This is a genomic window from Mesorhizobium sp. M1328, assembly GCF_040318075.1.
Lineage (GTDB): Bacteria > Pseudomonadota > Alphaproteobacteria > Rhizobiales > Rhizobiaceae > Mesorhizobium.
Genome location: NZ_JAMYLO010000012.1, coordinates 1 through 114,260, shown reverse-complemented (window position 1 = coordinate 114,260; position 114,260 = coordinate 1). Strand labels below are relative to the sequence as shown.

Below are 114,260 nucleotides of genomic sequence, written 5' to 3'. Positions count from 1 at the left end.
TTCTGGAATTTACGGCCGATGCCCATCATGGCGATTTCGGCCTCGTCGTGTTTGGTCAGGTCGACCTCGCCGTCAAAGAAGACCTCGCCCGCGTCGGGCCGCGTCTTGCCGGTGACGATGTCCATCATCGTCGTCTTGCCGGCGCCGTTGGGGCCGATGATCGCCCGCATCTCACCCTTATCGAGCACCAGCGACAGGTTGTTGATGGCGCGAAAACCATCGAAGGAAACCGACACGCCGTCGAGATAGAGGATGGTGTTGCTCTTCGACATCAGGCCATCACTCCGCTGGCTGCGGTTCGGCGCCGGAGGCCGACCAGTCGCCCGGCCTTCTCGCCGCCGAGCGATCGATTTTCGGCGGCACCGGCGCGTCGGGATCGATGCCGGCTTCCTCGGCGGCCGAGGCTGCCCGCATCGCCTTTGCGTTGCCGCGCCAGGAATCCCACATGCCGATGATGCCCTTGGGCAGGAACAGCGTGACGGCGACAAACAGTCCGCCCAGCGCAAACAGCCAGAATTCCGGCAGCACGCCGGTGAACCAAGATTTACCGGCATTGACCAGAAGCGCGCCGATGATCGGCCCGACGATGGTGCCGCGCCCGCCGACGGCCGCCCACACCACCACCTCGATCGAATTGGACGGCTCGAATTCGCCGGGGTTGATGATACCGACCTGCGGCACGTAAAGCGCACCGGCGATGCCGGCCATCACCGCCGACACGGTGAAGGCGAACAGTTTGACGTTCTCCGCCCGCCAGCCGAGGAAGCGTGTGCGGCTCTCGGCATCGCGCACTGCCATCAAAAGCTTGCCGTATTTGGAACCGACGATTGCCCAGGTGACGAAGACGGCAAACGCCAGCATGACGGCGCTGGCCGCGAACAGCGCCGAGCGTGTCATGTCGGCCTGCACGTTGAAGCCTAAAATGTCCTTGAAATCAGTCAGGCCGTTATTGCCGCCGAAACCCATGTCGTTGCGGAAAAACGCAAGCAGCAGCGCATAGGTCATCGCCTGGGTGATGATCGACAGATAGACACCGGTGACGCGGCTGCGGAAGGCGAACCAGCCGAAGACGAAGGCGAGCAGGCCGGGTACCGCAAGCACCATGACCGCCGCGAACCAGAAATGGTCGAAACCATACCAGAACCACGGCAATGCCTTGTAGTTAAGGAATACCATGAAATCCGGCAGCAGCGGATTGCCGTAGACGCCGCGCGAGCCGATCTGGCGCATCAGATACATGCCCATCGCATAGCCGCCGAGCGCGAAGAAAGCGCCATGGCCGAGCGAGAGGATGCCGCAATAGCCCCAGACGAGATCGAGCGCCAAGGCGAGCAGTGCGTAGCACAGGTATTTGCCGGTGAGCGCGACGATATAGGACGGCACGTAAAACGCACTTGTCGGCGAGACCGCAAGATTGAGCAGCGGCACGACGATGGCAACCGCCAGCAGGATGAAGATGGTGATGGCGACGCGGCGGTCGGCGCCGGCAGCAAAGAAGCGTCCCGTGATCATGCTTCCACCGACCTGCCCTTGAGCGCGAACAGCCCGCGCGGGCGTTTCTGGATGAACAGGATGATCAGCACCAGGACGACGATCTTGCCGAGCACCGCTCCAGCGTAAGGTTCGAGGAACTTGTTGACTATGCCGAGCGAGAAAGCGCCGACCAGCGTGCCCCAGAGATTGCCGACACCGCCGAAGACGACGACCATGAAGCTGTCGATGATGTAGCCACGACCGAGATTGGGCGAGACGTTGTCGATCTGGCTGAGCGCGACACCGGCTATGCCGGCAATGCCGGAGCCGAGTGCAAACGTCAGGGCGTCGACCCATGGCGTCCTGATGCCCATCGAGGCGGCCATGCGGCGATTGGCGGTGACGGCACGCATCTGCAGCCCCCAAGGCGTACGTTTCATCACGTAGAGCAGCACCGCGAACACCCCGAGCGCGAATACCAGGATCCAGAGCCGGTTCCAGGTCACGGCAAGCTGGCCGATATTGAACGAGCCGGACATCCATGACGGGTTGCCGACCTCCTGGTTGGTCGGCCCGAAGATGGTGCGTACGGCCTGCTGCAGGATCAGCGAGACCCCCCATGTCGCCAGCAGCGTCTCCAGCGGCCGGCCGTAAAGGAAGCGGATCAGCCCGCGCTCGATGACAAGGCCGACGAGCGCCGCCACCAGGAAGGCCAGCGGCAAGGCGATAACCAGCGACCAATCGAACAGGCCGGGAAAGGAATTGCGGATCACCTCCTGCACGACGAAGGTCGTGTAGGCGCCGAGCATGACCATCTCGCCATGCGCCATGTTGATGACGCCCATGACGCCGAAGGTGATGGCCAGGCCAATCGCCGCCAGCAGCAGCACCGATCCGAGCGATATGCCGTACCAGATATTCTGGCCGGCATCCCAAAGCGCCAGCGTCGAATTGATGTTGGATATCGCCGCCGTCGCCGCGTCCTTCACCGCACCTTCGGAATTGGCCTCCACCGACGTGAGCAGCGACACCGCATCGCGGTCGCCGCGCGCACCGATCAGCGCGATCGCCGCCAATTTGTCGGCCTCCGGCCTGTCTGAAACGAGAACCGACGCGGCGCGTGCCTGTTCGAGCAGCGCCTTGACGCTTGCCACGCCCTCATTGGCGATCGCAGTGTCGAGCGGCTCGATGTTCGCCGCGTCCGGCGTCTTGAACATGGTGTCGGCGGCGGCAATGCGCACGGCCGGGTCCTTGGAGCCAAGTGTCAGCGTGCCCAATGCATCGCGAATGACGCGGCGCAGCGTATTGTTGACCTTGATCTTGGTGATGTCGGCCTTGGCAACTTCGCCCGATCTTTCGCCGGTGAGCGCATCGAGCAGCTCGATGCCGCCGCCGCTCTCCTTGCCGACAAAGACCAATGAATCGGCCTTGCGGACGTAAAGGCTGCCCTCCGCAAGCGCGGCAAGCGGCCGTTCGACGGCTGGATCGCCGGATGCCGCAAGCTCGCGCACGACGGCTTCTATCGCCGGAAAATTGGCGGCGGTGGCGAATTTGGCGATGACGGCGCGCAGATCTGCTTCGCTGGCGTTCGACGGCAGCAGCGTCCCCAGGAGGAGCAGCAGCATCAGGCCAATCGCGCGGATCAGGATCATTGGTTTCTGGTGGCTGTTGAAGGTTGAATGTCGCCTCCGGGCAGGCTGGAGGAGGAGCCTGCCCGGAGGGCTTGCGGGTCTGGGAGGACAGACCGGGAGGATCAGTTGGTTCCCTTGCCGCCGCATTTGCCGGTGGCAACGTTGAAGTTGCCGCAGGACAGAGGCGCGCGCCAATCGGAGATCAGGTCCTTGGAGTCAGGCAGGTAGTCGGACCACTCGTCGCCCATCACCAGGCCCGGCGTCTGCGACACGGTCTCGAACTGGCCGTCGGCCTGGATCTCGCCGATCAGCACCGGCTTGGTGATATGATGGTTCGGCATCATGGTCGAATAACCGCCGGTCAGGTTCGGCACCGAGACGCCAACCATGGCGTCGATGACCTTGTCCGGATCGGTGGTGCCGGCCTTCTCGACCGCCTTCACCCACATGTTGAAGCCGATATAGTGGGCTTCCATCGGATCGTTGGTGGTGCGCTTGTCGTTCTTGATGAACTTGTGCCAGTCGGCGATGAACTTCTCGTTCTCGGGCGTATCGACGCTTTCGAAATAGTTCCAGGCGGCGAGATGGCCGACCAGCGGCGCGGTGTCGAGACCGGCAAGCTCTTCCTCACCGACAGAGAAGGCCATGACCGGGATGTCCTCGGCCTTGATGCCCTGGTTACCGAGCTCCTTGTAGAACGGCACGTTGGCGTCGCCGTTGACGGTCGAGACGACGGCGGTCTTCTTGCCGGCCGAGCCGAACTTCTTGATCGCCGAGACTTCGGTCTGCCAGTCGGAGAAACCGAACGGCGTGTAGTTGACCATGATGTCTTCGGCAGCAACGCCCTTCGCCTTCAGATAGGCCTCGAGGATCTTGTTGGTGGTGCGCGGGTAGACGTAGTCGGTGCCTTCAAGCACCCAGCGCTTCACCGAACCGCCGTCCTCGCTCATCAGATAATCGACTGCCGGAATGGCCTGCTGGTTCGGCGCCGCGCCGGTGTAGAACACGTTGCGCTCGCTTTCCTCGCCCTCATACTGGACCGGGTAGAACAGGATGTTGTCGAGTTCGCTGAACACCGGCAGTACCGACTTGCGCGACACCGAGGTCCAGCAGCCGAACACCGCCGCGACCTTGTCCTTCGAGATCAGCTCGCGCGCCTTTTCGGCGAACAGCGGCCAGTTCGAAGCCGGATCGACGACCACCGCCTCGAGCTTCTTGCCGAGCAGGCCACCCTTGGCATTCTGCTCTTCGATGAGCATCAGCATGGCGTCCTTCAACGTCGTCTCAGAGATCGCCATGGTTCCCGACAGCGAATGGAGGATGCCGACCTTGATGGTGTCGTCGGCCGCCTTGGCGGGAACGCTCGTCAGCAGGCCGGCGGTGACCACGCCGGCCGAAAACATTTTTGCTAATGTCGAGAAACTACCCCTCATACTTTTTAACTCCCAAGCTGGTTAACTGCATCGGAACAGACCATGCAACGGCTGTGCCAATCACGGGAGCAAGGTCGGAGGATTTGAGATTTCCCAGCTCTGTCAGTCGGTTAATGTATTAGCCGCAGGAGATGAACCTCGCCTGCCATGTTCGAAACGAGAAAGGATCACCCATATCAGCCTAAGTTTTACTCACATATAGGCCAATGCCCTAATTTTGAGCAGCATCATATGAGCGCTGGCGAGGATTGCAGCGCCGGAGCGAAATGAGGCAAGTTCGAACCCTTAACGGGGGACTCTATGGCCTTCAGAGCTTCTTGCATTTTCACCGCCATGCTTCTGCTGGCGACGACGACCGTAGCGCGCGCCGGCTTCAGCGACGGCAAGCTGCCGGACGGCTCCTATCATTGCGAAGTCTACCTGCTCGGCATGTTCCTCAGCCTCGGCGACATCACCATCAAGGGAAACGTCTATAGCGGTCCGGTGAGCTTCGGCATCGCGCCGCAGAGCTACAATTACCAGATGGATGCAGACGGCGTGATCACCTGGCTGGGTCCGCTGGGCGGCTACACCAGTGGCGGCAACTCGATCTCGCTTACGCAGGCGACGCTGGAAAGCGGAACCACCCCGTCCTTCGACATCATCATGAAGCAGCCAGACGGCGCCTTTACCGCCTCGACCTGCACAAAGCGTTGAAAAAAGCGCGGAACCTGGCGAGGTTCCGTACTCCGAAGTAGAAAGCCGCCTAGCTCTCCGCCGCCAGGTCGAGCGCCAGCCGGGTCATATCGGTGAAAAGGCCCTGGCGTTCGGAATAGTCGGTCTGCTCGCCGGTTACCACATTGTCGACGACGGTCAGGATCGACAGCGACCGGGCGCCGAAATCGGCCGCAATGCGGTAAAGTGCGCTGGTTTCCATATCCACGGCGAGCGCGCCCTGTGCCTGTGCTTCGGCAAAGCGTTCGCGCCCCAGCGGATGATAGAAAATATCGCTGCAGATGGTCAGCCCGGCCCGATGGTCGATGCCGAGTTCCGCAGCCCGGGCCAACGCCTGGGCCAACAATGCCGGATCGGGGCCGGCATCGGCACGATAGAGCCCAAAAACCTGGCCGCTCTCCGCATTTTCGCCGCGCACCGATTGCGCGATCACCAGGCCGCGCAGCGCGATCTCGGTGGTCAGGCCACCGCAGGTACCAGTGCGGATCAACGTTTTCGCACCATAGAAGTCCAGCAGCTCATGCACATAGACCAGGAACGAAGCGACGCCGATGCCGGTGGATTGGATGCTGACAGGCTTGCCGCGAAACAACCCGGTAAAGCCGAGCGCGCCGCGGCGGCGGTTGACGCAGCGCGGCGCTTCCAGAAAAGTCTGCGCCATCCATTCAGCGCGCTGCGGATCGCCCGGCAGCAGCACCGCGCTTGCGTAGTCGCCCTTGCTTGCCTCGTTGTGCGGCGTCACGGCATGCTTTCCAAAACCCGTCGCCCGTTTCGCCTGCAATCATGGCAGTCTCACGACATTGCGCAAGCGGAGCATTGGAAGGGTCAGGATTCCAGCATGTCCTTTACGATCGTGGCCAATTGCTTGAGCGAAAACGGCTTCGGCAGGAAGCCGAAATGCGCGTCGGCCGGCAAGTTCTTGGCGAACGCGTCTTCGGCATAGCCGGACACGAAGATGAACTTGATGTCGGGCTGCCGTTTGCGCAATTCGCCAAGCAGCGTCGGACCGTCCATTTCCGGCATCACCACGTCCGACACCACGATGTCGACCTTGCCGCCGAGCGCTTCGTAGACTTCAAGCGCCTCGACGCCCGAGGACGCCTCGTGGACGGTGTAGCCGCGCGACTTCAGCGCCCGCATGCCGCCCATGCGCACGGCGTCCTCGTCCTCGACCAGCAGCACCGTGGCCGAGCCCGACAGATCCTTGGCTGAGTCGGCGATCTTGGCAGGGGCGGCCGGCACTTCTCCAGCCTCGCCCGCCTTCCTTGCCTCCGCAATGTGCCGCGGCAGGAAGATGCGGAACACGGATCCCTTGCCGACTTCGGAATCGCAGAAGATGAAGCCGCCTGTCTGCTTGATGATGCCATAGACCATGGACAGGCCGAGGCCAGTTCCCTTGCCAACCTCCTTTGTCGTGAAGAAGGGCTCGAAGATCTTTTTCAGCACATCAGGCGCGATGCCGCTGCCGCTGTCCTCGACCTCGACCAGCACATAGTCGGCCGGAGTAAGTTCGCGGTAGGAAAAGGTCTTGCACTCTCCGGCGCTGACGTTGCGGGTGCGTACGGTGAGGTCGCCGCCGGCCGGCATCGCATCGCGCGCATTGACCGCCAGATTGACCACCACTTGCTCGAACTGCCCGATATCGACCCTGACCGGCCACAGGTCGCGGCCATGGTCGATCTTGAGCTTGATGTCGTTGCCGACCAGCCGGGCAAGCAGCATCCTGAGATCGGCGAGCACGTCGGTCAGGTTGAGCACCTCCGGCCGCAGGGTCTGCTTGCGCGAGAAGGCCAGCAACTGCCGCACCAACGAGGCCGCCCGGTTGGCATTCTGCTTGATGTTCATGATGTCCGGGAACGACGGATCGGACGGCCGGTGGTTGGTCAACAGCAGGTCCGAGGCCATGATGATGGCGGTCAGCACATTGTTGAAATCATGCGCGATGCCGCCGGCGAGCTGGCCGACCGCCTGCATCTTCTGGCTCTGCGCCATCTGGCCCTCGAGGGCTTTTTGCTCGGTGGTCTCGACGGCATAGACGATGGCCGATTCCTCGGCGCCTTCGCCGCCGGTACCGTCTGCGACCGCGTTGACGTAGAAGCGTATGTGGCGCTCCTCATTGCCGGGCAGCACCGTATCGATCGGCTCGATGTCAGCCTGTTGCTGGCGTGCCTTTTCGAACGCCGCGGCGAAAGCCGGCCGGTCGCGCTCGTGGATCACCGTATCCAGCCGCACACGCCGATCGACCGCGTCGCGGTCGACGACCGAGGAAAACAGCGACAGAAACGGCGCATTGGTGCGCAGGATGCGGCCGGCGTGGTCGACGCCGGCTATCGCCATCGGCGTCGAGTTGAAGAACCGCGTGAAGCGTATTTCCGAGGCGCGGAGGTCAGCCGAAGCGTCCTCGCCTTGCGTCCGGTTGAGCACGATGGTGCGAGTCGGGCCGTTGAGGCCCTCTCGACTGGCCGAGACACGATGCATGAAGCGCACCGGCAGCGCCTCGCCGGTCATCGTCGTCAGATCGAGATCGATAACAGCATTGCGCGTGGTACCCGCATCGGCCTTGACCGAACGGACCAGCGCCATGCCGTCGCCGGCGACGATCTCCGGCAGCGTGATGGCGCCGGGGGTGAAGCTGGCCAGGTCGATGCCCAGCCACTCCGCGAGGGTCGCGTTGATATAGGTGACGCGGCCTTCCTGGTCGGCGGAAAAGAAACCGGCCGGCGCATGGTCGAGGTGATCGATGGCCTTTTGCAGGTCGAGAAAGAACCGCTCCTGCTCGGCCCGTTCCCGCGAGATATCGGCAAGCTGCCAGGCAAGCATCGGCAGCCGCTGGCCGGGAACGCTGAAGGCGCGGGCCCGGACGCGGTACCAGCGCGCGCCCGGTTCGGCGCCTAGCCGAATGGACTGCGCGAGCCGAAACTCGCCGTCGCCGGGCTGGCCGTCGCGCAGGCCTGACGCCAGCCGGTATATGGTCACCGAGGCCTCGGGAACGTCTGAAAGCAAACCTTCGACCGTCTTGAGGTCGGCGGCCGACTCGGCACCCGTCATATCAGCATAAGTCCGGTTGGCGTAGATGATACGGCCTTTGGTGTCGGTGACCAGGAGACCTTGCGACATCGAATCGACGAAAGCTTTCGACAGTTCGTCGCTTGTCGAGCGCGGCGTGATATGCACGAAGCCGATCGCAGTGGCGAATAGAAAGCCGACACCGATCATCGCCAGCACGCCAAGCATGCCGAGCAGGAATGGATCGCCAAGTCGCTCACGGAAAAGGCCGAAGACGATCGCTGCCCCAGTCAGGACGACGATGAAGACGATCAGCCGGGTGACCGCACCCGGTCGCGTGTTCTGGTCGACGATAGGTACCGGATAGAAATCGCCGCGCGCTTCCTTGGCCATGTGCCCCCTGCTCGTGAATTCCGGTGTCGGTTGAATCATATTCTCAGGGTCGGGAAAAGGCCCGGCTGCAGATGTCCGCTAAAAATGACGCCGTTCGGCTCCCGGCGTTTCAAGCTGTTCACGAAGCGTGAAAGGCAACTTGCGGTGGCCTGCCGCAACAGTCTAGTGTCGCCACTCTTCGAAAGCTGATTTTGGGGGAACCAATGCTGCAATGGCTGGATGGCGTGGCGGGTCCTGGTTATGCCGCAGCAATCCTATGGACGTTTGCAGTACTTGTCCTTCTGCTCATCATTCTTCTTATCATCAGGCTTGTCCGCAGCCTGACATTCGGAACATTCGTCGCCGGCGGCAGGAACCGCAAGACGCGGCTGGCTGTCATGGATGCCACAGCGGTCGACAGTCACCGGCGGCTAGTGCTGGTGCGTCGCGACGACATCGAGCACCTGCTCTTGATCGGTGGTCCGACCGATGTCGTCGTCGAGCGCGACATCAGGCTCTCGGCGCTGCGGCGCCCGGCATTGACCGGAGACAACAGCCACCAGCCGGCAGCAAGGTCGGCTTCGACCACAGCCGCGCCGGCGAGGCAAGCGCCGCCGCAGCCGGCAAGCGTGGCCGCAACCCCTGTCCTAGCCCGCCAGACAGCGACAATGCCAGCAACAATGCCGGCACCGGCGCCGAAACCGGCATCGAACGTCACACCGTTGCCAAGTTATGGATCCGTCAACGCCAATGCCTCGCGACATGCGCCGCCGCCGGCAAAACAGGACTCCCCGGCAAGATACGAGCCGCCGGCACAGCATGAGTCGATCGACGATGCGCTGATGAAGGAGCTGGAGGTTTCCCTCGACGAGCCACGCTTCAGCCAAACGCCGAGCAAGCCGGTGGCGAAGGCATCGCCCTCTCTCGACGACGAGATGACGAAGCTCCTCGGCGAGTTGTCCAATCAGAAAAGATAGGCCGATAGCGAACGGCCAATGAAAATGGCCGGAAAACCGGCCATTTTGAACGCTTTACCGATGCCGCTGCTTTTCCCGCCGACTCAGTCGTCGCGGTAGACCTTCTCGCGCCGCTCATGGCGCTCCTGCGCCTCGATCGACAACGTGGCGATCGGGCGCGCGTCGAGCCGCTTCAGCGCGATCGGCTCGCCCGTCTCCTCGCAATAACCGTAAGTGCCTTCGTCAAGGCGCTGGAGGGCGGAATCGATCTTCGAGATGAGTTTTCGCTGGCGATCGCGGGCGCGAAGTTCGATGGCGCGGTCGGTTTCCGAGGAGGCGCGATCGGCGAGGTCGGGGTGGTTAGCGTTTTCCTGCTGCAGGATTTCGAGAGTTTCGCGCGCTTCGCGCAAGATGTCGTTCTTCCAGGTGACGAGCTTCATGCGAAAGTAGGATTTCTGCCGCTCGTTCATGAACGGCTCGTCTTCGGAGGGTACGTAATCGGCGGTAACGATGTCGTTCATTCGACTCACCCAACAAGCCCCAAATTTGGCGCCTATATATTCGCGGACCGAAAACTGCACAAGATCAATCGACGACAGTTTCACGCAATTGTTAGTCCCGGACAAACCAGCATCTGCGATGCCCTTTTGCGAAGAATACGACCGAATCCGTACATGATTCGCTATGCTTGAGGGGCGCTTGCCATTGCGCACGGAGCTCTTCTGATGGCAAATCCTGCGGCGTGTTGACGGGTTCGGTGCCCGGCACAACGGGGATCCGGTGACCAGACTTTACCTGCTGAGGCATGCGAAGGCCGGCTGGGCGCTGCCTGGCGTGGCTGACTTCGACCGCCCGCTCGACGCATCCGGCTTCGCCGACGCCGAAGCGATGGGCGTGCTGATGCGTTCCCGCAAATACGTACCGGGCCTCACCCTTTGCTCAAGCGCCAGGCGCGCCCGCCAGACGCTGGAAAGCTTGGCTGGCCACACCGACACGGGCCGGGTGCTGTTCCTTGACACGCTCTACAGCGACGATGCCGCCGCGTACCTCGCCGCCATCCGGCAGAATGGCGGGCTGGATGCCCTGCTCGTCATCGGCCACAATCCGATGATTGAGGATCTCGCCATGGCGCTCTCAGGCGACGGCGAGGAGACCGCGCGGGCCATGCTGAACCACGGCTTCCCGGCCTCCGCACTTGCGGTGGTCCGGTTCAACGGCAGTCTTGCCGAGTCTGCGCCGGGCGCCGGCTATCTCGAAGCCTTCCTGACGCCTGCCGATATCTGAGGCCATTTCAAAGCCGCGCATCAAAGCCTATATCGGTTCCTGAGCGGCCCGCGAGAACAGATTTTGGCATCATCGCTGACGACTTTCACCGACGAGGCGAAGATTGCCTTGGACACGTTGTCAGGCCGCGCTGCCGGGCTTTTCGCTCCGTCGCTGCGTCTTGGCGTGACTGGGCTGTCCCGCGCCGGCAAGACGGTGTTCATCTCGGCCCTTGTGCACAATCTGGTCCATGGCGGGCGCTTGCCGCTGTTTGAGGCACAAAAATCGGGGCGCGTCGCCCGGGCCTTTCTCGAAGAGCAGCCGGACGACGCCGTACCACGCTTCCAGTACGAGGATCACATTGCGGCTCTTGTCGACGACCGCGTCTGGCCGGATTCGACGCGTGCGATTTCCGAACTGAGGCTCACCATCGAATACGAATCGGCCTCTGGCTGGACCCGCATGTTTTCCGCCGGCAAATTGTCGGTCGACATCGTCGACTATCCCGGCGAATGGCTGCTCGACCTGCCGCTGCTCGGCAAGTCCTACGCCGATTTTTCGCGTGAGGCCTTCGAGATGGCCGTGTTGCCGGTGCGTGTCGATCTTTCGCGGGAATGGCGGGCGCTCTCCAATCCGGTCGACCCGAACGCCGAGGCCGACGAGATGACGGCGCGCCGTCTCGCCGAGAGCTTCGCCGCCTATCTCAAGGCCTGCAAGCTCGACGAGCGGGCGCTTTCGACCTTGCCGCCCGGCCGCTTCCTGATGCCCGGCGATCTTGAAGGCTCGCCCGCTCTCACCTTCGCGCCGCTGCCGAATCTGGACGGCCGGCGCGCCCGCTCGGGATCGCTGCAGGCGATGATGGAGCGGCGCTACGAGGCTTACAAGACGCATGTCGTCAAACCGTTCTTTCGCGAACACATCACGCGTCTCGACCGCCAGATCGTGCTCATCGACGCATTGCAGGCATTGAATGCCGGCCCCGGCGCGATGGCCGATCTGGAACGTGCGGTCACCGAAATCCTGTCCTGTTTCCGCCCCGGCCGGGGCAACTTCCTGACCGACCTGTTTTCAAGACGCATCGACCGCATATTGGTGGCCGCGACCAAGGCCGACCATCTGCACCACGAAAGCCACGACCGGCTGCAGGCGATCGTGCGGCGGCTAGCCGACCGCGCCGTGGCGCGAGCGAATTTCACCGGCGCCGACGTCGACGTCGTGGCCTTGGCGGCCATGCGCGCGACCCGTGAAGGCACGGTCAAGCAGGGCCGCGAGACTTTGCCGGTCATTATCGGCACGCCATTGCGTGGCGAAAAAATCAATGGCGAAACCTTTGACGGAAAGACCGAAACAGCCATATTTCCCGGAGATTTGCCGGAGAAAGTTGATGCGGTGTTCGACGTTTCCGAATCGGCCCGCCGGCAGAAAAATGACGACCCCGCGATCCGCTTCGTGCGCTTTCGCCCGCCGAAACTCGAGCGCACGGCCGAGGGCGTGACACTGTCGCTGCCGCATATCAGGCTCGACCGCGCGCTGCAGTTCCTGATCGGAGATCATCTCGCATGAGTGTGCCCCGCAGACCGGCGGCCTTTCGCATCGAGCCGGAGCCCCAGCAAAAGGAAGATTCGACGGCTCGCCATGCTGCGTCCGAGGCCGCGCCGGCGCGAAAGCCGCGTACTCTGAAGGCGGATCTAGCCGTGGTCACACCGGCGGAGATCGACGTCTTCGACGAGCCTGACATCGTCGCTGCCGAACCGCCGCCGGCGATTGCGCCGCGAAAACGTTCGCTGCTTGGCAGCCTGTTCTTTGGCGCGCTGGGCGTTCTGGTTTCGCTCGCCGTCGGCCTCTGGACCGACCAGCTGATTCGCGACCTGTTCGAGCGCGCCGAGTGGCTGGGCTGGCTGGCTGCCGGTATGGCCGCGATCGCCATCCTGGCGCTTCTGATCATCCTCGTGCGCGAGTTCATGGCGATTGCCCGCCTTGCCGAGGTCGAAAAGTTGCAAAAGCGGGCGCTCGATGCGATTGCCCGTGACGATCCGAAGGCCGCCCGCGCCGTGGTCGACGAGTTGTCGGCATTTGTCGCGGCCAAGCCCGAAACCGCGGCCGGCAGGCGCTCGCTGGCCGAATTGCGCGGCGAGATCATTGACGGCGGCAATCTGGTGCGGCTGGCCGAGAGCGAGATCCTCGGCCCGCTCGATGCCCGCGCCAGGGTGATGATTCTCGAAGCGGCGAAGCGCGTCTCCCTGGTGACCGCGGTCAGCCCCCGCGCGCTGGTCGACGTCGCTTACGTCGTGTTCGAAGCCGGCCGGCTGATTCGCCGCCTGTCGGAGCTCTATGGCGGTCGCCCCGGCACGCTTGGCTTTTTTCGCCTGGCGCGCAGCGTTCTCGCCCATCTCGCGGTCACCGGGTCGATCGCCGTCGGCGACAGTTTCGTCCAGCAGATTGTTGGCCACGGCCTTGCCGCCAGGCTCTCGGCCAAGCTCGGCGAAGGCGTCGTCAACGGCATGATGACTGCGCGCATCGGCATTGCAGCGATGGAAACCGCAAGGCCCCTGCCCTTTTACGCTGTCAGGCGGCCCGGATTGGGCGATTTCCTCTCCGCGCTGACCTCCTTTGCAGCAAAGAAAGAAAAAGAAACATCCGCTTCCGGAACGTGACTATCGCCTTGGGGTGACAAAGCATTAACCAATCTTGTCCATGGTCGGAAGCGTCCAAACCAGTCTCTTTGTTGCCGGGTGTCGTCGATGAAAAGCGTTATTCTGTCCAGCGGGCTGCCCGTGGCGCTCGCGCTTGTCGCAACCGTCGGCATTGCCGGAAAGACCTCGGCGGCGGAACCGGACAAGCAGTTCTTTCGATCGGTCGAAGGCAAATGGGTCGGCCCAGGGGAAATCGTTGCCGGCAAATACAAGGGCACGAAATTCACCTGCAGCTTCATCGGCTCGACGCCTGACGGCAAGGTTGGCATGTCGCTCGACGGCGGCTGCCGGGTAGGCATGTTCACCCAGCAGATGTCGGCAACGATCGAACACAAGGGCCGGCAGGGCTACAAGGGCAGCTTTATGGGCGGGGCCGCCGGGTCCGGCCTCGACATTATCGGTGGCAATGTCGTCGATGCGCACAAGGTGGTTTTCACCATAAATCGCAATCAGTTGCGCGGCGTTATGCAGGCGCTTGTCCCCGACGACAATTCGATGACGGTGACCGTTGCCGTGCGCGTCGACCAGCAGCTGGTACCGGTCATCGGCATGAAGTTGAAGCGGATCGATGCAGTCGAGGTCGGCTCCGTAACTCCGAACTGACTTTTAGCGTGAGAAAGGCGGCGGCCAGACGGCGCCGCCCTCTTTTGATTTGCAATTAAGTGCTCAGCCCTTGATCGCGGCAATCACCTCGTCATAGGCCTTGCAGGCCTCGGCCGCTGTCGTACCGCCCTGATATTTGGTTGTGACCGCCTGGACCTTGGCCCCGAGGTCGGCTGCCTTGGCTGGATCCTTGGTAATCGCAGCCTGAAGTGCCGCAGTCATGTCCTGAGCCTTCTTGGTCAGTATCTCGGTCGTGCACTCGGGTGCCTTCGAACAGGCCGAGCCGGCAAGCGCCGCGATGCCAACGGCAACCAGCAAAAACGTCTTCATGTCAGTCATCTCCTCAAAAAGGGCTGCGACTTGATCGTCGCTCACCCTCCACTGGCCGAAGCCGGGCGTCCTTAGCGCCGGATCGCTGGAACAAGCAACGCCAGGCACCCCATTATCCTGTGCAGTGCGCCTGCAATATCGCCTTCACAATGCGCCGCATTCGCACTGTTCGATCCGCCCCGAAGCCCCTATCTTGGCCGCTTGACTCCCAAGAGAGCGGAACGGCAGGCATGGCGGCAGAGGCATCCAACGGCGATCTGATTCAGGTGGTGGCGCTGCTTGCCGCCGGCGTCGTTGCGGTACCGATCTTCAGGCGCATGGGACTCGGCTCCATCCTCGGCTATTTGGCGGCCGGTGTCGTGATCGGCCCGTTCGGACTGCGCATTTTTTCCGAATCGGAAGCCATTCTTCATGTCGCCGAACTCGGCGTCGTCATGTTCCTGTTCATCATCGGGCTGGAAATGCAGCCGTCACGGCTATGGGGCCTGCGCCGCGAGATTTTCGGGCTTGGCGCGCTGCAGGTCGGCGTCTGCGCGGTCCTACTGACCGGCGTCGGGCTGGCGGGAGGTTTTCCGATCGCGCAATCCTTCGTCGCCGGCGCCGGTTTCGTGCTCACCTCGACGGCCATCGTCATCCAATTGCTGGAAGAACGCGGCGAACTGGCCACGCCCAAGGGCCAGCGCATCGTTTCGGTCCTGCTTTTGGAAGACCTGGCCATCGTGCCGCTGCTGGCGCTGATCGCCTTCCTCGCGCCGGGCGGCGCCGATATGAGCCTGTCGGATCGGTTGACGGAGGTCGGCATCGGCCTTGCCGCGATCGTCGGGCTGGTGCTTGCCGGGCGCTATCTGCTCAATCCGTTCTTTCGTATCCTGGCGGATGCGCGCGCCCGTGAGGTGATGACCGCTGCCGCCCTCCTGGTCGTTCTCGGGTCAGCGCTTGCCATGCAGCTTTCCGGCCTGTCGATGGCAATGGGCGCCTTCCTGGCCGGCGTGCTTTTGTCGGAATCGACCTTCCGCCACCAGCTGGAGGCCGACATCGAACCGTTCCGCGGCATTTTGCTCGGGCTGTTCTTCCTCGCCGTCGGCATGTCGCTCGACCTGCATGTGGTCGTCGTCAACTGGCAGCTCATTGCCATTTATGTCGTCGCCTACATGCTGATGAAGGCGATCGGCATCTATATCGTTGCCCGCGTCCTCAAAACCGGCCACCGGGAAGCGCTCGAACGCGCGGTCTTCATGGCGCAAGGCGGCGAATTCGCCTTCGTCCTCTATTCCGCAGCGGCGGCGGTGGGCATCATCGATAGCCAGGCCAATGCGATGCTGACCGCCATCGTCATCATTTCCATGGTGCTGACGCCGTTGGCAATCATAGCCCTGCGGTATCTGACGCCGCGCGACGAGCAGTCGCTCGAGGGCGTCGATGTCGCCAACGGCCTGACCGGCAGCGTGCTGATCATCGGCTTTGGCCGGTTCGGCCAGATCGCCAGCCAGCCGCTTTTGTTGCGCGGGATCGACGTATCGATCATCGACAATGAGGTCGAAATGATCCAGGCGGCAGCCGATTTCGGCTTCAAGGTCTATTATGGCGATGGCACGCGGCTGGACATCCTGCGGGCCGCGGGAGCCGGGCGGGCACGCGCCGTGTTGATCTGTGTCGACAAGCCCGATGCCGCCGTGCGCATCGCGGAACTGATCAAGGCGGAGTTTCCCTTGCTGACAGTGCTGGCACGGGCCTTCGACCGCGGCACGGCGTTGCAGCTCATTCGTGCCGGCGTCGACTATCAGCTCCGCGAGACGTTCGAATCGGCGCTTGTCTTCGGCGGCTCGACCCTGGAAGCCCTCGGCGTCGACCCGGAAGAGGTCGCCGAGGTAGTCGAGGACGTCCGCCGCCGCGATGCTGCCCGTTTCGAACTTCAACAGGCCGAAGGCATTCGCGCCGGGCGGCGTTTCCTCAAAGGCAATATCGGCACGCCCATCCCGACGCCGCTCAGCACGCCACGGCGCGCGGGCCAGGCGCTCAACGAAGAGACCGCCGGCGTGCTGCAGAAATCCGAACCGGCCGATTAAACCTTGGAACGACGCGAATGATGAACGAACTGGACGAGCGCGCTCTCTCCGTCGCCGGATTCTGGCGCGACGCGGGGGAGGACGCGTGGTTCGAGAAGAACGACGCCTTTGATACCGACTTCCGCACCCGGTTTTTCGATCTGCACTTCGCCGCCGCGCGCTGCGAATGCGACGGCTGGTCTGAACACGCCGAAGGGTCGCTGGCACTGATGATCCTGCTCGACCAGTTTCCGCGAAACTGCTTTCGCGGCACCGGCCACATGTACGCCACGGACCCGCTGGCGCGGCATTTCGCCCGGAAAGCGATCGCCGCCGGCCATGACCTGGCGCTCGACGAAAACCTCCGCGTCTTTCTTTATTTGCCCTATGAGCATTCGGAGGACCTCGCCGATCAGCTCAGATCGATGGAGCTTACCGCCGCCAAAGCCCCCTCCTACCTGAAATATGCGATCGAGCATCGCGACATCATCCAGCGCTTCGGCCGCTTTCCGCATCGAAACAGGATGCTTGGCCGCGAGACGACACCAGACGAACAAATGTTCCTCGACGGAGGTGGGTTTTCCGGCTGATTCAGGCACCGATGGCGGCAGCGTCAGGTCTTCCACCAATCCTGGCCCGACGGTAGCCGTTCAATGCCCGACGTGTCGACGGCGGCCAGCCGCTCCGACACGCTCTTGCCGTCGACCACAAGCTCTGGCGCAATTTCTGCCAGCGGCGCCAGCACGAAGGCGCGCTCCAGCATGCGCGGATGCGGCACCTCCAGTCCGGTCTCGTGGATGATGCGGTCGCCGAACACCAGAATGTCGATATCGATCAGGCGTGGACCCCAGCGCTCCTCGCGCACCCGCTTCAGTTTTCGCTCGGCGTCGAGGCAAAGGTCGAGCAAAGCCCGCGGCGCGAGCGCGGTCGAGATTTCGGCCGCCGCGTTGAGGAAATCCGGCTGATCGAGCTTGCCCCAGGGCGGCGTGCGGTAGAGCGACGAAACGGCAATGACGCGCGTGCTCTCGTCGGCATCCAGAATGCCCAGTGCCGCAGCCATCGACTTTGCCGGATCACCGAGATTGCCGCCAAGGCTGAGATAGACGGTATTATTCTGGCCAGACAACGGTCACCTCGACATGATCGAGCACACCCGGCACCGGGGCGTTCGGCTTGCGCACCGTGATCTCGGCCTTTTTGATCTGCGGGAACCGCGCCGTCAGCGCCCTCGCCACTTCGAGCGCCAGCGCTTCGATCAGAAAGCGCCGCTCGCCGGTAATGATCTTTTCGATGACTGCAAAGGCGATGCCGTAATTGACGGTGTCCTCGATGGAATCCTCGACCAGTGCCCGCCCGGGATCCACCGTGAGTGCCGCATCGACATAAAAGCGCTGGCCGAGCGTCTCTTCTTCGTCCAGCACACCATGCCGGGCAAAGAAGGCGCAGTTCTTCATGCGGATGACATACATGGCTCAGCTTTCCCCGATCTCACGTGCCAGCATAGCATCGGCGATGGCCAACGCGTCCACGTTGATTGCGACATCGTGTACGCGAAAAAGATGCGCGCCTTTGAGCCTCAGGATTACGCTGGTGGCCGCGGTTCCGGCGGCCCTTGCGGCCGCGTCGCGGCCGGTGACGGTGCCGATAAAGCGCTTTCGCGATGTGCCGGCCATCAGTGGAAAACCCAGCGCACGAAGCTCGGAAAACCGTGCCATCAGGTCAAGATTTTCCGCGGCCGTCTCCTTGGCGAAGCCGAAGCCCGGATCGAGCACGATATGATCGTCGGCAACACCGCTCCTCCGCGCGATTTCCAGCGACTTTCTGAGGAAGAAGAGCTGATCGGCAATCACGTCGGGCAGTTTCTGCCGGTCCCGTCCCGTGTGCATGACGACAAGCCCAGCGCCTGTTTCGGCCGCGACGCGGGCAATGCCCGGTTCGCGCTGCAGGCCCCAGACGTCATTGACGATATGTGCGCCGGCTTGGACGGCAAGCCGGGCCGTATCCTCGCGATAGGTATCGACCGAGATCAGCATTCCGCCAGACGTCGCGAGCGCCTCGATGACCGGCAATATGCGGGCCTGCTCTTCCTTTGCGGAGACCCCAGACGCCCCGGGACGTGTCGATTCTCCGCCGATGTCGATGACGGAGGCCCCCTCCTCCACCATGCGGCGCGCCTGGGCCGCCGCTTTTTCCGGCACATCGAACAGGCCGCCGTCGGAAAAACTGTCCGGCGTGACGTTGAGGATGCCGACGACCACGGCCTTACTGCCAAGGTCGAGATGGCGCCCATGCGCCAGCTGCCATCGCCCTGTCATCATTGCCCATCAACCATGTTCGATCCCGCGGCGTGGCCGGGGATCAATTCCGTTGCGCCGAGGACGGCGGTAAAGCAAGGTGGGGAAAGAGGCAACACGATGAAACGATCCCTCCTCTGCGCGCTGATGTTCGCGCTGACCGCATTCCCGGCCGGCGCTGCAACTCTCGTCAAGACATATAGTTATTTCCCGATCGGCGGCAGGACGCTCGACGACATCGAGAGCCAGCTGTCGAGACTCGGGCCTCAGGTGAAAAGCACCGGGTCGCGGCATCCAGGCGCTACCCAGATGGCGTTCACCACCCGCGTCAGCTATGCGCAAAACCCGGGCTCGTGCTGGATTGCCGACGCTGTCGTCACCGTCAAGGTCAAGGTGATCCTTCCGCAGTGGCGCCGTCCGCGCAAAGCCGATGCCGGCGTCAGGCTGTTCTGGGATACGTTATCCGCCGACATCAAGCGCCATGAGGAGCGCCACGTCGAGATTGCCAAGAACCATGGCCGCGAACTCGAAGACGCCCTGAAGGCAAGCTACCCGGAAAAGACCTGCGAACTGGCCAAGGCCAAGGCCGCGAAAATTACAGCGGTCATGCTTGCCAAGCACGACCAGGAGCAGATGCGCTTCGATCGTGTCGAAAGCGTCAATTTCCAAAGCCGTATCCTGCGGCTCTTGCACTATCGCATCGAGCGCATTGAGAACGGCCGGCTCGCTCCCGGCTGAACTCCGCGTCGTTGGACAAAGCCAATTTGGAACAAAGCCAATTTTGCCGAAGCATGGTGCCAGCTTCGAAAAACTTTCGAGCCGCTGTCGAAATCGGCCTATAGCGAACGACATATGTCAAGTTCGCAAGGCTCAGTCCCAAAGGCACGAGTACACGGGCCAATCTGCACACTCGACGCACTCCAGCCGTCCCGGACGTGCATGCAAGTGTAATGGATGAATGGATATGGACCAGGCTATTGACAAGCAAGCGATGGTGGAAACCAGCACGCCGCTGACCGAAACCGAGAAAAACGCCATTATCGGCGGCGTGCTTTTGTCGATGCTGCTGGCGGCGCTCGACCAGACCATCGTTGCGCCGGCGATGCCGACGATGGCACGTCTGCTCGGGCATGCCGAATATCTGCCGTGGATCGTGACCGGCTATCTGCTGACCGCGACCGCCGTGGCGCCGCTCTACGGCAAGATCTCCGACATCTATGGCCGCCGGCCGACCGTCTATGCGGCAATCCTGATCTTTCTCGCCGGGTCGCTGGTTAGCGCCACGGCGCCCAACATGCTGGTCCTGGTTGTCGGCCGGGCGATCCAGGGCGCCGGTGGCGGCGGTCTTTTCGCCCTGACGCAGACCGTGATCGGCGACCTCGTGCCGCCGCGCGAGCGGGCTCGCTACGCCGCCTGGATCTCGGGCACCTGGGCTGTCGCCAGCATCGCCGGGCCGCTGCTCGGCGGCACCTTCGCCGAACATCTGCATTGGTCGCTGATCTTCTGGATCAACATTCCGCTCGGGCTGCTGGCGATGGCGATCATCAACAACCCGCTCAAGAAGCTGCCGATCGCCGCAAAGCATCACCGCATCGACGGCCTCGGCGCGCTGCTTCTGGTCGCGGCCACCTCGCTGCTGCTGCTTGCCTTGAACTGGGGCGGCAGCGAGTATCCGTGGCTGTCACCTGAAATCCTTGGGCTGCTCGCCTGCTCGGCGGTGTTCTGGAGCGCGTTCGCGCTGCGGCTGATGCGCGCGGCCGAACCGCTGATCTCGCTCGAAGTGCTCGGCAATCCGATCGTTCTCGCCGGCACGTTGTCGATGTTCCTGCTGCAGGCCGCCAATGTCGGCTTGTCGGTCTATCTGCCGGTCTACCTGCAATCGGTCGTCGGCCTGTCAGTCAGCGAATCGGGCACCGCGTTGCTTGGGCTGATGCTCGGCACGGTGGCCGGTGCGACGTTCAGCGCGCGAATGATCCCGCGCTTTTTCCACTATAAGCGCATTGCCATGATCGGCACCGTTTTCTCGATCCTGTGCCTCGGCGTGCTCAGCCTGATCGCCGGGAATGCCTCGCTATTGCTTGTCGAGGTGTTGACGACCTGCATAGGGCTGGGCACAGGCACGACCTTTCCCGTTGCCACCGTCTCGGTCCAGAACGCCGTCGATCGCATGCACCTTGGCGTAGCGACCGGCGTGCTCACCTTCCTGCGCTCGCTGGGCAGCGCGCTTGGCGTCGCCATGCTTGGTGCCGTCGCCCTTGGTTACGGGCTGCCGCTGGCCAGCGAAGGCACGCAGCCGGCCGGCCATATCGCCTCCGCCATACCGTTCGTGATGATCTTTCTTGCCGCGGCCGCGACCTTGCTGCTGTCGTTCATCACGCTCTGGCTGATGCCGGAAAAAACGCTTCGCGGCCATGCCGAGGCTGTGGCCCCAGCCTTGGCGGAGTAGACCGGCCCGACGAGCGTATAGTGAGGTTCAGTCGACCACGCCGAGCTTCTTGTGCAGACTGGTCGACGAGGTCGTATACTGGAATACAATGCGCTCGCCGGGGCTGACGATGCGCTTGGCTGCTTGCGCCATTAGAGCGACCTCATGGAAGCCCGACAGGATCAGCTTCAACTTGCCGGGATACCAGTTGATGTCGCCGACGGCGAAGATGCCGGGCACCGACGTCTGGAATTTTTCGGTGTCGACCGGGATCAGGTTCTCGTGGAGATTGAGGCCCCATTCGGCGATTGGGCCGAGCTTCATCGTCAGGCCGAAGAACGGCAGCATCCGCGTACACGGCACTTCGATATCGCCCTCCGGCCCCTTGATGATGGCGGAGGCGAGTTGGCCGTCGTTGCCGGTCAGGCCAGTCACCTGTCCAACCTGGAATTCCAGCTCCTTCATCTCCTGCATGGCATACATCTTGTTGACGCTGTCGGGCGCTGCCCGGAATTCGGGCCGCCGGTGCACCAGCGTCACGCTCTTGGCCACCGGCTGCAGATTCAGCGTCCAGTCGACCGCCGAATCGCCGCCGCCGACGATGACGAGGTCATGACCGCGAAAGTCCTCCATCCGGCGCACCGAGTAGAACACGCTCTTGCCTTCATAGGGTTCGATGCCCGGAATCGGCGGCCGCTTCGGCTGGAAAGAGCCGCCGCCGGCGGCGATCACTACTATTTTGGCTTCGAACACCTCGTTTTCGTCGGAAGTGACGCGGAAACTGCCGTCCTCCAGTCTTTCCAGGCTCGAAACCATGCGGCTATAGGTGAATTCGGGCTTGAACGGCGCGATCTGCTCAAGCAGCTTGTCGACCAGACCTTGCGCCGAGATCGAGGGCCAACCCGGAATGTCGTAGATCGGCTTTTCCGGATAGAGTTCGGCGCACTGCCCGCCGGGCCGGTCGAGTATGTCGATCAGATGGCACTTCATGTCGAAGAGGCCGAGCTCGAATACGGCAAACAGGCCGACAGGCCCTGCCCCGACAATGAGTACGTCCGTCTTGGTGAGAGCTGTCATGAAGCATGCGCCTTTATGGGAAAACGGCGCGACACTGCATGACCATTGGCCCGCTGCCAAGCGGCAGCGGCAAAAATCGGCGTCAGCCCTGGCGAGCCGGCACGCGCACGACCAGCCCGTCGAGGGCGTCGCGCACCTTGATCTGACATGACAGCCGTGAGTTCGGCTGGACCTCGTAGGCGAAATCCAGCATGTCCTCTTCCATGGCTTCCGGCTCGCCGACCTCCGCCGTCCAGGCTTCGTCGACATAAACATGGCAGGTCGCGCAGGCGCAGGCGCCGCCGCATTCCGCTTCTATTCCCGGCACCGCATTGCGGATCGCATTTTCCATGACGGTCGAGCCGTTTTCGGCATCCACGTCAAAATGCGTGCCGTCATGGGCGATGAAGGTCAGCTTGGTCATTTGTCACCTGAAGGGAGTCTGAGCCGACATAATCACTCTGCCGGACAAGTCAACTGCGGCGCGAAAGCGCCGCTGCGTGGCGTTTTGGGAATAAGTTCTATCGGCTGATGGCGGCGACGAAGTCGCGTACTTCTTCGATCAGCGAGCCAAGCCGCTTCAGCGTGCTGGCGTCTTCGGGCCGGCATTCGATCGCACTGGCGCAATCGGCAATGGCGAAGGCGCCGACCCCGCGCGCCGAGCCTTTGAGCCCGTGTGCCAATAGCAGCCGCTGCCTGACATCCGCATCGACGATCTTGTCGCGCACCGACAGCGCCTGCTGCACGAACAGAGCCAACACCTCCTGCTCGAGGCTCCGATCGCCCATCGTCTGGCGCGCAAGATGCGCCAGGTCGATCGGCCGCGCCCCGGCTGTCCCCGACACGTCGCCGCCGGGCATCGAGAAGGCAATGCCGTTTTCGCCACGTATCACTTTGAGACTCCGTTCTTCGACCGCCGCAAAAACTAGGCGTATCCGGTGGACAACGGGTTAATGATTGGCCCGGAAAAATGTCGCGATAACGGCGCCGGAATCACGGCTGTGTTAACCTTATATTTAAAGTTTTACGTATCGGGCGGAATGCATGTTTTCTTTACCCGGCTGTGTCATTACGATACGACAGGTCCATTTTCAGCCTCCTGCGCGGGACACGCTAGGCAGAATCAATAAGCAGAACCATAAGTCCCGCGGCAGCTTGTACAGGGTAGCGAAGGCATGGCGAAGAAACCAACGACGACAAGAACGCTCGACAGCGACGTAGCCAGGGAACTCGAAAAGGCACTTGATATCGATCTGAGCGGCGATGCCGGCGGCGACTTCGACATCGCGGCATCCATGGAAGATCTGGAAGCGCAAATATCGCAAGCCGCCGACGAACTGGCGCGCGAAGGTCGCAGCCAGAACGAAGCACCTGCCCCCGACCAAGCCCAGAACGCGGCACCTGCCGCCAATCAAAGCCAGAACGCAAATCCCGCGCCAAAAGCCAAGCCGGCCGAGTTGCGTCCTGTCGCAACGCGCAATGGCTCGCAGCCGGCCGCTTTCTCGCCGGCCAACGACGATCGTCAAAAAGACTATAAGACGCTCCTGCACACCCTCAATCGGCGCGCCTCGAACACGATCTATTGGGTCGTGGCTTTCGTTTCGCTGGCCTGGATCGCCGGCGCTGGTGGCCTTGCGAACCTGTTGTTCGGACCTGGCATCTGGAACATCCGCACCTTCGATCAGTTTTTCGCCCGTCCCGAGCTGATCGGCCTGGCGGTCGCGGCAATCGTGCCCGTCATCCTGTTCTGGGCATTCGCCGTGATGATTCGCCGCGCTCAGGAGATGCGCCTTGCCGCGCAGTCGATGACCGAGGTGGCCTTCCGTCTGGCCGAGCCGGAAAATCTTGCCCAGGATCGCGTCATGATGATCGGCCAAGCGGTTCGCCGCGAGGTGGCGGCCATGGGCGAAGGCATCGAACGCACGCTTGCGCGTGCCGTCGAGCTCGAAACGCTGGTTCACGGCGAGGTGAACCAGATCGAGCGCTCCTACTCCGAGAACGAGTCCCGCATCCGCTCGCTGGTCGACGGGCTGGGCAGCGAGCGCGAAGCGGTCGTCACCCATGCCGAGCGCGTGCGCGCCTCGATCACCGGCGCCCACGAGACGCTGAAGGACGAGATCAACGCCGCCAGCGATATCATTCGCGACAGCATTCTCAACGCCTCGACCAAGCTGTCGATGACGATCAACGAATCCGGCGACACGCTGATCGACAGGATCAACGGGAGCTCGATGTCGATCTTCGATTCGGTGGAAGGCCGGCTCGAATCGATCACCGACCGGCTGTCGACGTCGGGCGAGGCCTTCGCCAGCCTGCTCGACACCCGCATCGCCAAACTGACGGACACCACCGATGGCCTGACGCGGTCGCTGACCGACCTGCTCGACGACCGCACGACCGGCATGGTGTCGCTGCTCGGCGGTGCCGCGCGTACGCTCAATTCCGAATTCGAAGCCAGCCTTAACGGCATCGAGCGGACGCTTGCTGAACGTGGCCAGGCGCTTATCAGCGAGTTCCAGACCCGCGCCGAGGCGCTCGACACCGGTACGCAGAAGCTCAACGCCGCGCTGGAGGCTCGCGCACGCCAGATCAACGAGACGCTGGTCGAGCGCGCGCGCGAAATCGCCCACACCTTCCAGGATAGCAAGGAGACGCTGTCGGCGATGATCGATCAGGGCAAGACCCAGATCGGCGCCGACATGGCCGACATCATTTCGTCGACCTCGACCATGCTTGAAGCCCGCGCCGGCGATTTCGCCGGGCGCATGGAGGCGGCGCGCCATGTCGTATCGCGTTCCTTCGATACAGACATCCAGCGGCTTGCCGAGGCTCGCGCCGGCATCGAGGAAGCCGTCGAAAACCACAGCCACAAGCTTTCCGAAAGCCGCGACCGGATGGCGGCGGCAATGCAGGCCGATCTGGCGAAGTTCGCCGAGGGTCGCGCCGAAATCGACGCAGCGGTGGCCAACCAGGTGCAGAAGCTTGCCGAAGGCCGCAGCCTGATCTCGCGCGCCCTTGAGGAGGATCTGCGCAAGGTAAACGAATCACGCGCAGCGATCGACGCTTCGCTGGGCAGCCATCTCGAAAGCCTTGAAGAGGGTCGCAACAGGCTTGCCCAGGCCTTGAACGAAGACTCTGGAAAACTCGTGCAAGCTCGTACGATAATTGATGAAATGGTTGCCGGGCACGTCGGCAAGCTCGCCGAAGGCCGCAGCATCCTTTCGCGCGCGCTGGAGGCCGACCTCGGCAAGCTGGCAGAGAGTCGCGCCAGCATCGACGGCCTCGTCGCCGGTCAAGTCGAAAAGATCGCCGAGGGCCGCGCCATACTCGCCAGTGCGCTGGAAGCCGATATCGCCGGCATCAATGGCCTCATCGAGGCGCATTCGGCCAAATTGGCGCAAGACCGCAGCGGCCTTTCCCAGTCGCTCGATAACGACCTGTCCGACATCAGGAGCCTGATCGCCGATCATTCTGGCAGGCTCGCCGATGACCGCAGCCTGCTCTCGAAGACGCTTGAAGACGATCTTGCCAAGTTGGCGGAAAGCCGGTCGAGCATCGATGGGCTGGTTGCCGGCCAGGTCGAGAAGCTGGCCGAAGGCCGCGACATCCTCAAGCGCGCGCTTGAATCGGACCTTAACGCGATCAAGGGCGTCATCGCCAGCCAGTCCGAAAAGCTGGCGGAAGACCGTGGCCAGCTGTCACGGGCACTGGAGAGCGACCTGGAGACTGTGCGGGGCGTTGTCTCCGATCACATGAACAAGCTCACAGAGGACCGTTCGACCCTTTCGAAGGCGCTCGAAGACGATCTCGCCAAGTTGGCCGAAAGCCGCTCGAGCATCGATGTGATGGTTGCCGGACAGGTCGAAAAGCTGGCCGAGGGCCGCGACATCCTCAAGCGCGCGCTCGAAGCCGATCTGAGCACCGTCAAGGGCGTCATCGCCAGTCAATCCGAGAAGCTGGCGGAGGATCGCGGTCAGCTGTCGCGGGCACTGGAGACCGATCTCGAGGCCGTGCGGGGCGTCGTCTCCGATCATATGAACAAGCTCGCCGAGGACCGTTCGGCCCTTTCGAAGGCGCTCGAGGACGATCTCGCCAGGCTGGCAGAGAGCCGGTCGAGCATCGACGGGCTGGTCTCCGGCCAGGTCGAGAAGCTGGCCGAGGGTCGCGACATCCTCAAGCGCGCGCTGGAAGACGATCTTGCCAAGCTGGCCGAAAGCCGCTCGAGCATCGACGGGCTGGTTTCCGGCCAGGTCGAGAAACTGGCCGAAGGCCGCGATATCCTCAAGCGCGCCTTGGAGGCCGATCTCAACACCATCAAGGATGTTATTGCGGGCCAGTCCGAGAAACTGGCGGAAGATCGCTCAACCTTGACCAAGGCGCTCGAAGACGACCTTGCCAAGCTGGCCGAAAGCCGCTCGAGCATCGACGGACTGGTTTCCGGCCAGGTCGAGAAACTGGCCGAAGGCCGCGATATCCTCAAGCGCGCCTTGGAGGCCGATCTCAACACGATCAGGGGCGCCATCGCCGACCAGTCGCAACTATTGACCGATAATCGCGCCCAGTTTTCGCGTGCGTTGGAAGCCGATCTCGGCAACGTCAACAGCCTGGTCGCAACCCACGCGGAGAAGCTCGTCCAGGACCGCTCGACCCTGTCCAAGGCGCTCGAGGACGATCTCGCCAAGCTGGCCGAAAGCCGCTCGAGCATCGATGGGCTGGTTGCCGGCCAGGTCGAGAAGCTGGCGGAAGGCCGCGACATCCTCAGGCGCGCGCTGGAAGCCGACCTGGAGAGGCTTGCAATGAGCCGCAGCGAGGTCGACGAGATCGTCGCCGGTCATGTCGGCAAGCTGAGCGAGGGCCGCGACATGCTGACCCGCGCATTGCAGGACGATCTCTCCAGGCTCGCCGAAACGCGCAAGGATGTCGACCGTTCGCTGTCCGGCCATATCGACCAGATCGCCGCCAGGAGCACCGACATCTCCGATGCAATCGCTGCCGACGTAGAAAAGATCGAGCAGGTGTTCAGCCGGCAGACAGGCGTCATCGAGGAGCGCGCCAGCACCATGGAGCGGGCGCTGTCGACGGGTGTCGACAACGTTCGCAGTGTGCTCGAAAGAAGCGCGGTCTTCGTCGCCGGGGCGCTGCGCGAGAAGGTCATGGAAGTCACCAGTGCGCTGCATGAGCAGGCGGGCGCGGCATTCAGCGATGCCGACCGCAAGATCGCCGAGCGCGCCGAGCAGACCTCGGCGGCCCTGCTCGCCAGGGCGGAGGACATCGCCCGCACCTTTGAAGAGGCGGATCGTCGCCTTGCCGCGCGCGCCGAGGATACGTCGAGCGCACTGATTGCCCGCGTCGACAACACGTCGAACACCTTGCTTGCGCGTGCCCAGGAGACGGCCGATCAGCTGGCAGCCAGAGCAAGTGAGATTGCCGGCACCTTCGACGCGGCGGACCACAGGCTGGTCTCTCGCGCCATCGAAACGGCCCAGTCGCTGGCTGCACGTGCCGGCGACATCCTGCGCAATTTCGAAACAGCCGACGAGCGGCTGGGCGTGCGCATCGGCGAATCCGCCGAAGCTCTCGCGGCACGCGCGTCGGACCTCGGTCGCATTTTCGATGCCGCCGACCAGCAACTTATCTCGCGTATTGCCGAAGGGTCCGAAGCACTTTCGGCCCGCGCGTCCGAGATCGGCCGCATCTTCGAGGAGGCGGATCATCGCCTGGTGTCCCGTATCGCCGACAGCAGCACCGCCATCGGCGAACATGCCGACACCATTGTCGGCGCCTTCACCAGCACCGAGCAGCGGGTTGCCGAACGCGCCAGGCAGACTGGCCAGGAACTCGCCGTCCATGCCCGTGAAATCGAGCAGGTGCTTGCCGGTGCCGACGAACGCCTGGCATCGAGTGCTGCTGTTACAGCCGCCCGCGTCGAGGAGCAGGTCGCCAGCGTCGAGAACCGCCTCGCCTACTCCGCCGAGACAATGGGCCAAAGGCTCAACGAACAGGTTTCGAATGCCGAGGCGCAGCTGGTCTCGCGTGCCAACACGATCGCCGAAACCTTCACCGCGGTCGGCCAGCATATCGGCCAGAGCACCAACGACGCTGCAAAGACCATCGGTGCCAATACTCGCGAGCTCAGTACGATGCTTGCGGCACGTTCGGCCGAAATATCGAAAATCCTGGACGAGACGGCACGGCCTCTGGTCGAGCGCTTCGCCCAGGGCGGCTCCGAGCTGCAAAAGAGCATGGAAGAGGTCACCGAACGTGCGACCGAGAAGCTGCGCACTCAAAACGCTGCCCTCGTTGACGCCCTCGCCAGCCGTACGGCCGAAACCCTGTCGGCCGTCGAAGGTGCGCGCTCGACGCTTGCCGACAGCGTTGCCGACCTCATCGGCCGCATGACCACCTCCAGCTCGCAGCTCGGTCAGTTGATCGAGCAGGCGGCGACCAATCTCGGCCAGGTCGACGAACGCCTGACCGGCAGCACGCAAAGCTTCGCCGCGACCACGGAAAAGACCGCGCAGACCTTCGCCAGTTCGGCGCGCCTGGTCGATTCGAACACGACGCGGCTCACCGAGCTGTCGTCGTCGACCTTGCGCGAGGTTGCTTCAATCGCCACCAAGTTCGACGAGCACAGCCGGTTGCTTTCCAGTGCCTCGGACCTGTTGAGCTCGGCCCAGAGCAATCTAGAGCACACGCTCGAAAGGCAATCGTCGCTGGAGGACCTCGCCGTCGGCCTTGTCAAGAAGTCGGAAGATCTCGAAAGGGTCATGCGCTCGTTCGAGAATCTGGTCGGCCAGACACTGCAGAACGCCGAAGGCAAGACGCTGGAATCCGCCGACAAGATCCGTACCGCGATTTCCGAAGTGGTCGATTCGGCCACCAAGCGCTTTGCCGATGCGACCGAGGAGATGCGGCGTACCGCTGGCTCGATCAAGAGCGAGCTCGACCTCACCCGGGCTGAGCTCAAGAAAGGCGTCATCGAGATGCCGGAAGAGGCAAAGGAATCAACCACGGCTATCCGCCGTGCCGTTTCCGAGCAGATCAACGCGCTGAAGGAACTTTCTGAAATCGTTGCCAAATCTGGGCGCGGCACCGACAGTTCGGAACAGCGCAACCTGCGTCCGGCGCCGCAAGCGCCTGCCGCACGCGCCGCCGAACCGCCACGTCGTCCGGCTCCGGCTCTCGAACAGCGCCGTGCACCGCAGGCGCCTTCGGGCGAGACGGCGCTGCGCGGCACGCTCGACCTCGAACGTCCCGCAGACCAAGCGCCGCGCCAGCGCGATCCCAACGGCCGCACGCCGCAGGGCGGTTGGGTGCGTGACCTCCTGACCGGTGCATCGCGCGAAGACGACGCCAAGCCGGCAGCGCCTGCCGAAGCGCCGCGCCCGGCTCCCGCTGCGCGTTCGCCCCTTCATGTGGTGGAATCGCTGAACTCGCTCTCCGTCGATATCGCACGCGCCATCGATCACGATGCTTCGATCGAACTGTGGAACCGCTACCGGCGCGGCGAGCGCGACGTCTTCACGCGCCGTCTTTACACGCTGAAGGGCCAGCAGACGTTCGATGAGATCCGTCGCAAATATCAGTCGGAGGCGGAGTTCCGCGCCGCCGTCGATCGTTACTGCGACGATTTCGAAAAGCTGCTCAAGGACGTGTCGCGCAACGACCGCGACAACATCATGGCACAGACCTACCTGACCTCGGATACCGGCAAGGTCTACACCATGCTGGCCCACGCCAGCGGCCGCCTGCACTAAGCGGGCGACAGGAAAACTGAAAGGGCGTTCTGCCCTTTCAGTTTAGACCCGATACTGAAAAGATAGTTCCACTGCGCAAATCTCTTGATTTGGCCGGATGTTTGCGCCTAGGAGCAGAGGCTGGGATCTCGTGGCAATGCAGACAATTCGCGGTGATCTGCTTCAGCTTGCGCTCGACGGAACGTTCGATGTCATTGTGCATGGATGCAACTGCCAGTGCCAAATGGGCAAAGGAATTGCTCTTTCCATAAAGCAGCGTTTTCCCGAAGCATATGCTGCGGATTGCGCGACATTGAAGGGCGACCCAGCCAAGCTGGGAAGCATATCCGTTGCCGAAATCAAGCGAGGCAGCCGCATTTTCCACGTCGTCAACGGCTACACTCAGTTCCATTGGCAGGGCAAAGGCGTGAAGGCTGACTACCAGGCAATCCGAAAAGTCATGCAGGCAGTCAAAGGCAGATTCGCGGGCAAAAGAATCGGCTACCCGAAAATTGGTGCGGGGCTGGCTGGAGGTGATTGGGAAATCATAGGCTTAATCATCGATGACGAGCTTGCGGGCGAAGATCACACGCTCGTCGAATATGCTCCGTGAGTTGCTTCGGTCTTTGGCCGCTTCATAGCAGCTAGCCCGGTTTAGATCACAGTGTCGGTCCAGCGCACGATTTGCCCGGCCGCATCGCCGAACGCGGCATCGAGCGCGCCAACATAGGCCTGGTTGCCATTGCCCGAAACGGGCGCGATGGCGCTAAACGTCTTCGAAGCGCGCACTTCACCGTTGCGGTCGTTCAACAGGCGCACGAACAGCTCGACCTCGGCATGTTGGCCGCCATCGACACGCACCTCGAACGAGCGGATCTCGACGATCACCTGATAGTCGATCGCCAGCCCCTCGCCTGGCTTGCCGACACCGGTGAAGCTTCCCGAGCGCTGGAACGTCTCTGCCAGCCGCGCCTGTACAATCATCGGCAGCCGGTCGGCCCATTGCGCGCCCTTGAGATACTGGATCGATCGCGGCGATGGCTTGATGACGATGTTCTGGCTATCCAGCGCCTTGAGGGCCGATGGCTGGGCGATGAGTATCTGGCGACGGCTGTGGGCACGCGCTTCCAGCGACGGCGCCGAAAGCTCGAACGTATCCAGCGGCGCCGGTCCGCCGCCAGGCAAGGCCGCGCAGCTTGCTAGCGAAAGCGCCAGCAACACCGCCCCAACCTTAGACCCACCCGATGTGATGCTGCCTGAACTGATCGACTTCAAACGCGATCCCCCCCGGATCGTGGAAACAACGCGCATCTGCAAGCTATGTTCTTGCGGTGGTCGGGGATCGAAGTCAACGGCGCACCCTGCCGTCGAACTGCCGAACCTCGCCCTCGCCGCCGGACAAGATCCGTTGTGGGTTGCGGCTCAGATCGGTTACCGCCTCTTCGATGCGGGTGATCGAACGACGGCTGTCCTGGACCAGCGCTTCGACGTTTTGCAGCCCCTGTCCCGAGAATCGCGCCAGATTGTCGGTGATGGTACCGAGGCGGGCGTTCAGCGTGTCGGCGACCTGCTTGAATGATCTCAGCGTCGCTCTCGCGTCGGCCATGACGCCGTCGGCCTGGCCGGAGCCGAGCAGTTTGTCGACCTTGGCAAGGATACCGTCGACTCGCACCGAGGCATCGTTGAGGCGTCCTGCGAGCTGGTGCGCGTCTTTGATGGTTTCGTCGATGTCGTCGGCTCGGTTGGCGAACTTGTTGGTCACCTTGGCGATATCGGCGGCAGCCTCGTTGGCGTTTTCGCTGGCCTTCTGGATATTGGCCAGCGCGGTGCGAACCTCGGCCGGATCGATGCCGTCGAGCACGCCGTCGACCTTGGCCAGCGTGCCTTGCGTCTTCTGGGCGAAGTCGTTGATCGAGCCGACCGCCGTGTCGACGTTCTTGATGACCGTGTCGAACTGCTTGCTGGTTTCCTTGAGATTGGCGGTGACCGTGTCGACGTTGGCGACGATGCTCTTGATCTGGTCCTTGTCGACGGCGTTGAGTAGCCCTTCCGCCGCCTTCAGGGTGCCGTCGAGCTTGCCCGAAACACCCTTCAATTCGTCGGCCAGCGAGCTGACGCTGGCCAGGAACTTGTCGACGCCGTCCGAATTCCTGGCCAGTGCATCGGAGAAGGTCTGGACATTGGCGACGGTCTGCGTCAGCGGCCCGCGAACATCCTTGGTGAAGCCTTCGAGCTCCGAAAGGACCTTGTCGGCGCGGGTGAAGATGTTCTGCGCCGTCTGCAGCAGGTTGGTGACCGCCGACGGGTTGGCAACGATCTCGGCGACACGGCCTTGCTTTTCCGCCTCGTCGAGGAGCTTGGGCTCCTTGGGGTCGGCGCCCTTGAGTTCGATACTGGCCTGGCCGGCGAGGCTGACGATCCCGATATCGGCCTGCGTCGACTTGGTGATCGGCGTATTCCTGCCGATTTCAGCGTCGGCGATGGCCGCGGTCGGATTGTCAAGGTCGATATAGACACGCTTGACCTCACCAACCCTGACGCCGTTGAACAGCACGAAGCTGCCGCGGCCAAGACCGGAAGCCGAGCCTGGAATGCGCACACGCAGCATCGCCGTCTCACCCCTGTCACCGATCGCGGCCGTCCAATAGACGAACGCGAAGGCCGCCAGGATCGCGGCCAGCGTGAAAATGCCGACAATGACGTAGTTGGCCCTGGTTTCCATTGCTCACTTATGGCTATGCGCGCGTCGCAAGATCAAGTTGCCGGGCGCGTTTTCCGCGGAAATAGGATTTTACCCAGGGTTCCTCGCTCCTGAGCATGTCGTCAATCGTGCCCTCGACCAGCACTTTCTTGTTGCCAAGCACCGCCACGCGGTCGCACGCCGTAAACAGCGTGTCGAGATCGTGCGTGACCATATACACGGTCAAATCCATCGTATCGCGCAGCTTGACGACCAATTCGTCGAACTCAGCCGCGCTGATCGGATCTAGCCCGGACGTCGGCTCGTCGAGGAAAACGATATCCGGGTCGAGTGCCAGGGCGCGCGCCAGCGCAGCACGCTTGATCATCCCGCCGGAGAGCTCGGAGGGGAATTTCTGCGCCGCATCCGGCGGCAGTCCGACCAGCTCGACCTTGAGCATGGCAAGTTCGTCCATCAGCTTCTTCGGCAAATCGAGATATTCGCGCATCGGCACCTGGACGTTTTCGAGGACCGTCAGCGCCGAGAAAAGGGCGCCATGCTGGAACAGCACGCCAAGCCGCATGTCGATGCGAAGGCGCTCCCTTTCGGTTGCCTTCTCGACGTCGACGCCGAACAGTTTGATTGTTCCCGATTGCTTGCGCGTCAAGCCAAGAATGGTGCGCAAGAGAACAGATTTGCCCGCACCCGAGGCACCGACGAAGCCGAGAATCTCCCCGCGCCAGATATCGAGCGACAATTTGTCGAGAACGACTTGGTCGGCGAACGATACCGTGATGTCGTGCGCCGACAGCACGATCTCGTCTTCTTTGGCCTTCGCCGCCACCTTGGTCGTGTTTGTGCCCGGCAGCGCCATGTCAGAACTCGATCGCTGCATAGAACATGGCGAAAAGCCCGTCGAGGATAATGACCACGAAGATCGACTTCACCACTGAGGCGGTCACATGCTGGCCAAGTGATTCGGCGCTGCCGCCAACCTTCATGCCCTCGACCGAGGCAATTATGCCGATGATCATGGCCATGAACGGCGCCTTGATCAGGCCGGCAAAGATGGTGCTGAGGTCGATTGCGACACGTAGCCGGTCGATGAACGCTGCCGGTGCAATATCGGAGTAGAGCCATGCAGCCAGAATGCCGCCGCCGAGCGCGGCAAAGTTGGCGATGATCGTCAGGCAAGGCAGTGCGATCACCAGCGCGACCAACCGCGGAAACACCAGCACGCCGATGGGATTGAGGCCAATGACCTTCAGCGCATCGACCTCCTCGCGCATTTTCATCGAGCCGATCTCGGCGGTGATCGCGCTACCGGAGCGGCCGGCGATCATGATCGCCGTCATCAGCACGCCGAGCTCGCGCAGGATCAGCACGCCGACCAGGTCGACGACGAAGATGTCGGCGCCGAAATAGCTGAGCTGATAGGCGCCTTGCTGGGCAACGATTGCGCCAACGATAGCCGACATCAGCACCACCACTGGTATGGCGCCGACGCCCATGCGATCGATCTGGTTGAAGATCGCCGCCATATTGACGCCATGGCCGCGGCCAAGCTTCATCTGCGAGCCGCGTATCGTGGCGCCGAGGATGTTCATTGCGGCCAGGAAATCGTCGCGCATCTCATAAACACGCCGGCCAACCGCCTCGAGCCCACGAATGATGAAGTTGGGCGGCTTTGCCGGACCTGATTCGGGCTCGCGTCGAACCGCATCACCGACGGCGCCAAGCAGGATCGAGGCAATCTCGCTTTGCCCCTGCGTCGTGATCTCGACGCCCTTCTTTTCGAAGCTGCTGACCAGGCGGTCGATCAGCCAGGCCCCGGCAGTGTCCATCTTCTCGATTTGTGAAAGGTCTAGCGCCAGCGTCTTGAAGCCGCCGCGCTTCTCGATCTTGCGCATCTCGGCATCGACCAGCGCCACGGTACGTGTCGTCCAGGTTCCCGAGAAAGCGCAGCCGAGAACGTCGCCCTCCTCGCCGATCGCGATGCGCGGCTGGTGGTCGGGCTCCTTGGCAGGGCCGCTTGCGTCGCGTTTGCGGATGGTCAACATGGCGTCCTGTTTAGCCTGACGGGGCCGACCTGTCGATTTGCCAACATCCTCCTTGTTGCACAGCCGGAGCAGAAAAATATGGCGCGTGTCATTTCGGTCGAGGCCGAGCGCTTTCCCATCGCCGGGACATTCACCATTTCGCGCGGCTCGAAGACCGAAGCTGAGGTGATTTCCTGCGCCATTGCCGAAAACGGCCGTACAGGGCGCGGCGAATGCGTCCCTTACAAGCGCTATGGCGAGACCATGGAGGGTGTGCGCGGCGCGATCGAGGCGATGCGCAGTGAGATCGCGCACGGCATCAGCCGCATCGCCCTGCTCGGTGCCATGCCTGCCGGCGCGGCACGCAACGCCATCGACTGCGCGCTCTGGGACCTGGAAGCGAAGATCAGCGGAACACCGGTGGCGCATACGATACGAACCGTTCCGTTACGACCGCTTGAGACGGCGTACACATTGTCGCTCGCCGAGCCGGAGGCGATGGCGATGGCGGCGCAAGCCCGCGCCAACGCCCAGCGCCCGCTACTCAAGGTCAAGATCGGCGGCGACAACGACATCGCACGCATCCGTGCAGTGACGGCGGCGGCACCTGACAGCCGAATCATTCTCGACGCCAATGAGGGCTGGAATGACGACAATATCGTCGCAAACCTCGCCTTTGCCGCCGAGCATGGGATCGCCTTGATCGAACAGCCGCTGCGGGCGGGACATGACGGTATTCTTCGCCACATCGCGCATCCGGTGCCGATCTGCGCCGACGAAAGCGTGCACGAGGCGAAGGATCTTGAAGCGCTTGTCGGCCTCTACGACACCATCAACATCAAGCTCGACAAATCGGGTGGCCTGACCGCGGCACTCGTGCTTCGCGACCGCGCCCGCGAACTGGGTCTTGGCGTCATGGTCGGCTGCATGGTCGGCACATCGCTTGCGATGGCGCCGGCCGTGCTGTTGGCGCAGGATGCCGATTTCGTCGATCTCGACGGTCCGTTGCTGCTGGCCCGCGACCGCGTTCCCGGTCTCGTCTACCAAGGTTCGCTGGTGTCACCGCCCGAGCCGGCGCTGTGGGGCTGAACGCGCCGCAAGCCCGATCAGCGCTAGGCCCGTCAGGGCGATGGGGATCATCGCAAAGAAGCCATTCGCGCCGAACCGGTCGTAAAGAGGACCTGAAATCAGCGTCGCCACCGCCATGAAGAAGCCGTTGGAAAAATAGGCGATGCCTTGCGCCGCCCCGGTGCGTTCTTCCGCAACCGTCTCACCGATCATCTTTTGTAGGCCGATCAGCACCAGCGCCACCGAAACCGCGTGCAGCGTCTGGATCGCGAAAAACCCGCCAACGCCAAGCCCAAGCGGCCAGATCAAGGGGAAGGCGATCCAGCGCACGATCGCGCCTATCCCGGCAATCAGCATGATCGAGACGACCGAGAAAGAGGCAAAAGCCCGGGTGAAGACGACGAACATGCATATCTCGGCGACAACGCCCCATCCCCACAGAAGCCCGACAACCGAATCGCTGATGCCGATCGACTTCCAGTAGATCGACACGAAGCCGTAGAGAAATGCGTGGCTGGCGGTGATGACGCCGACGCCCGTCGAAAAAAAGAGGAAATGAGGGTTCAGGAGTTTCGGTGCCGATTGCTGGATATCGGCGGCCGAAAGCGGCGAGGCGCGGCGCGGACGGCCGAGGCGCGGCGCAATCAGTCCGGCGACTAGCGCGGCACACAGCGCCGCGAAGATGATCACCGGAACAGCCTCGGCACCGCTTGCCGAGAGGATGAAACCGCCGGCGAGATTGGCGCAGAGATAAGAGATCGAGCCCCATTTGCGCATGCCGGCGTAGTTCGAGCCGAAGCGGCGAACACCTGAAAGGGCGAGCGAATCGGCAATCGGCGAATGCGGCGTCCAGACGACCGTCAGCGTCAACGATACGGCAAGTACCATTGCGTAGGTCGGCTGCAGGAAGTAACCGGCGGACAGGATCAGCGATGCGGCGACCAGCGCGACATAGACATTGGCGCGGTCGCTCGCTTTGTCTGCCAGCGCGGTAAGAAAAGGCGTCGTCGCCACGCGCAGGAACATCGGCGCGGCGAGGATCACGGCTATCTGCTCGGCGTGGAACCCCTTCGCCTGCAGCCACAGCGGAAAATACGGCACATGCGTTCCGAGCGGAACGAAGAGCGTGAAGAAGATCAAGCTCATGCGCAGTTCGAAATGGCGTGGCTTGACGAGCTGTTCGGGCGAGAGCGGCGGCAGGGAGGACATTAACAGGCGATCCGTCGGCACGGCATTCAGCCGGGTCGGCCCGCCACACCTGCCGCTGCTTAACACGGCGAAAAAGTCGATGAAACCGCTGGACTAACCGATTAAAGCGAGATGAGGCCGGATTTGGTCAAGCCGCCTGGACTGCCCTGCCCTTGATGTCGATCGGCACGAGCACCTCGCTGCCGACCGGAGTCTCCGGCAGGACATGCGCCCAGTGCAGGATCTCCATCCGGCCGTCAAAATGCTCGACCACCGCCGTGCAGCTCTCTACCCAATCGCCGGTGTTGATGTATTGCACGTCCTCATAGCTTTCGATCGCGGCATGGTGGATGTGCCCGCAGATCACGCCGTCGACATGCGAGCGGCGCGCCTCCTCGGTCAGCACGGTCTGGAACGAGCCGATGAAGTTCACCGCCTTCTTGACCTTGACCTTGGCCCAGGACGAGAACGACCAGTAAGGCAGGCCAAGCACTTGGCGCAGGCGCGTGATGACGCGGTTGAGCAGCATGGCCGCGTCATAGGCGTAGTCGCCGAGATAGGCCAGCCAGCGCGCATTATGGACGACGGTGTCGAACTGGTCGCCATGGATGACAAGAAGGCGTTTGCCGTCGGCGGTCTCGTGGATGGCGCGATCGGCAACGACAATGCCGCCGAAATGCACGCCCTGGAACTGGCGCGCGAACTCGTCATGGTTGCCGGCGATGTAGGTGATGCTGGCGCCCTTGCGCGCCTTGCGCAGCAATTTCTGGACCACGTCGTTGTGGCTCTGCGGCCAATGCCAGCTCCGTCTCAAGCGCCAGCCGTCGACGATGTCGCCGACGAGATAGATGATATCGGCATCGTGATGGCGCAGAAAATCGATCAGGAACTCGGCCTTCGCCGCCTTCGATCCGAGATGGACGTCGGAGATGAACATGCTGCGGAAAGTGCGAGGCTCTGCGCCGGACATCATTTGTCACCGTTGCTTTCGCCTGAGGCTATGCCCCGATTCATGCAACAACCGTATGACGGTTGCGATTGGTCCAGCCATACGGGTAGGTTGCCGCGGCAATCAGAGGAGAAAATCACCATGGACCTCGGCATTCGCGGCAAGACGGCCATAGTCTGCGCCTCGAGCAAGGGGCTGGGACGCGGCTGCGCCATGGCACTGGCGGAGGCAGGCTGCGATCTGGTCGTCAACGGCCGCAACGCCGACGTGCTGGCCAAAACCGCCGCTGAACTGCGCGAGAAATTCGGCGTCAAGGTGACCGAGATCGTCGGCGACATATCCAAGCCCGATGTCCAGAAGGCGCTGCTTGCCGCCTGCCCCGATCCCGACATCCTCGTCAACAACAATGGCGGTCCGCCGTTTCGCGATTTCCGTGCGCTCGATCGGGCAAAGATCCTCGAAGGCGTCACCCAGAACATGGTGACCCCTGTCGAGCTGGTTCAGGCCGTGATCGACGGCATGGCGGCGCGCGGCTTCGGCCGCATCGTCAACATCACCTCGCTGTCGGTCTACGTGCCGATCCCCGGCCTCGACCTGTCGTCCGGCGCCCGCGCCGGCCTCACTTCGTTCCTCGCCGGCGTCGCGCGCACGGTGATCGACCGCAATGTGACGATCAACAACATGCTGCCGGGCAAGCTCGACACCGACCGGCTGCGCGGCCCGCACGAGGCCGGCACGCCCGAAGATCCGGCCGCCGCTGCCGCACGCAAGGCGCAAGCAGCAGCCAATGTTCCGGCCAAGCGGCTCGGCACGCCGGAGGAATTCGGCCAGATCTGCGCCTTCCTGTGCTCGGTTCACGCCGGCTACCTGACCGGACAGAACATACCGGTCGACGGCGGCCTCTACGTCAGCGCGTTCTAGCGGCAAAATCTACCGCTTAGTATCCGCTGGGAATGGCGGAAAACGGGCGCCCTCAGGCCAGCCGAGGTAAGGCAACATTATGCTCAAAACGCCAGTTCACAAGGACTAGGGTTAGTCCGCATGTTATGTCCTGCCTCGCACATGGAAATGAGACCGGCGAATGGCGTCTATTTATCGCTTTGTTACGCAAAAACTGCTGTCGCACAGGGTTCGAGACACGGCCGACGGCAACCTTGCAATTACCGACAGGAGATTGTTCCTTGACTTCGTTCGTCTAGAACGAGCGGTTAGGCTAGAGGATTTCGCCACAGTCCAGTCTGCGGTGGTGGCGATTGAAAATCGTTGCTTATCAATGGGTAAACGCCATATCGCGGTGTTTGCGTACATGTATCTCAGGTTTTCGGATGCGGCCCCAAAGTTTACGCACCTGGACATCGAGCTTGAGGAAGAAGGAGGCATCCGCCGAACAGTCGACTACCGGCGTAGGGTGTCGTCGACAGAGCGACTTGTCGGCGAGTGGGCTGCCGCTTGGTACGACCGCTATTCCAAGAGTTTCTTTCGTGCACTTTATAGGAGCAACAGCCCCACAGCGAACTACCGAAAGAATACCTAATCGTCCGCAAACCACCTGAAGCAGACATTCGGCTCGCAGCTCGCTCCAGCAACGCGCCTATCGTCCCAACATTTCAATGGCAGACCGTACAGGCCGGCGGGTGGTGCAAGCCGTAAGCTCGCGCTTGCGACATATCACCTCTCGAAAAGCCTCGGCTGCATGCTAAGAGACTCAAAACACCAAACGGACTGAACTGAGGAGGCGGCCGTCATGACAGGCGAAAGCAAGAAGGCGGCCCGATCCGACCTCGACGAAGCAGCGCTCTATTTCCATAAGCACCCCCGTCCCGGAAAGCTTGAAATCCAGGCGACGAAGCCGCTCGGCAATCAGCGCGACCTGGCGCTTGCCTATTCGCCGGGGGTCGCCGCCCCCTGCCTTGAAATCCGCGACGACCCGGCAACCGCCGCCGATTATACAGCCCGCGCCAATCTTGTCGGCGTCGTCACCAACGGTTCGGCGGTGCTGGGCCTCGGCAATATCGGTCCGCTCGCCTCCAAGCCGGTGATGGAAGGCAAGGCGGTGCTGTTCAAGAAGTTCGCCGGCATCGATGTCTTCGACATCGAGATCGATGCACCCGGCATCGAGCGCATGGTCGAGACGATCTCGGCGCTGGAACCGACCTTCGGCGGCATCAACCTGGAAGACATCAAGGCGCCCGAATGCTTCGAAGTCGAGGAGCAGTTGAAAGCCCGCATGGGCATACCGGTCTTCCATGACGACCAGCACGGCACCGCCATCATCGTCGCCGCCGCTGTGCTCAATGGGCTGGAATTCGCCGGCAAGTCCATCTCCGACATCAAGATCGTCACGTCAGGCGCCGGCGCTGCGGCGCTTGCTTGCCTCAACCTTCTGGTCTCGCTCGGCGCGCGGGTCGAAAACATCTGGGTCACCGACCGGTTCGGGGTCGCCCATAAGGGCCGCGTCGAGGAGATGGACCGCTGGAAAGACCCCTATGTGAAGGACACGGAAGCGCGTACGCTGGCCGACGTTCTGCCCAGCGCCGACGTGTTTCTCGGCCTGTCTGCCGCCGGCGTACTGAAACCGGAACTGCTCCACCACATGGCGCCCAAGCCACTGATCCTGGCGCTGGCCAACCCCAATCCCGAGATCATGCCGGAAGCGGCACGGGCAGCACGGCCCGACGCGATGATCTGCACGGGCCGCTCCGATTTCCCCAATCAAGTCAATAACGTACTCTGTTTTCCTTACATCTTCCGTGGCGCGCTGGATTGCGGCGCAAGCGCCATCAACGAAGAGATGAAAATGGCCGCCGTGCGAGCGATTGCAGCGCTTGCCCGCGAAGAGCCATCCGACGTCGCCGCCCGTGCCTATTCCGGCGAGACGCCGATCTTCGGTCCGGAGTTCCTGATCCCCTCGCCTTTCGATCCGCGGCTGATCCTGCGCATTGCCCCTGCCGTCGCCAAGGCAGCCTGTGAGAGCGGCGTCGCGACCCGGCCGATCACCGATTTCGCCGCCTATATCGACAAGCTGAACCGCTTCGTCTTCCGCTCCGGCCTGGTCATGAAGCCGGTGTTTTCGATGGCCAAGACGTCGAGCGCCAAGCGCGTCATCTACGCCGACGGCGAGGACGAGCGCGTGCTTCGCGCCGCGCAAGTCGTGCTCGAGGAAGGCATTGCCGAACCGATCCTGATCGGCCGCCCGCATGTCATCGAGGTGCGGCTGAAGCGCTACGGGCTGCGCATCAAGCCGGGCGTCGATTTCGGCTTGATCAACCCGGAAGACGATCCGCGTTACCGCCACTATGTCGACCTTTTGATCGAGCTTGCCGGCCGGCGTGGGGTGACGACGGAAGCGGCGCGCACCATGGTGCGCACCGACAATACGGTGATCGCCGCCCTTGCCCTGAAGCGCGGCGACGCCGACGCCATGGTCTGCGGCCTCGAAGGCCGTTTCGAGCGCCATTTGCGCAACGTGACGCTGATCATCGGGCCGCGCGCCGGCATTAGGGATCGCGACCTGTCGACACTTTCCATGCTGATTTCGCAGCGCGGCATCATTTTCCTCACCGACACCCATGTCTCCGTCGATCCGACCGCCGAGGAGATTGCTGAGATGACCGTTTTGGCGGCCGAGGAAATTCAGCGTTTCGGCATCGAGCCCAAGGCAGCGCTGCTGTCGCATTCGGATTTCGGCTCCCGCGATTCGCCAAGCGCCATGAAGATGCGGCAGGCGGCGGCGATCTTGGCGCGGATCGCGCCCGACCTGCAATGCGACGGCGAGATGCATGCCGACTCGGCGCTATCGGAGCAGCTGCGCCAGCGCGTCTATCCGCATTCTCGGCTGAAGGGCGAAGCCAATCTGCTGGTGTTCCCCAATCTCGATTCGGCGAACATCACGCTGACCGCGCTGCGCACGATGATGGACGCGCTGCATGTCGGCCCGATCCTGCTCGGCACCGACAGCCCGGCGCACATATTGACGCCGTCGGTCACCTCGCGCGGCGTCGTCAATATGACGGCACTGGCCGTGGTCGAAGCCGCGCACAAGGCGCAAGCCATTGTCGATCTGGGGTAGCCGCTGGCTTTCTCAGATTGGCCTGAACCGGAAATGCCCTGTCTGCCTGAAGGCAAACAAAGTGTCCTCTTCCCTGGCGCCGCCGCCGATATTGTGAATGACCAGCCTTCTTGTCGGCACCAAACTGGAGCGATTGGACGACACGATGGCAATATGCGACAGATTGCCGGGCAGCATCTGGGCGACGAGATCCCCAGGCCGATAGTCGGCGGGGTCTTGGCTGACGGGCACGGCGGCACCTCGCCGCTCGAAATAGACCGCAAGATTGGGCACACGGCGGTGGTCGATGTTGCGGTCCGGCGCATTCAGGCCCCAAGCCTTCGGATAGGCGGCAAAATTGGCCTGCATATCCTCATGCACCAATTCTTGCAGATCGAGATCGAAGGCGCGGCGATAGGCGCGGATCACGACATCAGTGCACACACCTCGCTCGGGCTCAACGTCCCCGCCCGGATAGGCCAGCCGTGTATAGGTCGGATCGTAGAGCGTGGTGACGCCGATCTGCTCACGGGCGGCTTCGACCAATTTGGTGCCCCAATCCGGCGTGATGGGCTTTTCCTGCGCCATGGCAACCGGCATCGCCAGGCACAAAAGACCAAATTGCAGTGCGGCTCGACGGGTAATCGCGGTCATGCCAAGCCTCCGGGCATTGCTGGATCCAGGCATTCTTCTGGGCGAATACGCCTTTTTCGTGCAACGCCAGGATGTCGCGGTCCTGACAATGTCCGAGTATGCCGTGCGGCGTGGTCGACATGACGCGCTGGTCGTGGTCGAAGCCGCGCACAAGGCGCAAGCCATCGCCGATTTGGGCTGAAGCCGGAATCAGCGGTATGCTAAACAAACGCTTAACCGCAAGCGCGGTAGCTTTCAGAACGGCAGACAGGCGGAGTTCCGGAGGGATGACGGGCGCACGTTGGAAGCTGACGCGGGCCGCCGCGCTGCTCGGTGCCCTGCTACTGTGCGACATTGCCGTCACTCAGGCGCAGGCCGCTTCCCGCCTCTGCCGCCAGCTTGAAGCCGATCTTGCCGCCGCTGCTCGCGGTGGCGGCGGCAAGCCGGCCTTGCTCAGGAAATATGACGACGCGATCGCCCGGCAGCGCCAGCAGATTTCAAAGGCCGTCAGCCAATCCAGCAGCGCCGGCTGCGGCTTTTCGCTATCTCGCCGCAACGCCAACGTATGCGCAGCACTCGACGCCACCATCGATCGCATGGCTGCCAATCTCGACGCCTTGCAGGCCAAGCGCGCTGAGCTTGACAGCGGTGGTTCGCGACGCGATCGCGCGCGCATATTGGCCTCGCTCGACGCCAATGGCTGCCGCGATGATGCGGCGCCGCCGACGCTCGCACCGGTTCGCGAAGCCAGCGGTGAAAACGGCAACGGAAACCTGCTCGACCAGCTTTTGGGCAGTGAACCCGGTGCGCCCGACCAGCCTGACGAGCCCGACCAGGCTGAAGAACTAAGTCAGCCGCGCAACATCCGCAGCATGCTCAACAACGCCGACGAGTTGGGCCAGCCCCGAGGCGAATTCCGCACTATGTGTGTGCGGACCTGCGACGGCTATTTCTTCCCGATGTCGAATGCTGCCTCGCTGGGCGATTTCGAGCGCGACCAGAAGAATTGTGAATCGAGCTGCCCCGGCACCGAGATGCAGGTTTTCTACACGCGCAGCATGAACGGCGATTCGGCGTCCATGACGTCTTCGATGACCGGCAGGCCTTATATCGAACTGCCGACGGCCTACCTCTACAAGCAGTCCGATATACCGCTGCCGCCGACCTGCGGCTGCAATGCCGGGCAGAATTTCGAGATCATCGCCGGCAACCCGCCAACCCCGGAACAATCTGAGGCGAACGTGGCAACCACCCCGTTCATTCCGCTACCGGTTGCCAGGCCTGATCCCGGTGCCGACCCGGAGACCTTGGCCAATGCGCAAGGCGGCCTCGACCGTGAGGCGATCAAACGGCTTGCTGTCAAACCTGTGCCCTCGCCGACATCGCTGCCGCCGCCTGAGCAGCGCAAGGTCAGGGTCGTCGGGCCAACGTTCCTTCCCGACCCAGCAGCGGCAACAGATCTGCAAGCTCCGGACCCGAAGGCTGTCCCGTAAGCGCCAGCCTGAGCGGCATGAATAGCGCCTTGCCCTTGCGGCCGCTCGCCGCTCGGATCTTGCCGGTCCAGTCCTTCCAGACCGTGCCGTTCCAAGGCTCCTCCGGCAGCAGTTCGAACGCCTGGCGAAGAAAGTCGCGGTCATCGTCGGAAAACTCCGCCGGCTCCTCGGGACCGTCTCGAAGCGTACGCCACCAGATCGCCGCATCGGCCAGCCTGTCGAGATTGCCGCGCACCGCCACCCAGAAAGGCTCGGCCTGTTCGCCAGAGATGCCGAGCACGATCAGCCGGTCGCGCGCCTCGGAAAACGGCATGTGGTGCAGCAGCGTGCGGTTGAGCACGAAGAGCTCGTCCGGATCGAATTTGGCGGCGGATTTCGATGTTGCCGCCGGATCGAAGCGCTCGGCAAGTTCAGCCATCGTCGGCACCGCCACGACGTTTTCCGAGGTACCGACGAGCACCGCCAGCGAAGCGACCGCCATTGGCTCTATGCCGCTCTCACGCAGGCTCTGTATGGACAGCGCGCCGGTGCGCTTGGAGAGCCCCTCGCCTGATGCCGTTGTCAGAAGATTGTGGTGGCCGAACACCGGCGGCTCGGCGCTGAGCGCCCGGAACAGGGCTATCTGGACGCCGGTATTGGTGACGTGGTCGTCGCCACGAATGACATGGCTGACGCCCATGTCGATGTCGTCGACAACCGAAGGCAATGTATAGAGGTAGGTGCCGTCCTCGCGCCGCAGAACCGGGTCTGAAAGCGAGGCGAGGTCGACGGTCTCCTCGCCGCGCACCAGGTCGTTCCAGTGGATTTCGGTGCGCTCCGGCTGCAGCGGATCGCTGCTGAAGTTGGGTAGCAGAAAGCGCCAGTGCGGCCGCCGGCCATCGGCCTCATATTCCGCGACCTGCCCAGGCGTCAGCGTCAGCGCCTCGCGGCCATAGACTGGCGGCAGGCCACGCGTGCGGCGCACCTTGCGCCTCAGGTCGAGCTCTTCAGGCGTCTCATAGCACGCATAGACGAGGCGGGCCCCCTTCAGCCTTTCCAGTGCGGCATCATAGATTTCGACCCGCCGCGACTGATACTCCGTGGCATCGGGGAAGATGCCCAGCCAATGCAGGTCGTAAAGGATGGCGTCGGAAAATTCCTGCGTCGAACGGGTAACGTCGGTGTCGTCGAAGCGCTGGATGAAGCGACCCTTGTTCTTGATGGCGAACAGCCAGTTGAACAAAGCGGTGCGCGCATTGCCGATGTGAATGCGGCCGGTCGGTGACGGGGCGAAACGGACGGTAACTGTCATGAGCGGGGCGTACCGGATGGTTTTGCTGTTGACAAGACGCGCCCCCGCGCTCTGCGGCAGACATAGAACATGACGAAGACGAAGAAAAGACGGCAGCGCCGCGCGTCTATTAAGGCGCGCGGCGCCGTAACCGTCAGATCACCAGGCCTTTGGTCAGCTCAAGCGCCTGGCGTTCGAACAGCCGGCGGTAGATGCCGCCTTGCAGCCGGATCAGCTGGTCATGCGAGCCCTCCTCGACTATGCGGCCGCGATCGAACACCAAAAGCCTGTCCAGCGCCCGCACCGTTGACAGCCGGTGGGCAATGACCAGCGTCGTGCGGCCGACCATCAAGCGCTCCATCGCCTGCTGGATCAGCACCTCCGATTCCGAATCGAGGCTCGACGTTGCCTCGTCCAGGATGAGGATGCGCGCATCGGCGAGGAAGGCGCGTGCGATTGCAACACGCTGACGCTCGCCGCCCGACAGCTTTACGCCACGCTCGCCGACCAGCGTGCCATAGCCCTTCGGCAAATTGGCGATGAAGTCATGCGCGCTGGCCAACCGCGCCGCGTGTTCGATCTCGGCCTGCGTGGCGCTCGGCCGGGCATAGGCGATGTTTTCGGCCAGCGACCGGTGGAACAGGATCGGCTCTTGCTGGACGATCGCGATCTGTGCGCGCAGCGACGCCTGCGCCACATCTGCAATATCCTGGCCGTCGATCAGGATATTTCCCGCAGTCACGTCGTAGAGGCGCTGGATCAGCTTGACGAACGTCGTCTTTCCGGAGCCTGAATGGCCAACCAGCCCGACCCGCTCGCCCGGCGCGATATCCACCGAAAAGTCACGATACAGCGGCAAGCGGTGGCTACCGTAGTGGAACGTGACGTTGTCGAAGGTGATGCGGCCATCGGTGATCCGGATCGGTTTGGCGCCGAGCCGATCCTCGATGCCGAGTGGTTCGGACTGGAAGTCGACCAGTTCCTCCATGTCGTTGATCGAGCGCTGCAGATTGCGGATATGCGTGCCGATGTCGCGCAGATAGCCTTGCAGCACGAAGAATGAGGTCAGCACGAAGGCGACGTCGCCGGCACTTGCCTGCCCCCACGACCACAAAAGCAGGGAGAATCCGATGACCGCTGCCCGCAAAAGCAGCAGCATCGTGCCTTGCGTGGTGCCGTTGACGGTGCCGCGCACCCAGGTGCGCCGCGTGCGGCCGCGCCATTTGGCAACGACCTCGGCAAGCCGTGTCTCCTCGCGTTCCTCGGCGCCAAAACCCTTGACCACCGCGTTGCAGCTCACCGCATCGGCCAGCGAGCCGCCAAGCCGTGTATCCCACGCGTTGGCAAGCCTTGCCGCAGGCGCGACATAGCCAAGCGACAGCATCGTCGTCACCGCGATGAACAGAACCGAACCGGTGGCGACGATCGCGCCCATCAGCGGCCAGAACAAGCCAAGCAGCAGCGTCGAGCCGACGAGCATGACGACCGACGGCAGCAGCGCGATCAGGATCGTGTCGTTGAGCAGGTCGAGCGCCCACATGCCGCGCGTTATCTTGCGCACCGTCGATCCGGCGAAGCTGTTGGCGTGCCAATCGGTGGAGAAGCGCTGGACGCGGTGGAAGGCGTCGGCGGCGATATCCGCCATCATCTTCAACGTCAGCTCGACAATGGCCATGAAGGCGAGATTGCGCAGCACGACACCGGTGAGCGCCAGGGCAACCAGCATCGAAAAGGCAGCCATCGCCGCATTCCATGCGACATCGTCGGCCGCAGCACTGCTGGCAACGGCGTCGACCAGCCGGCCGGAATAGAGCGGCGTCAGCACGTCGGCCAAGGTCGACAGCAGGAACGTGCCCATAATGCCGGCAAGCCGCCACGGCTGACGCCGCCAATGGCTGAGCGTGAAGCCAAGAACGCTGCGAAATGCGCCCGCGCGCAAATCTATTCGAAAACGAGCCATGATGTCATTCGGGCGCAAACGAGCCCGATCCCGGAAAAGGTCGAAAATTGAAAAAACCGCGTCGGGCGAATTAACACCCAAGGAATGCGGAGGTTCGGCACATTTGGCGGCTCGCCCGAATACGGGCGGCGACCGGCATCGACGAACGCCTGTTCTCAGCTCGGCTTTGCCGCAAAGGTAAGAACCTTCTGGCTTGCCGATTGAGACCTAGGCTTCGCGGCCTCGCATAACGATGTCAAATCCTGGCATTTCGGTCCTCCCCAAGGGGATCGCGGAAAGGCGTTTATAGAGACGCCTCAACGCCGCGCCAAGTCAGTAGATAGCCCAAAGCGCATCTGGTCCAAGCAGTGAGACGATTTTGCAACAATCGCGGGTTGTGCGCTGCCTCTGTTCAGGTTGCCGGGATACGGTCGAAGCGCATATAGCGGCCGTCGGTGGAAGGCCTGAAGCCGAGCTTCTCGTAAACCGCGTGGGCGTCGTTGGTCGACAGGCTCCAATGCGTGACAGTCTTGCAATCCGGATGACCGATAAGCGCCTGGACAAGCCGGGTTCCGATGCCTTGCCCGCGATACCCAGGCCAGACAATGATGTCGGCGAGATAGGCAAATACCGTACGGTCGGTGATCGCCCGGCCGAAGCCGACCTGATTGCCGCCGACATAGGCGCCGACGCACAGTGAGTTGGCAAAGGCGCGGCGGTGCAGTTCATCGCTGCGGCCGCTGCCCCAATAGCTCTCCTTCAAAATGTCGGACGTCGCCCGGAAGTCGATCTGCGACAGGTCGAAGCTGATCTCAAAGTTGGCCATGGCTAAACCGTTATGCAGCCAATCGCCTACCCGCCATCCCTGAACCGGTTGGTAACGGGATAGCGGCGGTCGCGGCCAAAATTCTTCCTGGTGATCTTCACGCCGGGCGCCGCCTGCCGGCGCTTGTATTCGGCGACGTAAAGCAGGTGCTCGACGCGCGTCACCGTCGCCCGGTCATGGCCGCGCGCAACGATCTCGTCGACGCCCATCTCGTTTTCGACCAGACACTCCAATATGTCGTCGAGCACTGGATAGGGCGGCAGCGAATCCTGGTCGGTCTGGTTCTCACGGAGCTCCGCCGAGGGCGCCTTGTCGATGATGTTGTTCGGGATCACCTCGCCGGACGGGCCGAGCGCGCCCGGCGGCACATGCGCGTTGCGCCAGCGCGACAACGCATAGACCTGCATCTTGTAGAGGTCCTTTATCGGGTTGAAGCCGCCATTCATGTCGCCATAGAGCGTGGCGTAGCCTACCGACATCTCGCTCTTATTGCCGGTAGTGACCACCATCGAGCCGAACTTGTTGGAAATCGCCATCAGGATGGTGCCACGGGCCCGGCTCTGCAGGTTTTCCTCGGTGATGCCTTCCTTGGTGCCCTCGAAAAGCTGCGTCAGTGTGTGCAGGAAGCCCTCGACCGGCTCGAAGATCGGCACGATATCGTAGCGGCAGCCGAGCGCGCGGGCGCAGTCCTCGGCGTCCTTGAGCGAGTCCTTCGAAGTGTAGCGGTAAGGCATCATCACGGCGCGCAGCCGTTCCTCGCCGAGCGCATCGACGGCAAGTGCCGCGCAGATCGCCGAATCGATGCCGCCGGAAAGGCCGAGCACGACATTCTTGAAGCCGTTCTTGTTGACGTAGTCGCGCAGGCCCAACATGCAGGCGCGATAGTCGGCCTCCTCCTTCTCCGGGATTTTCGACATCGGTCCGTCAGCGCAGACCCAACCATCGGAATTATTTCCATTTTGCGCCCCTGCGGCGGCGCGGCTTCTCTTCCAGGTGGTGACGTTGACCGCCTCCTCGAACTGGCTCATCTGGAAGGCCAGCGTCTTGTCAGAACCAATTGCAAACGACGCGCCGTCGAAGACCAGCTCGTCCTGGCCGCCGAGCTGGTTGGCATAGATGATCGGCAGGTGGCATTCGATGACCTGGCGGATGACGATCTGGTGGCGGACATCGACCTTGCCGCGATAATAGGGCGAGCCGTTCGGCACCAGCAGGATTTCCGCGCCGCTTTCGGCCAGCGTCTCGCAGACGGCAACCTCGCCCCAGATGTCTTCGCAGATCGGCACTCCCACGCGCACGCCGCGGAAATTGACCGGCCCCTGGATCTCGGGGCCGGCCTGGAAGACGCGCTTCTCGTCGAACTCACCGTAATTCGGCAGATCGAGCTTGTAGCGTTCGGCAAGGATTTTGCCGCCATCGGCAAAGATGATCGAATTGTGCGTGCCGGTCTTGCGCTTCAGCGGCGTGCCGATGATGAAACCCGGGCCGCCGTCGGCCGTATCGCCGGCGAAATCCTCCGCCGCCCGTTCGCAGGCTTTCAGGAAGGCGGGCTTCAGCACCAGATCCTCGGGCGGATAGCCGGCAAGGAAAAGCTCGGTGAACAGCACGAGGTCGGCGCCCTGGCGGGCGGCATCCGCCCTCGCCTCGCGTGCCTTGGCAAGATTGCCGGCGACGTCGCCGACCGTCGGGTTGAGCTGGGCAACGGCGATGCGCAATATGTCTGGAGCGGTCTTGTCTGTCATGCCCGTGGGTTTAGCGCGGCAAAATTCGTCGGGCAATGGCGTTCGTTTGGACCAACCAATAGGTCCTATTCGCCCATATATTCGCGCAAGGCTTCCGGTGGATGGTTCTCGCCGATCGACATTGCCAGAATGCGCGAAATGTGTCGGCGCGGCAGCCCGGTTTCCGCCGCCCAGGCGTTGATCTGCACCTGGATCCTGCCCAGGTCCTTCTTCGATGTCGGGCTCTCCGCAATGTCGAGCCCAGCGTCGCGCAGCGCTGCCGCCATGTCGGCCGCGACGATGAAGGCGTCCCACTCCAGCCAGCGCAGAAAATACTGGCCGGTATTGCCGCCGAGCCGGCTGCCGTGCTTGCCGAGATAGGCCATCAACCCGACCTGGTCATCCGCCGGCCAATTGGCCAGGAACTTGCCGAAGCTGCCATGCTCCTTCGACACGCGCTCGACGAAGGCCGCGTTGTCGCGTACGGACTTGATCTTCTGCGGATTGCGGACGATGCGCTTGTCAGCGGTGAGATCGTGCCAGAAATCGTCAGGCTGGAACAGCAGCCGCTTCGGCTCGAAGCCAAGAAACGCTTCCTCGAAAGCCGGCCATTTCTGCTCGATAACACGCCAGACGAAGCCGGCGGCAAAGACCCGCTCGGCCATGGTCGACAGGATCCGGTCGTCCGCAATCTTTGCCACCGCGGCATTGTCGGGCATAGGGCCCAGCAGCGACGTAAGCGCTGCCTCACCGCCTTTGCGTTTCGCTGCACGGGCGCGAATTTTCCGAAAATCCACCATTGTTTCCTGACCCATCGCGTCAATCTACCACTTCCCGTTTGAACCGGCAGCTTCTACCTCTATCGCTGACGACGGAGGCGACGATGAATAAAACGATCGAGGACATGGCAAACCGCTGGCTGAAGCGAAAGCCGGACGGCCTCAGCGCGCTCGAAAGCCGGGTGCTGCAATCAACGCTCGAGCGCACCACGATCTCCAAGGACACCAACAAGGCCGTCGCCTTTCACCAGACGTTTGGCGATCGCCTGGCCGATACCATCGCCCGGATCGGCGGCTCGTGGTCCTTCATCCTGACATTCATTGGCTTCCTGATCCTGTGGACGGCAGGCAATGTCTGGCTCTTGTCGCGCGCCGCCTTCGATCCCTATCCCTTCATCTTCCTCAATCTCGTGCTTTCCATGGTTGCTGCCCTGCAGGCGCCAGTGATCATGATGGCGCAGAACCGCCAGACCGAGCGCGATCGTATCGACGCCGCCCACGACTATGAGGTTAATCTCAAGGCCGAGATCGAGATCATGGCATTGCACGAAAAACTCGACGAACTGCGCCACAGCCAAATCATCGGCATGCGCGACGAGATCGCTCGGCTGGCCGAGCAGGTGAAGCGCATCGACGACATTCTGTCGAAGCAGCGGACGTCTTCATGACGGAAGCCATCCATCGCCTCATTGAGCAATATGGGTTGATCGCGGTTTTTCTGGGCTGCGTGGCCGAGGGCGAAAGCGCCGCCATCCTTGGCGGTTTTTTCGCGCATCAGCATGTCTTCGTCCCGTGGCAGGCATTTCTGGCAGCCGCGCTCGGCGCCTTCGGTGGCGACACGTTCTTCTTCATCCTGGGACGAAGCTTCGCCGACCGTAAATTCGTAATCAGGCTCCGAGCCCGGCCGGGCTTCAGTCACGCCTATCGCCTCGTCACCTCTCATCCCAACATTTTCGTGCTGTCGAACCGCTACATCTATGGCCTGCGCCTGGTCGGTGGTATCGCGGCCGGGCTGTCGGGCATCGCCGCGGCGCGTTTCGTCATCCTCAACGCCATCTCATCGGTGGTCTGGGCGGCGCTGTTCTGCACTGTCGGCTATGTGTTCGGGCTGGGCGCGGAGCGCATCGTTGGCCAGGCGCTGGCCCGCCACGAGCGGTTGCTGATCGCTCTGGCAATCGGCCTCGTCGTGGCCATCCTCGGCTGGCTCGCGGCCCATATCGTCGCCAAGAAGGAGCTTCGCAAGGGAAGCTGATCGTCAATCAATGCCGAGCGCGGCGTCGCCCTTCTCGAGGATCAGCGGAATGATCAGGTCTTCCTCGTCGGCAAGATGCCGGGTCAACATGGCGATCAGCCGGCTGTTCTCGTCGGCATAGGCATCGGCGGCGAAACGCTGTTTGTCTTCGCTCTCTTGAAGCGTGCGGATGAAGTCATTTGCCGCCTCGGCATTGCGCTCCAGTCCCTCCTGGATTGTGTGGTGGTCGGCATCGAGAATCTCGAAGCCGCGCTTCAGACGGGTCTCGGCCCTTGCGAAGACCGGGAAATAATGATGGTCCTCGACATTGTGGTGGCCGTCGAGATTGCCGAGGAAATGGTTGAGGCGCGGCGCGAACCAGCGCGCGAATTCCGGCGCCTCCAGCCTACCTTCCCGATAATCGCCAATACCATTGGTGAGCATGCCGCCAAGCTCGCGGAACATGTCGTGCCGCCGCAGCCACATATTGGCCATGCCGTGGATGTTGGCATGCGCCTGCCAATCCTCGCGCGGATATTTCTCGATCAGCCAGCGCAGATCGTCCGGCAGGCCCTCACGTTCAAGCAGCAGAAATCCGGCGGCATCGGCCATGTCGGTTTCCTCAGACCATGATCCCGAAAAGTGGTACCGGTTTTCGGAAAAGATCATGGTCAAAACGAGAAATGCAGTGACGGCATGTAGTGTCTGAAACCTCAGATCGGTACCCCGAGGATCCGCTCGATGACGGCGACGCCCCAGACGCCGGCAGCGATCACCACCGAAATCAGCACCGCCAGCGAACCGCAATCCTTGGCCAGTTGGATATCGATGTTGAATTCGCGGCTGAACGCGTCGCATGCCGCCTCGATGCCGGTGTTCAACACCTCGATCATGATCATGAGCAGCACCGCGCCGATCAGCAACACATAGCCGCGCCACGATTCCGAAAGGAACCAGCCGAGCGGCAAGGCAAGCACGAGCAGAACCAGCTCCAGCTGGAAGGCCTCCTCGCTGGCGGCCAGTTTGCGAAACGCCCGCACCGAATTGTAAAAAGCGTCGATCAGCCGCTGCATGCCAAAACCCTTCGGAATCACCGGCAGGGGATTAGCGCAATGGCTGGACCAAGGGAATAAGGCGACCTCTTCAAAAATTAGTCGCCTGCCACCTTGATCGACGGCGTCGACTTCTCGAACTGCGGCAGCGCGTCGTCGATGGCGTAATAGTCGCCCTTGTCGCCGACGAAGATATGGCATTCTCCCTGAAGCCCGGTTGGCGCGTCGAACAGGCCTGCCATGACCGAAACATAGCCATCGTCGCTCGGCTTCCAGAACAGCAGAGAGCCGCATGTCTTGCAGAAGCCGCGCCTGGCGAACGAAGAAGCCTCGTACCAGGTGATGCTCTCCGTGCCGGTGATTGTGATGTCTCGGTCGGCAACGTTGGTCGCCGCATAAAAATGCCCGCTCTGCTTCCGGCACTGCGAGCAATGACAGTAGATGACACCGCGTAGCGGTCCTCGTGTCTGGAACCGCACTGCCCCGCACAAGCATGATCCGGTGTGAGTGTCAGCCATGTCGGCTCTCCCGATGCAATTGCCATCGCTTGGCAGGATTCCAGTTTTGCGCGCATTAGGCACGAGCAAATGCGACACCGGCCGGACGCGTTTCGCTGACCAGTTCGATGATCGAATACGTTCTAATCAGCCGTTGACGGCCTGCTTGTGCTGGACCGGATGGCTCTTCTTGAGCAGATCGGACACCAGGAACGCCAACTCGATCGCCTGGTCGGCGTTGAGACGCGGATCGCAATGGGTGTGGTAGCGATCCTGCAGTTCTTCGGCGGTGATGGCGCGAGCGCCACCTGTGCATTCGGTGACGTTCTTGCCTGTCATCTCGATGTGGATGCCGCCGGGATGCGTGCCTTCGGCGCGATGCACCTCGAAGAAGGTCTGCACCTCCTTCAGGATGCGATCGAACGGCCGTGTCTTGTATCCAGCGGCTTCGATGGTGTTGCCATGCATAGGGTCCGACGACCACACAACGCTGCGGCCTTCCTTCTGCACCGCGCGCACCAGCTTCGGCAGGTGGTCAGCAACCTTGTCGGAGCCGAAACGCGCGATCAGCGTCAGCCGGCCGGGCTCGTTCTCCGGATTGAGCAGGTCGATGAGTTGCAACAGGCCGTCCGGCGTCAGCGACGGCCCGCATTTGAGACCGAGCGGGTTCTTGATGCCGCGGCAATATTCGACATGCGCATGGTCGGGTTGGCGCGTGCGATCACCGATCCAGATCATGTGGCCGGAGGTGGCGTACCAGTCGCCCGAAGTCGAATCGACGCGGGTCAGCGCCTCTTCATAACCGAGCAGCAGCGCCTCATGGCTGGTGTAGAAATCGGTCTCGCGCAGCGCGTAATTGGTCTCCGAGGTGATGCCGACGGCCTTCATGAAGTCCATCGTCTCGGTAATGCGGTTGGCGAGCGATTCGTATTTCTCCCCCTGCGGGCTGTCGGAGACGAAGCCGAGCATCCATTGATGCACGTTCTCCAGGCTGGCGTAGCCACCTTGGGCGAAGGCACGCAAAAGATTGAGCGTCGCCGCCGACTGGCGGTACGCCATCTCCTGCCTTGCAGGATCGGGAATGCGCGACTTGGCATCGAATTCGATGCCGTTGATGATGTCGCCGCGGTAGCTGGGCAGCGTCACTCCGCCCTTGGTCTCATTGTCGGACGAGCGCGGCTTGGCAAACTGGCCGGCGACACGGCCGACCTTCACCACCGGTTGCGCGCCGGCAAAGGTCAGTACCACCGACATCTGCAAGAAGACGCGGAAGAAGTCGCGGATATTGTCCGCGCCATGCTCGGCGAAGCTCTCGGCGCAATCGCCGCCCTGCAGAAGAAATGCGTCACCGGCAGCGACGGCTGCAAGCTGCTTCTTCAGCTTGCGTGCCTCACCTGCAAAAACCAACGGCGGAAAGGTAGCGAGCTGGGTTTCCGTGTTCCTCAGCGCGACAAGGTCCGGATAGGCAGGAACCTGCTGGATCGGCTTAGCTCTCCACGAATTCGGCGACCATTTCGTCATCGAAGCACCCAACGCTCTTTCAGGCGGACGCCATCGCCCGCCAATCCGCCCCATATGGGGTCGCGGCTCCATACACGAAGCCGATTTCCTATTCTAGACCGGAATCTCAGCGCTGGCGAATGACGGCCGGCGGCGAAAGTGCCGGCGCGGTTGTTGTTCAGAGCACCAGCGACACCCGGCTACGCCGCCGCCTTCTCCACCAGCCGCGCCAGCTGCGTCATGACAACCGCTGAGCCCGCCAGCCGCTTTTCGGGCGTCGCCCAGTCACGGCTGAAGACGACGCTCTGGTCGGGCCGGATCTTGGCCAGCGAGCCCTGTTCGCCGATGAGCTTGACCAGCCCGACCGGATTGGGGAATTCCCGCTTGCGGAAATGGATGACGACGCCTTTCGGCCCGGCGTCGAGCTTCTCGACGTTGGCCTTGCGGCAAAGCGCCTTGATGAAGACGATCTTCAACAGATGCTTTACCTCTTCCGGCAGCGGCCCGAACCGGTCGATCAGCTCGGCGCCGAAAGCATCGATCTCTTCCGTATTTTCGAGATCGCCAAGACGGCGATAGAGTGCCAGCCTGAGCTGCAGATCCGGGACATAGCTTTCCGGGATCATCACCGCCGTGCCGACGGCGATCTGCGGCGACCAGCCGCCGTCCTGCACCTCGCCGGAATCCTTCACTTCGGCCACGGCCTCCTCCAGCATCTGCTGGTAGAGCTCGAAGCCGACCTCCTTGATGTGGCCCGACTGCTCTTCGCCAAGCAGATTGCCGGCGCCGCGGATATCGAGGTCGTGGCTGGCCAGTTGGAAACCTGCACCGAGCGTATCGAGCGACTGCAGCACTTTCAGTCGACGCTCGGCTGTATCGGTGAGCTTGCGGTTGGCCGGCAGCGTGAACAGAGCATAGGCGCGCACCTTCGAACGGCCGACGCGGCCGCGCAGCTGATAGAGCTGCGACAGTCCGAACATATCGGCGCGGTGCACGATCAGCGTATTGGCGGTCGGTATATCGAGGCCGGATTCGACGATTGTGGTCGACAAAAGCACATCGTACTGGCCGTCATAGAAGGCGTTCATGATGTCGTCGAGTTCGCCGGGCGGCATCTGGCCGTGGGCCACGGCCACTTTCAGCTCAGGCACGGATTCGCGCAGGAAATCATGGATTTCCGCGAGATCGCTGATGCGCGGTACGACATAGAAGGAATGGCCGCCACGGTAGCGCTCGCGCAGCAGCGTCTCGCGGATGACCAGCGGATCGAAGGGGGAGATGAAGGTACGCACGGCCATGCGATCGACCGGCGGCGTGGCGATCAGCGACAGCTCACGCACACCGGTCAAGGCAAGCTGCAGCGTTCGCGGGATCGGCGTCGCCGACAGCGTCAGAACGTGGACGTCGGTCTTGAGATCCTTCAGCCGCTCCTTGTGCTTGACGCCGAAATGCTGCTCCTCGTCGATGATCAGCAGGCCGAGATTCTTGAACGAGATCGAGGAGCCGAGCAGTGCGTGCGTGCCGATGACGATGTCGACTTGGCCTTCGGCGACGCCCTTCTTGGTCTCGGCCAGTTCCTTGGCGCCGACCAGCCGCGAGGCCTGGGCGACGCGGATCGGCAGGCCGGAGAAGCGCAGCGAGAAGGTCTTGAAATGCTGGCGCGACAACAATGTCGTCGGCACCACCACCGCGACCTGAAAGCCTTCCATCGCCGCGACGAAGGCGGCACGAAGCGCGACTTCGGTCTTGCCGAAGCCGACATCGCCGCAGATCAGCCGGTCCATCGGCTTTCCAGCGCCCAGATCATCCATGACCGAATCGATCGCCGTTTGCTGGTCGTCGGTTTCCTCATAGGGGAAACGCGCTGCAAACTCGCCATAGACGCCTTCCGCCGGCATCAGCGCCGGTGCGGCCCGCATCTGCCGCTCGGCGGCGATGCGGATCAGCTGCCCGGCCATGTCGAGCAGGCGTTTCTTCAGCCGTGCCTTGCGCGATTGCCAGGCACCGCCGCCAAGCTTGTCGAGCGTCGCCTCGGCCGAATCCGAGCCGTAGCGCGACAGCAGCTCGATGTTTTCCACCGGCAAGAACAGCCGATCGTCGCCGGCATAGTGGATTTCGAGGCAATCGTGCGGCGCACCGACCGCCTCGATGGTGCGCAGCCCGATGAAGCGGCCAATGCCATGGTCGGCATGGACGATAATGTCGCCTGAGGACAATGCCGAAGCCTCGGCGATGAAGTCAGACGCGCGCTTCTTGCGCTTCGAGCGCCGGATCAGCCGGTCGCCGAGAATGTCCTGCTCGGCGACGACGACCAGTTTCTCCATCTCGAAGCCGGATTCGAGCGGCAGCACGGCCAGTCCCGCCTGCCCTGGCTCAAGCTTTTCGGCTTCGGCAAGCGTCGCCACCGGCTTCAGGTTGCCAAGGTGATGCTCGGCCAGGATCTGGCCGAGCCGGTCGAGCGAACCTTCAGTCCAGCCGGCGACGATGACACGGCGGCCTGCAGCGCGCTCGTCGGAAATGTGTTTTACGACGACGTCGAAGACGTTGGCGTTAGGGTCGGCGCGCTCCTCGACGAAGCTGCGACCATGGCGCGAGCCGGCATGGAACACCTTTTTCGCGCCGGCATCGGGCGCGTCGAAGGAGGTGAAGTCGATCGCTTCCCGCGGGCCAAGGGAGGCAATCAGGTTCTCGGGCGACAGATAAAGCAAATCCGGCGGCACCGGCTTGTAGGGCACGGCATCCTTCAAGGCGCCGTCGGCCTGCTTTTTGCGCGCCTCGTAATGATCGAGGATCAGCGCATGGCGCTCGGCCAGTGCCTCATGCGCCAGATGGTCGAAAACCACGGGCGCATCAGGCAGGTAATCGAACACGGTTTCCAGCCGCTCATAGAAGAACGGCAGCCAGTGCTCCATGCCGGCAAACCGCCTGCCCTCGCTGACCGCCGCATAGAGCCCATCGTCGCGCGAGGGCGCGCCAAAGGCGTCGATGTAGGCGCGACGGAAGCGGCTGATTGTCTCTGGCGTCAGCGCCACCTCGCTCATCGCCTGTAGCGCCATCGACTTGCGCTGGCCGGTGGTGCGCTGTGTTGCCGTATCGAAGACACGGATCGATTCCAGCGTATCGCCGAAGAAATCGAGGCGCAGCGCCTCCGCCCATCCCGGCGCGAAGAGATCGAGAATGCCGCCGCGCACCGCAAATTCGCCGATGCCGCGCACCGTCGGCACCCGCTCGAAGCCAGAAGTCTCCAGCCGCGACACCAGTATGTTCATGTCGATCTGGTTACCGGGCTTGGCGTGAAAGGTCTGCGCCTCGACGAGTTCCGCCGGCGGAATGCGCTGAAGCAAGGCATTCGCGGTGGTGAGAATGACGGCGCGGTGCGGCTTCTTCGCCAGCGCGATCATCGCTGCCAGCGCATCGAGCCGCCTTGCGGCGGCGTCAGCGCCGGGCGAGACGCGGTCGTAAGGCAGGCAATCCCAGGCCGGCAGTTCCAGCACCGGCAGGCCCGGCGCGGCAAAGGCAAGCGCCTCGACGATCGCCGGCAGACGCTGGCCGTCGCGTGCCACGAACAGCACCGACTTGTCCGGTGCGATTTCGTGGGCAGCCTGCACCAGCGCAAAGGCTTCGTAGCCGTCGGCGACGCCATCGACGATGAACTGGCCGGCGCGGCCTTTCGGCAGACCGATCGTAGGAATAAGGCTCATGGCTACACGTTGTTCAGAAGGTCATCGCCCGGCGCGAAGCCAGGATTTTTTGCAGGACGGCACAGGCGATATCCGCCGGAACCGGGCACTCGCCGGTGACGATGGGCAGGAATTCAGTGTCGGGAATGTCGAGAAGCCTCTCATATTGGTCGATTTCGTCGCCGGTCAAGGCGCCGATCTCGGCATCGGCGAAGCTGCCGAGGATAAGGTCCATCTCGCGCATGCCGCGGTGCCACGAACGAAACAGAAGCTTGCGGCGGCGGGCATCGAGGCCCTCGCTTGATCGTTTCGTTCCCGTCATCTTGCAACATCCTTGCCCAGGCGGCGCATATAGCGTGGATAGAAGGCGGTGTCAGCCTTGCGCTACAGTCGCCGCAACATAAGCTGACATCATGCGTCCCTCCCTCCTCGATCCGCTGTTTGTCCCGATCACCTCGCTTGCCGGGGTCGGGCCAAAAGTTGGCGCCCTGATCGAAAAAGTCGTGGCGGCGGATCTCGGCGACCGGGCAGCGCGCGCCGGGGACCTCTTGTTCGTGCTGCCGCATACTGTCATCGATCGCCGCAACCGGCCTGGCATCGCCGGCTCGGCGGAAGGCGCCATCGTTACGCTCGACGTCCGCATCGACCGCCACCAGCCGCCGCCACGCGGCAACAGGTCGGTCCCGTACCGGGTCTACGCCCATGACGACACCGGCGAGATCGCGCTGACCTTCTTCCATGCCCATGCCGCCTATCTCGAAAAAGGAATGCCCGTAGGCGAGCATGTCGTCGTCTCAGGCCGCATGGAATGGTTCAACGGCCGCCCGACCATGGTTCACCCCGACCATATCGCACTTGCCGGCGACGCGGAAAACCTGCCGCTGGTCGAGCCGGTCTATCCGCTGACCGCCGGGCTCTCGGGCAAGGTGCTGCGCCGGGCCATCGGCCAGGCGCTGGCCCGCCTGCCGGTGCTGCCCGAATGGCAGGACGGTGAGTTCCGGCGCCGCCATGCCTTTCCTGCTTTCAGCGATGCGCTCAACCGCATCCACAATCCTGCCGACCCGATCGACGTCTCTGTCGACGGCGCAGCGTGGCGGCGCCTTGCCTATGACGAGTTCTTGGCCGGCCAGGTATCGCTGGCGCTGGTGCGGGCCAAGGTCCGCCGATTATCGGGCCGGCCACTCGTCGGCGACGGCCGCATAGTCGAACAACTGCGCGCGGTACTCCCCTATTCGCTGACCATGTCGCAGGAAATGGCGCTTGCCGAAATCAACGCCGATCTCAGCGACCCCGAACGCATGCTGCGCCTTTTGCAGGGCGATGTCGGCTCCGGCAAGACGGTAGTCGCGCTGCTTGCCATGGCGCGTGCCGTCGAGGCCCGCGGCCAGGCGGCATTGATGGCGCCGACCGAAATCCTGGCGCGCCAGCATCTCGCAACGATTGCGCCGTTGGCGGAACGGTCCGGCTTGCGCGTCGCCATCCTCACCGGCCGCGAAAAGGGCCGCGAGCGCGCCGACACGCTGACCGGGCTGGCCAATGGCGACATCGACATCGTCGTCGGCACCCATGCGCTGTTCCAGGAAACGGTGACGTTCCATGACCTCGTGCTCGCCGTCGTCGACGAGCAACACCGATTCGGCGTCCACCAGCGCCTTGCGATCACCGCCAAGGGCGATGCGCCCGACATGCTGGTGATGACGGCAACGCCGATACCCCGGACGCTAGTGCTGACTGCATTTGGCGACATGGACGTGTCGAAGCTGACGGAAAAGCCGGCGGGCCGCCAGCCGATCCGCACCGTCACCTTGCCGCTTGAACGGCTCGACGAACTGATCGGACGCATGCTCGACGCCGTCGCCGATGGCCAGAAAATCTACTGGATCTGTCCGCTGGTCGAAGAATCCGAGGAGATCAAGCTGATGTCGGCCGAGGACCGTTTTGCCTCGCTGAAGCCGCTGTTCGGTGATCGGATCGGCCTGGTGCATGGCCGCATGAAGGGCATCGATAAGGACGAGGCGATGCGCGCCTTCAAGCAGGGTGAGACGCGCATCCTGATCGCCACCACAGTGATCGAGGTCGGCGTCGATGTGCCGGACGCGACAATCATGGTCATCGAGCATGCCGAGCGTTTTGGCCTTGCCCAGTTGCACCAATTGCGCGGCCGGGTCGGGCGCGGCGACAAGCCATCGTCCTGCGTGCTGCTCTACAAGGACCCGCTTGGCGAGACGGCAAAACGCCGTTTGTCGGTGATGCGCGAGACCGAGGACGGCTTTCGCATCGCCGAAGAGGATCTGAAGCTGCGCGGCGAAGGCGAGTTGCTCGGCACCCGCCAGTCCGGCACGCCGGGCTTCCAGGTGGCGCGCATCGAGGCGCATGCCGACCTGCTCGAGGCCGCTCGCGACGATGCGCGGCTGATCCTGTCGCGCGATCCCGAACTGCAGTCCGAACGCGGCGCGGCGCTGCGCCTGCTGCTCTATCTGTTCGGCCGCGATGAGGCCGTGCGGCTCCTGCGTGCCGGCTGAGGCATCGCGTCGAGCGGAGGATTGGCAAGCGCGCCGTGGATCTGCTCGCCGTTCACGGTCACCATTTTGACCGCCGGCGCCACCAGGCCGGCCGACACGATCAGCTTGGCTCCGTCCTCGATTGTCATGTCGAGCAGCACAATGTCGGATTTCGGCACATACATCAGAAAGCCCGTCGTCGGGTTGGGCGTACATGGCATGAATACGGCAATCAGCGGATCGCCTTCCCGGTCGAGCTTCTGGTTGATCTCGGTTTCCTTCTCGCTGGCGACGAAAACCAGCGACCAGACCCCCTTGCGCGGATATTCGACCAACCCGACCTGGCGGAACATGTCGCCCTTGTTCGACAGCACGGTCTCGAAAATCTGCTTCAGCGAACGGTAGATGCCGCGCACCAGCGGCATGCGGCCAAGCAGGCGCTCGCCGAAATTGACGATGGCGCGGCCAACGATATTGGCGGTCATAAACCCGATGAAGGTGATGAGGATCAGGGCAACGATCAGCCCAAAACCCGGCACTGGAAACGGCAGGTAAGTGTCCGGATTGTAGCGTACCGGAATGTAGGGTTTCACCCAGGAATCGACCCAGCCGATCAGCGACCAGGCAATGTAGGCGGTAATCGCGAGCGGCGCGCAAACGACGAAGCCGGTCAGGAAATAGTTTCTCAGCCGGGTCATGCCTGAGGTCTTGAGAGCATCCGACATGGTTCACCGCAGCGTGTGTTTGCAGCGCGACACTACTGAACCCGAAGGCGCTTTGGAATGGCGAAGTTTTTAAACGAGACCTATTCCACCGTTACCGATTTCGCCAGGTTGCGAGGCTGGTCGACGTCCGTGCCCATGAACACGGCGGTGAAGTAGGCGAGCATCTGGATCGGCAGCGCGTAGATGATCGGCGAGATGATTTCCGGCACGTCCGGCAAAACGATCGTCTCCATCGTCTTCACCGTAGCGTGTGCCGCGCCCTTGCCGTCGGTGATCAGGATGATCTTGCCGCCGCGCGCCGCCACCTCCTGCATGTTCGACACCGTTTTTTCGAAGATGCGGTCATGAGGGGCGATGACGATTACGGGCATGTTCTCGTCGATCAGAGCGATCGGCCCGTGCTTCAGCTCGCCGGCGGCATAGCCCTCGGCATGGATATAGGAAATCTCCTTGAGCTTCAGCGCGCCTTCCATGGCCAGCGGAAAATTGGTGTCACGACCGAGATAGAGCACGTTTTTGTAGTGCGAGAGGTCGCGCGCGATCTTTTCGATCTGTCCGTCGAGCTTCAGCACCTGGTTGGCATAACGCGGCGCTTCCGACAGCTCGCGTATCAACGTTTTCTCCTGCTCATGCGAAATCGTTCCGCGCGCCACGCCCGCCCGCACCGCCAGCGAGGCCAGCACGGAAAGCTGGCAGGTGAACGCCTTGGTCGAAGCGACACCGATCTCCGGGCCGGCCAACGTCGGCAGGATGACGTCGGATTCGCGCGCCATGGTCGATTCGCGCACATTGACGACCGCCCCGATCTTCATGCCGGCCTTGCGGCAGTAGCGTAGCGACGCCAGCGTGTCGGCGGTCTCGCCCGATTGTGAGATGAAGAAAGCGGCATCAGTCTTCGACAGCGGCATCTCGCGGTAACGGAACTCCGAGGCGACATCGATGTCGACCGGCAGCCGCGCATAGCGCTCGAACCAGTATTTGCTGATCAGCCCGGCGAGATAGGCGGTGCCGCAGGCCGAGATCGCCAGCCGGTCGATCTTGGCGAAATCGAACGGCAGGTCGAGCGGCTTCGAGACGCCGCCCACGAAATCAACATAATGCGCCAGCGTGTGCGAGATCACTTCCGGCTGTTCATGGATCTCCTTTTCCATGAAATGGCGGCGGTTGCCTTTGTCGACCATGAAGCTCGTGCTGAGCGACTGTTGGCGTTTGCGGTCGACCTTGTTGCCGCCCATATCGAAGATATCGACCTCGTTGCGGCGCACCACCGCCCAGTCGCCGTCTTCCAGATAGGTGATCGAATTGGTGAAAGGGGCAAGCGCAATGGCGTCGGAGCCAAGGAACATCTGGCCGTCGCCATGACCGACGGCGAGCGGCGGGCCGTTGCGGGCTCCGACGATCAGATCCTCGTCGCCCTTGAACATGATGGCGAGCGCAAAGGCGCCTTCCAGCCGCTTCAGCGCCTGGTGCGCCGCCTCAACCGGCTTCAGCCCCTTGGCCAGTTCGCGCGCCACCAGATGCGCGACGACTTCGGTATCGGTCTGCGAGGCGAAGCTGTAGCCGTCGCGCATCAGCTCGTCGCGCAATTCGGCGAAATTCTCGATGATGCCGTTATGGACGATGGCGACGCCGTCGGAAAAATGCGGATGCGCATTGCTCTCGTTCGGAACGCCATGCGTGGCCCAGCGCGTGTGGCCGATGCCGATCATGCCGTCGAGCGGTTCGTCCTTCAGCCGGCGCTCGAGATTGACCAGCTTGCCCTCGGCGCGGCGGCGGTCAAGCCTGCCGTGCTCGATCGTGGCGACGCCGGCCGAGTCATAGCCGCGATATTCGAGCCTTTTCAACGCATCGACGATAAGCGGCGCGACCGGCGAGTTACCGACAATTCCAACGATACCGCACATGGCGCTTGCCCCCGATTCCGACCTCAAACCCGGCGCTATTTAGAGACTGCCGGGCTGCCGCGAAAAATCACATTCCATTTCGTCCGGTATCAGCCGGACTATCCTGCACAGATGCACCATGACAGGGCCCACTTGCAATCAGGTTACTGCAATTGCTCAGTTTCTCCGCTTATGTATCCTATCTCGGCTCAACGGCTCCTGAAATCAGTCAAAGACACGATGCGGCTATGAACGAACGAATTGAGACGGTGACGCTTTGGCGTCCGGTTGGGCCACGCGAACTGGAGTTGATCCAGAAGTCAGGGATGCGCGCCTTTCCGCCTCGACTCGCCGATCAGCCGATCTTCTATCCGGTTACAAGGGAGGCCTATGCCACCCAGATCGCCCGGGACTGGAACGTGCCCGCGAGCGGATCAGGTTTCGTGACGCGTTTCGAGGTGCGTCGCAGCTTTCTGAACCGCTACAGCGTCCAGCATGCCGGCAGCCGGGCGCATCTGGAATACTGGATCCCGGCCGAAGACCTGTCCGCCTTCAACGATGCAATCGTCGGCCAAATTGAGCTTGTCGCCGAGTTCCGTTAGGCTAGCCTTTTTTGCGGGCCGCCGCGGCCGAAGCAAAACGCTCGCGCAACTCCTTGCCTTTGCCGGGCAGCGTCCGCTGGCGGGAGCGGCCGAAAGCCAGCGCATCGTCGGGCACGCTTTCGGTGATGACGCTGCCCGAAGCGATGTAGCCGCCCTTGCCGATCGACACCGGCGCCACCAGCGAGGAGTTCGAGCCGATGAAGGCGCCCTCGCCGATATCGGTGAAGAATTTCGAATAGCCGTCATAATTGCACGTGATGGTGCCGGCGCCGATATTGGCGCCCGCGCCGATGCGGGCATCGCCGATATAGGTCAGGTGATTGACCTTGGCGCCCTCCTCGACGATCGCCTGCTTTACCTCGCAGAAATTGCCGACCTTGGCTTTGTTTCTCAGATCGGCCCCGGGCCGCAGCCGCGCGAACGGCCCGACATCGCAATTCGACGCGATGGTGGCGCCTTCGATATGGCTGAAGGCATGGATCTTGGCGCCCGTGGCGATTTTCACGCCCGGCCCGAACCAGACATTGGATTCGACGATCGTATCGGCACCGATCTCGGTATCGTGCGAGAAGAACACGGTTTCAGGCGCAATCAGCGTCACCCCGGAAAGCATCGCTTCATGGCGTCGACGCGTCTGCCAGATACCTTCCGCCTGAGCAAGCTCGGCACGGTTGTTGATGCCGAGCGCGTTCTCGAAACTGGCTTCGGTGGCGACCACATCAAGTCCCTGCGCAGCCGCGATCTCGACGATATCGGTGAGATAATACTCGCCCTTGGCGTTCTTGCTGCCGACTTGATCGAGCAGCATCAGCGCATGCCTGCCAGCGACCGCCATCAGCCCGCCATTGCAGAAGGTGACTTTCTTCTCCTCGTCCGAGCAGTCCTTCTCCTCGCGTATGGCGACGAGCTTGCCGGCCTTTTCGATAAGCCGGCCGTAGCCCGAAGGATTTTCCGTACGGAAGCCGACCACGACGACGGCCGCACCTTCCGCCAGCTTCAGCCGCGCCGCCGCGAGCGCTTCCGGATCGATCAACGGCGTGTCGCCAAACATCACTAAGATGTCGTCATAACCCTTTGATATTGCTGCGCGTGCGGCAAGCACGGCGTGCGCGGTGCCGAGACGTTTTTCCTGAACGAAAGCCTCGGCCTTCGGCGCAAACTTGAGTGCGGCCTTGCGCATCTCATCGGCGCCATGGCCGATCACCAGCGCCAGATCGCCGCTGCCGGCGGCTTCGGCCGCCTTGACGACATGGGCAACCATCGGCAGGCCGGCGATTGTGTGCAGCACTTTCGGCACTACACTCTTCATGCGCGTGCCTTCGCCAGCGGCGAGGATGATGGACAGGCAGGATCTCTGGCTCATGGGGACAGCAACCGTTGAAAGGGGTCTGGAATCGAAGCGTTAGTAGCACCGGCGCCATGCTGCACCAATGCGGTTAAATTCCGGTGAGGCGTGGAACCTCCTACCCGCGACACGCCCAAGCCCGATCGGCTCAAGCGGCTTCCGGCTCGTTACGCGATGCGAAGACGGGAGTTCGGCCACGGCTATATTGCCGCGGCGAACAGTTCATGACCCGCTTGAAGGCTGTGCTGAACGCGCTTTCGGATTCGTAGCCGAGCGACAGCGCGATGACGGCGACGGGATCGCTGGAATTCGTCAGCCGGTCGCCGGCCAGCAGCATTCGCCAGCGCGTCAAATAGTCCATCGGCGACGCGCCGACCGTCTCCTTGAATCTGAGCGCAAAGGTCGATCGCGACATGCCGGCCCGTTCCGCCAGCTCCTGTAACGTCCAGCCATGTGCCGGATCGTCATGCATGGCGCTGATCGCCGCGCCGATCTGTTTGTCCGCCAGGGCAAAGAGCCAGCCGATGCCACCTTTCAATCCTTCTGAAAGATGCAGCCGCAACGCCTGAACCAGCATCATGTGGGCGAGGTGCTGGATCACCAGAAAGCCGCCCGGCTGCGGCTCGCGCAGCTCTTGCATCATCCGCTCCACCGACCAGCGCAGCGCCGACTGGTCCGACTCTTTGCGGATATGCACAATGGCTGGCAGCATCCGCAACAGGATGCCGGCATGATTGCCGCCAAGCGCGAAGCGGCTGCTGACCAGAAAGAAATCACCACCGCCATTGTGGGTCACGACACCGCCGGCTCGCGCAGGCGGAAAAATCTTGACGGCTTCAACAGGCGTCAAGCTCATGTCGCTTGCAAGGCGGAAAGGCCATCCACTCGGCAGCAGGAAGCAGTCTCCCGTCTCAAGGCGCACTGCGTCAGCAACGCCCTCCACAGATAGCCAGCAACGGCCGGAGACCACCGCTCCGGTCTTGATGCTTTGCTGCTGGTCGGGGAACTGGATCGACCATTCACCACCAGCATCGAAACCGGCCGACATATAGTTTCGCGGCTTCAGCAGCGAGAGCACATCTGAAAGGGGATCCACAGGTCATTCCGGACGATTGCGAAGACAATACGGACTTTACCGCATAGATCGTATTTTCTCAAGCGCCTATCACGACACAACTGGGCCGCGAGCATGGTCGTGGTCAGAAATGAACAAGGAGAAGTCGTGATGCGTGTTTTCGTTACCGGAGCGACCGGATTCGTCGGTTCTGCCGTCGTTCAAGAACTCATCGGCGCCGGCCATCAGGTGCTCGGCCTCGCCCGCTCGGAGGCGTCGGCCAAGTCGCTTGCCGCCGCCGGAGCCGAGGTGCATCGAGGTGACCTCGAAGACCTCGAAAGCCTCAGCAGCGGCGCAGCAGCAGCCGACGGCGTGATCCATACCGGCTTCAACCACGACTTCTCGAAATTCGCGCAAAACTGCGAGATGGACCGGCGCGCCATCGAGGCCTTGGGCGGTGCACTCGAAGGCTCCGAGCGGCCCCTGCTCGTCACCTCCGGAACCGCGCTCCAGGCGCGCGGCCGTACAGCGACCGAGGAAGATGCGCCTGTTCCCGCTTCCGCCTCATATCCCCGCGCCTCCGAAGCGACAGCCGCCGCGCTGCCGGCACGCGGGGTGCGCGCGTCGGTTGTCCGCCTTCCGCCGTCGGTCCATGGCCAGGGCGACCACGCCTTTGTTCCTATTCTCATCGACCTTGCTCGCAGGAAGGGCGTGTCGGCTTATGCCGGCGAAGGGCTCAATCGCTGGCCCGCCGTGCATCGGTTCGATGCCGCTCGCGTTTACCGGCTTGCGCTCGAGCATGGAGCCGGTGGCGGGCGATATCACGCGATCGCCGAACAAGGCGTGCCGTTCAAGGACATCGCCGGCGTGATCGGCAGGCGCCTGAACGTGCCGGTCGTCGCCAAGTCCGGGGAAAAAGCCGCCGATCATTTTGGCTGGTTCGCGATGTTCGCGGCGATGGATGTCCCGACCTCGAGCGAACGGACTCGCGCGCTGCTGGGGTGGGCGCCGAGCGGACCCGGGCTCATCGCCGATATCGACCAGCCGGGCTATTTCGAAGGTTGAACGGACCACGTAGCTGCGGTGCCTTGCGCCGCAGCTACGGCCTCGCGCTTCGGCCGGGCGGCGAACCTAGCCCAATTGCCCCAGCACCGGAAAATTCTCGAGCAGCCAGTATGACACCGTCTGCACGCCGCCGGTCAGGAAAAACACGCCGGCGACCACCAACAGCGCGCCGATGGCTTTTTCGACGCGGCCGAGATGGACGCGGAATTTTCCGAGAAAGCGCATGAAGGCGCCGGAAAACAGCGCAGCGATCAGGAACGGTATGCCGAGGCCGAGCGAATAGGCGGCAAGCAGCAGCGCGCCCTCGCCCACCGTCTCGCGGCCGCCGGCAAGCGTCAGGATTGGCCCCAGCACCGGGCCGATACAGGGCGTCCAGCCAAAGGCGAAGGCCAAGCCCATGACGTAAGCGGCGATCAGGCTGGCCGGCTTGCCTTGTGACTGGAAGCGCGCCTCGCGTGAAAGCAAAGGGATGCGCAGCACGCCGAGGAAATTCAGCCCCATCAGGATGATCAGCACGCCGGCCGCCATTGCCAGCGGCTCCTGCCAGACCCGCAGCAGATGGCCGATGGTCGAGGCGCCGGCGCCGAGCGCGACGAAGACGGTCGAGAAGCCGAGCACGAAGGCGATGGAGGAATTAACCAGCGCGCCTCGCGCACCGGCCTTTGCCGCAATGCCGGCCTCGCCGCGGAAATCGTCGACCGACACGCCGGCCATATAGCACAGGTAAGGCGGCACCAGCGGCAGCACGCAGGGTGACAGGAACGAAATTGCTCCCGCCCCGATCGCACTGACATAGCCGACGTCCAATGCCATTTCCGTCTCCAGATGACTGCGCAGCCATATAGCCGCGACAACGGCCGTCCGCCAATCACCATCGCGTGGCCCATCACGTGGTCCCCGTTACTATCGCGTGGCAAGTCGTCGCCCTCGCCTGATCGACGGGAAAGCAGCCCGGGAAGAAAGGGCCGCCAGGCAGCGTTGATCACAACGAAGCCGCGGTTCCGCGCGCTTTTCGAACGATCCAGGGAGAAGTCCATGAAAACGATCGCAATTGGCATGGCCGCGCTTTTGCTCGGCACTGCCGCATCCTTCGCCGCCGAGGCGTGGAAGGAAGCGGAGGTCGGCGGCACCAAGATCTACACCGATGCCAGCGGCATGACGCTCTACACCTACGACAAGGACGAGGCCGGCAAGTCGAACTGCTACGACAAATGCGCCGCCAATTGGCCGCCGCTGAAGGCTGACGCCAACGCCAAGGCCGAGGGCGAATGGACGATCGTCGACCGCACCGACGGCACCAGGATGTGGGCCTACGAAGGCAAGCCGCTCTACACGTTCAGCAAGGACAAGAAGGCCGGCGACGTCGCCGGCGAGGGTGTCGGCGGCGTCTGGCATATCGCCAAGGCCGACTAAGCCTTGAGCTTCTGATCCGCTGTAACAGGCGGTAACACGGCTGGTCGCCGGGAACTTGACCCAACCGCCCCGGCGGCCAGCTTTTCAGCACGCCAGTTCCTTGCGACTGTCCGAGCAAAATGCCGGGCTACCGATTGCGCGCTTCACAGCATCTGTTCAAGCAGGGCTGGCGCGTGCTCGATGTTTCTCTTATATCCGCGGGAGAGTTTGTCCCGTTCTCCAGGATCAATTGCCGGGTTTGTTCAGCGATAGGCTGGCCATTTCCCTTGTCCAGGATTGCGGAAAATCGCATGGCGCGCCGTTGGGTTGCGCATTCGGTACAGGGCCGCATTTTGACTGCTTGGCCTTGACCGGATGCAAAAGCGCGGCCATGTGAGCGACACATTGAACGAGATTTCGTCGCGCGCAGCGGAATTCTTCTGCCGCATCACAACTGATATGAGACCGTATGGACGTCGTCGTCGTCGAATCGCCGGCCAAGGCGAAGACAATCAACAAGTACCTCGGCAAGAACTACAAGGTTCTGGCCTCGTTTGGCCATGTCCGCGATCTGCCGGCCAAGGATGGCTCGGTGCGTCCGGACGAGGACTTTGCCATGTCCTGGGCCGTCGACACCGCGTCTGGAAAGCGTCTCGCCGATATCGCCAAGGCGGTCAAGGACGCCGACGGGCTGATCCTCGCCACCGATCCGGACCGCGAGGGCGAAGCGATCTCCTGGCATGTCTTGGAAGTGCTGAAGCAAAAGCGCGCGCTGAAGGACAAGCCGGTCAGCCGCGTCGTCTTCAACGCCATCACCAAGGCGTCGGTGCTGGAGGCGATGGCCAATCCGCGCCAGATCGATGCGCCGCTGGTCGATGCCTATCTCGCCCGCCGCGCGCTCGACTATCTGGTCGGCTTCACGCTGTCGCCCGTGCTGTGGCGCAAGCTGCCCGGCGCCCGCTCCGCCGGCCGCGTCCAGTCGGTGGCGCTACGTCTGGTCTGCGACCGCGAATCCGAGATCGAGCGCTTCATCCGCGAGGAATACTGGCAGGTCGCCGCCATTCTCGGTACGCCGCGCAAGGAAAATTTCGAGGCGCGGCTGACCGCCTTCGAGCGCAAGAAGCTGCAAAAGCTCGACATTTCCAACAAGGCGCAGGCCGACGACATCAAGGCGATGCTCGAAGGCGCCAGCTTCAAGGCAGTGTCGGTCGAAGCCAAGCCGACCAGGCGCAATCCCGGCCCGCCCTTCACCACCTCGACGCTGCAGCAGGCAGCCTCATCGGGTCTCGGCTTTTCGGCCAACCGCACCATGCAGGTGGCGCAGCGGCTCTATGAGGGCATGGAGATCGGCGGCGAGACCACCGGCCTGATCACCTATATGCGAACCGATGGCGTGCAGATGGCACCGGAGGCGATCTCTGCCGCACGCGATGCGATTGCCAAGGAATTCGGTGCCAAATACCTGCCTGAAAAGCCGCGCGTCTATTCCGCCAAGGCCAAGAATGCCCAGGAAGCGCACGAAGCGATCCGTCCGACTGATTTCATGCGCACGCCGGCTTCCGTCAGGCAGTATCTCGACGCCGACCAGGCGCGGCTTTACGAGATGATCTGGAAACGCGCCATCGCCAGCCAAATGCAGCCGGCCGAGATCGAGCGCACCACGGTTGAGATCGAGGCCATCAACGGTTCGCGTACCGCCGAGCTTCGTGCTGTCGGCTCGGTTGTTCGTTTCGATGGCTTCCTTGCCGCTTACATCGAGCAGAAGGAAGAAGATTCGGAAGACGAGGAAAGCCGCCGCCTGCCCGAGATCCGTGCCGGCGAGCAGCTCACCCGCGAGGCGATCAACGCCACCCAGCACACCACCGAACCGCCGCCGCGTTATTCGGAAGCTTCGCTGATCAAGAAGCTGGAAGAGTTGGGCATCGGCCGGCCGTCGACCTATACGGCGATCCTGAAGACCCTCGAGGATCGTGACTATGTCACCATCGACAAGCGCAAGCTGGTGCCGCAGGCCAAGGGCCGGCTATTGTCGGCATTCCTCGAAAGCTTCTTCGAGCGTTATGTCGAGTACGACTTCACCGCTTCGCTGGAGGAAAAGCTCGACGAGATTTCCGACGGCAAGCTCGCCTGGAAGGACGTGCTGCGCGATTTCTGGAAGGATTTTTCCGGCGCCGTCGCCGACATCAAGGAGTTGCGCGTCACTGACGTTCTCGATGCGTTGAACGAGGAACTGGCGCCGCTGGTGTTTCCCGCGCGGGAAGACGGTTCGAACCCGCGCATCTGTCCGAAATGCGGCACCGGCAACCTGTCGCTGAAGCTCGGCAAGTTCGGCGCCTTCGTCGGCTGTTCGAACTATCCCGAATGCTCCTTCACCCGCCAGCTCGGCGACGCCGCCAATCCCAATGGCGAGAACGGCAATGGCGAAGACGGCACCAAAGTGCTCGGCAAGGACCCCTATACCGCCGAGGAGATCACGCTGCGCAATGGCCGGTTCGGCCCCTATATCCAACGCGGCGACGGCAAGGATGCCAAGCGCTCCAGCCTGCCCAAGGGCTGGACTGTCGATTCGATCGATCACGAAAAGGCGCTCGCCCTGTTGTCGCTGCCGCGCGACGTCGGCAAGCATCCGGAATCGGGCAAGATGATTTCGGCCGGGCTGGGGCGCTACGGGCCGTTCGTGCTGCATGACGGCACCTACGCCAATCTCGACAGCATCGAGGACGTGTTCTCGATCGGCCTCAATCGCGCCGTCTCGGTGATCGCCGAAAAGCAATTGAAGGGCAAAGGCGGCCGCAATGGCGGCACAGCCGCTGCGCTCAAGGAACTTGGCGAACATCCTGCAGGCGGCGGCAAGATCGTCGTGCGCGACGGCAAATACGGGCCTTATGTGAATTTCGGCAAGGTTAATGCGACGCTGCCGAAGGGCAAGGATCCGCAATCGGTGACGATCGAGGATGCGGTGGCGCTCATTGCGGAAAAGGAAGCCAAGGGCGGCAATGGCGCCAGGAAGCCCTTCCGCAAAGCGGCCGCGCCTGCGAAGAAACCGGCTGCGGCCAAAAAACCGGCGGCCAGGAAAAAGGGATAGGACGGGTTGGCGCGCAAAGTCTCCGGAAGAAGCCACGGCGATCTGCGCACCGCCGATACCCGTGCCAAGGTCAGGGACAATTACCGGCCTTCACGCGACGAGATACTGCGTTACATCGCCGAAAATCCGGACCGCGCCGGAAAACGCGACATCGCCAAGGCGTTTGCGCTGCGCGGCGAAGACCGTATCTGGCTGAAGGACGTCTTGCGCGACCTGCAGGATGAAGGCCTGCTGACCAAGGAGCGCAAGCGGCTTGCCCGCGTCGGCACCCTGCCCCACGTCGCGGTGCTCGACATCTTCGGCCGTGACGCCGATGGTGTGCTGCTGGCGCACCCGACCGAAGCCGTGGGCAATGGCGAACCTCCGGTCATAGCGATCCGCGTGTCGCGCGGCGGCAATGGCCCGACGCCGGGCATCGGCGACAGCGTGCTGGCCAAGACCTTTCCGACCGACGATCCGGCAGGCCCGGCCTATACCGGCCGGGTAATGAAGATATTCGAGAAGCGCACCGATGCGGTTCTCGGCGTTTTCCGTGTGCTGAAGGACGGCACGCTCCGCATCGAGCCGGTGGAAAGGCGCCAGCCGGAGCTGGTCGTCGACAAGGAATTCCAGAACGGCGCCAAGAATGGCGACCTGGTCGAGGTCGAGCCGGCGCGGGCCTCCCGCTACGGGCTGCCGAGAGCCAAGGTTCTGGCGGTGTTGGGGTCGCTGACCAGCGAAAAGGCGGTCTCGATGATCGCCATCCACGCACATGACATTCCCCATATTTTTCCCGCGGACGTCATCGCCGAGGCGGAGGCGGTCAAGCCGGCGACGCTTGCCGGCCGCGAGGATTGGCGCGAGCTGCCGCTGCTCACCATCGATCCGGCCGATGCCAAGGATCATGACGACGCGGTGTTCGCTATGCCCGACACCGACGAGAAGAACGCCGGCGGCGTGGTTGTCACCGTCGCCATTGCCGATGTCGCTGCATACGTGCGCTATGGCACGGCGCTTGATCGCGAAGCGCTGAAGCGCGGCAATTCGGTCTATTTCCCCGACCGAGTCGTACCAATGCTGCCGGAACGCATCTCGAACGACCTCTGTTCGCTGCGCGAGGGCCAGGATCGTCCGGCAATTGCGGTGCGTATGACTTTCTCGGCCGATGGTCACAAACTCAGACACTCATTCCATCGCATCATGATGAAGTCGGCGGCGAAACTCGCCTATCAGCAGGCGCAAGCGGCGATCGACGGCGCACCGGACGACACGACTGGCCCGATCCTCGATGCGGTGCTGAAGCCGCTATGGGACGCCTACGCGATCCTGAAGCGCGGCCGCGACACGCGCCAGCCGCTCGAACTCGATCTGCCCGAGCGCAAGATCCTTCTCAAGCAGGACGGCACCGTCGACAAGGTCGTCGTGCCGGAGCGGCTCGACGCGCACAAACTGATCGAAGAGTTCATGATCCAGGCCAATGTCGCCGCCGCCGAGACGCTGGAGGCGAAGCGGCAGGCGCTGGTTTACCGCATCCACGATGCGCCTTCGCTCGCCAAGCAGGAATCGCTGCGTGAATTCCTGCAGACGCTCGGCCTGTCGCTGGCGCGCGGTGCACAGATGCGGCCGAACCAGTTCAACGGCATCCTCGCTCGCGTGCGCGGCGCCGACAATGAGGGGCTGGTCAACGAAGTGGTGCTGCGCTCGCAGAGCCAGGCCGAATATTCGCCCGCCAATATCGGCCATTTCGGCCTCAATCTTAAGCGCTACGCGCATTTCACCTCGCCGATCCGCCGCTATGCCGACCTGATCGTGCATCGTGGGCTGATTGCCGCACTCGGCCTTGGTCCGGGCGGCCTGACGAAGGACGAGGCGGAACGGCTGGAAGAGGTCTCGGCGCTGATTTCGGCGACCGAGCGGCGCGCGATGGCCGCCGAGCGCGACACGGTCGACCGGCTGATCGCCGCCTATCTCGCCGAGCGCATCGACGACCGTTTCGACGCCCGCATCTCGGGCGTCACCAAATCGGGCCTGTTTGTCCAATTGCCGCAGTATGGCGCGGATGGCTTCATTCCGGTTTCAACCCTGGGCGGCGACTACTATATATACGACGAAACTGCTCGATCGCTTTTCGGAGAACGCACCGGCAAGGGCTATCAGCTTGCTGATCGCGTCGAGGTTCGCCTGATCGAGGTGGCGCCGATGGCCGGCGCGATGCGTTTCGAGATGCTGACCGAGCCAAAGCCGCTGCCCGGCTCCAAACGGTCGTTCCACAAGGCCAAAGGCCGCGCCCGAGCGTCGCAATCGCGTCCAGGCTCGCGCGGCAGGAGACGGTAATGCCAACAGAACTGCAGGTGGAAGAACGGGTTTTCGGCGGCGAACATCACTCGGGCCGGACGGCCCGGCCGCTATGGACGGCAATGAAGCGCGGCATGCTCGGCCGCTGCCCGCATTGCGGCGAGGGCAAGCTGTTTCGCGCCTTCGTCAAAACCGTCGACAAATGCGATCGTTGCGGCGAGGAGCTCCACCACCATCGCGCCGACGACCTGCCGGCCTATCTTGTGGTGGTCATTGTCGGCCACATCGTGCTCGGCGCCTTCATGGGTGTCGAGGCGACCTCGACGCTGTCGACCTGGCAGCACATCGCCATCTGGGTGCCATTGACCATCATTCTCGCCGTCGTCCTGCTGCAGCCGGTCAAGGGCGCTGTCATCGGCCTGCAATGGGCGTTTTATATGCACGGCTTTGGCGGTGAAGAAGATCTGATCGAGTCGCATCCCGAGGCTTGAAACCGAGGCTGGCGCAAATCGGCATGGCTGAACGCCACTTTCGCATCGGAGAAGATTCCGCTAGGTCGAGCGCATGGACGTTGTGACCAAGGCGGAAGTCGACAAGGTTGAGCGGGTCGCGCTCGAGGCCAAGCCTATACGCCCGCGCGACGCCGCGACGCTGATCCTGCTCGACCGCAAGGGCGATGAGTTCCTGGTGCTGATGGGCCGGCGCCACGCCCGTCATGCCTTCATGCCGGGAAAATTCGTGTTTCCGGGCGGCCGCACCGATCCGGCCGACAGCCGCATCTCGATAGCCACTGCACTTCATCCCGAGGAAGAAGCGAGATTGACCGCTGGCATCGGTCGCACCAGCCCGGCCCGCGCCCGCGCCATTGCCTTGTCGGCAATCCGCGAAACCTATGAGGAGGCCGGCTTGCTGATCGGCCAAAAAGGCACCTTCGCGACCGCCAGGCGCGACTGGCAGGGCTTTGTCGAACACGGCGTCATCCCATCACTGCAAGCGCTGCGCTTCGTCGCACGCGCCATCACACCGCCCAACCGGGTGCGCCGCTTCGATACGCGCTTTCTCGCCGCGTGGCGCGACGACGTCGCCGTGGAGCTGCCGGATGGCGGTCCGACCGACGAGTTGGAGGACGTCGTTTGGCTGCCGCTGGCCAAGGCCAGGCAAGCCGATATTCCAGACATCACGCGCACGGTCCTGGAGGAGCTGGAAACGCGGCTCGCCCGGGATCCGCTGCTGAGCCCCGGCGGTCCCGTGCCGTTCTACCGGCTTGTCCGCAATCGCTTCGTCCGCGAAATTCTCTAGAGCAGCCAGGCATTTCATGACAGTGGATACCCAGCGAGAGGTCGAGGAACGCGTACACTGGCTGCCGATGGTCGCGGCGATCTCGTCGATCAGCGTCGTCGGCATTGCCATCGGCCTCGGCATGCCACTGCTCAGCGTGATCCTGGAAACGCGTGGCCACTCCGCGTCGATGATCGGTCTCAACACCGCGGTCGCCGGCCTCGCCTCGATCGCCGGCGCGCCGCTCGCCACCCCGCTCGCCATGCGGTTCGGGGTCGCCTGGACGATGCTTGCCATGATTGCGGCCGGGGCGCTGGCCTTTGTCGGTTTCCATTTCGCACCAGCCTTCTGGATGTGGTTTCCGTTGCGCGTGCTGCTGCATATCGCGCTGACGGTGCTGTTCATCCTGTCGGAATTCTGGATCAGCACCTCGGCGCCGCCGCACCGACGCGGCCTCGTCCTCGGCATCTATGCCACAGTGCTGTCACTCGGCTTTGCCGCCGGGCCATGGCTGTTCGCTCATCTCGGCAGCAGTGGTTTTCTCCCCTTCGGCGTCACCATCGCGCTGGTAACGCTGGCTGCCATACCGGTTCTGGCGGCGCGCAACGAAAGCCCGACGATCGTCTCCGACGGCGAAACCAGCAATTTCCTGCGTTACATCTGGCTGGTGCCGACGGCGACCGCCGCCGTGCTGGTGTTCGGCGCGGTCGAGACCGGCGGCTTTGCCCTGTTCCCGGTCTACGGCAACCGCATCGGCTACTCCGAAGCGGACGCAGCCCTGTTGCTCACCATGATCGGCCTCGGCAACGTGCTGTTGCAAATCCCCATCGGCATGATCAGCGACCGCGTCAGCGACCGCCGCTATCTGCTGATGGCCTGTGCCACTGTCGGGCTTGCAGGCACGGTCTTCATGCCGTTCTTCGCGCAGAACTGGCATTTGATGGCAGCGCTTCTGTTCGTCTGGGGCGGTGTGGTCGCTGCCATGTACACAATCGGTCTGGCGCATCTCGGCTCGCAGCTTTCCGGCCACGAATTGGCCTCCGCCAATGCCGCCTTCGTGCTTTGCTACGGTGTCGGAATGGTGCTTGGCCCGCAGGCAATCGGCATCGGCATGGACGCTTTCGGGCCGTCGGGCTTCGGTTGGGCGCTCGGCCTGTTCTTCGCCTGCTATATCGTGCTGGTCGGCACCAGGCTGCTCCGCAAAATCCTCTGAGCAGGCCCCGCTGCCGACATCACTCCCACTGCTGACCAACTACTGACACAACCATGTCAGGAGGGCTCGAGTATATGCTCCCTCAAAGTGCATAAGCAGGGAGACCTCGGATGATCGACAGTGGCTTTGAAACGAAATCGCTGCGGATGGAATTGCTGCTGCTGGTGACCTTTCAGGCACCGGCAGCCGATGTCGACCGCATTATGGAGGCGGTCGTCGCGATCGCACCGCTCAGAATGGGCAAATATGACAGCAATGCCTTTCAGTCGGCGGACGGCATCGAACGCTACCGGCCACTTGAAGGTGCCGCCGCCGGCGCCGAAACGGAATTACGCATGCGGCCGGGCACTGTCGAGGTGTCGTTCGAACTGCCTGACGACCAGAAGCTCGCCGCTCGCGTCGTCGAAGCGATTTACCAGGTTCACAGCTATCAGGAACCGGTGATCCGCATTCAGCCACTGCTTGCCAGCCGCTCCAAGGGTCTCGACGATCGCACCAACCCGAACCGCTGGTGGAACACGACGGGAGATTGGAAGAAGGCGATGCGGCCGGAAACCGTCGCGGCGGAGTGACCGGAATCTGGTCGTATCTCGGTTTGAATTTGGCTGTCAGGAAGCCTGCCAATGAATGATGAAGCAAACCGCAAACCGGCAAGCGATCCCCAGGACCTGGCGCGGCTATTGGTTTCTCGCGAGCAAGCGGGAGACGCGGAAGGAATGGCTGCTCTTTACGAACCCGGTGCCGTCCTCGATACCGGCAACGGACAGTTGGCCTGCGGCAGAGACGCCATCAGCCGATTTTACGCCAAGTTGGTGGCAGCGGGACGAAAGTTTGATCTCGGAGATCAGCGTCCGACTATCATCAACGGGGATTTGGCGCTTACGTCCACGCGCCTTGCCGATGGCACCGTGACTGCGGAAATCGCTCGCCGGCAAAGTGACGGGAACTGGCTTTGGGTGATCGATCAGCCGTCCATCGCTCGATACTCATAGCCAGCATTCAAACTGAGACGCCACCCGGAGCCTGCTTAGGACGGCCGGAGGCACACAGGAGCCTCCCGCGGCCGTCGGCAGCCAATCAAGTTGTCGGGTTTTGGTAGCACATCAATTGTCCGCTTCATCCCCAGCCTCCATCGGCTGGCAATAAACCCGGACAACTCATGTGCTACCTAATCCGGACAACTCATCTGCTTACGACACAGAACCTGGACAAGGGTTGACTTTCCGGGCGCGTTCTTTATGTGTCGCGGCAAGTTTCCCGCGTCCGGGTGTTTCCCCGTGCTCCAGCGGCCAAAACTCCACGAACATTAACGGACGAACATCATGGCCAAAGCCGCAAACATCAAGATCAAGCTTCTGTCGACCGCCGACACCGGTTTCTTCTACGTGACCAGCAAGAACAGCCGCACCAAGACGGACAAGCTGTCGTTCCGCAAATACGATCCGGTCGCCAAGAAGCACGTCGAATTCAAGGAAACCAAGATCAAGTAATCGGGTTTTCTCTCGCAGTACCGAATCGCCGCCCTCCGGGCGGCGTTTTTCGTTTCGGGAATACAGGACTAGCCGATGCGACCGCCGCTAGCCGGATCGAACAGATGCAGCGATGCCGGATCAGCCGACAGGCGCACGGCCTCACCCGGCTTCACGCTGGCCCGGCCCATGGCAAACACGCAGACCTGCTGGCCGGCAAGCCTGGCATAGAACTGGGTCGACAGGCCGAGCGGCTCCACGACACCCACCTCGCCTTTCAGCGGGCCATTGTTGGCGAGCCGGATATGCTCGGGCCGCAAGCCGACGGTGATCGCATCGCCATCCCTGAGCGGCAGGCCGTCCGGCAGCCTCAGCTTCTGGCCGTCGGCCAGGATGGCATCCGGCTTGGCGCCCTTTTCAACCACGGCAGGCAGAAAATTCATGCCGGGCGAGCCGATGAACCCGGCGACGAACATGTTGACCGGCCGGTCGTACAGATCGAGCGGCGCACCGACCTGCTGGACGAGGCCGTCATGCATGACGACGATGCGGTCGGCCATTGTCATTGCTTCGGTCTGGTCGTGGGTGACATAGACCGAAGTGGTCTTCAGTTGCTGGTGCAGCGCCTTGATCTCGGCGCGCATGTGGACGCGCAGCTTGGCGTCGAGGTTCGAAAGCGGCTCGTCGAAGAGAAAGACCTTCGGGTCGCGCACGATGGCCCGTCCCATGGCGACGCGCTGACGCTGGCCGCCGGACAATTGCCGCGGCAGGCGCTGCAGAAGCGCATCGAGCCCGAGCCGCTTGGCAGCACTGTCCACCCTTGCATCGATCGCCGGCTTGCCGGCCTTCCTCAGCATCAGGCTGAAACCCATGTTTTTCGACACGTCCATGTGCGGATAGAGCGCGTAGGACTGGAATACCATGGCAATGTCGCGGTCCTTTGGCGCGATGTCGTTGACTAGGCGCTCGCCAATATGGATCTCCCCGTCGGAGACTTCCTCCAGCCCGGCGATCATGCGTAGCAGGGTCGATTTCCCACAGCCGGACGGGCCGACCAGAACGACGAACTCACCGTCGGCAATTTCGAGATCGACCGCGTGCAGGACGCGCACGGCTCCATAGTCTTTGCGGACTTTGTCGAGTGTGACGGAGGCCATCGATCTATCCCTTGACGGCACCGGCGGTAAGGCCGGTGACGAGGTAGCGTTGCAGGAAGGCAAAGAAGACGCAGACCGGGATCAGCGCCAGGATGGAAGCCGCCATCATCTGTCCCCAGTCGACCGCGAATTTGCCGATATAGGTGAGCAAGCCGACCGCGAAAGTCTTCTGGTCGTCGCTGGAAATCAGCATCAGCGCAAACAGCAACTCGCTCCACGCGGCGGTAAAGACGAAACCGAGCGTCGCGCCCATGCCGGGCAGCGTCAGCGGCACGATCACCTTGCGCATCGCCTGCAGGCGCGTGCAGCCGTCGATCATCGCCGCCTCTTCCAGGTCTCGCGGGATGCCGTCGAAGAAAGATTGCATCAGGAAGGTCGCAAAGGCCGTATTGAAGGCGGTGTAGATGACGACGAGGCCGGTCAGGCTGTTGATGAGGCCGATCTGTCCCATGATGCGGTAGATCGGCGGAATGACCATCACCAGCGGAAAAGTCTGGGTGAGCAAAAGCAGGATGGCCAAGGTCGCCTTGCCGCGGAAGGAAAATCGCGACATGGCGTAGCCGGCAAGCGTGGCAATGACCGTTACGAAGGCTGCCGTCGACACCGAAACGATAACGCTGTTCAGGAAGTAGCGCGGAAAATCGGTGGCTTCGAGCACGGTGATGAAGTTCTGCAGCGTCGTTTGCGACGGCCAGAAAGTGATGCCTTCGGAATAGAGCAGCCGCTCCGGCGTGACCGAGATCTTCAATGTCCAGAAGATCGGGAACAGCGCGAAGGCCATGTAGGCACCGATGGCGCCGTAAAGGCCGATGCCGCCGACAACGCGCGAGGAAGCGGAACGTCCGGCAATCATCAGACGTGCCTTACCAGCGAACGGCGGATGCCGATCAGCGCAACCGCATAGACGATGAGCAGCACGAGCAGCAGCACCGCCACAGCCGAGGCATAGCCCTTGTCCAGCGACTTGAACGCGCTGACATAGATATAGACCGGCACCGTGGCCGTCGAACCGGCAGGCCCGCCTTCGGTCATGACGAAGATCAGGTCGGCGAAGGTGGCGATCCATATCGTGCGCAGCATGACGGTAATGACGATGGTCGGCGCCAGGAACGGCAGCGTCACCTTGGTGAAGCGCTGCCACGGCGAGGCGCCGTCGATCGCCGCCGCCTCATGCAATTCCGACGGGATCGACTTCAGCGCCGCCAAAAGCGTGATGGCAAAAAAGGGAATGCCGAACCAGACATTGGCGACGATCGGCCCCCACATGGCGGTCGACGGATCGGAGAGCACGTTGGTAGGCTCGGCTTTCAGCCCCAATGCGTAGAGCCAATGCGGCAGCGGCCCGATGATCGGATTGAACAGCCAGGCCCAGGTCAGGCCGGAGAGGAAGGACGGCACCGCCCAGGGCAGGAAGACCACGGCCTGTACGATCTTTCTGCCCCGGAACGGTGTGTCGAGCAGCAGCGCCAGGCCAAGTCCCAGGAAGAATTGGAAGAACAGGCTGGCTGCCGTCCACCACAGCGTGTTGACGAGCGCCTGCCCGAGCACGGGATCCGACAGCATCGCCTGATACTGCCCAAGCCCGACATATTCGGATTTGAAAGCGGAGAATTTGCGGAACGAGTAACCGATACCGATAACCAGTGGCACCAAGAGCACGACGACCAGCAGCACGATCGCCGGGCTGAGATAGAGCCAGGGCTCGATCGCAGCATGGGATAGCCGCTTCTTTCGCGGCCTGCCGGCGGATCGTATTTCGGACACGGCGTAGGTCATTGGTGCTGGATCGTCTCCTGGAACAAGCATGGGCTGGCGACAGCGCCTTCCCCGTTTACGGGGAGAAGATGCCGGCAGGCAGATGAGAGGCAGCGCGAGCCAAGTCGGGTTGGCGCCGCCCCTCATCCGTCACTTCGTGACACCTTTTCCGCGTGAACGGGGAGAAGGGAGGAAAGCTATTTCTTGTTCTTGGCCATCCAATCCTGCTGTTCCTTGGTCAGGAACTTGGCCCATTCGTCGGCCACGTCCTTGGCCGCCTTCTGACCAAGCAGCACTTCCTGAAAATTCTTGATCGCCACCTGGTCGACGAAATTGCCGAGATTTTCCAGATGCGTCGGAGGCGTCACCATCTCGTATTTGTCGCCGTTGTTCAGTTCCTCGAACCAGCCTTTGAATTGCTCCGTCCTGAAGTGAGCGTCCTGGTCGGCGCCGTTGTGGATCGGAATGACGCCGACTTCCTTTGCCCATTCCAGATTGTCCTTGGGCGACAACAGCGTCGCCATCAGCTTCCACGCATCGTCCTTGTGCTGGGAATTGGCGAACATCGCCCAGCCGGCATAACCGAGCGTCGGATAGGATTTGCCGCTCGGCCCGACCGGCATCGGCGCCACGGCGAAGTCGTCGGCGCTCATCTTGTCGGCGATGCCGAGCAGCGCGTCGGGATCCTGGTTCAGCATGGCGCAGGTGCCGCTGTAGAAGCCGGTGACGGTCTCGTTAAAACCCCAGCTCACCGCATCTTTCGGCGCCAGGCCGTTCTTGTACATGTCGGCGAGCATCTGCAGGCCCTTGACCGAGCCTTCCTCGTTGATGGTCGAGGTGCCGTCCTCGTTGAAATAGCCGCCCTTGCCCGCGGCGATGTTCATGAACATATGCATGCCGTTGAAGGCGCCCGGGCCGCCGCGCAGGCAGTAGCCATATTTGCCCGGTATCGCCGAGATCTTCTTGGAGTCTTCGACGAATTCATCGAGCGTCGCCGGCGGACCGTCCAGGCCGCCCTCTTTGAACAGCTTCTTGTTCCAGAACAGTGCGTTCAGGTAATAGCCGTAAGGGATCATGTACTGCTTGTTGTCGACCGTCGAGCCGAACTGCTTGGCACGTTCGCCCAGCGTTTTGGCATCGTCCCATTTGGACATGTATGGCCCGAGATCCTCGAGCTGGCCGTTGGTCGCATAGAGACCCATCCAGCGTTCCGGCATCTCGACGATGTCGGGCGTGTCGCCGGCCTGCACCATGGTGAGGAATTTCTCGAATGCCTGGCCCCAGGGCAGCGATACCAGCTCGATCTTGACGCCCGGATTGGCCGTCTCGAACTCGGCGATCTGCTTCTTGAGGAATTCGGTACGCGGCGGACTGGTGATGACCTCGACCATCTTGACCGTGGAATCGGCCAGCACGCTGCCGGCGGAAATCGCAAGACCCGCGACGGCACCAAGAAGGATGCTCAGTTTTTTCATGTTCAGCACTCCCATTTTGAACGGCTCCTTTTATCTTTTTGCTCTGTCGAAGGCCTGGGCAACATCCGCCCACAGGTCTTCGACACTCTCCAATCCGACACTGAAGCGGATGGTTCGGGGGCTGACGCCGAAGCGCGCCATCGAATTCAGGCCCGGCGTCTGCTCGAGCGAGGCCTTTGCCGGAACGACCAGGCTCTCATGGCCGCCCCAGCTGACGCCGATGCGAAAGAGTTTCAGCGCATCGACGAAAGCCGGGATGTCAACGTCTTCCGTCACCTCGAATGAGAACAGCCCGGCATAGCCGGCAAGCGTCGCCTTGCCTGGATGGTTGGAATAGGCCGGGTGGTTGACCCGCTCGACATTGCCATGCGCCTTCAGCCGTTCGGCGATGGTCAGCCCGCTCTTCATGTGATGCGGCAACCGCAGCGGCAATGTGCGCAGGCCACGCAGCAACAGCCAGGCCTCGAAAGGCGAAAGTTTGCCGCCGAGGTAGGAATAGGTCTGCTCGTTGATGTGTCGAATATGGGCCGCCGAACCGGCCACCACACCGGCGACGGTATCGCTGTGGCCGCCGAGATATTTCGAAGCCGAATGCAGCACCAGGTCGACACCGTGCGAAATCGGCTTCTGGAACACCGGGGTCGCCCAGGAATTGTCGATCGTGGTGACGATGCCCTGCTCTTTGGCCAGCCGTGCCAGATGGGTTATGTCCTGAAGCTCGAACATCATCGACGTCGGGCTTTCCAGGTAAAGCAGCTTGGCGCCGGGAAGTGCTGCCGCGACCGCGTCCGGATCGGAACCGTCGACATAGTCCACCTTGATGTTGAGCCGCGGCAACAGCCGTTCGAACAGCCTATAGGCGTCGCCGTAGCAATTGCGCACGACGACCATGCGCTCGCCGGCACCGACGAAAGCAAGCACCGTGGCGCTGATCGCTGCCATGCCACTGGAAAAGCCGCGCGCGGCCTCCGCCCCTTCGAGAGCGGCGACACGCGCCTCGAACTCCATGACCGTCGGGTTGTCGCCGCGCGAATAGATCGGCTGGCGTCGCCTGCCGGCGAATGTGTCGGCCATCTCGGCATAATTGGCGAAGGTGAAGAGCGAAGTCTGGTAGATCGGCGGTACCACCGCACCGCCGGGGAAAGGCTCGTCATGGGCGAGAAGCGTCGCCGCCTCGGCGAGATAGTCGTTTTCGAAATCGGCGGAATGGTCGCTCATTTCTCGCCTGAAAGTTTGAGTTTGGCCGCACCGCGCTTCAGATCGTCCTCGACGGTGGCGATCAGCTTGAGCGCCTCGGCCCGGGCTCCCTCCGGATCGTGCGCGGCGATGCGTTCGTAGATCGTACGGTGGTAAGGAAAGCTGGCGTGGCCGAAATCACGAACGCCAAGCGGATGCTCCCAGAAACGATGGAACAGTTCGTGCATGGCGGCGATGATCTGCTCGAACAGCGGATTGCCGGACGTGCGATAGATCGACTGGTGGAATTCCCAGTCCTCCTCCGCCGACATGCCGGCGCGCGCGTGGAAGGCCTGCTCCATAATGTCGAGCTTGCGCGCGATCTCGGCGATCTCGGCCTGGCCCGCGCGAACGGCGCACAGGGCGGCGGCTTCCGCTTCCAATGCCCGGCGGATTTCCAGCGTCTGCATCAGGCTGGTGAAATCATTGCCGCCGGCCAGCGTCAGCGGCATGTGCAGCATGTCCAGCGAGACCACTCCCTTGAGATAGGTGCCGCTGCCTTGCCGGCGTTCGACCAGGCCGAGCCCTTCCCAGCGCGTCAGCGCCTCGCGCACGGTGTTGCGGCTCACCTTGAGGCGCTCGGCAAGGATGCGTTCGGTCGGCAGTCTCTGGCCGGGCCCGAGGGCTTCGCGCATCACAAAGCCGGCCAGCGCCTTGAGCACCGCGTCGTCGCGAGCAGTTGCCTGTATGGGGGAAAGGCCGAATTCGGTCATGCCAATGGGTCACAAATGGCTCAATGGTCCAACCAATTTCGGCATAGAAGACAGGCCCTGTCAATCGGCTGCAGGCACATTCGCACCCGCCCCCAGCGTGCGGATCAAGGGGCGGTCTATCTGCCACGACAAAAAAGCCAATATTTTCCGGATATTGGCGCAGAATCCTGATGTGTTTTGAAAATTGGGGGCCGGCCGGCGTTTGGCAGCGGTACGAGGAGGCCACTATGTGCCAGCGCCGGCCGGCCGACCCCACGGACCCAGGAGATGCGGCGGACCTGAGCATCATGGGGTATTTTTCGGGTCGAACCGGCGATCTAGCCTCGTGCCGGTTACGTCTAAGGGCTGCACATTTGCGCAACAACTTATGGAAATCAACCGTTTCTTAACCAAGCCTCGCAAATCGCTTGGATTAAGGTAAATTCGTAACCTTGTCGCGTTGACTGGCCAATTGGTGTTCGGTGCTAAGCCGCCTTGGCGACGACGCGATTGCGGCCGCCGCTCTTGGCTTCGTAGAGCGCGAGGTCGGCGCGTTTCATCAGCGCGGAGACCGTGTCTAGCCCCTTCAGCACCGACGACACGCCGACGCTGACGGTGACTTCGACGGCCTTGCCTTCGGTGCCGACGGCAAACGGCAGTTGGGCGATTTCGGCGCGAATGCGCTCGGCGACCTTTTCGGCTACCGCGCCGTCGGTGTCCGGCATGACCACGACGAACTCCTCGCCGCCGAAGCGGCAGGCTAGATCGATGCCGCGCACATTCTTGCGCAGCCGCCGCGCGAATTCGCGCAGCACGTCGTCGCCACCGTCATGGCCATGCGCGTCGTTGATGCTCTTGAAGCGGTCCAGATCCGTGATCATCACCGATAGCGGCCGGCGCCGTGCCACGGCGCGGTCGAACAGCGTCTGCAAATGGCTGTCGAGATAGCGGCGGTTGTGCAGGCCGGTCAGGGCATCGGTCACCGCCATCTCGATGGTCTGGGTGACGCTGGCGCGAAGCTGGTCGTTGTAGCGCTTGCGGCGCACCTGCGTACGCAGCCGCGCCGTCAGCTCCTGCTGGTCGATCGGCCGCATCAGATAGTCGTTGATGCCGAGTTCGAGGCCGCGGATGATACGCCCCTCCTCGCCCTCGTCCGCCAGAAGGATGATCGGCAGGAAACGGGTGCGATCGAGCGAGCGCAATTGCGAGCAGAGCCTCAGCGGGTCGAAATCGGCGAAGGCCGTCGAGATCATCACGCATTCATACGGCTGCTCGGCGGCCTGGAAGAAGCCGGCATGCGGATCGTTGGCGACGTCGAGATCGGCACTGCCGCGCAGCATCTTCTGGATGCGCTCGAACGAGGATTTGCGTTCGTCGACCAGCAGGACCTTCGGCACCGCGTCGTCGGTAGCGAAGTTGCGGCTCAAAAGCTCCTCGATGCCGATATTGCGTGTCGTCGAGGCGCGCAGCCGCAGCTCGTCGGTGAGCGACTTCAGCCTGACCAGGCTCTTGACGCGCGTCATCAACTGCAGATCGTTGACCGGCTTGGTCAAAAAATCGTCGGCGCCGGCCTCGAGGCCGCGCACCCGGTCCGAAACCTGGTCGAGGGCGGTGATCATCACGACCGGGATGTGCGATGTCGCCGGGTCGCCCTTCAGCCGCCGGCAGACCTCGAACCCGTCCATGTCGGGCATCATCACGTCGAGCAGCACGACGTCGACCTTGCCGTTCTCGCAGATCTCGATCGCATCCGGCCCGTTGGTGGCGGTCAGAACCTCGAAATATTCGGCGAGCAGCCGAACCTCCAGCAGCCTGACATTTGCTGGGATGTCGTCGACGACGAGGATCCGCGCGGTCATTTCACAAAGCTCCGGCTCGGCTGGAAAGGCGCATCAGGCATCGCCCAGGTAGGATTTGATGGTCTCGATGAAACGCGGCACCGAGATCGGCTTGGAGATATAGGCCTCACAGCCGCCCTGGCGGATGCGCTCCTCGTCGCCCTTCATCGCGAAGGCGGTGACGGCGATGACCGGGATGACGTGGAGATCGTCGTCCTCCTTCAGCCATTTGGTGACCTCAAGGCCCGACACTTCAGGCAGCTGAATGTCCATCAGGATGAGGTCCGGCCTGTGCTGCCGCGCCAGATCCAGCGCTTCCAGGCCGTTGCGTGTACGCACCGTCTCGTAGCCGCTCGCTTCGATCAGGTCGCGAAAGAGCTTCATGTTGAGCTCGTTGTCCTCGACGATCATAACCTTCTTTGGCATCGATTTCCCGTCCCGGCTGGCCTTCCACTCGAAGGGTGCCGTCATGCGCTCCTTGTCGGCACGCACCAAACCTGTTCCCACTATACGGCAATATGATTGACGAAACGGAAACCGGCCGCCCGAAAAGCGTTCGGATTCCAGGTCGGCGAGCTTGCTGCCGGCAACACTTGCCACTACTGCGAAAACAGAACGATTCCGCCCACGAAGGAAGGTAGCGATGGCAAACCCAGCGTCAATGCGCGAGGAAGCGGAAACGATTGCCGTAAAGGCGTTGGGCTTCGTCGCCGCCGATCCGGAACTTCTGCCCCGTTTCCTGGCGATCACCGGCATCGAAGCCCATTCCATCCGCCGGGCCGCCGGCGAGCCGGGATTCCTGGCCGGCGTGCTGCAGTTCATCCTCGCCCACGAGCCGACGCTGATGCGTTTTTCCGAGGAGACCGGAACGCCACCCGCCGCAGTCGGCAAGGCATTGCGGGCGCTCCCGCTCGGCGACGACAATCATGAGCATTCGATATAAGCGGCGATCCCGAGACAGCGGATAGATCGAAGAACTTGCCGCCGACGACGGGCCAGTGCTGATACTTTATGGCGTTGCCTCTTCCCCACTGTCGTCCGTCCCAATGGGGTCGGCCGGCTTCAGCATGGCGCCGTTGACCATCACTGAACCGTCGGCCTTGGTGTTGATCACCCATTCAAGCCGGCCGTCCGGCAGCGTCTTGCCAAACCCTTTGATCGCCAGCGCGCCGGTGAAATACTGCGCGGCCTGCGGGTCCGTCTTCGCCGCCGTCTGCAAGGTCTCCACGACCTTATCGTAGCCGGTGATGTCGATTGTCACATCCGCACGCGGCTTCTTGCCCGGGAAGGTCATCTCGCCTTCCATCGCAATCTCGATGTTGCCGTTCTTGATCGTGCTGTGTCCGAGAATGGCCTTTGGCGTCTTGGCCAGGAAATCGGCGGAGATCTGGTTGCCGAAATCTGCCGGCAGCGGTGGATCCTTGCTGAAATCAAGGGTTTGGATGGTTTTCTTCGCCATGCTGTCCAGATCGATGTTGGCGCCGCCGAAGTTGAGGTCGATATCCGTCGGCAGCAACGCAACGCTCCAGCTGGGCAGCACCTGCTGCGGTATTGTCAGGCCGGAAACCTTGAACGCGTAGTTGATCTTGCCGTCCTTGGCGATGCCGTCCATGCCGATGGCGGTATTCAGTTGCGTCGCACCGAACTTGCCGACCGGACTCTCCACCACAAAGTCCTTGAAGCCGTAGGTGCCGTCGATCCGCTCCCACAATGGCAGTGCTGCCGTCAGAAGCGATTTGAACTCCGTCTCATCCGCCTTGAATTTGGCTGCATCGTCAGTTGCCACGATGAAAGCAAGCAGGTCGAGCAGCGGCTTTGTCCGCAAACCCTTGCCGGTCGCATCCACGGAAAGTTCAGGCGCTTTTACAGCAGCCGGAAAACTCAACCCACTTTTGGGATCGTTGACTTTGATCGTTTCGGCGAAGTTCGTTATTTTTTCCGTCACCGTGAAATCGATGCCGCCATTTGCGGATTTGGTCGAGACTATTACGGCAGTGCCAGGACCGACCGTGACATCCGCCTGCTGCTTGGGCTCTCGGGTGGTCATCGTCATGCCAGCCATCGAACCGGTTGCGCTCGCGAAAGCGGCCAGGTCGGGGTCATAAACTCCGGTGAACTTGTTGTCCGACACGGAGAAGTCGATGTGCTGCGCCCCCTCAGGGCCAACGAAATCGATAGACCCCTTCGGGGACACGTCCGCCGAAACGTCCCAGTGTCCATCTTTGCGTGGCTTGACCAAGATGAAGTAAGGCGTGACGTCGAACTTGAAGGCTTGCTGCTTTGCCATCAAATCCGTGACTGGCTTGAAGTCGAAAGCGAGCTTGTAGGCATCGCCGTCGACTGAAATTTTCACGAACCCGATATCGAACAGCTTCTTGCCGATGTAGTGCGCCAGATCGTCGGAAAGCTGCTTCGCGCCTTGCTTGTCGACCGCTTGGCCGAAGGCCGGTGCGCTGCAGGCAAGAAGTAAAACAATTGGCAAAACGCGCTTCATGTCGATCCTCACTTAATCGCGGCCCTCAAGCCGTTTCTATCACTGGTAGGCAAATACCATCACAGCCGCAAGAGAAGGCCTGTGTGCTGCTGCGGCTGTTACAGCACCAGCCGCACCAGCGGCCGGCCTGGCTTGCGTTCGACCAGCCGCTGGAAGCCGGCTTTTTCGAAGACCCGCGACGAGCCGACGAACAGCCCGATCGAGCGCGAATCCTTAGACAGGTCGATCGGGCAGGCCTCGATCAGCCGCGCGCCATTTTCCCGTGCGAACTCGATGCCGCCCGCGACCAGACGGTGCGACACGCCCCTACCCCGCGCCTTGGCCCGGATGAAGAAACAGGAGATCGCCCAGACACCCGGATCGGTCGCATCGGCTGGGTCGAGGGGAGCCGACCCCCTGCCCTTATTGTTCCACTCGGGCACGTCGGCGCGCGGGCCGATCTGCATCCAGCCGACCGCCTGACCACCCTCGAAGGCCAGCAGACCGGGTGGTGGCCCGGCCTCGATCCGCGCCTTGATATGGTCCTTGTTGCGCTCGCGGTTGCTCGCGCGGCGCGCTGCCGGCGACAGCCGGAAATGGGTGCACCAGCAGCCGTAGCAGGCGCCTTGCTTGCCGAAAAGATCTTCGAAATCCGCCCAAAGCTCGGGCACTAGCGGCGCTATGGTCGTATTCATGAGCTCTCTCCCGGCCCACCGCCTTGTCGTGGCGTCCGTCCTGACGTACCATTGCATTTGTTCTCTTTATGTTCGCAGCGATGGCGGCCCCTGTCAACAATCCCGAACACGGTTTTTGCCGCGACTGCCTGAGTTTTCAGCGCAGCGAGGCACGCCGTTGCGAGCGCTGCGGCAGTCCACGGCTCGCCCGCCATCCGGAGCTCTACCGGCTGCGCCTTGCCCATATCGATTGCGACGCATTCTACGCGGCGGTCGAAAAGCGCGACAACCCGGCGTTGAAGGACCGGCCATTGATCATCGGCGGCGGCAAGCGTGGCGTCGTATCCACCGCCTGCTACATCGCCCGCATCCATGGCGTGCGCTCGGCAATGCCGATGTTCAAGGCGCTCGAAGCCTGCCCGGAAGCGGTGGTCCTCCCGCCGGACATGGAAAAATACGTCCGCGTCGGCCGCGAGGTGCGCGCCATGATGCAGGCGCTGACGCCGCTGGTCGAGCCGCTCTCGATCGACGAGGCCTTTCTCGACCTCGCCGGCACCGAGCGCCTGCATGGCCTGCCGCCTGCGGTGGTGCTGGCGCGCTTCGCACTCAGCGTGGAAAAGGAGATCGGCATCACCGTTTCGGCGGGCCTTTCCTACTGCAAGTTCCTGGCCAAGGTGGCGTCGGACTTCCGCAAGCCGCGCGGCTTTTCGGTGATCGGCGAGGCGGAGGCGACCGGCTTCCTGGCTGAGCAGCCGGTGACGCTGATCTGGGGGGTCGGCAAGGCCTTTGCCGCCACGCTCGAGCGCGACGGCATCCGCACCATCGGCCAGCTGCAGCGCATGGAACGCGGCGACCTGATGCGCCGCTACGGCGTGATGGGCGACCGGCTCTACCGGCTTTCGCGCGGCGAGGACGACCGTCGCGTCGTTCCCGACCAGGACGCGAAAAGCGTCTCGGCGGAAACCACTTTCGACACCGACATCGCCTCCGTCGACGAATTGGTTTCGGTGCTGAGGGCGCTGTCGGAAAACGTCTCGGCCCGGCTGAAGAAATCCGGCATTGCCGGACGCACCGTCGTCCTCAAGCTGAAGACCCAGGATTTCAAAATCCGCACGCGCAATCGCCAGCTCGGCGATCCGACCCGGCTGGCCGACCGCATCTTTCAGACCGCGCTCGAGCTGCTGCGCAAGGAAGCGGATGGCACGAAATACCGGCTGCTCGGCATTGGCGTCAGCGATCTCTCCGACGATGACCGGGCGGACCCGCCCGATCTGGTCGACGTCCAGTCACGCAAGCGCGCCATGGCCGAAGGCGCCATCGACACGCTGCGCGGCAAGTTCGGCCGCAGGGCGGTGGAGACCGGCTATACCTTCGGCAAGGGCCGCGACGCCCATCCGCCCGAACCGGTCGAGGAGTGATAGTCAGGTGCGCCGCAGATCGATCCGGGTGGTCACCACACTCTTGCCGGTTTTCGGATCGGTATCGACGACGGTCAGCCGCATGCCGTCCTCGCCGTTCTTCTCGACCGTCATTTGCGCCGTGCGATCGCCATTGACCTCCTTGGCCCAACGGATGCCGAGATTGATCGCGTTGCCGGAGCGGCTGCCGCTCAATTGCGCCGGCCCGGTGCGCGATCCGACATAGGTGCCGCTGTATTTCGTCCCGCTGGACTTGAGATCCGCGCTGATGGCGCGCGTTACCACGATAAGACCGCGGCAACTGCCGTCGAGCGACAATGAGCTCGACGTCGCGTCGGAATTGAAATGACAGGAGACATTCACCGTCGGCGCATCGGTGGTGACCTTGACGATGCCTTTGCCGGCGAAATTCCCCTGGAACGAGCGAAGAAAATCCGGATCGTCGGCATGCGCTGCGCCAGCCCCGGCGGTCAGGCAGCCGGCAAGTACAAATCGTGCAAGTGATTTCATCGGACCGCTCCTCGTTGGTATCCAAAACACAGCACGCAAACACTGAAAGACCAACGCTTCCCACAGCGGCGGGTTCCGGCTTCAACATCACTGCATGCAACGCTTCACGGCTGGCCCAGCCGAATGCGTCGGCTAGCGGTTGCGATGAGCGCTCCGGCTTGCGACATAGCCGCATGGCACCCGCACCCTCGATCCCCAAGGCCGCGTTCTGGATGGCGCTGTCGATCGCCTCGTTCCTGGCGATGTCGGTGGCTGGCCGCGCCACGACGGCCGAACTCAACGTCTTCCAGGTGCTCGAGCTGCGCTCGGTGATCGGCTTTTTCATTCTGCTGCCGCTGGTCATGATGTCAGGCGGGTTTGCGGCGATGCGCACCGGGCGTCCGCTGGCCCATATCGCCCGCAACGTCGTCCACTATACCGGCCAGGCTGCCTGGCTCTACGCCCTGACGCTGATCCCGCTTGCCGTGCTGATCTCGATCGAATTCACGACGCCGATCTGGACCGCTTTGCTGGCGGTCGCTTTCCTCGGCGAAAGGCTCTCCCGGCCACGGCTCGCGGCGATCGTGCTCGGGCTGATCGGCGTTGTGATCATCGTGCGTCCGGGCGTCGGCGCGGTCAATCCGGGGCATGTTATCGTGCTGGGAGCCGCGGTCTGCTTCGGCATCTCGGTGGTCCTCGTCAAGTCGCTGACGCGGACGGACAGCGTCGTGCGCATCATCTTCTGGATGCTGATCATCCAGTCGCTGCTTGGCCTGGTCCCGGCGCTTTACGAATGGCGCAACCCGCCGCTCGAGCTCTGGCCGTGGATCCTGCTGATCGCCTTCACCGGCATGTCGTCGCATTTCTGCATGGCACGCGCACTTGTCTATGCCGATGCGACGGTCATCTCGCCAATGGACTTTTTGCGCGTGCCGTTGTCGGCGGTGATCGGATGGCTGCTCTATCACGAGCAGATCGACGCCTTCACCGCCGGTGGCGCCCTGCTGATCCTGCTCGGCAATCTGCTCAATCTGCAGCGGAGAGCACCGCAACCGGCGGAGATCGCCGCGTCATAAGCGTGCGCTAACTCTTAGACCAGCTCCACCTCGACCACGCCCGGCACAGCGCGTATAGCCGAGGCAATCTGCGGCGAGACGCGGTAGCGGTTGGGCAACTCGATCTCGACCTCGCCCTCGCCGCCTTCCTTGATAACGATGATGCTCACCTGACTGTCGCCACGCTGGCCAAGCTGCGATTGGATTGTCGATGCCGGTGCGTCATTCCTGACGAAGATTCGCAACGCCTTCTGGATGCGGCTTGCCTCGTCCTCCAGCGACTGCACGGTCTGGATGCGCAGATTGACGCCTTCCGGCCTGTCCTCGGCCGAAACGGTGATGACCACCGAGCGGCCGGGTTCGAGCAGGTCGCGGTATTGCGCCAGCCCCTCGGAAAACAGCACCGCTTCATACTGGCCTGAGGTGTCGGAAAATTGCACGACGCCCATCTTGTTGCCGGTGCGCGTCTTGCGCTCCTGCTTGGTGGTGACGGTACCGGCGAGCCGGCCGGCGGCAGCACCGCGTTTGACGGCGGCCGAAAACTCGCCCCAGGTCTGCACCCGCATTTTCTGCAGCGCCGCCTTGTATTCATCGAGCGGATGCGCCGAGAGATAGAAACCAACCACCTGGAATTCGCGGTGCAGGCGGTCGGCGGCGAGCCAGGGGTCGGTCGCCGGCAGGTTGAGCGCCTGCGACTGTGCGCCGAGCGAGGCGCCAAAGATGTCGTGCTGGCCAGTGACGGCATTCTGCTGCGCCAGCGACGCCAGCCCCATCATCCGCTCGACGCCGGCCATCATCGCCGCGCGGTCATGACCGAAGCAGTCGAGCGCGCCGGCCATGATCAGGCTTTCGAAGACGCGCTTGCCGACGATCTTCGGATCGACCCTTTCACAGAAATCGGCGAGGCTCTTGAACGGTTTTTCGCCGCGCGTGGCGACGATGTGCTCGACCGCCGCGTCACCGACGCCCTTGAGCGCGGCCAGCGAATAGAAGATGCGGTTCTCGCCGACCTCGAAATCCCGGAACGACGTCATCACCGACGGCGCCACCACCTCGATGCCGAGGCGTAGCGCATCCTGGCGGAAATCGGCGAGCTTGTCAGTATTGCCCATGTCGAGCGTCATCGATGCGGCCAGGAATTCGACCGGGTAATGCGCCTTCAGATAGGCCGTCTGGTAGGAGACGACGGCATAGGCGGCGGCATGCGATTTGTTGAAACCGTAGTCGGCAAACTTTGCCAGCAGGTCGAAGATGAAGTCGGCTTGCGGCTTGCCGACGCCGCGCTCGACCGCGCCCGAAACAAAGCGCTCGCGCTGCTTGTCCATCTCGGCGCGGATCTTCTTGCCCATGGCGCGGCGCAGCAGATCGGCTTCGCCCAGCGAATAGCCGGAGAGCTCCTGCGCGATCTGCATCACCTGTTCCTGATAGACGATGACGCCTTGCGTCTCCTTGACGAGATGGTCGATCTTCGGGTGGATCGACGCCATCTCCTCCTCGCCGTGCTTTCTGGCGTTGTAGGTCGGTATGTTCTCCATCGGCCCCGGCCGGTAGAGCGCGACCAGCGCGATAATGTCCTCGATACAGTCGGGCCGCATGCCGATCAGCGCCTTGCGCATGCCGGCACTTTCCACCTGGAACACGCCGACCACCTCGCCGCGCGACAGCATGGCGTAGGTTTCGGGGTCGTCGAGCGGAATGTGGGCAAGATCGATCTCGATGCCGCGGCGGCGGATCAGCTTGACGGCCCTGTCCAGCACCGTCAGCGTCTTCAGGCCAAGGAAGTCGAATTTCACCAGCCCGGCCTGCTCGACATATTTCATGTTGAACTGCGTGACCGGCATGTCCGAGCGCGGATCGCGGTACATCGGCACCAGCTCCGACAGCGGCCGGTCGCCGATGACGATGCCGGCGGCGTGCGTCGAGGCGTGGCGGTAGAGACCTTCCAGCTTCTGCGCCGTGTCGAGCAGCGTCTGCACGATCGGCTCGCGCTCCGCCTCTTCGGCAAAGCGCGGCTCGTTGGCGATGGCGTCGGCGAGCTTGACCGGATTGGCCGGGTTCGACGGCACCATCTTGCTCAGCTTGTCGACCTGGCCGTAAGGCATCTGCAGGACGCGGCCGACGTCGCGCAGCACCGCGCGCGCCTGCAGTGTCCCGAAGGTGATGATCTGGCCGACCTGGTCGCGGCCGTATTTCTGCTGGACGTAGCGGATGACCTCCTCGCGGCGGTCCTGGCAGAAGTCGATGTCGAAGTCGGGCATCGACACGCGGTCGGGATTGAGGAAGCGCTCGAACAGCAGCGAAAAGCGCAGCGGGTCGATGTCGGTGATAGTCGTGGCATAGGCGACCAGCGAGCCGGCGCCTGAACCGCGGCCCGGGCCGACCGGAATGCCTTGTGCCTTGGCCCATTTGATGAAGTCGGCGACGATCAGGAAATAGCCGGGATATTTCATCTTCTCGATGACCCCGAGCTCGAAATCCAGTCTCTCGCGATATTGCTCGACTGTATAGCCGGGCGTCGGCCCATGCGCCGCAAGCCGCGCCTCCAGCCCTTCATGCGCCTGCCTAGCAAGCTCCTGCGCCTCCGCCTTGACCGCAGCATCGGCGTCGGCGACATCGCGGCCGGCAAAGCGCGGCAGGATCGGATTGCGCGTCTTCGGGTAATACGAGCAGCGCAGCGCGATCTCGACGGTGTTGTCGATTGCTTCCGGCAGGTCGGCGAACAGCCTCGCCATATCGGCCTGGCTTCTCAGGAAGTGGTCGGGCGAAAGGCGGCGGCGATTGTCGGCCGCAACTACCGAGCCTTCGGCGATGGCGATCAGGGCGTCATGCGCCTCATAGTCTTCACGAGAGAAGAAAAACGCCTCGTTGGTGGCAACCAGCGGCAGATCGTGGCGGTAGGCGAGATCGACCGACGACTGCTCGATCGTGCGGTCGTAGCCGGAGACGCGCTCCAGCTCGACATAGAGACGGTCGCCGAACAGGCTCTTGAGCGCCAGGAGCCGGGTCTCGGCGAGTTCGCGGCGATCCTCTTTCAAGGCAGTGCCGATCGGACCGCGCGGCCCGCCCGTAAGGCAGATCAGACCGTCGGAATGGCCCTGCAGCATCTCGCTCGTCAGATGCACCGCTTCACCGGGCGGTGTCTCGAGGTAGACGCGGCTGACCAGCCTGACCAGATTGCTATAGCCGGCCTCGGTTGCGGCGATCAGGACGACGGACCGCATCTCCGGTCCTTGCCGCCTACGGTCGCGCTGGCTGTCGCTCGCCTCGCCGGAAAAGGCGAGGTCGATCTGGCAGCCGATGATCGGCTGGATGCCGTCCTTCACCGCCTTCTGGGCGAATTCCAGTGCGCCGAACAGATTGTTGGTGTCGGTGACGGCGATCGCCGGGCACTCGTCCTGCACTGCATGGCCGACGATCTTGCCGAGCTGCAAGGCACCTTCGAGCAGCGAATAGGCCGAATGCACGCGCAGATGAATGAACCGACGCGCCGCCGCCTCCGCCCGTGACGCCTTTGCATAGGCCTCGCGCAGCAAGGGATCGCGTGGAAGTCTCTCATCCGCCATGGTTTTTTCGCGCCGCCTCGCAAGGACTCAGTCGATGAAGATGTATTGTCCGGCAGCAGATAACACGAGTCCAGCGGTAGTGATTGGGCCGTGAATCCATAAACTGGGGTTCACCGAGATGGCTTGGGAAGCGGACGTTGCCATGCGTTCCCAAGCTGCTAAGCCTACTCCGTGTTGGAAGGTAGCGCGCATGTCACTTTCGCGATTCGTTGAGAAGTGGACTACATATCCCCCTGAGTCAGTCTCGGAGGAGGATTTGGGTGCTGCTGAGCGGCAGCTAGGCGTCCACTTTCCCGAAGACTATCGACAAGCAGTACTTGACGTCGGGTTGCCTCGGCCCACAATCGCGCTTTTACACGCGATCGTCGAGCGTAAACTGGATCTGCATGATCTTGCTAACTTCTATTCTCCGAAGGAGATAGTTGAGGAAACGCTTGGCTGGCGTGAGATCGGGATGCCTGATCGGCTTGTAGCTATCGCGAGCGATTCGTCCGGAAACAAGTTCTGCTTCAATGCAGACCAGCTTGGCGATGACAGCGCCGACATGCGGGCAATTTGGTTCTTCGATCACGACTTTGGAACCGTCGATGAGATTGCACCAAGTTTTTATGCCTGGATTGACGCCTTTTGCGACGTCGAGCCGTGGCACGAGGAGCCGAGCTAGGTCCACAGCACTCACCGCGCTAGTCGAAAAGAAGCCTGAAACACAAAACCCGCCTCAAAGGCGGGTCGTTGGAGCCAATTAGCCCCATACGCAAATTAGTAGCATAGCTGCCGGCACAAAGCAAGAACAAAATACGTTGTGAGGGCAAAAAAGCCAATTCCTGACGGCCTCGCCTTCTCCCTCCTCCATTGGGCGTGCCCAACCAATTGCAAGGTCGCGTTCCTTCGCGCCCCCTCTGTCCTGCCGGACATCTCCCCCCTCTAGTGGGGAGATTGGCTGTCATCTCGGCTTCGCCAATCTCGTAGGGTGCAGAAGGGGCACTGTCCCCGAAGCTGCCGATCTCCCCCCTGGAGGGGGAGATGTCCGGCAGGACAGAGGGGGGCACTGTCCCGCCAACCTTGGAAGAGTATCAAGGCGGTTTTAGCCTCACGCGAATTCCATGATCACCGCATCGACCGCAAGGCTGTCGCCGGGCTTGGCGTTGAGCTTCGAGACGATGAGGTCGCGCTCGGCGCGCAGCACGTTTTCCATCTTCATCGCTTCGACCACGGCAAGCGTCTCGCCGGCCTTGACCTCCTGCCCCTCGACAACGGCGATCGACACGACGAGGCCGGGCATTGGGCAGAGCAGCATCTTTGAGGTATCCGGCGCGATTTTTTCAGGCATCAGCCTTTCGAGCTCAGCGGTGCGCGGCAGCATGGCGCGACCTGTCACCGACATGCCTTTCCAGGCGATGCGGAACCCGTTCAGCACCGGCCTGACTTGCGCCGCGACCTTGCGGCCGCCGACCGTGCCGCGCCAGATGAGATCGCCCGGCCGCCAGTCGGAGGTCACCGTCAGTGGCTCGCCGCCGTCGATCGACAGGTCAAGCTCGATCGGAATGGAAATCATGCCTTCGACGATGGCCACCGAAAGATAATCCCGGCCGATCTTCACCACCCAATCGCGTTTCAAGGCACCCGAATGCGGCGCCAGCCGCCCGCCCAGCCGGTCGAGCCGGTCGCGGCGCAGCAGTTCCACCGCGGTGGCAATCGCGGCCAGCACCGCTTTCTCCTCGGCGTCTGGCACGATCGGCGCGAAGCCGTCGGGGTATTCCTCGGCGATGAACCCGGTCGATATCTGACCTTCCCGCCAGCGCGGATGCTGCATCAGCGCCGCCAGGAACGGTATGTTGTGCTCGATGCCGTCGACGACGAAACTGTCCAGCGCTTCCGACATCGCGTCTATCGCCGCCAGCCGTGTCGGCGCCCAGGTGCACAGCTTGGCGACCATCGGGTCGTAGAACATCGAGATTTCCGAGCCTTCGGTGACGCCGGTATCGTTGCGGATGACGATTTCGCCGAATTTTCCCTCTTCCGGCGGCCGGTATCTCGTCAGCCGGCCAATCGACGGCAGAAAATTGCGATACGGATCTTCGGCATAGAGGCGGCTTTCCACCGCCCAGCCGTTCAACTTGACGTCGCTCTGCTTGATGGCGAGCTTTTCGCCGGCTGCCACGCGGATCATCTGCTCGACCAGGTCGATGCCGGTGACGAGTTCCGTCACCGGATGCTCGACCTGCAAGCGCGTGTTCATTTCCAAGAAATAGAAGTTCTTGTCGCTGTCGACGATGAATTCGACCGTCCCGGCGCTCTGGTAGTCGACCGCCTTGGCCAGCGCCACCGACTGCTCGCCCATGGCTTTGCGGGTCTTGGCATCGAGGAATGGCGACGGCGCCTCCTCTACGACCTTCTGGTTGCGGCGCTGGATCGAGCATTCGCGCTCGCCGAGATAGAGCGTGTTGCCAAGCGCGTCGGCGAGCACCTGGATTTCGATATGGCGCGGATCGACGATGAACTTTTCGATGAAGACGCGGTCATCGCCGAACGAGCTTTTGGCTTCCGACCGCGCCCGGTCGAAGCCGTCGCGCACCTCTGCCTGGCTCCAGGCGATGCGCATGCCCTTGCCGCCGCCGCCGGCCGAGGCCTTGATCATCACGGGATAGCCGATTTCGCCGGCTATTCTTTCGGCATGGGCGGCGTTTTCGACGACGCCGAGCCAGCCGGGCACCGTCGACACCTTGGCCGCATTGGCGAACTTCTTCGATTCGATCTTGTCGCCCATCGCCTTGATGGCCTTGGGCTTCGGGCCGATGAAGACAATGCCTTCCTGCTCCAGCGCTTCGCAGAAGGATGCCCGCTCGGACAGGAAACCGTAGCCGGGATGCACGGCCTCTGCTCCTGTGGCCTTGCAGGCGGCGATGATCTTTTCCGGGACCAGATAACTTTGCGCAGCCGGCGAAGGCCCGATATGCACCGCCTCGTCGGCCATTTCGACATGCACAGCGTCGCGGTCGGCGTCGGAATAGACCGCGACGGTGGCGATGCCCATCTTGCGCGCCGTCTTGATCACGCGGCAGGCGATCTCGCCACGGTTGGCGACCAGGATCTTTGTGAACATGCAGGCCTCGTCCCTCGGCTGCCCTTCTTTTACGGGCTTCCCGTTTTATGGGCTTCAGGGGGCCGGTCAAGGCAAAGTCGGAGCCTATCCCGGATGCAAATCGGCGGGCGCTGACGAAAATCCGGGGTCGGAACGTCGCTTCGTGCATAGCGCAGAGCTGAATGGTAAGTTAAATCTAACCTGGATTGCAGACTGTCTTGGGAGGATTGCCTGATGAAAACGCGCGCCGCTGTCGCCGTCGCCGCCGGAAAGCCGCTGGAGATCATGGAGGTCGACCTCCAGGGCCCTCGCGATGGCGAGGTGCTGGTCGAGATCAAGGCAACCGGCATCTGCCACACCGACGAGTTCACGCTGTCGGGCGCCGACCCGGAAGGCCTGTTTCCGGCGATCCTCGGCCATGAGGGCGCCGGCATCGTCGTCGACGTCGGCAAGGGCGTCACCTCGGTCAAGAAGGGCGACCATGTCATCCCGCTCTACACGCCGGAATGCCGGCAGTGCCCGTCCTGCCTGTCGCGCAAGACCAACCTGTGCACCGCGATCCGCGCCACGCAGGGACAGGGCTTGATGCCCGACGGCACCTCGCGCTTCTCGATCGGCAAGGACAAGCTGTTCCACTATATGGGCTGCTCGACCTTCTCCAATTTCACCGTGCTGCCCGAGATCGCGGTGGCCAAGGTCAACCCGGACGCACCGTTCGACAAGATCTGCTACATCGGCTGCGGCGTCACCACCGGCATCGGTGCTGTGATCAACACGGCCAAGGTCGAGCAAGGCGCGACGGCCGTCGTCTTCGGCCTCGGCGGCATCGGCCTCAACGTCATCCAGGGATTGCGCCTGGCCGGCGCCGACATGATCATCGGCGTCGATCTGAACAACGACAAGAAGGAATGGGGCGAGAAATTCGGCATGACGCATTTCGTCAATCCGAAGGGGATCGACGGCGATATCGTGGCTCATCTCGTCAACATGACCAAGCGCGGCGCCGACCAGATCGGCGGCGCCGACTACACGTTCGACTGCACCGGCAACACCAAAGTCATGCGGCAGGCGCTTGAATCGTCCCACCGCGGCTGGGGCAAGTCGGTCATCATCGGCGTTGCCGGCGCCGGCCAGGAGATCTCGACGCGGCCGTTCCAGCTGGTCACCGGCCGCACCTGGATGGGCACCGCCTTCGGCGGCGCGCGCGGCCGCACCGACGTGCCGAAGATCGTCGACTGGTACATGGATGGCAAGATCGAGATCGATCCGATGATCACCCACACACTGAAGCTCGAGGACATCAACAAGGGTTTTGACCTGATGCATGAAGGCAAGTCGATCAGGAGCGTGGTAGTCTATTGAAGGAGGTACTGATCCGGGTTCGGATCCGATATCCGAATTTCAGCGAGTCGCTCAGTATGCAGAGCTGGCAATTCGGCGAACATCTTTGGGTAGCGCTTAGGAACAACAACCGCGTTCGCATCGACCTCGATGAGATCGACCGCGGCAGAGAAGAAATATCGTTTCTCGTGCGCGATACATATCTGAGCAAAGCGCTCAAGGTGGTTGAGCGCGTCAAGCAAGAACACCGTATGGAGAATGAAGCGGTAATCGAAACGGAACCAGCATAGAACCAAGGGAGGAAACAAAAATGCCGGAAAAACTGCATCCTAAAATCGACAATGGCCTGCCACGGGAAAAGCCCGACTTTGCCGGCGGCACGCTGGTCTGCGCCTGCACCAGCAACCCGGTCAAGGTGAAGGTCAAGGGCCAGATCGCCCATAACCATGCCTGCGGCTGCACCAAATGCTGGAAGCCGGAAGGCGCACTGTTCTCGGTCGTGGCGGTTGCCGCTACAAACGACGTGACGGTGACCGAAAACGGCGACAAGCTGAAGATCGTCGATCCGGGCGCGCTGATCCTGCGCCATGCCTGCACGGGCTGCGGCGTCCATATGCACGGCCCGGTCGAGCGCGACCACGCTTTCAAGGGGCTGTCCTTCATCCATCCGGAACGCTTCCAGGAAGACGGCTGGTCGCCGCCGGGCTTCACCGCCTTTGTTTCCTCGATCATCGAATCCGGTGTCGATCCGAGCCGCATGGACGGTATAAGGTCACAGCTGAAGTCGATCGGGCTCGAGCCCTACGATTGCCTCAATCCCGGCCTGATGGACTATATCGCCACCTGGACCGCGAAGAGATCCGGCGCGTTGCCGGCCTAGTAGCCGCTCGACTATCATCGATCGAGCCGGGCGACGCCGCCCGGCTCTTTCACATTTGGAACAACGATGCCCGCACCCGCTATTCTCGTCGATGCCGACGCCTGCCCGGTGAAGGCCGAGGTCGAAAAAGTCGCCGAGCGGCACGGCGTCGTCGTTACCTTCGTTTCCAATGGCGGCTTGCGTCCGTCGCGCGATCCGATGATCCGCAATGTCGTCGTCTCCAAGGGCGCCGACGCCGCCGACGACTGGATCGTCGAAAATGCCCGGTCCAACGACATTGTGGTGACCGCCGACATCCCGCTTGCCGCCCGTGCGGTGGCGCTTGGCGCCCATGTGCTCGGCCCGACGGGACGCCCATTTACGCCGGAAACGATCGGCATGGCGGTGGCGATGCGCGACCTCAAGCAGCACCTGCGCGAGACTGGCGAAAGCAAGGGCTACAATTCGAGCTTCGCGCCTCAGGACCGCTCGCGATTCCTTGGCGAACTTGACCGCATCTTGCGGCGAGCGCTGAAATCGGCCTCAGCGGACTGAGAACCATGACGACCGGCACCCCGACCAAGATGCCCATGCAACGCCACACGCCGTTCGCGCTGTCGGCCTGCATCGGCGTGGCAGCCTTCGGCGCGGCGCTGATCTGGCGCGCGCCGCTTGCCTATTCGATCGGCGCCAATGTGTTCTTTGCCGCCTATCTCTGTCTTGTCGTCGCCCACATGCCGCGGCTTACCGGCAGCTACCTGCGCAAGAATGCAGGCGACACGGACCTGCCGGTGCTGGCCATCTTCGCGGTCACCCTGGTTGTGGTCGCTGTTGCCATCATCTCGTTGTTTCAATTGATCAACAGGGAGAAGAGCGCGGATCCCGTCGAGCTTACGGTGGCGTTGTTGTCTATCCCGCTTGGCTGGTTGACCATCCATGCGATGGCGGCGCTTCACTACGCGCATCTCTATTGGTTGGACGGCGATGCGATGGATGGCGACACCAAAAAGAAAATTCCGGTCGGCGGCCTCGACTTCCCGGGCGGCAAACGGCCGGAAGGCTCGGATTTCCTCTATTTTGCGACAGTGATCGGCATGACGGCGCAAACCGCCGACACCAACATCACGACCTCGCAAATGCGCCGTGTCGTGCTTGTGCATTCGATCCTGTCGTTCTTCTTCAACACGGTCATCGTGGCAGCCGCGGTCAATCTCGCCGTCAGCCTCGGCAGTCGGCAATAAATCCGTGATCGGGTGAAACATCGCTTAGGCTGGCGACGTATTGGGAGGAGAAGAGATCTGACAGGCCATGCGGAACCGCTTGGCAGGGAGGCAAGGAAGATATGGAATCGGTTGCCAGAGGCGAAGCCAGCACCGGAGCAGATAGCGCTGCTTCGACGGATGCGACGCTGATCTATCGCCAGTCGCGCTGGACACGGCTGACGCATTGGCTGTGGGCGATCGCGCTGTTCTTCATGTTGCTTTCCGGCCTGCAGATCTTCAACGCCCGCCCGCAGCTCTACATCGGCAAGGAGTCGGGCTTTGGCTACAACAACACCATCTTCGCCATCGGCGCCGAGAACACCGCAAGCGGCCCGCGCGGCTACACCGAAATCTTCGGCAAGCGCTTCGATACCACCGGCGTACTAGGCTGGTCGGGTCCGGCCGGCCAGGAGACCTCCCGCGCCTTCCCGTCCTGGGCAACGATCCCTTCCTACTACGATCTCGGCACCGCGCGCGTCGTCCACTTCTTCTTTGCTTGGGTGCTGACCACCACGCTGCTGGTCTGGCTGGTCGCCAGCCTGATCAACGGCCATTTGCGGCGCGATCTTGCCCCGCGCCTCGACGATATCAGGCGGCTGCCGCGAGACATCGTCGAGCACGCCAGGTTCAGATTCCACCACAAGCGCGAATACAACACGTTGCAGAAGATGGCCTATGGCGGCGTGCTGTTCCTGCTGCTGCCGCTGATGATCATCACCGGCCTTGCCATGTCGCCGAGCATGAACTCGGTGCTGCCATTCCTGAACGACGTACTCGGCGGCCGGCAGACGGCGCGCACCATCCACTTCACGGTGATGCTGCTGCTCGTCGCCTTCTTCGTCATCCACATCCTGATGATCCTCGCCGCCGGCCCGATCAACGAGTTGCGCTCAATCATCACCGGCTGGTATCGAACCGACCCGCCGGCGCATGGCGACAATGCGCCAGAGAGGAGTGCCTGACATGGCGAAATTCGAGATCAGCCGCAGAAAATTCCTGACTTCGGCCAGCCTCGGCCTTTCCGGCATCATGCTGTCGGGCTGCGACGCCTTCGACAGCCAGCTTGGCGTCGGCGACGGCCTGCGCAGCTTCCTCGAAAGCGCCAATGGCCTGACCTGGCGGGCGCAGCGGCTGCTTGCCGGCCGCGATGCGCTGGCGCCGGAATTCACCGAGGCCGACATTCGCCAGCCGCAGCGGCCGAACGGTGTCACCGCACCGGACGACGACTATTACAAAGGCCTGCTCGCCAGCGATTTCGCCGACTGGCGGCTGGAGGTTTCAGGCCTCGTCGAAAAACCGCTGTCGCTGAGCCGCGAGCAGCTGATGAACATGCCGAGCCGCACGCAGATCACCCGCCACGACTGCGTCGAAGGCTGGAGCTGCATTGCCAAATGGACCGGCACGCCGCTGTCGCTGGTGCTCGACCAGGCAGTGGTCAAGCCGCAGGCCCGCTATGTCATGTTCCACTGCCTTGACACCATCGACCGCAGCCTTGCCGGCGATATCAAATATTACGGCTCGATCGACCTGATCGATGCTCGTCATCCGCAGACGATCCTTGCCTATGGCCTCAACGGCAAGCCATTGCCGGTCGAAAATGGCGCGCCGCTGCGCGTCCGCGTCGAGCGCCAGCTCGGCTACAAGATGCCGAAATACCTCTACAAGATCGAGCTGGTCGACGGCTTCGCCAATCTCGGCGGCGGCCGAGGCGGCTATTGGGAAGACAATGGCTACGACTGGTACGGCGGCATCTGACGCCGCATTGTACCAACGAGTCAGTGCCTTTTGTTCAAGCGACCCTGTCGATCAGCGGCTTGAGCGCAGGGTGTATTTCCGGCGAGGCGTGCTTGATCAGGGTCAGCAGCGCACGCTCGTTGTCCTGCAGCGGCCGGTCGCCGATGTGTTCAGCAAGCCATTTGGCCTCGCCGGCATCGACCGTCTCGGCGCGGCGGGCCAGAGCCTCGGCTGCCTTGTTCTTCGATTCCCATTCGGCCTCGACGTCGCCCGGTGAGCGATAGGCCTCCATAATGCCAGACAGGCCGCCCGACACCATACGGCTGAAGAAACCGCCGATCTCCGGATCGGCCTGCTCGAAGAAGGAATCCCGGCGCAGCGCCACATCGCGGATCGGCGCTTCGTAGCCGGCCGAGCACATGACGAAATTGGCGATCGCCTTGACGAACAGATCGTTCCAGGACGGATCGTTGTCGGCCGCCGCTGTCCGCTCGTTGATCTTGAACAGCACCTCGGCCTCGGCGCGGCTGATGGCGATGTTGCCATCGCCGCCATAGGCGTAAAGGATGCGGCGCAACAGCTCGACCTCGGCCTTGGCAATCGACCCGCGGATAAGTCTGCCGCCGCCGGTCATCAGCGGCCCCTGGCCGTCCACGACCGCATGAGCGACCTGCTCCAGCGCATAGCTGGAAAGCGTGCTCGGCGATGATTTGGCAGCTTCCAGCACGTGCACCAGCAACTCGAGTTCTGTCCGGCTATCGACCATGCCGTCGCGCGAAATCGTTCGGATCAGCCAGTCGGCATTCTCCTGCGAAACATAGCCGGCCGGCTGTTCCTGGTGGACGATGAAGTCGGTGACGGCCTCGACGAAAAACTCGAGCCATTCCGCGCATTTGTCCCGCGCCGTCGCGTCGAGTGCAAACAGCGCCTCGGCCTCGCCGCGCGTTACCACGCCGTCGCCGAACACTTCGCCGCGCAGCATGACCACGTCTTCAGCCGTGATCCGATTTTTCGAGGTCAGCACGGCCATCGGCGCGCTCATGATCAATTCGCCCATTTTCTTCCCCGCCCGCCGCAATCGCCGGTCCTTATCCGGTATATCGGCAAGGTCTTGAGAAACCGGCAAGCGGCGTGGTTAGCGAAGGCTTGCCTGGAAAGAAGGCCCGCAAAGAAGACTTGCCAGTAAAAATGTCGCTGGCAGGTGACAAGGTGTCGTCCACGGGCTATGGATGACGAGTCGAGGGCTCTTAACCGAGTCCTACCTGTTTGCGGGAGAGAGCAGCGAGAGCTGCCGCCGAAGGGGAAATCGCCCGAAATCTCTCAGGCAAAAGAACCGTAGACGGGAAAGACACTCTGGAAAGTCGGGGCTTGCCCCCGCGCCGAAGGTGTAAGCGCTGCCGACAGAGTTACGGGGCGCGAGTCTCTCAGGCTTCAGACAGAGGGGCACGGACTGGTCGCCATTCGCGACCGCTTGCGTGCGACTCTGGAGATGACATGACGGGCGACACCAAACACCTTCCCCTCGAAGATCTGCACATGGCAGCCGGTGCGCGCTTCGGCGCCTTCGCCGGCTGGTCGATGCCGCTGACCTACCCGGCCGGCGTGATGAAGGAGCACCTTCACAGCCGCGAGCATGCCGGCCTGTTCGACATCTCGCACATGAAGCTGTTCGAAATCAGCGGCCCGGGCGCAGCAGCGCTTCTGAACCGCGCCTGCCCGTTCGATGCCGGCGCGCTTGAGATTTCCCAGTCCAAATACACGTTCTTCCTCAATGAGGCGGCCGGGATACTCGACGATCTGATCGTCACCAGGCTCGGCGCCGAGCGCTTCATGATGGTCGCCAATGCCGGCAATGCCGCCGCCGACGAAAAACATCTGCGCGCACTGGCCGGGGATTTCGACGTGAAGGTGGACGCACTCGACCGCGTCTTCCTGGCCATCCAAGGCCCCGAGGCGTGGGCCGCCCTCTCCCGCGCCGGCATCGAGACCGGTTCGCTGGTGTTCATGCACGGCATCGAGCCGCGCGAAAAATGGTTCATGAGCCGGTCTGGCTATACCGGTGAAGACGGCTTCGAGATCGGCCTGCCGGAAGCGGATGCGCGAAACCTCGTCACCAGGCTGCTCGAGGACGAGCGGGTGATGTGGATCGGCCTTGCCGCCCGCGACAGCCTGCGGCTCGAAGCCGGACTGTGCCTGCACGGGCTGGACATCACGCCGGAGATCGATCCGGCCAGCGCCGGGCTGATGTGGGCCATCCCCAAGGAGGTTCGCGCCTCCGGCGCGTTCGTCGGCGCCGATGCGCTGCGCGCCATCCTGGAGCGCGGCCCGGCGCAAAAACGCGTCGGCCTGAAGCCGGAAGGCCGCCAGCCGGTGCGCGCCGGTGCTGCCCTTTTCGATGCCGACGGCGACCCTGCCGGCCATGTCACCTCCGGCGGCTTCGGCCCCTCGGCCGGTCATCCGGTCGCCATGGGCTACGTCCAGACGCCGCTTGCCAAATCCGGCGCAAAACTGTTCGCCGATGTCCGCGGGACGAAAATCCCGGTCGACATCCACCCTCTGCCCTTCACGCCCCATCGCTACCGCAAAGGATGATTTCAATGGCAAAGACCTATTTCACCGAAGATCACGAATGGCTGCGCGTCGAGAGCGGCATCGCCACCGTCGGCATCACCGACTACGCACAGCAGCAGCTCGGCGATCTCGTCTTCGTCGAGCTGCCGGAATTGGGCAGAAAACTGGCCAAGGGCGACACCGCCGTGGTGGTCGAATCGGTCAAGGCGGCATCGGACGTCTACGCGCCGGTCGACGGCGAGATCACCGAGGCCAACACCTCGCTGTCATCGGATCCTTCGCTCGTCAATTCGGCGGCAACCGGCGACGGCTGGCTGTGGAAGATGAAGCTGGCCAATGAAAACCAGCTCGATGGGCTCCTCGATGAAGCCGCTTACAAAGCCCATATTGGTTGATAGCAGGACCAGGAAGATGACCGCAGCACCCTACCCCTTCTCGGCTCGCCATATCGGCCCGGGCCTCCATGATGTCAGAGCCATGCTGGCGACGATCGGCGTTCCTTCGGTCGAGACCCTGATCAGCCAGGCAGTGCCGAAGTCGATCCGGCTCGACCGGCCGCTGGCCCTGCCCGCCCCCGCAAGCGAAGCGGAAGCGCTGACCGAGCTCGCGGCGACGATGGCAAAGAACACGGTGCTGAAGAGCTTCATCGGTGCCGGCTATCATGGCGTCCATGTGCCGCCGGTGATCCAGCGCAACCTGTTCGAGAACCCGGCCTGGTATACGGCTTACACGCCGTACCAAGCCGAGATCAGCCAGGGCCGGCTGGAAATGCTGTTCAACTTCCAGACGCTGGTGACAGAACTGACTGGCCTGCCGGTGGCATCGGCCTCGCTGCTCGACGAAGCGACGGCGGTGGCCGAAGCTGTCGGCATTGCGCTGCGCCATCATCGCGACAAGCGCACCAAGGTGGCACTGGCCGGCACGCCGCACCCCCAGACGCTGGACGTCGTGCGCACCCGCGCCGAGCCGCTCGGCATCGAGGTGGACGGCGAGGTGATCGACGACAATACCGCCGCTCTGCTGGTCTCCTGGCCCGATACATTCGGCGTCTATGGCGACCACAAGGCAGCGATCGACAAGGCCCGCGCGGCCGGCGCGTTGGTCGTCTTCATTGCCGACCCGCTTGGCCTGACGCTGACCGAGGCGCCGGCCAGGCTTGGCGCCGACATCGCCGTTGGCCCGATGCAGCGTTTTGGCGTGCCGATGGGCTTTGGCGGGCCGCACGCCGCCTATTGCGCCGTGTCCGACAGGTTGACGCGGCTGATGCCCGGCCGGCTCGTTGGCCAGTCGACGGACAGCAAGGGCCGTCCCGGATATCGCCTGGCTTTGCAGACACGCGAACAGCATATCCGCCGCGACAAGGCGACCTCCAATATCTGCACCGCACAGGCGCTGCTCGCCAACATGGCGACGGCCTATGCGATCTGGCATGGCCCTGCCGGGCTGCAAGCGATTGCCGGCCGCGTCCACACACTGGCCAACCGCCTGGCTGCCTGCCTCCAGGCAGCAGGCGTTTCGGTGCTCGGCGAAAGCCGCTTCGACACGGTGACCGTGGAAGTGAAGGGCAGAGCCGGCGCGATTGCCGCCGCCGCAGAAAAGACCGGCCGGCTGCTGCGCGTCATCGACGCCGACCATGTCGGCATCAGCTTCGACGAGACCTCCACCGAAGCCGATCTGGAGGCAATCGCAGCACTTTTCGGTGCCAAGGCCGGCGTTGCCGCCGGCAGTTCCATGCCAGGAAAACCGCGCGGCAAGGAGTTCCTCACTCAGCCCGTCTTCCGCGAAAACCACTCGGAAACCGACATGATGCGCTTCCTGCGCCGGCTGGCCGACAAGGACCTGGCGCTTGACCGCGCCATGATCCCACTCGGCTCCTGCACCATGAAGCTCAACGCCGCCGCCGAAATGATGCCGGTGAGTTGGCCTGATGTCGCCAACCTGCATCCCTTCGCGCCGGCAAACCATTCGATAGGCTATCGCGCCATGATCGACGAGCTGGAAGGCTGGCTGGCGGAGATCACCGGCTTCGACGCGGTGACCCTGCAGCCCAATGCCGGCAGCCAGGGCGAATATGCCGGGCTGCTCGCCATTCGCGGCTATCATCTGTCGCGCGGCGAAGGCCATCGCACCGTCTGCCTGATCCCGTCCTCGGCGCATGGCACCAATCCGGCAAGCGCGGCCATGGCCGGCATGAGCGTCGTCGTCGTGCGCTGCACCGAAGACGGCAATATCGACATGGACGACCTGCAGGCCAAGGCGGCCGAGCATGCGCAAGACCTCGCGGCGCTGATGTTCACCTATCCTTCGACGCACGGCGTCTTCGAGGAAGGCGCGCGCGACCTCTGCGCCCTTGTCCACAGCCATGGCGGCCAGGTCTATTTCGACGGCGCCAATCTCAACGCGCTGGTCGGCCTCGCCCGTCCCGGCGATATCGGCGCCGACGTCTGCCACATGAACCTGCACAAGACTTTCTGCATCCCTCATGGCGGCGGCGGCCCCGGCGTCGGCCCGATCGGCGTCAAGGCGCATCTGGAGCCATATCTGCCCGGCCACGTCACCGAAGGCTCGGCCCATGCCGTGGCGGCGGCACCGTTCGGCAGTGCCTCGATCCTGCCGATCACCTGGATGTATATCCGCATGATGGGCGCTTCCGGCCTGAAGCAGGCGACCGAGACGGCGATCATCTCCGCCAACTATGTGGCGACGCGGCTTGGCGAGCATTTCCCCCTGCTTTACAAGGGGCGCAACGGACGCGTTGCGCATGAATGCATCCTCGACACCCGCGTGCTCAAGGACAGCGCCGGCATCAGCGTCGACGATATCGCCAAGCGGCTGATCGACTATGGCTTTCACGCGCCGACCATGTCGTTCCCGGTGGCCGGCACACTGATGGTCGAGCCGACCGAATCCGAGCCCAAGCGCGAGCTGGATCGTTTCTGCGAGGCCATGATCGCCATAGCCGGCGAGGCAGCCAAGGTGGCGAAGGGCGAATGGCCCTTGGCCGACAATCCGCTGGTCAATGCGCCACACACCGCCGCCGAGGCATTGGCCGGCCAGTGGACCCATCCCTATTCGCGTCTGGAGGCGGCCTACCCCGCCGGGGATGCCGATACGGCGGCAAAATACTGGCCGCCGGTGTCACGCATCAACAACGTCGCCGGCGACCGCAACCTGGTCTGCTCCTGCCCGCCGCTGTCGGAATATCTGGGTGCGGCGGAATAGACCATGATCCCGAAAAGTGGAATCCGGTTTTCGGACAAGATCATGGTCTAACAAGAAGATAGAAGCTTCAATCAGGCAGAACGCAAGGCCGGCCCGTCGGACTTGCTCGCCCGGTCCCGGGCGACGACGCGATTTCGCCCGGCGCGCTTTGCCGCATAGAGTGCTGCGTCGGCTTCGGCCAGCACATCGTCGAGACCGGTGCCGCTTGTTCCGCCAAAGCCGATGCCGCCACTGACTGTGCTTCGCAACGGACCAAGCTGGGTGGCCACGACTTCCGTGCCGAAGGCGACGCTGATCTTGCTCGCAACATCATAGGCCTTCTCTTCCGTCATCCGCGACATGACGAGGACGAATTCCTCGCCGCCCAGTCGGAAGGCGTCGACGCCGGTTCTGGCGTATTTCCTGATGACCCCTGCGAAGCGGCGCAGGACCTGGTCGCCGACCGGGTGACCGAATACGTCGTTCGTCCTCTTGAAATGGTCGAGATCGAACATGGCGACGGACGTGAACGGACCGAAGACCCGCTCGCCGTAGAGTGCCGTCAACGCCCGCCGATTCATCAGCCCGGTCAATGGATCGGTCATCGTCTCGGCCTTAAGTTCGATCTGCGCCTGCAAATGGTGCAGGGAGAGCGTCAATGCGCCGAGCCCGGTCATGCAGGCGACGGCCACGACGGAATTCACCCGCTCGGCCCAATTGTCCGGTGCTACACCGAGCACCCATTGGCCCTTGACCAGCAGGACCGCGCCGCAAAGTCCGAACGACAGCGCACAGACGCCGCTCAGGAACGAGACGCCCAGCAATATCCGGCGATCGTGACCACCCTCAATCCAGAACATCGCCCCGATGAGCGAGAGCAGCGCCGTTACCGTCGCGTAGGTGACAATAAAGCCGACACCATCAAACCCGAGATACGTCGCGCCCGCGCAAACAGCCATCGCAACCAAGGTCGGCAAGATGGCTCGCCTGTAGTCGCCTATGCTGAGATATTGCATGGCCGACAGGCAGATAATCAGGAAGCCGAGGCTGAGAAGCACAAGCACGATCTGGCAAAGCCAGGCGCTTGGATCCCTGGTGTAATGCCAGAACAACACTACATGTGCGACGAGCACGAGAATGCCGCACGCCACCGTCAGCACAAAGCGTGCCTGTGGCGCGGTGAACCAGATCGCAAACATGGTGATGCTAAGGCACGTGCCCGACAGCGCCGCCGCGAGCAGGAGCGAACTGTAATCCAACATGCTTAAGCGACAGCCTCATGAGGGTTCCGCTGCATTCTAGATCAGCGACAGTCCGCAAATACCGTTTTTTCAGCCAATCTTCCGGCGTAACCTTCGGACAGGGTTTACAAAACGTCGATGCTCCAGGCTTCGACCCCATTTCCGCCGCTTGGTTGTCGAATGGTTTTGCAGTAAGAGGCTCTATCCTCGAACGTAACAGGAACCTCCGTCGCCTGCCCGCGAAAAGCGTGGCAGTATCGGGTGGTGATTCGCAGCATCGGAATCCAGAACCAGCATGGACGACAACAACGATCTTTTTGCCAATTTGGGCAAGCAGCCGCAACCGGCTCGCGCCGCCGCGCGCCCAGCCGACCCGCTGGTGCAGGCGGCGAAGCGGCCGGCGGCCCGTGACGCCAGCGAGAGCTACAGTGCCGCCGACATCGAGGTGCTGGAGGGCCTGGAGCCGGTGCGCCGCCGCCCGGGCATGTACATTGGCGGCACCGACGACAAGGCGATGCACCATCTGTTTGCCGAGGTCATCGACAATTCGATGGACGAGGCGGTCGCCGGCCATGCGACCTTCATCGATGTCGAGCTTTCCGCCGATGGGTACCTGTCCGTTACCGACAATGGCCGCGGCATCCCGGTCGATCCGCACCCGAAATTCAAGAAGCCGGCGCTCGAACTCATCATGACGACGCTGCATTCAGGCGGCAAGTTCGACAGCAAGGTTTACGAGACGTCCGGCGGCCTGCACGGTGTCGGCGTTTCCGTCGTCAACGCGCTGTCCGACCATCTCGAGGTCGAGGTCGCGCTGGGAAGGAAACTTTATCGGCAAAAGTTCTCGCGCGGCATTCCTGTGACCGGCCTGGAGCAGCTCGGCGAGGTGCACAACCGGCGCGGCACGAAGATCCGCTTCCATCCAGACGAGCAGATTTTCGGCAAGGGCGCGGCTTTTGAGCCGGCGCGGCTCTACCGCATGGCGCGGTCAAAGGCGTATCTGTTCGGCGGTGTCGAAATCCGCTGGACCTGCGATCCCTCGCTGATCAAGGAAAAGGACACGACGCCGGCCAAGGCAGAATTCCATTTTCCGGGCGGCCTCAAGGACTATTTGAAAGCCTCGCTCGGCGACGAATTCCAGGTGACCCGTGAAATGTTCGCCGGCAAGAGCGAGAAGCAGGGCGGCCACGGTTCGCTCGAATGGGCGGTGACCTGGTTCGGCGGCGACGGTTTTATCAATTCCTATTGCAACACCATCCCGACCGCGGAGGGCGGCACGCATGAGGCCGGGTTCCGCAACGTTCTGACGCGCGGCTTGCGTGCCTATGCCGATTTGGTCGGCAACAAGCGCGCCTCGATCGTCACTTCCGAGGATGTGATGATCTCGGCGGCGGGCATGCTGTCGGTGTTCATCCGCGAACCGGAATTCGTCGGCCAGACCAAGGACAGGCTGGCGACGATCGAGGCGATCCGCATCGTCGAAAGCGCCATCCGCGACCCGTTCGACCACTGGCTGGCCGACAATCCGCAGGAAGCTTCGAAACTGCTCGAATGGGTGATCGCGCGTGCCGACGAGCGGGTGCGCCGCCGCCAGGAAAAGGAAGTGTCGCGCAAGAGTGCTGTGCGCAAGCTGCGCCTGCCCGGCAAGCTCGCCGACTGCACGCAGAATGCCGCCGCCGGTGCCGAACTTTTCATCGTCGAGGGCGATTCGGCCGGTGGCTCGGCGAAGCAGGCGCGCGACCGCGCCAGCCAGGCGGTGCTGCCGCTGCGCGGCAAGATCCTCAATGTCGCCAGCGCCGGCAGCGACAAACTTGCCGGCAACCAGCAGATATCCGACCTCATCCAGGCCCTGGGCTGCGGCACGCGCTCGAGATATCGCGACGAGGACCTGCGTTACGACCGGGTCATCATCATGACCGATGCCGACGTCGACGGCGCCCATATCGCCTCGCTGCTGATCACCTTTTTCTACCAGGAGATGCCAAGCCTGATCCGCGGCGGCCATCTCTATCTGGCGGTGCCGCCGCTTTATTCGATCCGGCAAGGCGGCAAGGTCGCCTATGCCCGCAACGACGCGCACAAGGACGAACTCCTGCGCACCGAATTCACCGGGCGCGGCAAGGTCGAAATCGGCCGCTTCAAAGGGCTGGGCGAAATGATGGCTGCCCAGCTCAAGGAAACCACCATGGACCCGAGAAAGCGCACGCTGCTGCGGGTCGATGTGATCGACGCCGAGGCGGCGACCAAGGATGCTGTCGACGCACTGATGGGCACCAAGCCCGAGGCCCGCTTCCGCTTCATCCAGGAACGCGCGGAATTCGCCGAGACGGAAGTGCTGGATATCTGAGCGTCTTCTGCCAGGCGAGGTGGCGAGCCGCGGACGGCGGCTGTCACTGTTCGCAAGACTTTCCGGATTTTTCGCGCAAGATGAGGTCTGGAACGGTTCAGCGTTTCACGGAAACGCCGAACCGCTCTATCTTTTTGTTTTGACGCAATTCCGGATGGAAAACCGTTTCACACTTTTCCTGGAATTGCTTTAGAGCGGTTCCCCCTTTGACGGAATCAAAGGGGATTCCAGATTTATCTGTTTTGTGATTCAAGATGCTGGCTGGAGTGGAGGCCAGCATCGGATGAC

General features: G+C 62.7%; 100 protein-coding genes and 1 riboswitch (1 of these 101 running past the window's edge). Of the genes, 47 read left to right on the top strand and 53 right to left on the bottom strand.

Going from position 1 to position 114,260, the window contains the following annotated elements:
- The 4 genes from urtD to urtA form a co-directional block, all read right to left on the bottom strand.
- Nucleotides 1-272, bottom strand: partial view of an urea ABC transporter ATP-binding protein UrtD gene (gene urtD, locus NKH23_RS20915; RefSeq protein ID WP_352466419.1) — the 5' end (the start) only. It extends 475 nt beyond the left edge of the window; 272 of the gene's 747 nt are visible here — the first part of the coding sequence; its start codon is at nt 270-272; its stop codon lies beyond the left edge, outside the window.
- Nucleotides 273-279: 7 nt separating this feature from the next.
- Nucleotides 280-1,512, bottom strand: a complete 1,233-nt coding sequence (gene urtC, locus NKH23_RS20910) for an urea ABC transporter permease subunit UrtC (protein WP_352466418.1) — start codon at nt 1,510-1,512, stop codon at nt 280-282.
- Nucleotides 1,509-3,125: an urea ABC transporter permease subunit UrtB gene (urtB, locus tag NKH23_RS20905; protein ID WP_352720132.1), complete on the bottom strand. Its 1,617-nt coding sequence runs from the start codon at nt 3,123-3,125 to the stop codon at nt 1,509-1,511. The genes urtC and urtB overlap by 4 nt, the downstream gene beginning before the upstream one ends.
- 101 nt (nt 3,126-3,226) lie before the next feature.
- The gene (gene urtA / locus NKH23_RS20900) at nt 3,227-4,537 is read right to left on the bottom strand and encodes an urea ABC transporter substrate-binding protein (protein ID WP_352720131.1); all 1,311 of its coding nucleotides are present in this window, start codon (nt 4,535-4,537) and stop codon (nt 3,227-3,229) included.
- Between the two features lie 300 nt (nt 4,538-4,837).
- Here urtA and NKH23_RS20895 point away from each other — a divergent pair, with 300 nt between their 5' ends.
- Nucleotides 4,838-5,233 (top strand): hypothetical protein, encoded by a 396-nt coding sequence (locus tag NKH23_RS20895; protein ID WP_352466416.1) that lies wholly within the window; start codon nt 4,838-4,840, stop codon nt 5,231-5,233.
- Between the two features lie 49 nt (nt 5,234-5,282).
- On the opposite strand, the gene NKH23_RS20890 is transcribed toward NKH23_RS20895, so the two are convergent.
- Both NKH23_RS20890 and cckA read right to left on the bottom strand, forming a co-directional pair.
- On the bottom strand, nt 5,283-5,993 hold the full coding sequence (locus NKH23_RS20890) for a purine-nucleoside phosphorylase (RefSeq protein WP_352720129.1): 711 nt from the start codon (nt 5,991-5,993) through the stop codon (nt 5,283-5,285).
- Between the two features lie 83 nt (nt 5,994-6,076).
- The gene (gene cckA, locus NKH23_RS20885; RefSeq protein WP_352720127.1) at nt 6,077-8,650 is read right to left on the bottom strand and encodes a cell cycle histidine kinase CckA; all 2,574 of its coding nucleotides are present in this window, start codon (nt 8,648-8,650) and stop codon (nt 6,077-6,079) included.
- A gap of 203 nt (nt 8,651-8,853) precedes the next feature.
- Between cckA and NKH23_RS20880 the strand changes: the two genes are divergently transcribed.
- Entirely contained in the window at nt 8,854-9,606 is a 753-nt protein-coding gene (locus tag NKH23_RS20880) for a hypothetical protein (RefSeq protein ID WP_352720125.1), read from the top strand.
- Between the two features lie 83 nt (nt 9,607-9,689).
- Here NKH23_RS20880 and dksA read toward each other — a convergent pair whose 3' ends face one another.
- Nucleotides 9,690-10,106 carry an RNA polymerase-binding protein DksA gene (gene dksA / locus NKH23_RS20875; RefSeq protein ID WP_023674847.1) on the bottom strand — a complete coding sequence of 139 codons (417 nt, stop codon included), beginning with the start codon at nt 10,104-10,106 and terminating at the stop codon, nt 9,690-9,692.
- 259 nt (nt 10,107-10,365) lie between these two features.
- On the opposite strand from dksA, the gene NKH23_RS20870 reads away from it, so the two are divergent.
- From NKH23_RS20870 to NKH23_RS20855, 4 genes are all read left to right on the top strand, one after another.
- Complete coding sequence (locus tag NKH23_RS20870) at nt 10,366-10,869, top strand: SixA phosphatase family protein (protein ID WP_352720124.1); 504 nt, start codon at nt 10,366-10,368, stop codon at nt 10,867-10,869.
- 63 nt (nt 10,870-10,932) lie between these two features.
- Nucleotides 10,933-12,411, top strand: a complete 1,479-nt coding sequence (locus NKH23_RS20865) for a YcjX family GTP-binding protein (protein WP_352720123.1) — start codon at nt 10,933-10,935, stop codon at nt 12,409-12,411.
- Complete coding sequence (locus NKH23_RS20860) at nt 12,408-13,502, top strand: YcjF family protein (protein WP_352720121.1); 1,095 nt, start codon at nt 12,408-12,410, stop codon at nt 13,500-13,502. Before NKH23_RS20865 ends, NKH23_RS20860 begins: the two co-directional genes overlap by 4 nt.
- 87 nt (nt 13,503-13,589) lie before the next feature.
- Nucleotides 13,590-14,144 carry a hypothetical protein gene (locus tag NKH23_RS20855; protein WP_352720119.1) on the top strand — a complete coding sequence of 185 codons (555 nt, stop codon included), beginning with the start codon at nt 13,590-13,592 and terminating at the stop codon, nt 14,142-14,144.
- A 63-nt stretch (nt 14,145-14,207) separates the two neighbouring features.
- Here NKH23_RS20855 and NKH23_RS20850 read toward each other — a convergent pair whose 3' ends face one another.
- The gene (locus NKH23_RS20850; RefSeq protein WP_292660884.1) at nt 14,208-14,474 is read right to left on the bottom strand and encodes a hypothetical protein; all 267 of its coding nucleotides are present in this window, start codon (nt 14,472-14,474) and stop codon (nt 14,208-14,210) included.
- Between the two features lie 230 nt (nt 14,475-14,704).
- Here NKH23_RS20850 and NKH23_RS20845 point away from each other — a divergent pair, with 230 nt between their 5' ends.
- Both NKH23_RS20845 and NKH23_RS20840 read left to right on the top strand, forming a co-directional pair.
- Nucleotides 14,705-16,540, top strand: coding sequence for a monovalent cation:proton antiporter-2 (CPA2) family protein (locus tag NKH23_RS20845; RefSeq protein ID WP_352914209.1), 1,836 nt, complete (start codon nt 14,705-14,707; stop codon nt 16,538-16,540).
- 17 nt (nt 16,541-16,557) lie between these two features.
- Nucleotides 16,558-17,109 (top strand): DUF924 family protein, encoded by a 552-nt coding sequence (locus NKH23_RS20840; RefSeq protein ID WP_502908354.1) that lies wholly within the window; start codon nt 16,558-16,560, stop codon nt 17,107-17,109.
- A 23-nt stretch (nt 17,110-17,132) separates the two neighbouring features.
- Here NKH23_RS20840 and folK read toward each other — a convergent pair whose 3' ends face one another.
- The 3 genes from folK to folP are packed head-to-tail and all read right to left on the bottom strand — an operon-like array spanning nt 17,133 to nt 18,837.
- Entirely contained in the window at nt 17,133-17,645 is a 513-nt protein-coding gene (folK, locus tag NKH23_RS20835; RefSeq protein WP_352720115.1) for a 2-amino-4-hydroxy-6-hydroxymethyldihydropteridine diphosphokinase, read from the bottom strand.
- Nucleotides 17,629-17,988: a dihydroneopterin aldolase gene (gene folB, locus NKH23_RS20830; RefSeq protein ID WP_023674838.1), complete on the bottom strand. Its 360-nt coding sequence runs from the start codon at nt 17,986-17,988 to the stop codon at nt 17,629-17,631. Before folB ends, folK begins: the two co-directional genes overlap by 17 nt.
- A 3-nt stretch (nt 17,989-17,991) precedes the next feature.
- Complete coding sequence (folP, locus tag NKH23_RS20825; protein WP_352977154.1) at nt 17,992-18,837, bottom strand: dihydropteroate synthase; 846 nt, start codon at nt 18,835-18,837, stop codon at nt 17,992-17,994.
- Nucleotides 18,838-18,933: 96 nt separating this feature from the next.
- Between folP and NKH23_RS20820 the strand changes: the two genes are divergently transcribed.
- Nucleotides 18,934-19,551, top strand: a complete 618-nt coding sequence (locus NKH23_RS20820) for a DUF922 domain-containing Zn-dependent protease (RefSeq protein WP_352720111.1) — start codon at nt 18,934-18,936, stop codon at nt 19,549-19,551.
- A gap of 226 nt (nt 19,552-19,777) precedes the next feature.
- Nucleotides 19,778-21,259: an MDR family MFS transporter gene (locus NKH23_RS20815; RefSeq protein WP_352720109.1), complete on the top strand. Its 1,482-nt coding sequence runs from the start codon at nt 19,778-19,780 to the stop codon at nt 21,257-21,259.
- A 27-nt stretch (nt 21,260-21,286) separates the two neighbouring features.
- Here NKH23_RS20815 and NKH23_RS20810 read toward each other — a convergent pair whose 3' ends face one another.
- The 3 genes from NKH23_RS20810 to NKH23_RS20800 form a co-directional block, all read right to left on the bottom strand.
- Nucleotides 21,287-22,315 (bottom strand): NAD(P)/FAD-dependent oxidoreductase, encoded by a 1,029-nt coding sequence (locus NKH23_RS20810; RefSeq protein WP_353035286.1) that lies wholly within the window; start codon nt 22,313-22,315, stop codon nt 21,287-21,289.
- 82 nt (nt 22,316-22,397) lie between these two features.
- Nucleotides 22,398-22,718 carry a 2Fe-2S iron-sulfur cluster-binding protein gene (locus NKH23_RS20805; protein WP_023674833.1) on the bottom strand — a complete coding sequence of 107 codons (321 nt, stop codon included), beginning with the start codon at nt 22,716-22,718 and terminating at the stop codon, nt 22,398-22,400.
- Nucleotides 22,719-22,815: 97 nt separating this feature from the next.
- Nucleotides 22,816-23,184: an Hpt domain-containing protein gene (locus NKH23_RS20800; RefSeq protein WP_292660938.1), complete on the bottom strand. Its 369-nt coding sequence runs from the start codon at nt 23,182-23,184 to the stop codon at nt 22,816-22,818.
- Between the two features lie 285 nt (nt 23,185-23,469).
- Here NKH23_RS20800 and NKH23_RS20795 point away from each other — a divergent pair, with 285 nt between their 5' ends.
- Entirely contained in the window at nt 23,470-30,051 is a 6,582-nt protein-coding gene (locus NKH23_RS20795) for an apolipoprotein A-IV repeat region-like domain-containing protein (RefSeq protein ID WP_352977152.1), read from the top strand.
- 136 nt (nt 30,052-30,187) lie between these two features.
- Nucleotides 30,188-30,643: a macro domain-containing protein gene (locus NKH23_RS20790; RefSeq protein ID WP_353025416.1), complete on the top strand. Its 456-nt coding sequence runs from the start codon at nt 30,188-30,190 to the stop codon at nt 30,641-30,643.
- Between the two features lie 41 nt (nt 30,644-30,684).
- On the opposite strand, the gene NKH23_RS20785 is transcribed toward NKH23_RS20790, so the two are convergent.
- The 4 genes from NKH23_RS20785 to NKH23_RS20770 are packed head-to-tail and all read right to left on the bottom strand — an operon-like array spanning nt 30,685 to nt 34,770.
- On the bottom strand, nt 30,685-31,341 hold the full coding sequence (locus NKH23_RS20785) for an ABC-type transport auxiliary lipoprotein family protein (protein ID WP_352666609.1): 657 nt from the start codon (nt 31,339-31,341) through the stop codon (nt 30,685-30,687).
- 37 nt (nt 31,342-31,378) lie between these two features.
- Nucleotides 31,379-32,752: an MlaD family protein gene (locus NKH23_RS20780; RefSeq protein WP_353025418.1), complete on the bottom strand. Its 1,374-nt coding sequence runs from the start codon at nt 32,750-32,752 to the stop codon at nt 31,379-31,381.
- 13 nt (nt 32,753-32,765) lie between these two features.
- On the bottom strand, nt 32,766-33,584 hold the full coding sequence (locus NKH23_RS20775) for an ABC transporter ATP-binding protein (protein ID WP_353025419.1): 819 nt from the start codon (nt 33,582-33,584) through the stop codon (nt 32,766-32,768).
- A gap of 1 nt (nt 33,585) precedes the next feature.
- Complete coding sequence (locus NKH23_RS20770) at nt 33,586-34,770, bottom strand: ABC transporter permease (RefSeq protein ID WP_353025421.1); 1,185 nt, start codon at nt 34,768-34,770, stop codon at nt 33,586-33,588.
- A gap of 78 nt (nt 34,771-34,848) precedes the next feature.
- Between NKH23_RS20770 and dgcA the strand changes: the two genes are divergently transcribed.
- Nucleotides 34,849-35,838: an N-acetyl-D-Glu racemase DgcA gene (gene dgcA / locus NKH23_RS20765; protein WP_353025422.1), complete on the top strand. Its 990-nt coding sequence runs from the start codon at nt 34,849-34,851 to the stop codon at nt 35,836-35,838.
- On the opposite strand, the gene NKH23_RS20760 is transcribed toward dgcA, so the two are convergent.
- Entirely contained in the window at nt 35,809-37,026 is a 1,218-nt protein-coding gene (locus NKH23_RS20760) for an MFS transporter (RefSeq protein ID WP_353025424.1), read from the bottom strand. The genes dgcA and NKH23_RS20760 overlap by 30 nt on opposite strands.
- Before the next feature lie 127 nt (nt 37,027-37,153).
- Entirely contained in the window at nt 37,154-37,975 is an 822-nt protein-coding gene (locus NKH23_RS20755) for a UDP-2,3-diacylglucosamine diphosphatase (protein ID WP_352720983.1), read from the bottom strand.
- Nucleotides 37,976-38,095: 120 nt separating this feature from the next.
- On the opposite strand from NKH23_RS20755, the gene NKH23_RS20750 reads away from it, so the two are divergent.
- The 3 genes from NKH23_RS20750 (at nt 38,096) to NKH23_RS20740 (ending at nt 42,023) form a co-directional block, all read left to right on the top strand.
- Nucleotides 38,096-38,875 (top strand): SDR family oxidoreductase, encoded by a 780-nt coding sequence (locus NKH23_RS20750; protein WP_352720981.1) that lies wholly within the window; start codon nt 38,096-38,098, stop codon nt 38,873-38,875.
- Between the two features lie 160 nt (nt 38,876-39,035).
- On the top strand, nt 39,036-39,488 hold the full coding sequence (locus NKH23_RS20745) for a hypothetical protein (RefSeq protein ID WP_352914193.1): 453 nt from the start codon (nt 39,036-39,038) through the stop codon (nt 39,486-39,488).
- Nucleotides 39,489-39,698: 210 nt separating this feature from the next.
- Complete coding sequence (locus NKH23_RS20740) at nt 39,699-42,023, top strand: NADP-dependent malic enzyme (protein ID WP_352720978.1); 2,325 nt, start codon at nt 39,699-39,701, stop codon at nt 42,021-42,023.
- Nucleotides 42,024-42,035: 12 nt separating this feature from the next.
- On the opposite strand, the gene NKH23_RS20735 is transcribed toward NKH23_RS20740, so the two are convergent.
- Complete coding sequence (locus NKH23_RS20735; RefSeq protein ID WP_353035284.1) at nt 42,036-42,656, bottom strand: DUF1287 domain-containing protein; 621 nt, start codon at nt 42,654-42,656, stop codon at nt 42,036-42,038.
- On the opposite strand from NKH23_RS20735, the gene NKH23_RS20730 reads away from it, so the two are divergent.
- Nucleotides 42,655-42,837 (top strand): hypothetical protein, encoded by a 183-nt coding sequence (locus NKH23_RS20730; protein WP_353025428.1) that lies wholly within the window; start codon nt 42,655-42,657, stop codon nt 42,835-42,837. The genes NKH23_RS20735 and NKH23_RS20730 overlap by 2 nt on opposite strands.
- Before the next feature lie 85 nt (nt 42,838-42,922).
- Nucleotides 42,923-44,128 carry a DUF2865 domain-containing protein gene (locus NKH23_RS20725; RefSeq protein WP_353035282.1) on the top strand — a complete coding sequence of 402 codons (1,206 nt, stop codon included), beginning with the start codon at nt 42,923-42,925 and terminating at the stop codon, nt 44,126-44,128.
- Here the strand turns inward: NKH23_RS20725 and NKH23_RS20720 are convergent.
- The 5 genes from NKH23_RS20720 to NKH23_RS20700 form a co-directional block, all read right to left on the bottom strand.
- On the bottom strand, nt 44,046-45,419 hold the full coding sequence (locus tag NKH23_RS20720; protein WP_353025430.1) for a glutamate--tRNA ligase: 1,374 nt from the start codon (nt 45,417-45,419) through the stop codon (nt 44,046-44,048). The genes NKH23_RS20725 and NKH23_RS20720 overlap by 83 nt on opposite strands.
- Before the next feature lie 133 nt (nt 45,420-45,552).
- Nucleotides 45,553-47,358 (bottom strand): ABC transporter ATP-binding protein, encoded by a 1,806-nt coding sequence (locus NKH23_RS20715; protein ID WP_353025431.1) that lies wholly within the window; start codon nt 47,356-47,358, stop codon nt 45,553-45,555.
- A gap of 391 nt (nt 47,359-47,749) precedes the next feature.
- Nucleotides 47,750-48,163 (bottom strand): GNAT family N-acetyltransferase, encoded by a 414-nt coding sequence (locus tag NKH23_RS20710; protein ID WP_292657866.1) that lies wholly within the window; start codon nt 48,161-48,163, stop codon nt 47,750-47,752.
- 26 nt (nt 48,164-48,189) lie between these two features.
- Nucleotides 48,190-49,905 (bottom strand): NAD+ synthase, encoded by a 1,716-nt coding sequence (locus NKH23_RS20705; protein WP_353035280.1) that lies wholly within the window; start codon nt 49,903-49,905, stop codon nt 48,190-48,192.
- A gap of 65 nt (nt 49,906-49,970) precedes the next feature.
- The gene (locus tag NKH23_RS20700; protein ID WP_353025435.1) at nt 49,971-50,684 is read right to left on the bottom strand and encodes a DNA-3-methyladenine glycosylase I; all 714 of its coding nucleotides are present in this window, start codon (nt 50,682-50,684) and stop codon (nt 49,971-49,973) included.
- Between the two features lie 83 nt (nt 50,685-50,767).
- On the opposite strand from NKH23_RS20700, the gene NKH23_RS20695 reads away from it, so the two are divergent.
- The gene (locus NKH23_RS20695; RefSeq protein ID WP_352466385.1) at nt 50,768-51,331 is read left to right on the top strand and encodes a DUF1003 domain-containing protein; all 564 of its coding nucleotides are present in this window, start codon (nt 50,768-50,770) and stop codon (nt 51,329-51,331) included.
- Nucleotides 51,328-51,915: a DedA family protein gene (locus tag NKH23_RS20690; RefSeq protein WP_353025437.1), complete on the top strand. Its 588-nt coding sequence runs from the start codon at nt 51,328-51,330 to the stop codon at nt 51,913-51,915. The genes NKH23_RS20695 and NKH23_RS20690 overlap by 4 nt, the downstream gene beginning before the upstream one ends.
- Before the next feature lie 3 nt (nt 51,916-51,918).
- Here NKH23_RS20690 and NKH23_RS20685 read toward each other — a convergent pair whose 3' ends face one another.
- From NKH23_RS20685 to NKH23_RS20660, 6 genes are all read right to left on the bottom strand, one after another.
- Nucleotides 51,919-52,506 carry a hemerythrin domain-containing protein gene (locus NKH23_RS20685; RefSeq protein ID WP_353025439.1) on the bottom strand — a complete coding sequence of 196 codons (588 nt, stop codon included), beginning with the start codon at nt 52,504-52,506 and terminating at the stop codon, nt 51,919-51,921.
- Nucleotides 52,507-52,607: 101 nt separating this feature from the next.
- A complete protein-coding gene (locus NKH23_RS20680; RefSeq protein WP_353025440.1) occupies nt 52,608-52,967 on the bottom strand; it encodes a diacylglycerol kinase in 360 nt (119 codons plus the stop codon).
- A 77-nt stretch (nt 52,968-53,044) separates the two neighbouring features.
- On the bottom strand, nt 53,045-53,464 hold the full coding sequence (locus tag NKH23_RS20675) for a GFA family protein (protein WP_353025441.1): 420 nt from the start codon (nt 53,462-53,464) through the stop codon (nt 53,045-53,047).
- Between the two features lie 126 nt (nt 53,465-53,590).
- A complete protein-coding gene (locus NKH23_RS20670; protein WP_352720957.1) occupies nt 53,591-54,964 on the bottom strand; it encodes a class II 3-deoxy-7-phosphoheptulonate synthase in 1,374 nt (457 codons plus the stop codon).
- A gap of 179 nt (nt 54,965-55,143) precedes the next feature.
- A complete protein-coding gene (gene mfd, locus NKH23_RS20665) occupies nt 55,144-58,644 on the bottom strand; it encodes a transcription-repair coupling factor (RefSeq protein WP_352977148.1) in 3,501 nt (1,166 codons plus the stop codon).
- Nucleotides 58,645-58,657: 13 nt separating this feature from the next.
- A complete protein-coding gene (locus NKH23_RS20660; protein WP_352720953.1) occupies nt 58,658-58,945 on the bottom strand; it encodes an FAD assembly factor SdhE in 288 nt (95 codons plus the stop codon).
- A 91-nt stretch (nt 58,946-59,036) separates the two neighbouring features.
- On the opposite strand from NKH23_RS20660, the gene recG reads away from it, so the two are divergent.
- On the top strand, nt 59,037-61,145 hold the full coding sequence (recG, locus tag NKH23_RS20655; RefSeq protein ID WP_352720951.1) for an ATP-dependent DNA helicase RecG: 2,109 nt from the start codon (nt 59,037-59,039) through the stop codon (nt 61,143-61,145).
- Here the strand turns inward: recG and NKH23_RS20650 are convergent.
- Together NKH23_RS20650 and glmS are read right to left on the bottom strand one after the other, a co-directional pair.
- Entirely contained in the window at nt 61,097-61,849 is a 753-nt protein-coding gene (locus NKH23_RS20650; protein ID WP_352720949.1) for a DUF502 domain-containing protein, read from the bottom strand. The genes recG and NKH23_RS20650 overlap by 49 nt on opposite strands.
- A gap of 80 nt (nt 61,850-61,929) precedes the next feature.
- On the bottom strand, nt 61,930-63,753 hold the full coding sequence (gene glmS, locus NKH23_RS20645; RefSeq protein WP_352720947.1) for a glutamine--fructose-6-phosphate transaminase (isomerizing): 1,824 nt from the start codon (nt 63,751-63,753) through the stop codon (nt 61,930-61,932).
- Nucleotides 63,754-63,980: 227 nt separating this feature from the next.
- On the opposite strand from glmS, the gene NKH23_RS20640 reads away from it, so the two are divergent.
- Nucleotides 63,981-64,334, top strand: a complete 354-nt coding sequence (locus tag NKH23_RS20640; protein WP_353035278.1) for an ADP-ribosylation/crystallin J1 — start codon at nt 63,981-63,983, stop codon at nt 64,332-64,334.
- Between the two features lies 1 nt (nt 64,335).
- On the opposite strand, the gene glmU is transcribed toward NKH23_RS20640, so the two are convergent.
- Both glmU and NKH23_RS20630 read right to left on the bottom strand, forming a co-directional pair.
- Complete coding sequence (gene glmU, locus NKH23_RS20635) at nt 64,336-65,697, bottom strand: bifunctional UDP-N-acetylglucosamine diphosphorylase/glucosamine-1-phosphate N-acetyltransferase GlmU (protein ID WP_352720944.1); 1,362 nt, start codon at nt 65,695-65,697, stop codon at nt 64,336-64,338.
- Nucleotides 65,698-65,827: 130 nt separating this feature from the next.
- The gene (locus NKH23_RS20630; RefSeq protein ID WP_352914186.1) at nt 65,828-66,775 is read right to left on the bottom strand and encodes an AraC family transcriptional regulator; all 948 of its coding nucleotides are present in this window, start codon (nt 66,773-66,775) and stop codon (nt 65,828-65,830) included.
- A gap of 129 nt (nt 66,776-66,904) precedes the next feature.
- On the opposite strand from NKH23_RS20630, the gene NKH23_RS20625 reads away from it, so the two are divergent.
- Nucleotides 66,905-67,798, top strand: coding sequence for an SDR family oxidoreductase (locus tag NKH23_RS20625; protein WP_353035276.1), 894 nt, complete (start codon nt 66,905-66,907; stop codon nt 67,796-67,798).
- Nucleotides 67,799-67,864: 66 nt separating this feature from the next.
- On the opposite strand, the gene NKH23_RS20620 is transcribed toward NKH23_RS20625, so the two are convergent.
- Nucleotides 67,865-68,611, bottom strand: coding sequence for a cytochrome c biogenesis CcdA family protein (locus tag NKH23_RS20620; RefSeq protein WP_352720938.1), 747 nt, complete (start codon nt 68,609-68,611; stop codon nt 67,865-67,867).
- 222 nt (nt 68,612-68,833) lie between these two features.
- Between NKH23_RS20620 and NKH23_RS20615 the strand changes: the two genes are divergently transcribed.
- The 9 genes from NKH23_RS20615 to rpmG all read left to right on the top strand — a co-directional run bounded on the left by NKH23_RS20615 (nt 68,834) and on the right by rpmG (nt 78,530).
- Nucleotides 68,834-69,211: a COG4315 family predicted lipoprotein gene (locus NKH23_RS20615; RefSeq protein WP_353035274.1), complete on the top strand. Its 378-nt coding sequence runs from the start codon at nt 68,834-68,836 to the stop codon at nt 69,209-69,211.
- A gap of 448 nt (nt 69,212-69,659) precedes the next feature.
- Entirely contained in the window at nt 69,660-72,275 is a 2,616-nt protein-coding gene (topA, locus tag NKH23_RS20610) for a type I DNA topoisomerase (RefSeq protein ID WP_352914181.1), read from the top strand.
- Between the two features lie 6 nt (nt 72,276-72,281).
- Nucleotides 72,282-74,588, top strand: a complete 2,307-nt coding sequence (gene rnr / locus NKH23_RS20605; protein WP_502908355.1) for a ribonuclease R — start codon at nt 72,282-72,284, stop codon at nt 74,586-74,588.
- On the top strand, nt 74,588-75,040 hold the full coding sequence (locus NKH23_RS20600) for a DUF983 domain-containing protein (protein ID WP_352667881.1): 453 nt from the start codon (nt 74,588-74,590) through the stop codon (nt 75,038-75,040). Before rnr ends, NKH23_RS20600 begins: the two co-directional genes overlap by 1 nt.
- A 73-nt stretch (nt 75,041-75,113) precedes the next feature.
- Complete coding sequence (locus NKH23_RS20595; protein WP_353025448.1) at nt 75,114-75,848, top strand: NUDIX hydrolase; 735 nt, start codon at nt 75,114-75,116, stop codon at nt 75,846-75,848.
- A 16-nt stretch (nt 75,849-75,864) separates the two neighbouring features.
- The gene (locus tag NKH23_RS20590) at nt 75,865-77,040 is read left to right on the top strand and encodes an MFS transporter (protein WP_352667885.1); all 1,176 of its coding nucleotides are present in this window, start codon (nt 75,865-75,867) and stop codon (nt 77,038-77,040) included.
- A 110-nt stretch (nt 77,041-77,150) separates the two neighbouring features.
- Complete coding sequence (locus NKH23_RS20585) at nt 77,151-77,612, top strand: YqfO family protein (protein WP_352720932.1); 462 nt, start codon at nt 77,151-77,153, stop codon at nt 77,610-77,612.
- A 51-nt stretch (nt 77,613-77,663) separates the two neighbouring features.
- Nucleotides 77,664-78,032: a YybH family protein gene (locus NKH23_RS20580; protein ID WP_352720930.1), complete on the top strand. Its 369-nt coding sequence runs from the start codon at nt 77,664-77,666 to the stop codon at nt 78,030-78,032.
- 330 nt (nt 78,033-78,362) lie between these two features.
- On the top strand, nt 78,363-78,530 hold the full coding sequence (gene rpmG / locus NKH23_RS20575) for a 50S ribosomal protein L33 (protein ID WP_006201775.1): 168 nt from the start codon (nt 78,363-78,365) through the stop codon (nt 78,528-78,530).
- A gap of 68 nt (nt 78,531-78,598) precedes the next feature.
- Here the strand turns inward: rpmG and NKH23_RS20570 are convergent, their stop codons facing one another.
- The 8 genes from NKH23_RS20570 to NKH23_RS20535 form a co-directional block, all read right to left on the bottom strand.
- Nucleotides 78,599-79,666: an ABC transporter ATP-binding protein gene (locus NKH23_RS20570; protein WP_352914176.1), complete on the bottom strand. Its 1,068-nt coding sequence runs from the start codon at nt 79,664-79,666 to the stop codon at nt 78,599-78,601.
- 4 nt (nt 79,667-79,670) lie between these two features.
- Nucleotides 79,671-80,519, bottom strand: a complete 849-nt coding sequence (locus NKH23_RS20565; protein ID WP_352720926.1) for a carbohydrate ABC transporter permease — start codon at nt 80,517-80,519, stop codon at nt 79,671-79,673.
- Nucleotides 80,519-81,442 carry a carbohydrate ABC transporter permease gene (locus NKH23_RS20560; RefSeq protein WP_352720925.1) on the bottom strand — a complete coding sequence of 308 codons (924 nt, stop codon included), beginning with the start codon at nt 81,440-81,442 and terminating at the stop codon, nt 80,519-80,521. The genes NKH23_RS20565 and NKH23_RS20560 overlap by 1 nt, the downstream gene beginning before the upstream one ends.
- A 176-nt stretch (nt 81,443-81,618) precedes the next feature.
- Nucleotides 81,619-82,896, bottom strand: coding sequence for an ABC transporter substrate-binding protein (locus NKH23_RS20555; protein ID WP_352720923.1), 1,278 nt, complete (start codon nt 82,894-82,896; stop codon nt 81,619-81,621).
- A gap of 30 nt (nt 82,897-82,926) precedes the next feature.
- Entirely contained in the window at nt 82,927-84,114 is a 1,188-nt protein-coding gene (locus NKH23_RS20550; protein WP_352466360.1) for a PLP-dependent transferase, read from the bottom strand.
- Nucleotides 84,111-84,845 (bottom strand): FadR/GntR family transcriptional regulator, encoded by a 735-nt coding sequence (locus tag NKH23_RS20545; RefSeq protein ID WP_352466359.1) that lies wholly within the window; start codon nt 84,843-84,845, stop codon nt 84,111-84,113. Before NKH23_RS20545 ends, NKH23_RS20550 begins: the two co-directional genes overlap by 4 nt.
- Before the next feature lie 464 nt (nt 84,846-85,309).
- On the bottom strand, nt 85,310-86,683 hold the full coding sequence (locus NKH23_RS20540) for a PleD family two-component system response regulator (protein ID WP_352720919.1): 1,374 nt from the start codon (nt 86,681-86,683) through the stop codon (nt 85,310-85,312).
- A 33-nt stretch (nt 86,684-86,716) separates the two neighbouring features.
- Nucleotides 86,717-87,133, bottom strand: coding sequence for a response regulator (locus tag NKH23_RS20535; protein WP_348625950.1), 417 nt, complete (start codon nt 87,131-87,133; stop codon nt 86,717-86,719).
- A gap of 172 nt (nt 87,134-87,305) precedes the next feature.
- Between NKH23_RS20535 and NKH23_RS20530 the strand changes: the two genes are divergently transcribed.
- Nucleotides 87,306-87,605: a DUF3572 domain-containing protein gene (locus NKH23_RS20530; protein ID WP_352914172.1), complete on the top strand. Its 300-nt coding sequence runs from the start codon at nt 87,306-87,308 to the stop codon at nt 87,603-87,605.
- A 66-nt stretch (nt 87,606-87,671) separates the two neighbouring features.
- On the opposite strand, the gene NKH23_RS20525 is transcribed toward NKH23_RS20530, so the two are convergent.
- Together NKH23_RS20525 and NKH23_RS20520 are read right to left on the bottom strand one after the other, a co-directional pair.
- A complete protein-coding gene (locus NKH23_RS20525; protein WP_353035273.1) occupies nt 87,672-89,156 on the bottom strand; it encodes a hypothetical protein in 1,485 nt (494 codons plus the stop codon).
- Between the two features lie 98 nt (nt 89,157-89,254).
- The gene (locus tag NKH23_RS20520) at nt 89,255-89,830 is read right to left on the bottom strand and encodes a GNAT family N-acetyltransferase (RefSeq protein WP_353025452.1); all 576 of its coding nucleotides are present in this window, start codon (nt 89,828-89,830) and stop codon (nt 89,255-89,257) included.
- Between the two features lie 68 nt (nt 89,831-89,898).
- Here NKH23_RS20520 and NKH23_RS20515 point away from each other — a divergent pair, with 68 nt between their 5' ends.
- Nucleotides 89,899-91,227, top strand: coding sequence for a DNA polymerase IV (locus NKH23_RS20515; RefSeq protein WP_353025454.1), 1,329 nt, complete (start codon nt 89,899-89,901; stop codon nt 91,225-91,227).
- Between the two features lie 3 nt (nt 91,228-91,230).
- Here NKH23_RS20515 and NKH23_RS20510 read toward each other — a convergent pair whose 3' ends face one another.
- On the bottom strand, nt 91,231-91,737 hold the full coding sequence (locus NKH23_RS20510; RefSeq protein WP_353025456.1) for a hypothetical protein: 507 nt from the start codon (nt 91,735-91,737) through the stop codon (nt 91,231-91,233).
- 173 nt (nt 91,738-91,910) lie between these two features.
- Here NKH23_RS20510 and NKH23_RS20505 point away from each other — a divergent pair, with 173 nt between their 5' ends.
- A complete protein-coding gene (locus NKH23_RS20505) occupies nt 91,911-92,792 on the top strand; it encodes a DMT family transporter (RefSeq protein WP_353025457.1) in 882 nt (293 codons plus the stop codon).
- Between the two features lie 14 nt (nt 92,793-92,806).
- Here NKH23_RS20505 and dnaE read toward each other — a convergent pair whose 3' ends face one another.
- Nucleotides 92,807-96,334: a DNA polymerase III subunit alpha gene (dnaE, locus tag NKH23_RS20500; RefSeq protein WP_353025458.1), complete on the bottom strand. Its 3,528-nt coding sequence runs from the start codon at nt 96,332-96,334 to the stop codon at nt 92,807-92,809.
- Nucleotides 96,335-96,452: 118 nt separating this feature from the next.
- Between dnaE and NKH23_RS20495 the strand changes: the two genes are divergently transcribed.
- Complete coding sequence (locus NKH23_RS20495; RefSeq protein WP_353035271.1) at nt 96,453-96,998, top strand: SMI1/KNR4 family protein; 546 nt, start codon at nt 96,453-96,455, stop codon at nt 96,996-96,998.
- 426 nt (nt 96,999-97,424) lie between these two features.
- Here NKH23_RS20495 and NKH23_RS20490 read toward each other — a convergent pair whose 3' ends face one another.
- Nucleotides 97,425-99,437 carry an acetyl-CoA carboxylase biotin carboxylase subunit gene (locus NKH23_RS20490; protein ID WP_353025462.1) on the bottom strand — a complete coding sequence of 671 codons (2,013 nt, stop codon included), beginning with the start codon at nt 99,435-99,437 and terminating at the stop codon, nt 97,425-97,427.
- A gap of 213 nt (nt 99,438-99,650) precedes the next feature.
- On the opposite strand from NKH23_RS20490, the gene NKH23_RS20485 reads away from it, so the two are divergent.
- The 7 genes from NKH23_RS20485 (at nt 99,651) to NKH23_RS20455 (ending at nt 104,633) form a co-directional block, all read left to right on the top strand.
- Nucleotides 99,651-100,778: an S-(hydroxymethyl)glutathione dehydrogenase/class III alcohol dehydrogenase gene (locus tag NKH23_RS20485; protein ID WP_353035269.1), complete on the top strand. Its 1,128-nt coding sequence runs from the start codon at nt 99,651-99,653 to the stop codon at nt 100,776-100,778.
- Nucleotides 100,775-101,047: a hypothetical protein gene (locus NKH23_RS20480; RefSeq protein ID WP_352451332.1), complete on the top strand. Its 273-nt coding sequence runs from the start codon at nt 100,775-100,777 to the stop codon at nt 101,045-101,047. Before NKH23_RS20485 ends, NKH23_RS20480 begins: the two co-directional genes overlap by 4 nt.
- Nucleotides 101,048-101,067: 20 nt before the next feature.
- Complete coding sequence (gene gfa / locus NKH23_RS20475; RefSeq protein WP_353035267.1) at nt 101,068-101,637, top strand: S-(hydroxymethyl)glutathione synthase; 570 nt, start codon at nt 101,068-101,070, stop codon at nt 101,635-101,637.
- Nucleotides 101,638-101,703: 66 nt separating this feature from the next.
- Complete coding sequence (locus tag NKH23_RS20470; protein ID WP_353027352.1) at nt 101,704-102,171, top strand: YaiI/YqxD family protein; 468 nt, start codon at nt 101,704-101,706, stop codon at nt 102,169-102,171.
- Nucleotides 102,172-102,176: 5 nt separating this feature from the next.
- Nucleotides 102,177-102,857 (top strand): DUF1345 domain-containing protein, encoded by a 681-nt coding sequence (locus tag NKH23_RS20465; RefSeq protein WP_353027351.1) that lies wholly within the window; start codon nt 102,177-102,179, stop codon nt 102,855-102,857.
- 101 nt (nt 102,858-102,958) lie between these two features.
- On the top strand, nt 102,959-103,840 hold the full coding sequence (locus NKH23_RS20460; protein WP_353027350.1) for a cytochrome b/b6 domain-containing protein: 882 nt from the start codon (nt 102,959-102,961) through the stop codon (nt 103,838-103,840).
- A gap of 1 nt (nt 103,841) precedes the next feature.
- A complete protein-coding gene (locus tag NKH23_RS20455) occupies nt 103,842-104,633 on the top strand; it encodes a molybdopterin-binding protein (RefSeq protein WP_353027349.1) in 792 nt (263 codons plus the stop codon).
- A gap of 34 nt (nt 104,634-104,667) precedes the next feature.
- Here NKH23_RS20455 and NKH23_RS20450 read toward each other — a convergent pair whose 3' ends face one another.
- Nucleotides 104,668-105,669: a hypothetical protein gene (locus NKH23_RS20450; protein WP_353035265.1), complete on the bottom strand. Its 1,002-nt coding sequence runs from the start codon at nt 105,667-105,669 to the stop codon at nt 104,668-104,670.
- Nucleotides 105,670-105,871: 202 nt separating this feature from the next.
- Nucleotides 105,872-105,958: riboswitch (glycine riboswitch) on the top strand.
- A gap of 148 nt (nt 105,959-106,106) precedes the next feature.
- On the opposite strand from NKH23_RS20450, the gene gcvT reads away from it, so the two are divergent.
- Genes gcvT through gcvP form a run of 3 tightly spaced genes read left to right on the top strand, consistent with a single transcriptional unit; the run spans nt 106,107 to nt 110,405 of the window.
- Nucleotides 106,107-107,204 carry a glycine cleavage system aminomethyltransferase GcvT gene (gene gcvT / locus NKH23_RS20445; protein WP_352719241.1) on the top strand — a complete coding sequence of 366 codons (1,098 nt, stop codon included), beginning with the start codon at nt 106,107-106,109 and terminating at the stop codon, nt 107,202-107,204.
- A gap of 5 nt (nt 107,205-107,209) precedes the next feature.
- Complete coding sequence (gcvH, locus tag NKH23_RS20440) at nt 107,210-107,578, top strand: glycine cleavage system protein GcvH (RefSeq protein WP_352719240.1); 369 nt, start codon at nt 107,210-107,212, stop codon at nt 107,576-107,578.
- Nucleotides 107,579-107,594: 16 nt separating this feature from the next.
- Nucleotides 107,595-110,405: an aminomethyl-transferring glycine dehydrogenase gene (gene gcvP, locus NKH23_RS20435; RefSeq protein WP_352719239.1), complete on the top strand. Its 2,811-nt coding sequence runs from the start codon at nt 107,595-107,597 to the stop codon at nt 110,403-110,405.
- A gap of 71 nt (nt 110,406-110,476) precedes the next feature.
- Here gcvP and NKH23_RS20430 read toward each other — a convergent pair whose 3' ends face one another.
- Nucleotides 110,477-111,646 (bottom strand): GGDEF domain-containing protein, encoded by a 1,170-nt coding sequence (locus NKH23_RS20430; protein ID WP_353035263.1) that lies wholly within the window; start codon nt 111,644-111,646, stop codon nt 110,477-110,479.
- 274 nt (nt 111,647-111,920) lie between these two features.
- Here NKH23_RS20430 and parE point away from each other — a divergent pair, with 274 nt between their 5' ends.
- Nucleotides 111,921-113,972, top strand: coding sequence for a DNA topoisomerase IV subunit B (gene parE / locus NKH23_RS20425; RefSeq protein ID WP_352719237.1), 2,052 nt, complete (start codon nt 111,921-111,923; stop codon nt 113,970-113,972).
- A gap of 97 nt (nt 113,973-114,069) precedes the next feature.
- On the opposite strand, the gene NKH23_RS20420 is transcribed toward parE, so the two are convergent.
- Nucleotides 114,070-114,260: hypothetical protein (locus NKH23_RS20420; RefSeq protein WP_353035261.1), on the bottom strand; the 191-nt coding region annotated here is incomplete at its 5' end.

What these genes read in the sequence shown, in the direction of transcription:
- NKH23_RS20840 (WP_502908354.1), top strand. Translation starts at nt 16,558, where the DNA reads ATGATGAACGAACTGGACGAGCGCGCTCTCTCCGTCGCCGGATTCTGG.
- NKH23_RS20490 (WP_353025462.1), bottom strand. Translation starts at nt 99,437, where the DNA reads ATGTTCACAAAGATCCTGGTCGCCAACCGTGGCGAGATCGCCTGCCGC.
- NKH23_RS20585 (WP_352720932.1), top strand. Translation starts at nt 77,151, where the DNA reads ATGATCGACAGTGGCTTTGAAACGAAATCGCTGCGGATGGAATTGCTG.
- NKH23_RS20755 (WP_352720983.1), bottom strand. Translation starts at nt 37,975, where the DNA reads ATGTCCGGCGCAGAGCCTCGCACTTTCCGCAGCATGTTCATCTCCGAC.
- rpmG (WP_006201775.1), top strand. Translation starts at nt 78,363, where the DNA reads ATGGCCAAAGCCGCAAACATCAAGATCAAGCTTCTGTCGACCGCCGAC.
- NKH23_RS20465 (WP_353027351.1), top strand. Translation starts at nt 102,177, where the DNA reads ATGACGACCGGCACCCCGACCAAGATGCCCATGCAACGCCACACGCCG.
- NKH23_RS20780 (WP_353025418.1), bottom strand. Translation starts at nt 32,752, where the DNA reads ATGGAAACCAGGGCCAACTACGTCATTGTCGGCATTTTCACGCTGGCC.
- NKH23_RS20505 (WP_353025457.1), top strand. Translation starts at nt 91,911, where the DNA reads ATGGCACCCGCACCCTCGATCCCCAAGGCCGCGTTCTGGATGGCGCTG.
- NKH23_RS20455 (WP_353027349.1), top strand. Translation starts at nt 103,842, where the DNA reads ATGGCGAAATTCGAGATCAGCCGCAGAAAATTCCTGACTTCGGCCAGC.
- NKH23_RS20660 (WP_352720953.1), bottom strand. Translation starts at nt 58,945, where the DNA reads ATGACGGGAACGAAACGATCAAGCGAGGGCCTCGATGCCCGCCGCCGC.
- NKH23_RS20730 (WP_353025428.1), top strand. Translation starts at nt 42,655, where the DNA reads ATGCCAAGCCTCCGGGCATTGCTGGATCCAGGCATTCTTCTGGGCGAA.
- NKH23_RS20670 (WP_352720957.1), bottom strand. Translation starts at nt 54,964, where the DNA reads ATGACGAAATGGTCGCCGAATTCGTGGAGAGCTAAGCCGATCCAGCAG.
- NKH23_RS20460 (WP_353027350.1), top strand. Translation starts at nt 102,959, where the DNA reads ATGGAATCGGTTGCCAGAGGCGAAGCCAGCACCGGAGCAGATAGCGCT.
- NKH23_RS20570 (WP_352914176.1), bottom strand. Translation starts at nt 79,666, where the DNA reads ATGGCCTCCGTCACACTCGACAAAGTCCGCAAAGACTATGGAGCCGTG.
- NKH23_RS20620 (WP_352720938.1), bottom strand. Translation starts at nt 68,611, where the DNA reads ATGGCATTGGACGTCGGCTATGTCAGTGCGATCGGGGCGGGAGCAATT.
- NKH23_RS20650 (WP_352720949.1), bottom strand. Translation starts at nt 61,849, where the DNA reads ATGTCGGATGCTCTCAAGACCTCAGGCATGACCCGGCTGAGAAACTAT.
- NKH23_RS20685 (WP_353025439.1), bottom strand. Translation starts at nt 52,506, where the DNA reads ATGGCCGATGCCGCCGGATTTCTGCTGCTTGAACGTGAGGGCCTGCCG.
- NKH23_RS20555 (WP_352720923.1), bottom strand. Translation starts at nt 82,896, where the DNA reads ATGAAAAAACTGAGCATCCTTCTTGGTGCCGTCGCGGGTCTTGCGATT.
- NKH23_RS20565 (WP_352720926.1), bottom strand. Translation starts at nt 80,519, where the DNA reads ATGATTGCCGGACGTTCCGCTTCCTCGCGCGTTGTCGGCGGCATCGGC.
- NKH23_RS20860 (WP_352720121.1), top strand. Translation starts at nt 12,408, where the DNA reads ATGAGTGTGCCCCGCAGACCGGCGGCCTTTCGCATCGAGCCGGAGCCC.
- topA (WP_352914181.1), top strand. Translation starts at nt 69,660, where the DNA reads ATGGACGTCGTCGTCGTCGAATCGCCGGCCAAGGCGAAGACAATCAAC.
- glmU (WP_352720944.1), bottom strand. Translation starts at nt 65,697, where the DNA reads ATGAGCCAGAGATCCTGCCTGTCCATCATCCTCGCCGCTGGCGAAGGC.
- dksA (WP_023674847.1), bottom strand. Translation starts at nt 10,106, where the DNA reads ATGAACGACATCGTTACCGCCGATTACGTACCCTCCGAAGACGAGCCG.
- NKH23_RS20820 (WP_352720111.1), top strand. Translation starts at nt 18,934, where the DNA reads ATGAAACGATCCCTCCTCTGCGCGCTGATGTTCGCGCTGACCGCATTC.
- NKH23_RS20735 (WP_353035284.1), bottom strand. Translation starts at nt 42,656, where the DNA reads ATGACCGCGATTACCCGTCGAGCCGCACTGCAATTTGGTCTTTTGTGC.
- recG (WP_352720951.1), top strand. Translation starts at nt 59,037, where the DNA reads ATGCGTCCCTCCCTCCTCGATCCGCTGTTTGTCCCGATCACCTCGCTT.
- NKH23_RS20640 (WP_353035278.1), top strand. Translation starts at nt 63,981, where the DNA reads ATGAACGAACGAATTGAGACGGTGACGCTTTGGCGTCCGGTTGGGCCA.
- urtC (WP_352466418.1), bottom strand. Translation starts at nt 1,512, where the DNA reads ATGATCACGGGACGCTTCTTTGCTGCCGGCGCCGACCGCCGCGTCGCC.
- NKH23_RS20690 (WP_353025437.1), top strand. Translation starts at nt 51,328, where the DNA reads ATGACGGAAGCCATCCATCGCCTCATTGAGCAATATGGGTTGATCGCG.
- dgcA (WP_353025422.1), top strand. Translation starts at nt 34,849, where the DNA reads ATGGCGCGTGTCATTTCGGTCGAGGCCGAGCGCTTTCCCATCGCCGGG.
- NKH23_RS20725 (WP_353035282.1), top strand. Translation starts at nt 42,923, where the DNA reads ATGACGGGCGCACGTTGGAAGCTGACGCGGGCCGCCGCGCTGCTCGGT.
- NKH23_RS20680 (WP_353025440.1), bottom strand. Translation starts at nt 52,967, where the DNA reads ATGCAGCGGCTGATCGACGCTTTTTACAATTCGGTGCGGGCGTTTCGC.
- NKH23_RS20550 (WP_352466360.1), bottom strand. Translation starts at nt 84,114, where the DNA reads ATGAGCGACCATTCCGCCGATTTCGAAAACGACTATCTCGCCGAGGCG.
- NKH23_RS20510 (WP_353025456.1), bottom strand. Translation starts at nt 91,737, where the DNA reads ATGAAATCACTTGCACGATTTGTACTTGCCGGCTGCCTGACCGCCGGG.
- NKH23_RS20540 (WP_352720919.1), bottom strand. Translation starts at nt 86,683, where the DNA reads ATGACCGCGCGGATCCTCGTCGTCGACGACATCCCAGCAAATGTCAGG.
- urtA (WP_352720131.1), bottom strand. Translation starts at nt 4,537, where the DNA reads ATGAGGGGTAGTTTCTCGACATTAGCAAAAATGTTTTCGGCCGGCGTG.
- NKH23_RS20485 (WP_353035269.1), top strand. Translation starts at nt 99,651, where the DNA reads ATGAAAACGCGCGCCGCTGTCGCCGTCGCCGCCGGAAAGCCGCTGGAG.
- NKH23_RS20715 (WP_353025431.1), bottom strand. Translation starts at nt 47,358, where the DNA reads ATGGCTCGTTTTCGAATAGATTTGCGCGCGGGCGCATTTCGCAGCGTT.
- NKH23_RS20895 (WP_352466416.1), top strand. Translation starts at nt 4,838, where the DNA reads ATGGCCTTCAGAGCTTCTTGCATTTTCACCGCCATGCTTCTGCTGGCG.
- NKH23_RS20880 (WP_352720125.1), top strand. Translation starts at nt 8,854, where the DNA reads ATGCTGCAATGGCTGGATGGCGTGGCGGGTCCTGGTTATGCCGCAGCA.
- NKH23_RS20795 (WP_352977152.1), top strand. Translation starts at nt 23,470, where the DNA reads ATGGCGAAGAAACCAACGACGACAAGAACGCTCGACAGCGACGTAGCC.
- gcvH (WP_352719240.1), top strand. Translation starts at nt 107,210, where the DNA reads ATGGCAAAGACCTATTTCACCGAAGATCACGAATGGCTGCGCGTCGAG.
- NKH23_RS20515 (WP_353025454.1), top strand. Translation starts at nt 89,899, where the DNA reads ATGTTCGCAGCGATGGCGGCCCCTGTCAACAATCCCGAACACGGTTTT.
- glmS (WP_352720947.1), bottom strand. Translation starts at nt 63,753, where the DNA reads ATGTGCGGTATCGTTGGAATTGTCGGTAACTCGCCGGTCGCGCCGCTT.
- NKH23_RS20430 (WP_353035263.1), bottom strand. Translation starts at nt 111,646, where the DNA reads ATGTTGGATTACAGTTCGCTCCTGCTCGCGGCGGCGCTGTCGGGCACG.
- NKH23_RS20850 (WP_292660884.1), bottom strand. Translation starts at nt 14,474, where the DNA reads ATGAAGACGTTTTTGCTGGTTGCCGTTGGCATCGCGGCGCTTGCCGGC.
- NKH23_RS20775 (WP_353025419.1), bottom strand. Translation starts at nt 33,584, where the DNA reads ATGGCGCTGCCGGGCACAAACACGACCAAGGTGGCGGCGAAGGCCAAA.
- urtB (WP_352720132.1), bottom strand. Translation starts at nt 3,125, where the DNA reads ATGATCCTGATCCGCGCGATTGGCCTGATGCTGCTGCTCCTCCTGGGG.
- gcvT (WP_352719241.1), top strand. Translation starts at nt 106,107, where the DNA reads ATGACGGGCGACACCAAACACCTTCCCCTCGAAGATCTGCACATGGCA.
- NKH23_RS20770 (WP_353025421.1), bottom strand. Translation starts at nt 34,770, where the DNA reads ATGTTGACCATCCGCAAACGCGACGCAAGCGGCCCTGCCAAGGAGCCC.
- NKH23_RS20750 (WP_352720981.1), top strand. Translation starts at nt 38,096, where the DNA reads ATGGACCTCGGCATTCGCGGCAAGACGGCCATAGTCTGCGCCTCGAGC.
- NKH23_RS20600 (WP_352667881.1), top strand. Translation starts at nt 74,588, where the DNA reads ATGCCAACAGAACTGCAGGTGGAAGAACGGGTTTTCGGCGGCGAACAT.
- NKH23_RS20530 (WP_352914172.1), top strand. Translation starts at nt 87,306, where the DNA reads ATGGCAAACCCAGCGTCAATGCGCGAGGAAGCGGAAACGATTGCCGTA.
- folP (WP_352977154.1), bottom strand. Translation starts at nt 18,837, where the DNA reads ATGATGACAGGGCGATGGCAGCTGGCGCATGGGCGCCATCTCGACCTT.
- NKH23_RS20745 (WP_352914193.1), top strand. Translation starts at nt 39,036, where the DNA reads ATGGCGTCTATTTATCGCTTTGTTACGCAAAAACTGCTGTCGCACAGG.
- NKH23_RS20790 (WP_353025416.1), top strand. Translation starts at nt 30,188, where the DNA reads ATGCAGACAATTCGCGGTGATCTGCTTCAGCTTGCGCTCGACGGAACG.
- NKH23_RS20710 (WP_292657866.1), bottom strand. Translation starts at nt 48,163, where the DNA reads ATGGCCAACTTTGAGATCAGCTTCGACCTGTCGCAGATCGACTTCCGG.
- folB (WP_023674838.1), bottom strand. Translation starts at nt 17,988, where the DNA reads ATGTATGTCATCCGCATGAAGAACTGCGCCTTCTTTGCCCGGCATGGT.
- dnaE (WP_353025458.1), bottom strand. Translation starts at nt 96,334, where the DNA reads ATGGCGGATGAGAGACTTCCACGCGATCCCTTGCTGCGCGAGGCCTAT.
- gcvP (WP_352719239.1), top strand. Translation starts at nt 107,595, where the DNA reads ATGACCGCAGCACCCTACCCCTTCTCGGCTCGCCATATCGGCCCGGGC.
- NKH23_RS20495 (WP_353035271.1), top strand. Translation starts at nt 96,453, where the DNA reads ATGGCTTGGGAAGCGGACGTTGCCATGCGTTCCCAAGCTGCTAAGCCT.
- NKH23_RS20450 (WP_353035265.1), bottom strand. Translation starts at nt 105,669, where the DNA reads ATGGGCGAATTGATCATGAGCGCGCCGATGGCCGTGCTGACCTCGAAA.
- gfa (WP_353035267.1), top strand. Translation starts at nt 101,068, where the DNA reads ATGCCGGAAAAACTGCATCCTAAAATCGACAATGGCCTGCCACGGGAA.
- NKH23_RS20785 (WP_352666609.1), bottom strand. Translation starts at nt 31,341, where the DNA reads ATGCGCGTTGTTTCCACGATCCGGGGGGGATCGCGTTTGAAGTCGATC.
- NKH23_RS20560 (WP_352720925.1), bottom strand. Translation starts at nt 81,442, where the DNA reads ATGACCTACGCCGTGTCCGAAATACGATCCGCCGGCAGGCCGCGAAAG.
- NKH23_RS20595 (WP_353025448.1), top strand. Translation starts at nt 75,114, where the DNA reads ATGGACGTTGTGACCAAGGCGGAAGTCGACAAGGTTGAGCGGGTCGCG.
- NKH23_RS20520 (WP_353025452.1), bottom strand. Translation starts at nt 89,830, where the DNA reads ATGAATACGACCATAGCGCCGCTAGTGCCCGAGCTTTGGGCGGATTTC.
- mfd (WP_352977148.1), bottom strand. Translation starts at nt 58,644, where the DNA reads ATGAGCCTTATTCCTACGATCGGTCTGCCGAAAGGCCGCGCCGGCCAG.
- NKH23_RS20705 (WP_353035280.1), bottom strand. Translation starts at nt 49,905, where the DNA reads ATGACAGACAAGACCGCTCCAGACATATTGCGCATCGCCGTTGCCCAG.
- NKH23_RS20810 (WP_353035286.1), bottom strand. Translation starts at nt 22,315, where the DNA reads ATGACAGCTCTCACCAAGACGGACGTACTCATTGTCGGGGCAGGGCCT.
- NKH23_RS20525 (WP_353035273.1), bottom strand. Translation starts at nt 89,156, where the DNA reads ATGAAGCGCGTTTTGCCAATTGTTTTACTTCTTGCCTGCAGCGCACCG.
- parE (WP_352719237.1), top strand. Translation starts at nt 111,921, where the DNA reads ATGGACGACAACAACGATCTTTTTGCCAATTTGGGCAAGCAGCCGCAA.
- NKH23_RS20855 (WP_352720119.1), top strand. Translation starts at nt 13,590, where the DNA reads ATGAAAAGCGTTATTCTGTCCAGCGGGCTGCCCGTGGCGCTCGCGCTT.
- NKH23_RS20675 (WP_353025441.1), bottom strand. Translation starts at nt 53,464, where the DNA reads ATGGCTGACACTCACACCGGATCATGCTTGTGCGGGGCAGTGCGGTTC.
- NKH23_RS20740 (WP_352720978.1), top strand. Translation starts at nt 39,699, where the DNA reads ATGACAGGCGAAAGCAAGAAGGCGGCCCGATCCGACCTCGACGAAGCA.
- NKH23_RS20470 (WP_353027352.1), top strand. Translation starts at nt 101,704, where the DNA reads ATGCCCGCACCCGCTATTCTCGTCGATGCCGACGCCTGCCCGGTGAAG.
- cckA (WP_352720127.1), bottom strand. Translation starts at nt 8,650, where the DNA reads ATGGCCAAGGAAGCGCGCGGCGATTTCTATCCGGTACCTATCGTCGAC.
- NKH23_RS20615 (WP_353035274.1), top strand. Translation starts at nt 68,834, where the DNA reads ATGAAAACGATCGCAATTGGCATGGCCGCGCTTTTGCTCGGCACTGCC.
- NKH23_RS20805 (WP_023674833.1), bottom strand. Translation starts at nt 22,718, where the DNA reads ATGACCAAGCTGACCTTCATCGCCCATGACGGCACGCATTTTGACGTG.
- NKH23_RS20760 (WP_353025424.1), bottom strand. Translation starts at nt 37,026, where the DNA reads ATGTCCTCCCTGCCGCCGCTCTCGCCCGAACAGCTCGTCAAGCCACGC.
- NKH23_RS20845 (WP_352914209.1), top strand. Translation starts at nt 14,705, where the DNA reads ATGGCGGCAGAGGCATCCAACGGCGATCTGATTCAGGTGGTGGCGCTG.
- NKH23_RS20535 (WP_348625950.1), bottom strand. Translation starts at nt 87,133, where the DNA reads ATGACGGCACCCTTCGAGTGGAAGGCCAGCCGGGACGGGAAATCGATG.
- NKH23_RS20545 (WP_352466359.1), bottom strand. Translation starts at nt 84,845, where the DNA reads ATGACCGAATTCGGCCTTTCCCCCATACAGGCAACTGCTCGCGACGAC.
- NKH23_RS20700 (WP_353025435.1), bottom strand. Translation starts at nt 50,684, where the DNA reads ATGGTGGATTTTCGGAAAATTCGCGCCCGTGCAGCGAAACGCAAAGGC.
- NKH23_RS20625 (WP_353035276.1), top strand. Translation starts at nt 66,905, where the DNA reads ATGCGTGTTTTCGTTACCGGAGCGACCGGATTCGTCGGTTCTGCCGTC.
- NKH23_RS20580 (WP_352720930.1), top strand. Translation starts at nt 77,664, where the DNA reads ATGAATGATGAAGCAAACCGCAAACCGGCAAGCGATCCCCAGGACCTG.
- NKH23_RS20695 (WP_352466385.1), top strand. Translation starts at nt 50,768, where the DNA reads ATGAATAAAACGATCGAGGACATGGCAAACCGCTGGCTGAAGCGAAAG.
- NKH23_RS20590 (WP_352667885.1), top strand. Translation starts at nt 75,865, where the DNA reads ATGACAGTGGATACCCAGCGAGAGGTCGAGGAACGCGTACACTGGCTG.
- NKH23_RS20720 (WP_353025430.1), bottom strand. Translation starts at nt 45,419, where the DNA reads ATGACAGTTACCGTCCGTTTCGCCCCGTCACCGACCGGCCGCATTCAC.
- NKH23_RS20815 (WP_352720109.1), top strand. Translation starts at nt 19,778, where the DNA reads ATGGACCAGGCTATTGACAAGCAAGCGATGGTGGAAACCAGCACGCCG.